Here is a 115,343-nt window from a genome sequence, read left to right as displayed (position 1 = left end):
ACGCTGCTCCCGCGCCGACAATTGTATGAAGTTCATCTATAAAGATTATCATGTCACTATTCTTCTCAAGTTCAGTCATAATAGCCTTCATACGTTCCTCGAATTGACCGCGGTATTTTGTGCCTGCTACCATTGATGATAAATCAAGGGTAATAATCTTTTTATCAAAAAGCACTCTCGGCACTTTGCGCTCGATAATCCGTAATGCCAGCCCCTCGGCTATTGCAGTCTTACCTACACCCGGTTCACCGATAAGTACCGGATTGTTTTTCTTTCTTCGTGAAAGAATTTGGGCGACTCTCTCTATCTCTTTCTCTCTGCCTATAACGGGATCAAGATCCCCTTCCACAGCAAGTTTTGTAAGGTCTCTGCCGAAATGATCAAGCGCAGGTGTTTTAGCGTCTTTTTTGGAGCGCAACAGAGATACATCCTCAGAACCTTCCTGAATCCGCTCCAGCTCGCTGTAAATCAGATCGTAATCTACTCCAAGCGTCCCCAGAACTTCGGCGGCAACGCTGTCAACTTCTTCCGCGATGGCAAGAAGAAGATGTTCAGAATCTATAACATCAGACTTAAAGTTTTTTGCCTCGTCATATGTTGATTTGAGTATTTTTTCAGCACGTTTTGTCAACGGCAGATTTCCAAGAGTCATTGTTCCCCCGGAAGTCCTGACGGCATCTTCCAAAGACTGTTTCAGCTCATCAAGCTCAACCCCTAAATTTGAGAGTATTTCAACAGCTAAACCGTCACCCTGCCTAATGATACCAAGAAGAAGATGTTCAGCGCCAATATAATTATGTCCAAGCCTAAGCGCCTCTTCACGGGAAAATTGTATCACCATCTGCACGCGTTTGGAAAAATTATTCTTCAAATTTGAGTCCTCTCATTATCACTCTCAAGCTATCATCTACTTAAATACTGGCTGTTTATACTCATTAAACTAAGCAAAGTTAACAATATTAACAAGGATAATCAAGCGATTAGCTCTGTAGTTTAAGTAAATTTTCATCATTTATATCTATTAATCTCCATTTCAGTGTCCCCCTTATATATATAACGGTATGTTCATAGATTAGTTCAGTCAATAAATTAAAAAAGTGAGTTAGATTACTTAAAGCGGATAAAATTTTAATTTTTAACTATTCCGTCTTCCAAACGAATTATCCTATCTGCTTTTTCCGCCAGTTCTTCATTATGGGTTACAATGATGAATGTCTGTTTTTTCTCATCCCGCATCTTCCATATCAATTCATATAGAGCTTCCGCATTATCCCTGTCGAGGTTACCCGACGGCTCATCTGCGAGAACCAATTCCGGGTCGTTCATAAGCGCACGGGCAACGGCTACTCTTTGCCTCTCACCCCCTGATAACTCCGAAGGTTTATGGGTTTCTCTATTGGAGAGTCCCACATCCGCCAGAAGTAAAGAGGCTTTATCCATTACCGCTTCTTTTGAATTACCTGATAGGAGAGCGGGCAGCATCACGTTTTCTAATGCTGTAAACTCCGGAAGAAGGTGATGGAATTGAAATATAAATCCGATGCTGACGTTTCGAAATCTCGATAATTCAGAATCCGACATACTAAATACATCTTTCTCATTTATAATCAGTTCCCCCGATGTCGGCCTGTCAAGAGTTCCTATAATATTCAAAAGAGTGCTTTTGCCCACTCCTGAAGCTCCGATTATGCTGACAATCTCACCGGAACGAACTTCCAGGGACACTCCCTTTAATACTTCCACCTTACCGCCCGATGAATCGTAAACTTTTCGAATCTCATGGGCTGATAACAGATTATCTGTCTTGGTGTCATTCATACCTGATAGCCTCTATAGGGTCAAGGTTTGATGCTTTTCGAGATGGGTAGATAGTCGCAATGATGCCCATAAGTACGGAAACGAATATCACAGCGCCGATTTCCACTACCGATATATCTACAGGAAGCACAGAAATAAAATACACCTCGGAAGGTAATTTTATAAACCCGAATTCGTTTTGTAAAAATACCATTATTAGGCCTATTAAAGAGCCTCCTATTACTCCTATGCCACCGGAAAACATTCCCGTAAAAACAAATATCTTTCTGATACTTTTATCGTTAGCCCCCATCGCTTTTAATATTCCTATCTCTCTTCGTTTTGTCATTACCATCATAACAAGCGAACTGACAACATTGAATCCCGCCACCAGGATGATGAGGCTTAATACTACAAATGCGCCGAGCTTTTCGAGTTTCATTGCTCCAAGTAAATCTCTGTGCAGATCAAACCAGGTCAATATTTTCATTCCCTCTAAATTACTCTCGATCAGCTTTTCTGAAGCGGGAAATGAATCGCTAAAATCGCTGAAGCTCATTTCTATTCCCGTTACTTTTTTCCCGAATCGCATGAATTTTTGCGCTTCCTCATAATGGACGTAAGAGTAAACGTCATCATAATCAAAGATATTCGCGGAAAAAATACCTGTTACTTCAAATCTTGCCGTCTGAGGTATGCTAAACGGTGAATTCATAGTAAGTGGATTTATCACTGTGACCGTGTCGCCAATTCCAGCAAGCAGTCTTTCCGCAATGTTCCGACCGATTATGATACCTGCCATATTATCGCCTCTTAATGATGCGCTCCCTTCAACAATACTTGAAGCGATATCGGTTACCTCTCTCAGACCTGTATCATTCGTTCCTTTAAGCAGTATCACTCCCTGCTTGAGCTTATTTTTTATCACTGCTTTCCCCATCAGATAAGGGGAGACCGCCTTAGGGGTTACAATTTTTTCGATGTCGTTTATCAATGATTCCCAATCTTCTATACCTTCCCCAATTTCTTTTTCGATTTTAATATGGGAATCTATGGTCAATATTTTTTCTCTGACTTCACGCTCGAATCCGCCAAGCACCGAGAGTGCCGTTATCAACGCCCAAACCCCTACTGCAAATCCCAAAATTGAGATCGCTGCTGTGGCTGAGATCATACCGACGCGTTTTTTTGAGAAAAAATACTTTTTTGCGATAAAAAATTCTCCCGCCATTTTATTCATCCCTCAATGCAACAGCGGGCATCAGTTTAGACGCTTTGAACGCAGGATACAGCGTGGCTGTCATACAGAGGAACAAAGCCGCGGCGCCGGTGATAATGAAATATTTTGGAAGCATTAAGACCGGCAAAGCATCCATAAAATATACATCGGTCGGAAGAGATATTAATTTTTCGGTCTGCTGTAATACCCCTAATCCATAAGCAATAATCATCCCTATCAACGTTCCCGATACACCGATTATTCCCCCTTCAATTAAAAATATTTTCAGTACTATCACGGTCCGAAATCCCATCGCACGCAACACTCCTATCTCATGCGATTTATCAATAACAATCATTACAAGCGTGCTGGTGATATTGAATATTGCTACAATCGCAATAAGTCCGAACACTAAAAGCATCGGCAATCTCTGAGTATCAAGCCACTTGAAAAGATTGCTATGTCTTTGTTTCCACGTCAATGGGAAAAACGGATATCCGCCGAGTTTTTCTTCAATTACCGTTGAAATCAATGCGGCATCTTCAAAGTTATCCACAAAGACTTTTATTCCTGTAACAGAATGACCCATTTTAAACAGCGACTGAGCTGCCGCCAATGGCATATACGCAAATACACCGTCAAATTCCGCCATCCCGGTTTGAAATAATCCCGCAATTTCGAAACGCCTCACAAACGGTATGTTAAATGGACCTGTCAGACCTTCATAGACCATCAACGTTACACTGTCGCCTTTCTCTACTTCCAATTTTGACGCCAATTTCGAGCCCAATATCAAAGGCGAAAGACCGTTTTCCACTATTGAAAACGACTCTAATTGACCTGACGAAAAATGTTCCAATTGGTTTAGAAATGTCCTGTCGTTTTCCTCCACACCTTCAATAATAATCCCATCCAGGTTCGCTTTCGAACGTATGAGCGCTTCACGAAATATGTACGGATAACTTTCTTCTACTCCATCAACACTCTCTATCAAATCTGACACAGCATGATAATTTTCCATCGGACGAAAATGATATTGCCTGATACGAATATGAGAATCGAAACCTATGATCTTTTCCTTTATCTCAGTTTCAAATCCTTCCATTATCGAAAGTGTTAAAATAAGCGACGCAACACCGATAGCAATACCGGCGATACTTAAAACCGAAATAAAAGAAATGAACCCGATTTTTTTGTGCGAAAACAGGTGGCGGCGAGCGATGAAAAATTCAATCGCCAAAGTTATCCTTCCGGTTTTAATAAAGGAAACAGAATAACATCTCTGATAGAGGGAGAATCGGTCATCAGCATCACAAGGCGTTCGATACCGATACCCAATCCCGCATTGGGAGGCATTCCGTATTCCATCGCGCGGATATAGTCTTCGTCCAACTGCTGAGCTTCGGTGTCTCCCTCGGAACGCGCAACTGCCTGCATCTCAAATCGTTCTCGTTGGTCAATAGGGTCGTTAAGCTCTGTGAAGGCGTTTCCGATTTCCATTCCGAAAAGGAATGGTTCAAAACGCTCAACAAGTGTCGGGTCGTCCCTATGCCTTTTTGCAAGAGGAGAAAGCATAAGCGGATAGTCCATTACAAATATGGGACCGTCCAGATTAGGCTCAACTACAGCGCCGAAATATTTATCTAACATTTTGCCTTCAGGGAGAGTCAGATCCACATCTACCCCGGAATTTTTTATGGCTTTAACAACATCCTTCTTCGATGCTCCGTGGAGGTCAACACCGCCATACTCTTTTAATGCGTCGTAGTATGTTATTTCCTTCCAGGGCGGTTTTAAATCTATTGTTACCCCCTGATACGTAATCTCGGTAGTCCCGTTTACCGTTCGGGCTATTTCCGAAACCATCTCCTCAACCAAAGATTTCATATCGCGGTAATCCCAATACGCGATATATAATTCTAACATTGTAAACTCAGGGTTATGCGACCTGTCCATTCCCTCGTTCCTGAAATCGCGGGAAAACTCATAGACCCTTTCAAATCCGCCCACGAGAAGCCTTTTCAGATACAATTCATCTGCAATCCGCAAATACAGTTTGGTATCCAATGCGTTATGATGAGTCACAAACGGCTCAGCCATTGCCCCACCGTAAATGGGCTGCAATACCGGCGTGTCAACTTCCATACATTTTTTTGAATCAAGATAATTCCGCATAGTGCTTACAATCTTTGTCCGTTGCACAAAAGTGTTTCTGACATCTTCATGCACGGCAAGGTCAACATACCGCTGTCTATACCTCTGTTCCTTGTCGGAGAATTCTTGAAATACTTTGGTTTCGCCGTCTTCATCTTTTGATTTAATGACAGGCAATGGTCTTATTGACTTTGACAGAATCTCAAACTTTTTCACCCAAACAGTTTTTTCCTCGGTTTTGGTGATGAATAGATGTCCCTTAATACCGACAAAATCACCTAAGTCCAGGAGTTTATAAATATCAAACAGTTCTTCCCCTACTTCATCCTTTCTGATGTGGAGCTGTATTTTTCCGGTCTGATCCTGCAGATGAGCAAATGATACTTTTCCCATACCGCGTATGGAGGTTATCCGTCCGGCGATGGTGACATCTTCCTGACTCTCTTTTAGTTTATCAAAATCGGTAAACAAACTTTCAATGGAATTGCTTACATCATAACTATACGGATAAGGATTCACACCTTTTTCACGCAAGGCATTAACCTTCTCTATGCGCGTTTCTCGTAATTGTTCAAGTGTTTTATGTTTACTCTTTTCGGCCAATTTATTTTTTCTCTGATTTGCTTAATAAATAAGATTTAATGAATTCGTCCAACTTGCCGTTCATAACAGCTTGCACATTACCAGTTTCAGTCCCCGTTCGATGGTCTTTCACCATATTATAAGGATGAAATACATATGACCTGATCTGGCTGCCGAATCCTATTTCCTGCTTGGTGGACTCCATTTCCTTTTTCTTATTTTCCTGTTCTTCCAGCTGAAGAGTATATAATTTTGCCTTCAGCATTTTCATCGCGGTAGCTTTGTTTTTATGCTGCGAACGCTCGTTCTGACACTGAACCACTAAGCCGGTTGCAAGATGAGTGATTCTGATAGCGGAATCGGTTTTATTTACATGCTGTCCACCCGCGCCGCTGGCTCGATATGTATCTATCCTTAGATCAGCCGCTTCGATCTCTATCTCGATTTCATCATCTACTTCAGGATAGACGAACACCGATGCAAACGATGTGTGTCTTCTGTTTGCGGAATCGAAAGGTGAAAGTCTTACCAGCCGATGAACACCCGCTTCCGCTTTTAGATAACCATACGCATAATCCCCAATAACCTCAAAGGTCACGGTTTTTATACCCGCTTCATCGCCGGGCTGAAAATCCAGAATCGCAGAATCGAATCCCTTGTCTGTTGCCCATCTTTCGTACATCCTCAAAAGCATTGAAGCCCAATCCTGAGATTCAGTTCCTCCCGCGCCGGGATTGATAGAAACGATGGCATTATTCATATCTTCTTTTCCGCCAAGCATCCTGTTAAATTCCAAATTTTCGATGCTCTTGTCAAATTCTTCAAGAGTTTGAGTGATTTCATCACCCAATTCCTCTCCTTCATCTTCTTCCGCTAAATCTAAAAGGGTCTTTGCATCATCGCTTAAACGCGCAGCTTTTTCAAATGATTTAACTGACTTTTCGAGAGTGGTAATTTTTCTCAACACACTCTGCGCTGCTTCGCCATTATTCCAAAAATCTGTTTGCACCGTTTTCTCCCTTAATTCATCAAGCTTTTTACTCTTGGAAGATATTTCAAAGATACACCCTGAGCTCTTCAAGCCTCGTGGTCAGCTCTTTGGATCTTTCTTTTTCAGTATCAAACATATTTATCCCAATTAAAAATAAAGATTTAATTTAAATACTACTTGACTGCTTGTCAACATATGCGTTCCGTATTAATCGATTATTATTAAATTAACTTGGCATTACGCCTGAGAATCTTTACAGCTATAATGGTTGAATTACGCTCATTGGCATTCTTATTTTTAACTAATGAAGATTACTCAAATCAGCCATTATAAACTTCCCGTAAAAAATTATGGCGGCATACAACGTATCATCGAGTGGTTATCCAAAGCCCTTGTACAGTTAGGGCATACGGTTTATCTCGTCTCGCAAAAGGGAACTGATATTCCGGGAACAATATTAATACCTACTCCAAAGAATGTAACTGACTATACTCCATACATTCCCCATGATACGGATGTTGTTCATTACCACAGCACTCCGCTCGTATTCCCCGATAAACCGTTTTTAGTTACCATCCACGGAAATGGCAAACCAGACGAAAAATTTCTTCCAAACACTGTTTTTCTCAGCCGAAATCATGCCGCAAGGCATGATTCGAACCGCTATGTCTATAACGGTATTGACCCCGACGAGTTTATTTATAAAGATAATAAAGATGACTATATTCTGTTTCTATCTAAAGTTTCCCGCAGTATTAAAGGGGTTGATACGGCTGTTGAACTCGCCAAAAAACTCAATTTTAAGCTCATCATAGCCGGGGGTCGACGTTTAAATTTCCGCAAAAATATAAAGTATGTAGGGGAAGTGGACGGCAGGGATAAAGCAATCTTGTTAGCGGGAGCAAAAGCCCTTTTATTTCCAATTCGTTGGAAGGAGCCATTTGGGTTAGTGGTGACAGAGGCTCACATCAGCGGAACACCCGTTATAACCACTAATTGGGGCGCGATGCCTGAACTCGTGCCTGAGGATGTTGGATATCGCTGCGATTCAATTGATGAACTGGCTCACGCTATTGAATCAATTGAGCGAATTTCACCCTCTAATTGCAGGAAATGGGCGCTGCAAAATTTCACCTCGGAAGTCATGGCTCGCTCATATCTGCGAGAGTACGAAAACCTTATCCGCTGAAAACTTTCTTAGTTAACAAATATCACTACACATCATAATATAGAGCGAATTCGTACGGATGCGGCCTTAGCCTCATCTCGTTGACCTCATTTTCCATTTTATACTCAACCCATTTGTTCAGGACATCTTCGGTCATAACGTCACCTTTCAGAAGAAACTCATGATCATCTTTTAAAGCATTCAACGCTTCTTCAAGAGTGCCGGGAGTGCCCGGTACATTTTTCAGCTCTTCCGGCTTCAGGTCATAGATATTCCGGTCAAGCGGCTCGCCCGGGTCTATTTTGTTCTGTATCCCGTCAAGACCGGCCATCAAGATAGCCGAAAATGCCAGATACGGATTGCACGACGGATCAGGCACTCTAAACTCAATCCGCTTTGAGTTAGGGCTTGCAGAATACATAGGAATCCGTATCACAGCGCTTCGATTACTCTGTGAATACGCCAGGTTCACGGGCGCTTCATAGCCCGGCACTAAACGTTTGTAGGAATTTGTAGTGGGATTTGTAAACGCAACTACAGCCGGCCCATGTTTCAACAGACCTCCTATAAAATGCATTCCCATTTCGCTTAATCCGGCATATTCCGTCCCTGCGAACAGATTTTCTTTTCCTTTCCACAGGCTGATATGAGTATGCATTCCCGTACCGTTATCAGCAAATAGCGGCTTAGGCATGAACGTTGCCGTTTTATTGTGCTTCCGAGCCGTGTTCTTGATGATATACTTAAATAACACCATTCCATCTGCCATTTTTAGAAGTGTATTATATTTTAAATCAATTTCGGACTGACCTCCCGTAGCTACCTCATGATGTTGCGCCTCAACTTCGAGACCACTCGCTTCCATAATCAACATCATTTCACTACGCAAATTCGATAAGGAATCAGTAGGCGGAACAGGAAAATAACCCCCTTTATATCTCGGTTTGTGCGCGAGATTGGGTCCTTCGTCCGTACCCGAGTTCCATCTGCCCTCGGTAGAATCAACCATATAAAAACTTGAATTTTCGGTTTGATCAAACCTGACATCGTCAAAAATAAAGAATTCAGCTTCAGGTCCAATATTCACTTTGTCACCAATCGATGTAGATTTAAAATAATTTTCTGCTTTCTGCGCGATAAACCTCGGACAGCGACTGTATCTTTCTTTCGTTATAGGATTGTGAACATCGCATACCAGACTGAGAGTTACCGGTTCTAAGAACGGATCAATTATCGCCGTAGTAGGATCTGGTATGACCAGCATGTCTGATTCGTTAATCTCCTTCCAGCCTCTGATACTCGAACCGTCAAATCCGAGTCCCTCATCAAACATATCGTCGTTTAGATGTCTTATGGGCACCGTGAAGTGCTGCCACGAGCCCGGAAAATCCATGAATTTCAAATCTACCGCCTGCGCTCCGGACTTCTTTGCTAATTTGTAAACTTCTTCGCGATCAGCTGCCATTAATAAAACCTCCTTTTTAGTTTAGGGCATCATCGCCGGATTCTTCTGTTCGAATCCTTATGGCGTCTTCGATATTGCTTATAAATAACTTTCCATCTCCCATCTGTCCTGTCTTGGCTATTTTCAATATCTTCCGAACTGCTTCATCTACCTTATCATCAGTTACAACAACTTCAATTTTTACTTTGGGTAAAAAATCTATATGATATTCCCGTCCTCTATAAAGCTCGGATTGTCCCTTTTGCCTTCCATAGCCCTTTACTTCCGAAACCGTCATACCTTTCACGCCCATCTCAATCAACGCTTCTTTTACTTCATCGAGTTTAAACGGTTTTATTATCGCTTCGAGTTTTTTCAATTAATTTAATATTATGCTGAAGGTATCAATAATTTATTTAACAATCCTCTAAGTGTGCTTTCGTCCAAGCCTCTCTGAAAAACTCCCTTATGCGCGAGCGCAATTTTTCCGGTTTCTTCCGAGATAACAACAACCACCGCATCCGATTCTTCCGACAATCCCAATGCGGCAAGATGCCTCGTCCCCATTCTCTTGTCTATAGTAGGATTATCCGAAAGAGGAAGAATACATTTAGCGGCTTCTATCGTTTCACCCATAATGACGACAGCTCCATCATGTAGAGGAGATTGCGGATTAAATATTGATACAAGCAATTCCGCTGTTGCCCGGGCATTTAATTTAACGCCTTTTTCAACGATAGATTTCAGTCCTCCGTCTCTTTGAATGACTATTAATCCACCATACCGTTTTTTCGACAATTCAAAAGATGTTTCTACAACTGTGTCAATCGCCCTCAGCTCTTCTACCTGGAACAGTTTCCTGGCGAGTCTGCTTTGTCCGAGTGTGAGGAGGATGCGCCTCAATTCAGGTTGGAATAGGATAACAAAGGCAATTACCCAAACTGTGCGAATATTTTCTATCAACCAGGCCATTCCGCTCATATTAAGAAACTGCACAACAACCGAGACCATTAGTATTCCGGCTAATCCAATCATCATTTGCGCTGCGCGAGTTCCACTCAATGCCTGATATAATTTATAAAAAACAAAGGCTACTGCTAAGACGTCCAAAACGTCCACAAGAGTGACAGAAAGAAAACCTAATTTAAACAGCACCATATCAGTTTAATCCCGGCGCCGAAACGATTAAATCCGCGATTTTTACGGCATTCATAACTTCTTTTACGTCGTGGATTCGGACAATATCCGCACCTGCCATAATGCAAGCCGTTACAGCCGCTGCTGTTGCTTCGATTGTCTCATCCGGGGAAACATCAAGAGTTTTCCACAAGAATGATTTCCTTGAAGGTCCGATAAGAATGAGATGACCTAAAGATTTGAAATAATCCAGATTTTTTATTAAAGAGAAATTATCCATCAGATCTTTGCCAAAACCTATACCGGGATCCACAATAATTTTATTTTTATCAACCCCTGCATTAAGAGCTATATCAATAGAATCTGCAAGGGAATTCCTTACTTCAGACATCATATTTTCGTAATGAGGATTAATTTGCATATCCCTCGGAGTCCCTTTGATGTGCATCAGTACTACAGGGACATCATATTCGGCAACTAATCCCGCCATTTTATCATCTGAGTTTAATCCGCTAATATCATTTATCATTGATGCACCGGCATCTAATGCTTCCCGGGCGACCTCAGATTTATATGTGTCAATTGATATTGGAACCCGTATTTCTTTGGCAAGTTCCCTGATTACAGGTATGACTCTCTCCAATTCGTCTTCCAATGAAAGAGGCGCTGCTCCCGGTCTTGTGGATTCGCCCCCAATATCAATAATATCAGATCCTTCTGCCGCTAATTTTATCCCATGACTGACAGCATTGTCTTTATTGATGTATTTTCCGCCGTCGGAGAATGAATCGGGAGTCACATTTAATATTCCCATTACAAGTGTACGTCTATTGAATTGGAGAAGGTAATCACCCGCTTGAAGAGAAAGTGATTCTACCTTCGATGCGGGCACTTTCTTAGCCCCTACCCGGTAAAGGAACCGTCATACTTATTACTTATGCTCCCCCTTTTTAGCATTACTTTTCTTCCTGTTGGTTTTATTGCCAATTTTAGATTTTGATTTTTTTGTTCCATTTCTTCTGTTATTCGGAAATATTTCTTTTCCCGCTATCAGGTCATCCAATTCGACGCTGTCAATTACCTCATATTCCAACAATGCTTTTGCAATTCTTTTTAGAGCAGGTAGGTCTTTCTTAACTAAAATAGTAGCTCTTTTTTCAGCCTGAAGAACGATTTTCTTAACTTCTTCATCGATTATTTGAGCTGTCTTTTCGCTATAATCCCGACGCTGGGAGATTTCCCTTCCGATAAAGATTTCCTCTCCCGTTTTCTTGCCGAACGTCAGAGGACCCATTTTATCACTCATACCCCATTCGCATACCATTTTACGAGAAAGCTCGGTTGCTCTTTCGAGGTCGTTTCCGGCACCGGTGGTAAGCTCATTGAAAATCACTTTTTCGGCGGATCTGCCTCCAAGCAATATTGTCAATTGTGCGTTAACTAATGTACGCGAATAGTTATATTTCTCGTCCATCGGCAACTGGTGTGTAGTACCAAGCGCATTACCTCTCGGAACGATAGTGACTTTGTGAATTGGATCTGCTTCAGGTATTGCTCTTGCCACCAACGCGTGTCCGGCTTCATGATAAGCAGTTATTTCTTTTTCTTCATCACTAATGATTAAACTCTTGCGAGCCACACCCATCATCACCTTGTCTTTAGCCTCTTCGAAATCTTCAATTTCTACCGATTTTTTATTCTTTAATGCCGCTAAAAGAGCCGCTTCGTTCACAAGATTGGCAAGATGAGCCCCTGAAAGTCCGGGAGTGCCCTTCGCAAGAACAGATAAATCTACCTTCTTTGACATTTTAATATCCCTTACATGAACCTTTAGGATTGCTTCTCTACCCCGCACATCGGGATTTCCAACTATCACCAGCCTGTCAAACCTTCCCGGCCGTAAAAGCGCTCTATCCAATACATCGGCTCTATTTGTCGCTGAAAGCAATATTACACCCTCGTTGGATTCAAATCCGTCCATTTCAACAAGAAGTTGATTCAACGTCTGCTCCCGTTCGTCATGACCGCCGCCCAATCCGGCGCCTCTCGTTCTCCCAACGGCATCCAATTCGTCTATAAAGATTATGCAAGGAGCATTCTTTTTCCCCTGCGCGAATAAATCTCTGACCCTTGAAGCGCCCACTCCCACAAACATCTCAACAAAATCGGCGCCGCTGATGCTGAAAAACGGAACTCCTGCTTCTCCTGCGACAGCTTTTGCCAATAAAGTCTTTCCGGTCCCCGGAGGACCTGTCAATAATACGCCTTTTGGAATTTTGCCACCCAGACGGCTGAACTTCTCCGGTTCCTTCAAGAATCCGATTATCTCCTCGAGTTCCTGTTTTGCCTCAACTACTCCCGCTACGTCATCAAAAGTAACGACAGGATCTTTATCCGTCCTCACTTTCGCCTTACTCTTACCAAATGAGAAAATACCCTTTTGTCCTCCACCCTGCATTCGGCGCATAAGAAAAAACCAAAACACAAATATCAAAATCCACGGACTCATCTGAATTAAATATCCGACCCAATCCATTGTTTTTTCTTGGAAATTATATTTAAGACCGACGCCATCCCATTGAGTCAGGACTTCCTGATCCACGTAACCTGCCGGTAGTATCACCTTAAATTTGCTTTCTACTATAACAGCTGTAGAATCGCTCTGTGTCGTTTTGCGTGAGGGTCTGAAAAAAGTTATCGGCGAGTATAATTCACCGTGAAAATCGTTTTCAATTATGGTAGCTCTTTCTATAGCCCCATTATTGAGCAAAGATTTAAATTCGGTAAAAGTAATTTCGACTTCCGCTTTCTGATCAAATGCTAAAATTTGGGCTAAGATAATAAATCCTACCGCAATCATTAACCAAAGCATAAGATTACGAACTGCTTTTTTGCCCGGCTGGTTATCGTCGCCGGATTTCTTGTTACTATTTGACGAGTTCTTTGGACGTAATCTTATTTTTCGAACGGGACCCTTGCCCTTACCTTTTTTTCGATTAAGGCTATTTTCGTTATCGTATTCTTTTTCTCTATCCATATCTAATCTATATTCACGTATTATGCCGGCGGAAGTTCCCGCATGGCATATATAGAATTCAGTCTCCTTAATTTTTGCGCATAGTCCAAACCGTAACCTACAACAAATTTATCTGGTATATTGAATAAAACATACTTTATGTCAACTCCTACATTTGCTTTTGTATCTTTGAATAGAAGAGTTACGAATTCAACTGATTTTGTACCGCTCTCTTCCATTCTCCTTTTCAAAAACCTCACCGTCAATCCTGTGTCAACTATATCCTCGACTATTAGAACATGCCTGCCGGTAATATCTGCTGAGATGTCTTTGATCAACCTCACCGTTCCGCTCGTCCTGGTCGCGTCGGCATAGCTTGATATCTTTATGAAATCAACTTCGCATTCCAAATCCAGCTTTCGAATCAAATCAGCCATAAACATAAAAGAACCGTTCAAGACTCCAATCAGTATGGGCTCTTTATCTTTATAATCTTTTTTTAATGTCAATGCCATTTCGCTAATTTTATTCTCTATCTCTTCCTTAGAAATTACCATTTCCAAGTTTTCCTCACGGGAATAATGTCTTATAGTTTCTTTGCTAAGCAATTATCAATTAAAATTTAGATTTCTGATTTTAAGATGAACAACATCAGTTGTATTTTCTGTCACTTTAAATTGATCGCTGAGACGAATCCCGCAAACCCAAACAACATCTCCATCATATTCCACAATAGGAAATGCTCTTTTCCTGTTTAGAGGCATTTTTGCCTCAGTGAGAATATCGCTTACTTTCTTTGTTCCTTTCAGACCGAGAGGATGAATCCGGTCTCCCTCTTTCCATCTTCTTAACTTAAGAACTCCCCCGTCAATCAGCCGGTTATCCACTACCTCGTGTTGAACATCTTGCGGAAACTGTGAATCGGAGTCCCATTGAACGCGGTTTGTTTCGAGAACCATATCCCTGTAATGAGTCGGGATGCCAATTTTGATCTGAACATCATTTATATCTTCTGTGTTATTATAAATGATTAATCGATCTCTATCTTTAAGAACTCTATATCCATCTGAAAGAATTATCTCCGATCCGGTCGAGCCTGTTTCAACGAGTTTTGCAAGGTCGTTGAATTGACGATTTAAAACTGTAGGAGACTCCCTATCAATACGTTTCAGAGCTCTATTTATCATAAAATACCCTATCATATTAAAGTAATTAGAGAGTTCAGGAATTGCAAGAATAATTTCGGATTTGCCCTCCGATAATATAGATTTTTCTAAAATTTTGTCGGATAAATCCTCTAAATCGGAAGTCAGCCGCCCGAATGTGATAGCTGTTCTTGATGCGACTTCCGCGGCAGATGGATTTATCTCTTTCAGAGTAGGAATAACTTCTAATCTTATTTTATTTCTGATGTATTTATTATTCCGGTTTGAACTATCTTCCACCCATTCAATTTTCTTCCTTTCGGCGTATTGTGTAATCTGCTGTTTGTCGGCAAAAAGAAGAGGACGAATATAGCTCTCTTCTTTAATGCTTATTCCGGACATACCCTGAGGACCCGCTCCGGAAATCAATCGCATTAAAAGTGTCTCAAGCTGATCGTCTTTGTGATGAGCCGTAGCAACGCTGTCGAAACCATATTCCTCCACTAAATCAAGCTGCGCTTTCCGGCGTAATCTGTGCCCCGCGTCCTGCACGGATATTCCTTCCTTTTCAGAAAGTGATTTGACATCAATAAGTTTAACAGTGCAAGATATATTCAATTTTTCAGAAAGATTTTTCACAAATTCGGCATCCCGCTTTGATTCCTCATCACGAAGTTGATGATTGAAATGAACTACAGTTAACGATATACCTGTTTCTTCACTGATTTCGTGAAGAAGGTGCAGCATAACTATTGAGTCTACTCCACCCGATACAGCCGCAAGTATAGAATCGCCCTTTTTAAGAAGATCGTTCTCTCTTGCAAACTGAACGAATTGTTTTTTAAATTTCGTTATGTTTTTATCGTTCTTCATAGCAAACCTTAAACTGATTCCGTGATGCCGTTATTATACTATAGCTTAAAGATAATCTATTTTCCTTGCGAGAGCAAGAAAATGAAGCAATTTACAGTTTAAAGTCTCTAATATTAGAAACTTGGAGAGGTCAATGATGTTCTTCTGAAAAATCTCCCTCATAACCTATCCATTCTTCGCCGTCAGCCCAAACTTCCTTTTTCCAGATAGGAACAACCGATTTTAATCGTTTAACGGCATAGCGGCTCGCTTCAAATGCCTCCTTGCTGTGAGGCGCGCTGACTGCGATAATAACTATTGTCTCTCCCAACTCAACTTTACCAATCCGATGGATAAAAGCAGCATCGTTAACTTGATATTTATCAATGAGTTCAGTGATGATTTCTTTCATCTTATTTTCTGCCATTTCAGGATAAGCATCGTACTCAAGGTGAATCACTTCCCGACCTCTCGAACTCCGCCGTGCCGTTCCTAAAAAGGTGATAACTGCTCCTGATTCGTTATTCTTCACTGAAGCGGTTGTCTCTTCCTCATTTATTTTTCCATCGGTTATTCTAACAAGCATTTAACCGCCGCTAACAGGAGGAAGAAACGCTAATTCATCACCATTATTTATAACGGATTCTGCTTCGGCGAATTCCTGATTTATCGCGATTCTGACAAAATTGAGCAGTGGCTCCAATTTCGGATAGATAGAAGTAATTTTTATTTTAACAGATTCCACCGTAGCATTTTCCTCCAATTCCAAATCAACAGCGTTTTCTCCGGTTATATCCTTGAGCGAGGCGAAAAAGAGTATTTTAACTTTCAAAGACTTGCTCCCGGCTGAAGATACGGGTTGCTGTCTAACTCTTTCCCAATAGTAGTTTCCGGACCATGACCTGAAAAGACAACGGTGTCTCTATCAAGAACGCATATCTTCTCCTGAAGCGAAGATTTCAAAATCTCCCAAGAACCGCCGGGTAGATCAATTCTACCCACGCTACCCGCAAATAACACATCTCCGGCAAACACTGCTTCATCTGTGACGAATGAGACACTTCCGGGCGAATGACCCGGAGTTTCTAAAACTTTCAGACTTATTGATCCAACTTTAAAAATATCACCTTCTGATATATTTCCTTCAACCTCGGGAACAGTGAAATTCCCGTTAACTCCCAACATTTCCGCCTGAGCCGGCAAAGCATCCAAAAGAAACAGGTCTTTTTCGCAAAGATAAAATGGAGCGCCCGTCTTCTTTTTAACTTCTTCAACACCAAGAACATGATCTATATGAGCGTGCGTATTCAGAATATATTTGACAGATAGATTTGAGGAAGAAATCGTTTCTAATAAAGCCGAAGGTCCTTCACCGGGATCAATGACAATCGCTTCATCGGTTTCATCATCAATAATCAGATATGAATTTTCTTCGTACACACCTAATACAAATTTCTTGACGCGCATACTTATACCTCTACAAAGAATAGGTCCTTGAGACATTGAAGACGATCATTATATGTTGAGTGGTCAATAAACCATAACGCTGCGGAAATACTGCTCAACAGGGAATTCCCATCCTGAGGCGTGAAACTATAGCCAATGACTTCGTGTTTGTTTTTCAAGTGAAGGGTCGGTTTTGCAATTACAGTTTCATTAAGAATTCTACCATAATGACCGTGATCTCTTCCGAAGGAAAATACTTTGCTCGTACTGAGCTTATGCGTCATTGCCACAAGAGGATTAGCTGCAAGCCTTTCGTATATACCTTCTAATGTGATCTCTTCCTTTAGCTTAATGTTGAAATGAAGAATGTGCATATACTGTGAATTTACTTTCATAGCCGAAGAAAATATGTTCGGCTTTACCCCAATTGTATTGAAAAGGTAAGCTGAATCTTTCGCATGATGAGTTCCGTACTTTTCATCTGAATGTATTCCTACAACCGGCGCAGGTATAAAATTGGATTCCTGGCTAATGTCGTTAGCGCGCCTGATGCAAACAAACTGACCTTCAACAAGATTATCATAGTCTTTATTATAATATGCTATCGTATTGATAAGTGACGATATGTTGTGGGTATTGCAGCTGACAATTTGTATGAATTGGTCTTCTTCACTGTTTAGCGCTTCGTCGTTAACTCCCCTCGCATAAGGTTTGCCGAAACCGAACTCGCTTCCCTGTGCAATAAAACCTTTCGTATTGTGTGTAAACTTGCTGTAATACTCGGTTTTATTTTTATGACCGATCCCCTTTGGCGTACAATCAATTACCACTGTGGCATTATCTATAGCTTCTACCGATTCATATGTTGGGGTGATACCCAACTCAAGAAATCCGTTTTTTGTATCCTTGCCAACAGCCAGTCTTGCTCCCCTCCGAAGAAGATCAACAACTTTTGACCGGTCACCTCTCAGAGGAGTATTCTTATGAAAGGTAATTTCATCCACTCCGAGCGGCTCTTTAAAATCCAACAACATTCCTATAAGCGGTTCGCCGATAGTCCCGGTTCCGATAATATGAATGACGGTTTTACTCATCAATTCCCTTCTCTCTATTCTCAATGCTCAGGTCTCTCTTGGAGTCGCCCTGCGAAGCGATTCCTTCAAGATGATCAATTTCTTTCTGAACTTTTCCTGTTCGCCAGAGGAGAGAACCAAAATAAGTTGTTAACACTACGGCAATGACTACATAGGCTGCGATGGCATATGGTAAACTCTTGAATAGGTCCATTGAAAAATCCCCTTACCTAAGATAATTAGCTTTTTTGGCTTCCAATTTATTCCTTAATCGTTCAAGATCTATTCTTTTAAGAATAAGGAATAATAATAATATCGAAAATGTTACGAACGAAAACGTCAGCGCAAATTTCATACTCGCTTCCAATTCAAGGCTTTGCGGGTGCGCAGTTGCCTCCGGCGACCACCAGTTGATGGATGTATATACTATCGGCACGTCAAGAAATCCGACAATGCCCACCACGGCAGAATATTTCTTCATCTGCTCGCCGATTGCTCCGTAATTCCTCAGCATTAGATATCCGATAAATATCAGGAATAAAATCAAGGTAGTAGTCAGTCGCGGTTCCCATGTCCACCACACGCCCCATGCTGAACGTGCCCAAATAGGACCTGTAAGCAAAACTATAAGAGCAAAAAGAGTTCCGACTTCAGCAGCAGAGGATGCTACTCTGTCATACTTATCGTTTTTACTTTTCAGATATAGAATGCTGGCAACAAATACTACTGCGAATGAAGCGAATGCCATAAATGCCGAAGGCACATGAAAGTAAAATATTTTTTGTGCCATACCCATCGTTTTTTCCATAGGCGCATATCCAAATACCAATACCAGCGCTATGAAAATCATCATAAGGGCAACTAACCCTATGAAATCTACAAAACCATATGAATTATTTTTCATTTAGACTCATCCTATTCTTCAACAACAAATTCAAATATAAGAAATGAAGTTACAAAAAACACCACGTCAAAAAGAATTAAAATCCCCAGCCAGTTTGAATATGTTTCAAGCGGTCTGTCCCTTAGTATTGCCGACGTACATTTGGCTGAGGCTATAAATGCGGGTGTACTTATCGGAAATAACAGCAATGGGAGCATAACTTCTCTCATCTTAGTGTTTACAGAAATTGCGCCGAACAACGTTCCTACTGAAATAAACCCTATAGTTCCCAAAAGCAATATGGGCCAGAGATTATTGAAGTGCGCAAATAAGTTCACATTGAGAAAAATGGCAAACAGCGGCAGGGAAACGAGTTCCACGATAAGTACAAAAATTAAGTTGCTGATGAATTTGCTCAGGTATATAACGCTCCTGTCCACAGGAGCCAAAAGAGTTCCCTGTAAACTGTTATTCTCTTTTTCTAAAGTGAATGATCGATTCAATCCCAAGACGCCAAAAAACAGAAATGTGGTCCACATGAGTCCGGGACTTAGTTTAGTTATAGTTTTTGTATCGCCCTCAAACGCAAAATTGAATATTAAAATCACGATAACCGAGAAAAGGAACATCGAAATTATAGTCTCGCGTGATTTCAATTCTATCAATAAATCTTTCCACAGTAATGTAGCGAGATGCGAGATATGTTTCAACCAATTACCTCCACCGCTTTTTCAGTGTATGTTTGTTTAAAATCGTCTAAAGAGATATTTCCTGATTCGGATTCCCAAACAAACCGTCCATTGGACATAATCGCTAATTTATCTGCCGCATTATATCCTCTTTCAAGATTATGCGTCACAAGCAATATTGATCTGCCGCTATTCCGATGCGATTCCATATGCCGCAAAAGAGTTTCTGCCGCAGACCTGTCGAGACCTGTAAAAGGCTCATCCAACAGCAATAATTTCGGATTATGTATCAGGGCGCGGGCTATTGAAAGCCTTTGCAACATACCTCGGGAGTAAGTTCTCACCGAATCATACATCCTCGGGAGGAGTCCGAATTCCGTGAGCAATTCATTTATGCGTTCATCGAGATTGTTTACTCTGTATAATTTTCCGAAGTAACGTAGATTTTCTATCGCATTAAGCTCTGAGTAAAGAAAAAGGGAATGTGAAATAAGTCCTAAATTAGTTCTCATCTCTTCCGAATTATGCTTTATTTCAACATCATTCAGGAAAATACTGCCTGATGTCGGAGATAATAGCGTGGCGATTATTTTGATGAGAGTGGTCTTACCTGCGCCATTTCCGCCGAATATGGCTATTGTCTCGCTATTATTTATTTCAAAACTGACGTTGTTTACAGCTTTCAAATATCCGAAATCTTTACACAGCTCCCGGACTTGAAAGTAGCTCATCGAATCAGTTTTAACATCGATAGGTTTTAGATTACGAATCTATCAGGATGCTTCGCTTGGAGTAGCTTCCTCAGTTTGATATTCGGAAGATTCATATTTTGACGGACATTTCGCCATCAGCACATCAGCGACAAATAAGCCATCCTCGGTAAAGTTGCCTTCAAGAATAACATCAGAACCGTCACGAAACATATCGGGCGTTATCCCGCTATAAAATACATCTATCACGTGCTCATCCTGGTGGATTTTGAAATTAACATCAAGTTTTCTCACGTCAGTAACGATAGAACCTTCTAAGACCACACCGCCCATTCGGAGACGGTCTCCTATAAGCTTATCTCCACTCTCGGATAATTCTTGAACTGTTACGTAGTATGAAGAGCCTTTACTTACTCCCGATACCATAAAATAACCTATGCCTAATACGATAATTGATATTCCTATTACAAATTTTTTAGGCACTTTCCCCTCCTTTCATTCTTCTTAAATTCCTGTTTTTCATTACTTCAAATATATACGTGCAATCGGCTTCTTGTCAATCGAAATCGAATCCCACAAGCTATTATTTACTCTTCCGCAACCAGAGATTTTTCTTCAACTTCGTATTCCACCGAATCAATTAGACGTTTTTGCATTTCAACCAAATCCTCTCCGACTTCGCTCCATAACTTAAGCATATCTTCGGCTCCGCTTCCCTCTTCGATTATTATATTTATCTCTTCAAGCCAGTGAGACGTACCAAGTTTTTTCGCATAGGGCATTGCGGTATCTATCATTTTCCTTACTTCGTCCCTCATTGATCTGATAGCGCCGTCATACGGGCAAATGATGTCGCAGTCAAGCCCGAACCTTCGAGCCTTCCAATATCCGTCTAACAGGTAGAGATCATTTACAGGTCTTTCGAGTTTGCCTTTTTCGAATTCTTCGACTAACTGACACACAAGAGCCTGGGATAATGCGATAAAAGCTCCCGTTCGTTTTAAGGAAGCATGAACATCAAACATCCTGAGTTCTACCGTTCCGAAAGTAAGATGAGGACGAACTTTCCACCAGATCTGACGCGCCTTGGTTATACTTCCTGCTTCTATCAGCTTATTCACCAGCGTTTCGTATTCTTCGAAACCTTCAAGATGCGGCGGCAAACCCGTCCGAGGAAACGTACCGAACTGTACGGTGCGGGATGACATCATTCCCGTTCGAACGCCGTCAAAAAATGGAGAATTTGCGGAAATCGCCATTAAAGGCGCTATCCATCTACGCAAACCGTTGCTTACGCGGACGGCTTTGTTCGGGTCGTCAAGCCCAATATGGATATGAAGACCAAAAGTAATATTCCTTTTCGCCAGGTACTGAAGTTGATTCATTACCCATTGGTAATCCTCCGTTGCCACAAACTTTTGTTCCTGCCATTTCGCATAGGGATGAGCTCCGCTCAAGCCGAGAACTATTCCGAACCGTGATGCAAGTTCAGCAGTTTTTCTCCTCATCTCTGCTATAGCTTCCACTGTCTCATCTACTGTGCGGTTTATACCTGTTCTCAGTTCCAAAACGGAAAGCAGTAACTCATATGAAAATTGCCCCCTTAATTTAGAGTCCGCAGCTTCCATTAGATCATCTACTCTTGAGACAAGATCGCCGCTGTCGGGATCGCATAACTGATATTCTTCTTCTACACCGATAGTAAGCGGTTCATTTTTTCCATAAATTTCGAGAATTTCTTTTTTTATGTATTTTCCCATTGAATTTTCTTTCAGATTGATAGTTCAGACAGCATATATCGATTAAAAAATCGCAGGTTCTCTATAGACACCCAGTGATTCTTTCATTGATTCTATTATTTCCCCCAAGGTAGCGTAAGATCGTGTGGCTTCAAGGACAAATGGCATTATGTTATCATCTTCGCTATCCGATGCGGCTCGTAAATTATTCAGCGCCTCGGTAACTTTGCCATTATCTCTTTTATTCCTAAGTTCATTTACGGATGTATTCTGATCATCTTCCGTGTTGCGCATTATTTCTAATAACGGGATATTCACTTCATCGTCTTCATTTACGAAATCGTTTACTCCAACCATAATCCTGTCTTTTGTTTCCAGTTTTTTCTGGAACTCGTAAGCTGAACGGGCTATCTCCTTTTGAAAAAAGCCCTCTTCGATGGCGGGTATAACGCCACCCAACTGATCTATACGTTCAAAATATCCTTCTGCTTCTTTCTCTAATCTGTCCGTGAGAGCTTCCACGAAATACGAACCCGCAAGAGGATCAATTGTATTAGCCACTCCTGATTCATATGCGATTACTTGTTGAGTCCGCAGAGCGATTGCGGCGGCTTTTGCTGATGGAAGCGCAAGAGTTTCGTCCATCGAATTCGTGTGCAGGCTCTGTGTGCCGCCAAGCACACCTGCAAGCGCTTGCAATGCTACTCGAGCTATATTCAGTTCCGGCTGCTGTGCGGTCAGGCTGACACCCGCTGTCTGCGTATGAAATCTCATAAGCAATGATCGCTCCTTTTTAGCGCCATACCGTTCTTTCATATGCCTCGCCCATATTCTGCGGGCTGCTCTGTACTTGGCTATTTCCTCAAAAAAATCGCTGTGAGAATTGAAAAAGAAGCTCAATCGCGGCGCAAAATCATCTATATCCATACCGTTCTCTATAGCGGCGTCAGCATAAGCGAATCCGTTGGCGATCGTAAACGCCAATTCCTGAGCCGCCGTCGAACCGGCTTCGCGAATATGGTAGCCGCTGATACTTATCGTATTATATTTCGGCATTTTCTCAGTACAATACTTCATCATATCTGTAATTATCCGTACCGATGGACGGGGCGGAAAGATATATTCTTTTTGCGCTATATATTCTTTTAGAATATCATTCTGAAGAGTACCCTGGAGCTTTTCAAAAGGAACTCCCTGTTTTTCCGCTACTATCATATAATAAGCCAATAGTACAATAGCAGGGCCGTTAATGGTCATTGAAACGCTTACTTCGTCAAGTGGAATCCCGTCAAATAACACTTCCATATCTGCAAGTGAAGCGATGGATACGCCGCAACGACCCACTTCACCTTTAGATATTCCAGCATCGGGATCGTATCCCATCAAAGTAGGCATATCGAAAGCTATGGAGAGACCGGTTATACCTTTTTCAAGTAAAAATTTAAAACGTTCGTTAGTGTCTTTTGCCGAACCAAAGCCTGCAAACATCCGCATTGTCCAAATCCGACTCCGATACATAGACGGGTGAACTCCCCGCGTGTACGGATATTCACCGGGGAATCCGATTTTTTCCATATAATCATCGGGAATATTTCCGTCCGGAATATAAAGAGGATCAAGTGGAATTCCCGACATCGTCTCAAAATCAGCATCGCGTAGATTGGCATTTGAATAGGCTTCTTCCCACCGTTTCTTCGCCTCTTCGAAAAGTTTCTTTTTATCTTCGCTCATCATTTTGCCTTTCAGATTTATAAAACCGTAATATCAATTCCGGGTGTTCATGATTCAAAAGTAGCATAAGATTCTCTCACAGGAATAGATGTGAAGTTTATTACAATAAATTGAAATCTTAATCTTCTTCTGACTCAACAGAAGTCATAGCAACATTATTTTCTTTAGGTGCCTCGCTGACGTTTTCTGAACCTGAGTTGCTCGCTATCAGCAGACGGGTCGCATATACCAGAGCTGCTGAGGCTTCATCCTCACCATCTTCCATCATAAGCGTCGTTTGATTTGCCAGCGACTCCCTTACCTTGTTGCTGAACGGGACTGAGCCGACATATTCAGCGTCAATGGACAGATATTTTTTAGTTAAATCCACCATTTTTTTGCCTATCAAGGATTCATGTTTGTTTTGAACAAAGTTAATTATTATTCTCAAGTCAATAGATTTTAGCGCTGATTTAATTTCTCTCTCAAACTCAGGATCTGTTTCTTTTGCTACCCTAATCAGGTCGTGAACCGTTCGGATTCCCGCTTCGTTTCTGGGATTCCGCGCTTGGTCGATAAGATCGTGCAATTTAACCCGCTTCTGAAATGTGGTTAACAGCTTTCTGTAAATTGACGCCTTAATAAATCCATAAGCAGATTCGATTGCCGGTTTTTCCGGAATAGTGACAATTATGCCCATATTCGCCATTCCGAAAAGGTCAAGTGTGTTATATGCGGTTCCTGCTCCCACATCTAAGAGGATGTAATCCGCATCAAGCTGCTGAATATGTCGCATGAATTTAAGTTTTGTGAAATACCTCGGGTTGGCCATTCCGACAATTTCATTACTTCCCGGCAGAATTTTTAATCCTTTAACAGCGGTATCTATCAAAAGTTCGTCAAGCGTTGATACCCTCCTTAAAAAGAAATCGTAGATTGTCATTTCAGGAGCTCCAATGCCGAGATAGGAATGTAGATTCGCTCCCCCGAGATCAGTATCAACTACTATGACGCTTTTGCCGAATTTAGCCAATCCGACAGCAATATTTGCCGCAAGCATTGTTTTGCCGACTCCACCTTTTCCGCCGCCAATTGCCCATATTTCAGATCGAGCCACTATTCCACATCCTCTAAGTTAGCCCTGAGAATCAACTCTACCAGGCGAGTCAATACATCAACTTTCTTATTTAAGAGTCCAAGACGATCATTTTGGAGTGAAACGACCTTCAATAAATCAGCTGTAGTAACTTCAGTCTCTTTTTCGAAATCATCAACATTATCTTCGTTCTTATCCGTTTCGACAACATTGGAAGATGTGCTCCCGTTGGACCCGTCTATCGGCATAATTGTTGCCTGCTCTTCTTCAACGTTGACAGGCTTGAGACTACTTACGAGTTCATCAATATCTTTTCTTTCTTCGTCTGATAGATTTTGCATCATTCTTTATTGTTTATATTCTTCATCACATTAGAGATTTTACTATCCAGCTTTTTTTCTCCTTCTTCCAACTCTCCAAACTTGTCCATAAGACGATCTACTTCAGCTATAGTGTCTTTATCCGTTTTAAGCCAGCGATCACCGCCGCTTTCAACTTCTTTGTCCACAGGTAAATCAATATCTTTGGTTTTTATCGCCGGGCTTGGTTCCGATTTTTTATTTTCAATTGAATAGGAAGCTTCAGAATCAGAACGATTTTTAAACACATACCAGGAAAGAGCAGAAATGATAACTACAAGAACCCCGATAATATAGTAAACCAATTTCCCTTCCGCCGGAATTTCTTCATCATCAATATTAGTTGTAGTCGGTAGTTCAACGGGCGATTCAATACTTGGTAAGCCTGTTAAAGTTGTTAACAGCTTTTCGGCTTGAATAACTTTCTGCTCCACTCTGCCGACTGCTATATAACGAGCAAGCTCATCAATTGCAGCGGTCGTATCCGCTTCCAACAGCAATATTTCTGAAAGATGAAGATGAGATTCCCCCCATTTCCCTTCTTCCGCAAGCGCTCTGCTAAAATTAAACTTCGCCATATCGTATTGTTTTCTTTCCTTCCGAATTATACCCGCATAATAATATGCGTCCGTGTATCCGGGGCGAAGTCTGAGAGATTGTCTGATTTTAGCAACAGCCTCATCATATTCTTTCCTGTCAAAATATTCTTTAGCTTCGTTAAGAAGCTTTTCCGCGCCACTCAACTGACGTTCATCCGATTTATATATATCAATAACAACCCTATCGGGTTCATCATAATAGCTTTTGCGAAGAATCGAACTTGCGATGGCAATTTCTATAATAAACTTTACGCCTTCCTCTTTTGGATCTGCTATTACCCGACCGACTATTCCGTCATTTATGCTGATATTTTTCACTGAAGCCGACATTTTGATTGCGCTGAATATCAGTTCCACCGTCTTTTTATCGGAAGAAAAGTCGTTGATAAGAGGCTGAACCTCTCCGGAAAATTCAAAAACTATACGCGTATATTCTTCATAGCTGCTATACCGAATATCACGCAATTCCGGTTGCTGAGCGAACAATGAGGTTGCCGATAACAACACTCCGAAAATAATATATCTTCTTATTTTCATACTTATATTCTCAGCGCCTCAAGTTATTTAGCCAATGCTTTCGTTTTCGATTTCTCTAAAGGATTATTTAATTTATTTGATACAAATTCGGCAATCTTTTCCGGCGAAAGATTAACATCATCGAGAAGCTGCTTTCTCGAACCGTGTGTTATAAAATTATCAGGTATTCCCAAAGTAAACAGATTTTCGGTATTGATATTGTTAGCCGAACACCAATTCCGTAAATTTGCTCCAAACCCGCCCATGATTGTGTTTTCTTCAATAGTTATCAGCGTTGAATATTTTCTCGACAGCCGTTTCATCATCTTTACGTCGAACGGCTTTACAAATCGACAATTCACTACACCACTGAATATCCCATTTTGTATGAGCAATTCCCTTGCCTTCATAGCATTATCCACCATTGCGCCCACAGCGAGAAAAGCCACGTCCTCTCCTTCTTCAAGAATTTCCCATGAGCCGATTTCCAATATTTTCGGGGGAAGTTTCGGCTCGTATGATAAAGAGCAATCTTTTGGATAACGCACCGCGAATGGACCCTTGGATTTTTTCATGGCAGTGTAGAGAAGATTTCTGAGTTCTGTTCCGTCTTTCGGCGCGGAAACAATCATATTCGGAATTGAAGAGAGATACGTTAGATCAAATGTTCCATGGTGAGTGGGACCATCAGTTCCCACCAATCCTGCTCTGTCTAAAGCAAAAATTACAGGAAGATTTTGAATTGAGGTATCGTGAATTATATGGTCGAAAGCCCTCTGTAAAAATGTCGAGTAGATAGCGGCAATCGGTTTTAACCCTTCCGCGGCAAGCCCGGAGCTGAATGTAACAGCGTGTCCCTCGGCAATTCCAACGTCAAAAAACCTGTCAGGGAATTTCTCTGCGAATTCAACTAATCCTGTTCCTTCTTTCATAGCTGCCGTAATCAAACAAACTTTATCATCTTTTTCAGCAAGCTCAATTGCAACATCGCCCAGGACTTTCAGATAATCCGGAGCCGGAGGTTTCACACTTTTTCCGCTCCCTTTGATTCCATGCCATTGAACCGGATCCGCTTCCGCAGGCAAATAACCTTTACCTTTACGGGTATTAATATGAAGAAGAACCGGGCCTTTAATATTTCTCAGTTTCTTAAAAGTATCAACCAGTTCGGAAATATCATGACCGCTAATCGGACCAAAATACCTTATTCCCAATTCTTCAAAGAAAATGCCCGGTACTAAAAGAACCTTGACTGCTTCGTCAAGTCTTCTGGCTAAGAATCGTATCTGTTTTTTCCCCATAGGAAGCTTTCCGGTCAATTTCCATATCTCATCTCGAACGCGATTGTACAATGGATTTGTAAGCATTCGAGTAAACAGCTGAGAGACAGCGCCGATATTTTTTGAAATCGACATTTCATTGTCGTTCAACACAATCAGCAAATCGGTCTTCAGTTGACCCGCATTGTTCAGGGCTTCGAACGCCAAACCGCCGGTCATCCCGCCATCCCCGATTATTGCGATAACCTTATTGTCTTTACCGGATAGCTCCCGACCCTTTGCAAATCCTAATGCAGCGGAAATTGAGGTGGAGGCATGACCTGCTCCGAACGCATCATGTTCACTCTCAGATCTTTTCAGAAAGCCCGACAGACCGTTATATTGCCTGATGGTTCCAAATTTTTCATTTCTGCCGGTTAGTATCTTATGGGCATAAGCCTGGTGCCCCACATCCCAGATCATCTTGTCAGAGGGACTGTCATAAACGTGGTGAAGAGCCACCGTGAGTTCTACCGCTCCCAACGGGCCTCCAAAATGCCCGCCGCTCTTCGTCACTACCTTGATTATCCTGTCTCTGATCTCATCACATAATCTTTTGAGCTCGTCAATTGATAATTTCTTTATGCCTTTCGGCAGTTTAATTGTTGAAAGTAATTTATCAGTCATTTAAGCGGCGACCTCTTCCCTTTGGACAAATTGTTTTACAAAATAATTATGAATGTTTCGGTTTTCCGAGAGCTCGGGATGGAATGATGTAACTAACACGTTCGAATTCCGTGCCATTACGACTTCACCGTTCAGTTCAGCCAGCGCCGTTACGCTTGATCCAATATTCATTATTTTTGGCGCCCGAATGAATACTGCATGAAACGGATTTTCATCATCAAAATTCAGAGATATGTCCGCGCTAAACGAATCCCGCTGACTGCCGTAACCGTTCCTGTCAATATCAACGTCAATTACGCCAAGTCCTATAACATTCGCATATTCGCTCTGGTTTGATAGAAGTATCAGACCCGCGCAGGTTCCCATTACCGGATTTTTCATAACAAAATCCCGTAATGATTTCTCTAATTTACTTCTCCTTAATAAATTTGTCATCGTTGTGGATTCTCCACCGGGAATAATCAAGCCATCCACATCAGAAAAGTCTGATGATGTTCTAATTAGCTTCGTTGCAACCCCAAGAGATTTGAGAGCAGCTAAATGTTTCTCAAAATCTCCCTGAAGCGCAAGCACTCCTACCGACTTCAAATCTACCATCCACGCTCCTGAAGTAATTGTCCTTCGGGAATTTCCGAAATATCCAATCCTTTCATTGCGTCGAGAAGACCTTCCGAAACTTTAGCAAGAACTTCAGGGTCATCCCAATGCGTAGTTGCTTCAACAATAGCCTTTGCTCTTGCCGGTGGATCTTCCGATTTGAATATTCCGGATCCCACAAACACTGCCTCGGCGCCTAATTGTATCATCAGCGAAGAATCTGCCGGAGTTGCTATTCCACCTGCAGCAAAATTCGGTACTGGCAATTTACCCAATTTGGCGGTTTGTTTTACCAGTTCGTAAGGAGCGCCAAGTCTTTTCGATTCGGCCATTAACTCTTCTTCGGACATAACAGTCAACACCCTTATTTCACCCATCACCGAACGCATATGCCTTACCGCTTCAACGATATTTCCGGAGCCGGCTTCGCCTTTGGTGCGGATCATAGCAGCGCCTTCGCCGATTCGCCTTAGAGCTTCACCCAAATTCCTGCAACCGCAAACAAACGGTATTTTGAATTTTACTTTATCAATATGATTATTCTCGTCAGCCGGTGTCAACACTTCCGACTCATCAATGAAATCCACATTCAATGCTTCAAGAATTTGCGCTTCCGCAAAATGACCAATTCTGCACTTCGCCATTACCGGAATACTAACCATTTCCTGTATCTCTTTAATCATTTTCGGGTTTGACATTCTTGCGATTCCGCCGTCCTCTCGAATATCGGCGGGAATACGTTCGAGAGCCATCACCGCAGTCGCTCCCGCATCTTCTGCTATTTTCGCCTGTTCGGCGTTGGTGACGTCCATAATGACGCCGCCCTTTAGCATCTCTGCGAGTCCTACCTTTACTTCATATGTACCTTTTTCCATTTGCTTAAATCCTTAAGATTTCAAACCGGTTCCGGTTCTGTTTTCATATTCACGGAAATTTCGTTCAGTTTTGATATTACTTTCTGAATGAGCTGATCGGGTGTGGAAGCTCCGGCAGAAACACCTACCGTATCTTTTCCCTCAAACCATTCTGAAAGCATTTCATCCGCAGTCTGAACCTGATAAGTATCACTGTTTATTTTTTTTGATATAGACGTAAGTCGTTTTGTGTTAGCGCTTGTGTAAGATCCGATAATTATCATAATATCGTTTTGGGCTGCCAGCTCTTTAATTGCTTCCTGATTCCGCGTTGTCGGGAAACAGATAGTATTTATGAATCTAAAATCAGTCGCTTTCGTTATAAGTATATTAATTATTTCCTGCACATTTTCAATAGTTTGAGTTGATTGGGAAACTACACCTATCTTTTTCATTTTCCTCAGAGACTCTGCCTCTTCAGGTTTGCTTAATATGGTGGCGTTTTCAACCTGTGATGAAATTCCTATGACTTCATCATGTCCGTGATCGCCTATTATAAATATCTGTCTGCCCTCTTTCTCGAGCTCCTTTACCTCTTCATGAATTTGTGTCACAAGAGGACAAGTGGCATCAATGATATTTAAATCCATCTTTTTGGCTTTATCCCATACTTCTGTGGAAGTTCCATGCGCCCGAAAGAGTACAGGAGCATTTTTGACATCGGTCAGTTTATCAACAACCACAACTCCCGATTCGTCTAAATGATTTACGACATGCTCGTTATGAACAATATCGCCAAGCATATATACTTTGCCAAAATCTGCGGCGCTTTCATGCGCCATTTGAACGGCATCTCTCACTCCGAAGCAAAAACCGGAACCTCTTGCAAGCGTAACTTTCAATCTACCCCTTGTCCTTTCTGAATAAATTCAGTCTAATACACTGATTTTTATTATTTTATCACTGAACAATATAATCCATTATGAATATAAACAGAAATAGAGGAATTCTCAACTATTTTTGACCGAATACGCCGAGATTGGAAAACTATTAAAAATCTGCTGTTTCTTCTATTAACCGCCTATTTGGGACATAGCGGTGTAAGATTCGAATCCCGCTTTTCCGACTTCAAGATTGTGCTCTAATGGTTTGATAGTCATCGCGTTTCGAATCATTCCCCTTATATCAGCATCAGTTGCGCCGCCGCGGAGAGCATCTTTGAAATTTAATTCAGGTTCATTGAACAGGCATAATTTCAATCCACCTGTGGCTGTAAGCCTAATTCTGTTGCAATCGCCGCAAAAAGTATGACTAAGTGGGGAGATAAATCCGATTTTGCCTTTTGAACCCTTAAATCTAAAATATCTGGCAGGCCCACCCGTCAGATCACGCGAGAGAGGATAAAGTTTTCCGATTTTAGAAATATTTTTTTTAATCTCTTCCGTCGAGTAAAACGAAATTTTCTGTCGGTTGAGATTCTCTTTTAACGGCATCATCTCGATAAACCTAACTTCATAATCCTTTTCAAGCGTCAGCGCGGCAAAATCTTGTAACTCGTCGTCATTTACTCCTCGCATGACCACCATATTTATTTTAATGGGTTTAAAACCCACTCTTTCAGCCGCATCAAACCCGTTAAGCACATCTTTTAGAGAATGTCGAAGCGATATATCTTTGAATCTATTTTCCTTTAATGTGTCAAGACTGATGTTAACGCGATTTATACCTGCTTTCTTCAGCGAATCAGCATACTTGTCGAGCAATACCCCGTTTGTCGAAAGTGATATATCTTTTAATTCTTTAATTAAGGACAGTTCGGTGATCAGATCCGGGAGGTCGCTACGAACTAAAGGCTCACCACCTGTTATCCGTACTTTTTTGAGACCCATTCCCGCCATTATCCGAACAATTCGGATAATTTCTTCATATGACATAAGCTCGGATCGCTTTAGCCATGCTATACCTTCATCAGGCATGCAGTACACGCACCTTAGGTTACATCTGTCTGTAACCGAAATGCGCAGGTAATTTACTTCTCTACCGAAATTGTCTATCATTATGAGGCTTTCTATAGTTTAGCGGGAGTAATACCCTTTTGACCCTGATATTTGCCTTTTTTATCGGCATAAGAAATCGTAGGGGCATCGTCAGATTGAAAAAACAATACCTGAGCAATTCCCTCATTGGCATATATTTTAGCCGGTAATGGAGTTGTATTAGAAATCTCCAAAGTTACGTATCCTTCCCATTCAGGCTCGAAAGGGGTGACATTCGTTATAATGCCGCACCTGGCATAAGTAGATTTTCCAAGACATACGGTAATGACATCCCGGGGAATTCTGAAGTACTCCACCGAGCGACCGAGAGCGAAGCTATTCGGCGGGATGATGCAAACGTCACCTTTAAAATCCACAAATGAATTTTCATCAAAATTTTTCGGATCTACCATTGCGTTATTAACGTTTGTGAAAATTTTAAATTCGTCTGATACTCTCAAATCGTATCCGTATGACGAAATTCCATATGATATCACACCGTCGCTAACTTGTGAATTCTCAATCGGTTCTATCATACCATGTTCCTTTGCCATCATTTCAATCCAATGATCAGGTCTTACTGACATCGATCTCCCCTTAATTTAAGAGTTATTATTAGTTGAAGACATTATATCCTCGGCTTCTTTCAGCATCTCGGGTATTATTTCTTTATAACCCTTTTCCACTCGGGCTCCCGACGCGTATTTGTGCCCGCCGCCTCCCATTCTGCGAGCAAACTCATTAGAATCAAAATCACCCTTAGAACGAAAACTCAGTTTAGTAATATCATCCGATATTTCTATTAATACAACGCTTGCTTTTACCCCTTTGATATTTCTAAGGTAATCCGTGAATCCTTCCATTTCCTTAGGTTTAGCTTTTGCCCTTCCAAGCATCTGCCTGTTGACCACGCACCATGCAAATTTTCCGTCCAAATCGTATCGAATTTTATTCATCGCTTCAGCTTGTATGCTTACACGCTCAGGAGGGATTTCGCCGTAAACAGACGCCCAGATAGTTTCAGGATCTACGCCGATTCCAATCATTTCAGCAGCAATTTTGTGTGACTTCTCATTCGTATTATTAAAACGAAACGAACCGGTATCAGACATAATAGCGCTGTATATCGCCTTTGCTATCGGCAGAGTAATTTCAGCGCCTAATCCTTCCAATAATTCGAAAATCAGTTCGCCGGTAGCAGAGGCTGATGTATCGATAAAGTAATGGTCGAATTTGTCATCTTCCTTTGGATGATGATCTATGCAAACTGTAGGAATGTTATTATAGGTGATGAGTTGACCAACCTCTTTCAAACGAGCATAATTACCTATATCCAGTACGAACGCTACATCAAATTCCTTGAATATTTCGGTAGATTTATCCTCGTCAAAACGTTCTATTTCATTATCGGAGACAAGGTAATGAAAATTATTCGGGAGCGGTGAGCAATTAATGATATGCGGCTCTTTGCCCAATGATTTGAGGTAATGGTATAATGCGATTTCCGAGCCTATGCCATCACCGTCAGGATTAACATGAGTCGTAAGAAGAAAACGATTGCCTTTCTCTATTACCGCTTTAACGGCTTCAAGATCCCTAAATGGGTTATCTGTCAATCCTGAGTACCCCTTCCGGATTGACCGTCATCACTGTCGAAATTATTAAATAACTCCGGCAAGTTCCTGCAGTAATCTCCAATTTTGTAACCTGTCTTCATTAGCTGCCATGACCGCATCGGAGGGTTTCCCGTCCTTATCAAATTGTTTCGCGAATCTTCCTTCAGTACGGGCAAAGTGAACAAAGTCTATCACCTCGCCTGTTTTGGGATTCTTATACCAATCATCCTTAATAGCGGGATTACTTGCAAGACTCAATCTGTCGCTTAACTTGCCTTCCTTGCGCGGATCGTGCACGAACAGAGGAAATGCGCGGCTGTTAACTGCCAGCTTCGCCTGATGACTAGCCATATCGTCCGCCACTCCATGTTCAGGTTGGCAGGTCGTAAATGTATTAACTATAGCCGGTCCCGGATACTCGTTAGCAGCCATTATCGCTTTATAAAAATGATTAGTGTGCGCAGCTGTGGTTTGGGCTACGTAAACATTCGGATGCATCATCGCAATATTTCCTATCTCTTTTCGTCTTTCCGTCTTGCCGGGAATAGCTTTTCCGTGAGCAGACATTTTCGCTTCCTGACTGAGATAGGTACCGGTAGAAGCCTGTCCTCCCGTATTCGAATAAACCTGTGTATCAAGTATAAGCACGTTGATATCCATACCGGAAGCCATCATTCTGCTTAATGCCTGAAATCCTATATCAAGCATGGCGCCGTCGCCACCGATCACCCACAATTTCTTGTCTGTCCAGCCTCTTTGGTCCCACATAGCGCGAACGCCCATAGCGTCTGCGGCTCCATTTTCAAACAGGGAATTTGTCCAGGGTACTAAAAACGGATTGTATGGATATGTGGAACCATAAACCGTGTTACATCCTGTCGATGCCACTAAGCCGACAGATTCCTTGCCATACACAAATCCGGTGGCAGCCAGCATCATCCGGAGAACAGTTGCTTCTCCGCAACCCATACATGATCCCGCTCCACCAACAAACAGCAGACTTTCGTCGGCAAGCATCATATCCGGGAGGATTTTTTCATTAATAAATTCAGGTTTGGTAGCAGGCAAATCCTGATAGACCTTAAAACCTTCTGAATATTCAACCATATTCTCATCGTTCTTGAAAATCATTTTCAGCGCGCCGTGGTCACCGCAAACTTCAACACATTCCGCACACCCTTTGCATTTCGTAGGATCGATAAAAATTCCGAAGACACCGGGATCTTGCCCTTTTTTCTCATATACATTGTAATATTTATTTGTCTCGGTAAATTGATCTCGTACCCATTTCTTAATATTGTTATTTTCCACGCCTTCGGTTGCCGCTTCCAGCTCTTTCGGTCTGATTACCTTACCGAGAATTGCCGTATCAGGACATTCCGTCACACAATCCATACATCCTACGCACGCATCAGGAAGCAGTATAGGAATCTCAGGTGCGATATAACTGAAATCTCTCAAGCTGCCCGTCCCTGCCGGAATCAGGCTTCTGGCTACTCCTTCGTCCGCCTCAAGTCCGTCTTCAGCAGTTCCGTCATTGTATGCTCCAACGATAATATCGTTGAATGTTGCTATATCAAGAACCGATTTATCTATTTTCTTTTCTATTACATCACTATCAAATGACATTATATGTCCTTTCTCAAGCTTCAGCTAGAGATTTATCTGTCTCTTTTGCATCTTTCTTCTGAATGAATTCTTGGGGAACTTCAAAAACTTCTTTATAACCCCGCTCCACAGCCTTTAAGTTATCATTCACAACCTGCTCACCTTTACTTCCGAAATATTTCGTGAGTGAACGCTTTACACCTTCCATAAGTTTCTCATCCGTAAGATTATTCCGCTCGACGAATGGAGTGACTTTCAGGAAAATGCCGAGTAACACGATACCCTGCATTCTTTGCTGTAATTCGGGCTTGGATGCTACGTCTCGCGCTATACTAACAGTATCAAGCCCAAGTACTCTGATATTTCTCTTTCTGATAGTATCCTTTGCCCAATCCGGAATCGTATCCCAGAGAGCTTCAGGCGAGTTCTTATTGGTCTGAACAAAAATCATCCCATTTTCTTGAATCCCCATTAACGGATTAGCAAGATTAAATGAATTCGTGTCGTTCATCGGCACAAATTCAACATAGTTAAGCTCGGAATGAGTCAATATCGGTTCATCCGATATTGTGAGGTAATATGTAGTTGGAAGTCCTTTTTTCTCCGAACCGTATTTCGGATAAGCCTGAACTTTCATATCAAAAAGGTCCGCCACAATAGTCGCAATTATTTTGTTGGTGGTCACCGATCCGTATCCGCCTACCGAATGTCCTCTCATAGAAAATGACCCGGGGGCTCTTACATCAGGGTCTTCCCCTCTGTCAATATTTAGCGGATGCTTGATTCCTAAGGTAAAATAATCTTTGGCGGTTCCATTTTTCAGTGCGTTAAAAACGGCAATTATATCGCCGGGACGGGTATCTCTGCTTCCAAGTCCGTAGCTTCCTGAGACGATTCGCGGCATTGTAGTTATCTTCGGATAACCTTCAGCCCCTTGTATGGCATCCGCGAACGCTGCTTTTACTTCTGCTGTAAGCGGGTTTGATTGACCCAACGGAATATCAAGCCGCTCAAGCACTGCTATTGATTTTACATGTTTAAGCGCTTCAACTATCTCTGCTCCGGGAAAAGGTCTGAACGACGTAATGTTTAACACGCCAACCTTTTCATCGCGGTTTTTCTTCATCCACTCGATTGTGGTCTTTGCGGTTTCAGAAACCGAACCTAAGGAAATGATAACGTAATCAGCATCTTCAATTTCATATCCGTCAATCAAACCATATTTTCTGCCTGTCAGCCGATAAAATTCGTCCATAGCATTTTTAAGGGCTCCGGGGATTTTATCATAAAACAGCCTTTGCGCTATTTTCCCTTTCATATAGGCATCCTGATTCTGTACTACGCCGCTCATAATCGGTTCATAAGGATTCATAAGGTTCCGAAGTTTTTCTGACGGGTTACCGATATATTCTTTCATCATCTCGGGTTCAATGAGCAACGCATTTTCAATAGTATGTGTTGTAAGAAACCCATCCTGAACATTCATAAATGGAGTTTCAGTGTCTTCAGCCACACGACGCGATATAAGCGCTAAATCACCTGCCTCCTGAGCATTTCTGCCGAATAGAATTCCCCAGCCTGTGTCAGCAACCGCAAACACATCATCATGACCTGCATGAACATTAAGTGATTGCGAAGTAAGTGCGCGCGAACCAATATGAAATACAATTGGAAGCCTCTTCCCGGAAATCGTAAAAAGTACTTCTTTCATCAAAACCAGACCCTGTCCTGAGGTAAAATTCGTTACTCTTCCACCGCTGACAGCTACGCCCTCACATGCTGAAGCGGACGAATGCTCCGATTCAGATTCAATAAAAAATAATTTCTCACCCCATAGATTTGTTTTACCCGCAGCAATGGCTGCTTGATATCCCGAGCCCATTGTCGTGGAAGAAGTGATAGGATATGCACAGCCACCCTGTGTTATTTGTGAATCAACCCATACAACTGCTCCGGCTCCATCAGTGGTAGTGGGAATTCCCGGAAAGGGGAAACCGTTACTTTTCATTTACTATTCCTCATTTCTCGCTTGTTATAGCGAACTTTCAATATCTATTATCGCCAATTTTATTCTGATGTTTAGCGACTTTATTTCTTATTTATCTGTCTTTTGCAACTACCTTACTTCTGCTTTTCCGAACCTCAAATATATCAATATGCTAAAGTAATGTCAAGCAGAAAAGGGCGGAAAATAAGACCTATTAAGGATTGTAACGGGATGAATCGTGGGAATATTCGTTCCTTGAGTTATCTGAACCTGACAGGTTCCCGTGCCGGTAAGAACATAATCAGGAGACGATTCCCTGATTTGTTCGAACAGAGGTTCACCCATCAACATCGACAGATCAAAGTTTTCCTGTTTATATCCGAATGTTCCCGCCATCCCACAGCAGACTTTCTCTATAGGAGATAACTTGATTCCTGGGATTTTGCGAAGTAGCTCCGTAATATCATATTCTGTTTTCTGCGCTCGATGTTGACACGGCTGATGATACACAACCTTCATCTCTACGGGTTTCCACTCACCTTTAAAAGCGTTTTTATTGTCGAGCTCGCCTAAATAATCAAATAAATCAGTCACCGCAGCCGCGACCTCCGAAGCCTCATCAGTTCCAAGAAGCTCCGGGAGTTCATATTTCAGCGCATATCCGCAAGAGCCGGATGACGTCAGGATTTTCAATCCTTTACGGACATAAGGGAGGAGTAACTCTACATTTTGCTCCGCATCCGCTTTCGCTGCTTCTTTCTGTCCAAGCGATAAATTAGCCGCTCCACAGCAACGCCACTCGGGTAAGGTAGCCTTCACTCCGAGCTTTTCAAGGAGCCTCATGGTTGACTTCAGTTCACCTCTTGGGTCTGAATAGTGCGCATGGCACCCGCCAAAATACACTACTTCCTCACTGTATGCTTCCATCTGGTATGGGAACGTTTTGTTCTGAAGAGAACCTTTCACAAATTTTTGCATCTTTCTCTTCGGGTGAATGCCGATAACTTTTGATAGGAGTCTTCTAAATAATCCAATCCTTAAAAACAGATTGGAGAACGGACTGAGTAAAGAACCGATTTCAGATACTTGTTTCGTTGCGCCAAGAATTATTTCTCTTATTCCCTGCTTATTTTTGGAAACAAAATACGCCCGCGCTTCCTGGGCAAGACCCGGTATATTCACTTCTGTCGGACATTCTACCAGACACAGCTTACAATTAACGCATTCGTCAATTACCGATTTAAACTCTAAGTCCAAAAGCAATTCCGAATCTAATTTACCCGAAAGAACGCCTCTCAGTAAATTAGCCTTTGCCCGGGCAGTGGATGTCTCATCATTTGTTGTGAATGCCACAGGACAATATTGTGTACATGTGCCGCATCCATGGCAAAGCTCGGCGGTCGAACTCCATTTATCCTTATCAATAAACGTATCCGTCTTATTTACTGAATAATTTATTCCATAACGCAGGTTATCAGATACGTGTTGAGGAGATTCCGAAACTATCTTACCCGGATTCATCAGGTTATTCGGGTCGAACAATTTTTTTATCTTCTCGAATACAGGGTATAATTCCGGGTAAAAATCTTTCATATATGGCGTGCGGGCAAGTCCGTCTGCGTGCTCACCCGTCATTGTCCCGTTCATTTCTTTCACAACTTCGTGAACACGCTGGGCGATGGTGTTCATTTTCTTGAGGTCGTCCTCGTTTTTCAAATCAAGCATCGGACGAATGTGTAAATTCCCGTTGCCGGCATGACCATACGCTGTCCCATTCAATCCCATAGATTCAAAAATGCCGGTGACTTTCTTCAGATATTCTCCCACCAGCGAGTAGTGGACAGTGCCGTCTTCCGCAAAGGCGACAGGTTTTCGGCTTCCCTTGATTTTACTCAGTATCCCTACTGCCGCTTTTCGTACCGACCACAACCGTTCCATCTCTTCGGGATTAGTGGAACGCTTCACCGAAAATGCGGGTTTCGCGGTTCCGTGAATAGCATTATCCGCCTCGTCAAGCTGCTCTTTTACTTCTTCATCGGAATCTCCGAAAAATTCAGCGAATAATATATATTTAGCTTCAGCTGGTACGACTTCCCGTAGGTGCGGATCCGCCTCCAAAGACAGATCCACCAGCTTATTGTCGATCATATCAAGAGCGGTAGGCTCAAGTTCCATTAATTTATTTACGCACTCCCCCGCATCTTCAAGTCTTGAGCAAGAAACCAGTAAAAACCCTTTTGAATTTGTCATTCGGGTGAGTTTGAGTTTTGCTTCGGTTATCACGCCAAGCGTTCCCTCGGAACCGACTATCAGTTTGCTAAGATCGAATTTATCATTATTGATAACATCATAGACATTGTAACCGGAAGAATTTTTATTCACATTGGGAGCCGAAGCGCTGATCAATTCTCTATTTTCATTTATCAGATCAAAAACAGCTTTCGGAATTTTCGATGTTGACCGACCATTAATATCTTCAAAGTTCATAATAGATGACGTCATCGGTTCTCCGTTCGCGGTCACAAATGTGAGAGATTCGATCCAATCTTTCGTGGAGCCGTATTTCAGCGTATGCGGTCCCGCTGCATTGGTGCCGAGCATCCCGCCAATTGAGCAGAAATTTCCGCTGGACGGATCAGGCGCAAAATGCAGACCTTTTGAGCGAAGGGATTTGTTCAATTTGCCATATATCAATCCGGGTTGTACTGTAGCTATATCGCCATCTATGCTGATTATTTTGTTCATATATTTTGTGAAATCAAGAATAATTCCCGTTCCCAATGCGGCTCCCGCTAATCCGGATCCTGCTCCTCTTGCGGTAATTGGGACTCCGGTTTCCGACGAGTACTTCACCGTCTTTTGGACATCATCCGCGTGCCGAGGCACAACTATAACCAAAGGAGTAAGTTCGTAGATACAAGCGGCTGTGCTGTAAAGTTGGCGCGAAATATTGCTGGATAAAACGTCTCCATCAATAAAAGAGCGAAGATCGTTAGCGACTTTTATATTATCGCTAAACGCCGAACTCATAATAGCGTTACCCGCACCATCTCCCCTGCATTCAATTCAGAGACACCGTGCGGCAGTTCCACGTAACCGTCCGCATTGGACATACTGGTTATTACGGAAGAGCCTTTGAAGACCGGACGAGCTTTACCGTTTTCAATCTTCACCGTCACGATCTGATGCGATTCTGATTTCGCGGTTATTGTTTCGCCTAATTCCACTTCAATTTCGGAATTATAATCAGCAGAACTATTACGAGAAATTTTTCTGATCATTGGAGCGAGCAACACGTTCGCTATCGTGAGACATGAAGTCGGATAACCGGGCATTCCTACTACTAAACTGTCACCCACCTTGCCCAGGAGACCGGGCTTCCCGGGTTTTGCCGTTATTCCGTGATAGATAACTTCTCCGAGATTCTTAATAGCGTCCACTATCAAATCTCTTTCGCCGACGCTTGACCCGCCTGTAAACGTTATTATATCGGCATCAGAAGACTGTATGGCTTTTTCGATATTTTCCACGCTGTCACGGACGATAGGAAGTTTTACAGATATGCCTCCCGCTTTCGATATTACCGCTGCAAGCGTGTATGAATTCGTATCATAAACCTGACCGACCCCGAGTTCTCCTCCTACTTCAACAATCTCATCTCCGCTTACAGCAATCGCCACAACCGGTTTAACATAACATTTTAATTCCGGAATTCCGACGGAAGCGGCAGCTCCGATATGAGCGGAGTGCAGGAGAGTTCCACTTCTCAAAATGACATCCCCAACCTTGATATCCTCTCCTAAAAGTCCGAGACAGGAACCTTCCGGCACCGGAGTCTCAAGAACAATTGAATCCGGTCGCTCCACAATGTCCTCAAATGGAATAACGGCATCCGCTCTTTCCGGCAGCATTCCACCGGTAGCAATTTTAAAGCACTCGCCTCTGTTGAGAACATTCTTCCCGGAATCACCGGCAAATATTTCTCCGATCATCTTTAGCGAGACAGTTACATCCACGGAAGCTGAAGACGTATCATCAGACATCAACGCATAGCCGTCCATCGCTGCGCGTGTGTAATCCGGAACATTCAAAGCTGATATCAGTTCTTCTGCATGGACTCTTCCTAAGGCATCTTCGAGTTTTACTTTTTCCGTTCTTTCAATAGGAATTGAGACTTCTAATGACTTTTTGAGAGCTTCATCAAAGGGTGTTAATTTTCCAAATGCCCTCATCAGCGTGTCGCTTCCCAAACAAGATGTCCAAGGTCGGGCAATATCAATTTCTCCATACCGAGCTTTACGGCATTCAGCGATCCCGGCAAACAGAACAGCAGAGTGCTTCCTGCAACTCCCGCAGTAGCCCCGCTTAGCATTGCCCGTGCGCCTATCTCATCATAACTCAAACTTCTGAAAAGCTCGCCGAAGCCTTCCATTGTTTTCTCCAATAACGGCTTCAGGGTCTGAATGGTGTTATCCCGGGACGCTATTCCCGTACCGCCTGTGGTGATAATCAGATTGAACTCGCCTGAACCGATTAATTCTGCCAGCAGATTCTTAATTTCTTCGGATTCATCCTTCAGTATCAGTTTCTTTTTAATCTGATGACCCGCTGAAATTAACGATTCGACAATATAACTGCCCCCCTCGTCGTTATCTTCTGTTCGGGTATCAGAAATCGTAACTACAGCACAATTCAGCGATTTTGGACCACTTTGTTTCTGATGTTCATGATAAGTCATAATAATGCAATATAACCATAATCGGACTGTCGGAGCAAGCGTGACTTGGACAAGTTGATTTGTGAAAAAAGATTTTTCGCTTAGAAGTCGAAACCTTTCTGCGCTTTAATTCCCGATTGATAAGGATGCTTTATCTCTTTCATTTCGGTAACCAAATCGCACTCTTTTATAATTGATTCAGTGGCTCCGCGTCCCGTGATAATCAGGTGTAGCCATTTCGGTCGCTGTCTCAAAAGTTCCAGGGCATCATCCTCATTTATCAATTCAGTTTGCAGAGCAACATTGAATTCATCGAGTATAATCATATCGTAAACACCTGACGTTATCTTCTCGAGAGAGAAGCTGAGCGCTTCCGCCGCTGCTTTTTTATGGTCCTCTTCAGGAAGTTTATCGTCCATTATTTTATAGAATCCGAGACCTTTTCGGAAAAAATCCACTTCAGGTTCCAGCTGTTTAAATCCCTCCATTTCGCCGTATTTCCACGAACCCTTAATGAATTGAATGACACATACCTTCCAGTTATAACCAACAGCACGAAGTATCGTACCGAACGCCGCTGTGGATTTTCCTTTACCGTCGCCTGTATAACAGGCGAGAATTCCGGTACGTTTATCCCGCTTCGGAGCTTTCATAATTTACTTAAAAAGTGAGGAGACGGCATTTTCCGCCATTCTTATGAATGAGCTTGGAAAAATTCCGATATGGATTACAGCATAAACGCATATAACCAACCCCAACCCTGCTGAATAGCTTGTGGGTAATCGTTCCCCGTCGGTCTCACCCGGTTTCATATACATATTGACTATCACCCTCAGATAGTAATATACGGAGATTAGACTATTCAGAACAGCTATGACTATCAGCCAGATAAAACCTTCATTCACGGCGGTGCTGAAAATATAGAATTTCCCCGTGAATCCTGCGGTAAGTGGGAAACCAGCTAACGCAAACATAAAAACTGTCATCGCTATAGATAGTGCGGGACGTTTTTTTGCTAAACCCGCATAGCTTTCCAAATCCAATTGTGACTCGTCTTTTCCTTCTAACAGCTGCACAACCGTAAACGCTCCTATATTCATAAAGAGATAGCCCAAAAGATAAAATAACATCCCGGCAGCTCCCACGTTGGAACCGGTCGTAATCGCCACCATCAGATATCCGGCATGAGCGATAGATGAATACGCAAGCATCCGCTTCACACTCCTCTGCTGCATCGCCAGAACATTTCCTACTGTCATTGTCAGTGCCGATAAAAGCCAGAGTAACGGTATCAGGTCAATATGGATTTGCGGAAAACTATATAATAATATTCTAAGCATCGCTGCAAACGCCGCTGCTTTTGTTGTGGTAGCCATAAATCCTGTGACGGGCGTAGGCGCGCCTTCATAGACATCAGGTGACCACATATGAAACGGAACGAGCGCTACCTTAAACGCCAATCCGACAAACAGCAAACTTATACCGATATATAGGAAAGTCACCCCGGTTGGAACGCCTGCCGCTTTGATCTCCATTAGATTTGTAGTTCCGAAAGCGCCGTATATAAATGCAATCCCGTATAATAAAAATCCTGATGAGAATGCTCCAAGCAGGAGATATTTGAGTCCGGCCTCGTTGGAAATAAGTCTGTCCCGGAAATAGCCCACAAGCACATAAAGTGAGATTGAAAGCAGTTCCAAGCCGAGAAATATTATAATTAAGTCGGTTCCACGCGCCATAAATAACATTCCGGCTGAAGCAAAAAGCAGTAGCGAATAATACTCTCCACGATGCCAATCCCGCTCCATAAAATATTCCTTACCGGCTAAAACTGTCAACGTTCCACCGATTAGGACAATGAACGCGATAAATTGGCTAAATAAATCAGCTCGAACCATCCCACCGAATCCGCTGTTTCCATCACCGCCATATGTCAGAACCATCATAAATGCTAAAATAAAAACACTGAATGCCGTCCATTGGTGAAAAGATTTTCGTTCTTTCATAAATAACTCAAGAAACAGCATCAGCATTCCGCCGATAGACAACACTATTTCAGGCATTATAACGTTGAAATCAGATATGCTTAGCTGGAAGTCCAATCGGTTATTTCTCCAACTCCAATTCTATATTTTTTGTTTGTATGAGCGGCTTTTCTTCACATAGATCATAAAGTTTCATTATTTCGTTGAATTTTCCGCTGACACTGCCCTCGGCATGAATCGCATAGTTATGTTCAGGCGCATATCCTTCAGCGCCCTTTGCCTCGGGATGTATTGTCTCTTTCGGATCATATTCTGCCGACATCGAAATGGATTCGTGAAGATCTTCAAATATGCCCTTCAACATTTTACCATAATTTTCTGCGTATGCGCTGTACTCAAACTTAAACGATGCGGCAACCAATTTAAGTTTTGAGACTATCGATACTTCTAAATGTTTTCCATCTTTTTCAAAAACATCCTCGATTATATCTACCAGCGATTCGTCCATAACTACATGTGTGTGAGTCGAAGATGCGTCGAAAAACTCTTTTATTCTCTCTGCGATAGTCGTTCGGTTGATGTTATGTTCGTTATTGAACAAAACTCGTGACGAAGAATTAGCTCCAGCCGCAATTCCCCGCAAAAGCCCTTTAACGAATTCTTCATGACCTTCAATTACTAATTCATATTGATTATCACTCATTGTTTCCTCCTAAAAAAATATCAAATCCACTAAAATAAATATCGGCATAAGAATCACTATAGAATATTTAAACATATATCCGAAAAAACTCGGCATCGGAATCCCTGATTCTTCCGCTATCGATCTGACCATAAAATTCGGCGCGTTTCCTATATATGTGTTTGCTCCCATAAATACCGCTCCGGTGGATATTGCCTTCAGAAATATTTCCTTCTCGGCTATCAATTTAGCCACCGCGGCGCTCTCGGGAATGCCGGCGTAGAAATTGCCAAGCGCTGTATTGAAAAAGGTCAGATAAGTTGGGGCGTTATCAAGAAAGCTGGAAAGAATACCCGTAACCCAAAAGAAATCGGAGGGTGTTTTCACAGCTGCTATCAGCCATCCGAAGCTGCCTTTTTCACCGGCCTTCAATATCAACAGGGCGGGAATAATAGTCATAAATATCCCTGCGAAAAGATATGCTACTTCCTTTATCGGAAACCAGCTGAATTCATTATCTTTACGTATTTCAGCTGAAGTAAATTTCAGAGATAACAACCCCATAATTACAATAGCTACATCCCTAAGAATGTTTTGCACTTCTAAATGAACACCGCCCAATTCAAACGAAGCGCCATGCCAGAGACCGCTCTGAAGCACCGCAATTATAATACCTCCTAAGAAAATAAAGTTTGTTAATCCCTCCATTCTCAGTGGTTCAGGCGCGCTCTGAACCTCTTCAGGTTTTTCCTCTTTTTTATAGTAATACGAGTCGAACAAATAGAACAGAATTAATAACAGAACAGAAACGAACAACATATGAGGAAGTAAATTCATTGTCCAGAAAAAGGGAACAGAATGAAGAAATCCTAAAAAGAGAGGCGGGTCTCCCAACGGCGTAAGCGAGCCTCCAACATTGCTTACAAGGAAGATGAAGAAAATAACTATATGCACTCTATTTTTACGCCATTTGTTTGCTCTTAACAACGGTCTGATAAGTAACATTGATGCGCCCGTTGTTCCAATCATAGACGCTAATATCGTTCCTATAATCAATATCACCGTATTGACTTTGGGTGAACCCTGAAGAGTTCCCTTTACCAATATCCCGCCGGAAGCAACGAACAATCCCCAGAGCAGAATAATAAACGGTATATAGTCGATAAGATAAATATGCAAAATCTCTTCTACCGCATTACTCCCATATATATACAAAAACGGAATCGCAAATAACGCTGCCCACATAGCTGCTAACTTTGGAAAGTTTTGATGCCAAAAATGAGGCGCAAACAGCGGGAAAAGCGCTATTGAAAGAAGAATACCCACGAATGGAATCACACTCCATACCGGAAGTGAACTCCCTAAATCAGGATGTCCCTCTCCTCCGGACGCCATTGATATTCCGGGTAATATGAAAAGTAACAGAACGGTCAGAACGAGTTGACAGAGCTTATTTGTCGTAATCAAATTCATTTTCTTCCTTTTATTTTAATTTCTTTCGGGGCGCAGAGGAGAAACATCCGGAGATATTTCCTGATTATCGCCATTGGAGTTTAAATTTATCCGGTTCAGTAAATGTGTCACAGATGGTTCGACTCTTTCAAGGATCGGTTTTGGATATACGCCGATAAATATTATCAGTACTATCAATGGAACTATCACCCATTTTTCCCTCAGTGACAAATCGCTTAAAGCTGAATTCTTTTCATCGGTTATCTTTCCGAACATTACGCGCTGATACATCCATAATAGGTACACTGCGGCAAGAATTACGCCCAACGCGGCAAAAACCGTAAGGAAAATACTATGTTTAAAGGAGCCGACCAAAATTAAAAATTCACCTACGAATCCGTTTAATCCCGGCAGCGCAAGGCTGCTGAGAACAACTATCAAAAATGAAGCCGCGTAAAACGGCATTACTTTTGCCAATCCTCCGTAATCGGAGATCATACGGGTGTGCCGTCTTTCGTATATGAAGCCTACTAAGATAAACAGTGCTCCGGTGGAAATACCATGATTTAGCATCTGTATCAGCGCGCCCTGCACCCCTTGCTGATTTAAAACAAAAATACCGAGAACAACGAAACCCATATGCGAAACGCTGGAATACGCTACGAGTTTTTTCATATCAGGCTGAACCATCGCCACCAGCGCGCCGTAAATTATCCCTCCGAAGACTGCAACCGCCAATATATAAGGCGCCATATACAGTGTAGCTTCCGGGAAAAGCGGGAGCGAATACCGGAGAAGTCCATAACCGCCCATTTTCAGGAGAACGCCCGCAAGTATCACGCTCCCGGCTGTGGGCGCTTCCACATGAGCGTCAGGAAGCCATGTGTGAAACGGAAATAAGGGTATTTTGATGGCGAACGACAGAGTAAAAGCCAGGAACATCCAAAGCTGGAAATCAAAGGGAAGATCAAGTTTATACAACATCAGTAAATCAGTAGTGGGGCTTCCAAACTGTTTAACGCTTTCAAAATAAAGCAGAAAGATAGCCACAAGCATCAAAAGGCTTCCAAACATAGTGTATAACATGAATTTAACAGTAGCGTAAATCCTATTCTCCCCGCCCCAGATGCCGATCAAGAAATACATCGGAATAAGCATCACTTCCCAAAAAACATAGAATAGAAACAGGTCGAGAGAGAGAAACACGCCAATCATACCTACCTCAAGAGCAAGCATGGCGATTAAAAAACCTTTAATATTTTCTTTTATCGAGTTCCACGACGATAGCAACGCCAGCGGAGTCAGCAACGTTGTCAAAACTACAAGAAACAGGCTTATGCCGTCTATTCCAATATTATAAGAAATCCCCCATTCGGGAATCCAGCTCAGCTTTTCATGGAACTGCATACTTGAAGTACCTATTTCAAACCGCACAAGCATAACCGCAGACGCAATAAAAGTCGCAAGAGAAAACCCAATCGCAGCTACCTTCATAAGCGATTTTTCCTTCGCCGGAATCGCCGCAACAGCGAGAATTCCTAATAATGGAATCAATATCTGGAGTGAGAGAATACCTATCATATTCTTACCCGAAAATAAAATATCCGATTATCAGTAACCCACCGATAAAAATTGAAAACGCATAGCTCTGCACTAAACCCGATTGTGTCAATCTCAGATAACTCCCGAATACTATTATTACTTTACCCGTTCCGTTTACGATACCGTCAATGACGGCTACATCGAATTTCTGCCAGAGAGCGATCGCCAGCCTCTTTGTGGAGCGAACGAAGAGCAGGTCATAAATCTCATCTACATAATATTTGTTCATCAATAGCGAATAGATAGATTTTGCTTTAATCGCAAGGGTGTCAGGCAAATCCTTTCGCCTCAGATAAAATAGATACGCGATAAAGATTCCTGCCAATGCGATTGCCGTGGAAATCGCCATTATAGTATATTCTTCGTTATGAGTGTGCGTCATTGAGGCGACGGGAATTTGTGCCACGTTCTCCTGCAAGAAATGGTGAAACTTATTCCCTCCGCCGAGAATCGCAGGAATGCCTAAATATCCTCCTACAACTGAGAGTAGCGCAAGAATAATCAGAGGGAGTGTCATCACATTTGGAGATTCGTGGGCTTTGTTCCCCTCCTTCCAGCGCGGCTCTCCATGAAAGGTAAGGAACAGTAGTCTGAATATATAAAAAGCGGTAAGACCTGCCACGATTACTCCAACAATCCAAAACCAGATGTTTCCAGCAGATGAGCTGTACGCTTGCCATAATATTTCGTCTTTGCTGAAAAAACCTGAAAGTCCGGGGATTCCCGATATAGCTAATGCTCCAACGAGAAACACAACGTAAGTTTTCGGAGTATGCTTTTTCAGCCCACCCATATATCGCATATCCTGTTCGTTGGAGAGTGCGTGCATTACCGAGCCGGCGGCAAGAAACATCAGACTCTTGAAAAAGGCATGAGTAAGAAGATGAAACATTCCCGCTGTAAACGCTCCCACTCCAAGCGCAAGAAACATATAACCGAGTTGACTGATAGTGGAATACGCTAATACTTTCTTGATGTCATTCTGCGTCAGCGCTATAGTAGCTGCAAACAGCGCCGTCGCTGCTCCGATAACCGCTATAAGAGCCATAGAAGTCGGTGCCAACACGTATAAAAAACTGCTTCGGGTTATCATATAGACACCGGCAGTGACCATAGTGGCGGCATGAATGAGCGCACTCACCGGAGTAGGCCCCGCCATTGCGTCGGGCAACCAGACGTAAAGCGGAATTTGAGCGGACTTACCGATTGCGCCGACAAAAAGAAGCAAAGTTATGGCGGTTATAACGCCGTCTCCAACCGCAAAACCATCCAGCTGCGAGAAAATTTCGCTAAACGTCAGACTTCCGAATGTGGTGAATAAAAGCAGAGCTCCTAACAGGAATCCGAAATCTCCTATCCTGTTTACAATAAAAGCCTTTTTCCCGGCGCTTGCATTCGCTTCATCCTCATACCAGAATCCTATTAACAGGTATGAGCAAAGTCCCACACCTTCCCATCCGAGGAACATAAGTAGATAGTTATCTGCTAATACAAGATTCAGCATCATAAATGTGAACAGGTTCATATATGAAAAAAATCGAGCGTATCCTGCGTCCCCTTTCATATATCCGATGGAATAGACGTGAATTAAAAATGCTACGCCTGTGACCATTACGGCCATCAATAGTGACAGTGAATCTATCTGATAGCTAAAGTTTACCTGAAGGTCGGCTACCGTAATCCAGGTGAAAAGTGTGGAGTGAAATTCCGCTCCCGGCTGATTAAGCCCTATGTATTTTGAAAGGAGAAACAGAGAAGCAGCGAATGAGAGAAAAATCGCTCCGGAACTCAGTATTCCCACTAACTTGTCGCCGATGCGTTTTCCATATAATCCGCTTAGCAAAAACCCGATTAACGGAAATAGCGGAATCAGCCAGACTATATTTATAGTGGAATTCACCATCTTAACAGATTCATCTCGCTGATATTTATGGATTCTTTATTCCTGTACATAGCAACTATAATCGCTAATCCCACCGCCACTTCTGCGGCAGCCAAAGTCATTACGAAAAATACGAAGATCTGACCGTCCACATTGCTCATATACCGGGAAAAAGAGACAAGCGTCAGATTTACGGCGTTCAGCATTAATTCTATCGACATAAAAACTATAATAGCGTTTCTTCGTATGAGAACTCCCATAACGCCGATGGCAAAAAGTATCGCTCCCAATCCGAGGTAATATTCTAAAGGCGGTGTCATTTCAGACTCCTTTTTGATAAAAGCACAGCGCCCACCAATGCGACTAACAGGAGTAGCGACGTAATTTCAAAAGGCAACAAATAAGTAGTGAAGAGCGTCAAACCAATATTCTCAACCGAGCCGAGTTCGGTATAATTTTCTGCTCCACCGTTTAATAAATTAACCGAACCCGCAATTAGCGTGAAAATAAACCCTAAAAACACCACAGAGAAAAAAGAAACCAAAATGATACGCGGATTTGAAAACGAAAAGAATTTAGTCTCCTTCTCAAGATTCAATAACATAATTACAAACAAGAAGAGGACCATAATGGCGCCGGCGTACACAATCACCTGCACAGCCGCAAGAAAATATGCTCCCAATAATAGAAATATTCCTGCCACGGAGAAAAGAGTCATAACAAGAAAAAGTGCGCTGTAAATAGTGTTTCGGCTGAAAATTACCAATAATGCGCTGACAATAGCCGTCGTCGCAAATATGAAAAACAGTGCGGTAATCAAAACGCTGCTCCCGTAAAGTTACTCAACATAAGTAATCCATGCCGCTGTAAGAATCAGGTTAAGAAGAGCTAACGGCAAAAGAATCTTCCATCCCAAACGCATTAATTGATCGTAGCGAAAGCGTGGAAGAGTCCACCTCACCCACAAATATAAAAAGAGGAAAAACGCCGTTTTAACTGCGAATGAAATAACAGAAATCAGCGCGCCTAACAGCCCCATCTCACTTTCGTTTACGAATGGAACATCCCAACCTCCGAAGAACAGGGTGACTATCAATGCCGAAGCCGTAATCATATTGGAATATTCCCCTAACATAAACATAGAATATTTAAAGCCGCTGTATTCCGTGTGATAGCCCGCCACCAGTTCCTGTTCCGATTCAGCTAAATCAAATGGTAAACGATTCGTCTCAGCAAAAATAGATACGACAAATATCAGAAATGCTATCGGTTGACGAAAAATGTTCCACATCTCGAACTGCGATTCCACTATGTCATTAAGTCTGAGCGAGCCTGTCAAGAGTATAATGCCAATTATTGAAAGCCCTAAAGCTATCTCATAAGAGATCATTTGCGCGGAGGAACGCAATCCGCCCAACAGAGAAAATTTGTTGTTGGAGCTCCATCCGCCCAGCACAACGCCGTAAACACCGAGAGAGGTAATTGCAAAAACGAAGAGGATACCGATGTTAATATCAACGATCTGAAAACTTATATGCCTTCCGAAAGCTTCTATCCCTGAACCGAATGGAACTACTGAAAATGTCAGCAGAGCGGGGAATAGCACCATAGCAGGAGCCAAAGTATAGATTATTTTGTTTGCTCTTGTGGGAAGTATATCCTCTTTTAACATTGTTTTTACGCCATCCGCAATAGGCTGAAGCAATCCCCAAAATCCGACCCTATTGGGTCCGTGCCGTTCCTGAATGAAACCGGCGACCTTCCGTTCTGCAAGAATGAGATATGCCACGGTGAAAAATATTCCCCCGATTACAATCAGAATTTTAGTTACGATTATTGCCAGATCAATCAGCATCAGGCGGAGACCTCTTTCATTTCTTTAATTTTACTATCTATTGATATGCCGAGTGAGCCTAATGATTCGGAGCTGATATTCTCAAATCCTTTAACGCTACCTGCTATTTCATCTGTGATCTCGTCCACCGTCTTGTAATCCATACCGTCGCATCCAAGCGCTTTACCGAGCTGAGACAGGACTTTCCAGTCTTCCCTCACACCTATTGGAGGTTCGATAACATTCATCAGCCTTTGCACTCTTCCACTGTCATTCAACATCGTACCGTTCTTTTCATAGTGAATAGATGCCGGTAATATCAGATCAGCGAGTTTGGCTGCATCAGACATATATGCCGATTGAACCGCAAAATAATCCAATTTTTTTATTGCTTCAAGATTTGCTTCATTCATATAATCAGAAGTTGCCCCGTAATGCAAATAAACAGCTTTAATCTTTCCTTTAAACGGATCGTTCTCATCAGCTGAATCCTTCAAACCCATCATTGCAATTGCGCCGTTTCTGTTGGGTGTCTTATCGGGAGATATTCTAAATCCGCTCTTATATATTATCGGTTCGCCCTCTACTTTTCCGGGATTAATACATAAATTCTGTGCCGGAACGGACAAAGATTCTGCAATTTTCCGAATAAGATAATTCTCTTCGTTCGTACAATTTGCAGAACCCATAAACGATATATTATCAGGTGAAATATCACTGTCGCCGAGAAGACTTTTCTTCAGTGATTCAAACGCCTCAGTCCAGGATACCGGTTTAAAACTATCGCCTTCTTTAATCATCGGGGATTGAATCCGCTCAATTTTATCCGAGGAATGATATCCGAGTCTGCCATCATCACACATCCAAAAACTGTTCACTTCATCATTTCTGCGAGGCTTAATCCGCTGAATTTCGTTTTTAGTTGTCCCGACCTTTATGTTGCACCCGACCGAACAATCCTTGCAAATCGTTTCAGTTTCAGTAAGATTCCAAACCCTCGTTTTATGTAAGAAATCGTTGCTTACAAGACTTCCTACAGGGCATATATCAGCCGTATTTCCGGACAGCTTATTATCCAAAGGTTGACTATCTCTTACATCTATAATAGAGTTATAGCCTCTGTTTCGCACGATCAGCTGAGGGTCTCCCACTATTTCATCACAAAAACGAATGCATCTTGAGCAGAGCACACACCGGTTAGGATAAATCCAGATTTCATGCCCGAGTTGTTTCTTCGGATTTACCCGCTTTTCCTCTTCAAACCGACTATGCGCGTTTCCGTGAGCAAAAGAATAATCCTGAAGATAACACTCTCCCGCCTGGTCGCACACCGGACAGTCAATCGGATGATTCAGAAGCAAAAGCTCCAGGACTCTCGAACGAGAATCTTTGACCTCTTCAGATTCTGTCCGGACTACCATATCATATTTCCCGTCAACTTTTTTGTCTTGAGGAAGCTCGCCAATCGTAACATTGCAGGATATCTGAAGACCCGGCATCCCGTCAACCTCAACGCAGCACATCCTGCAATTACCGGCGATTGATAGTCCCTCGTGATAACAATAATGGGGTAGATCAACACCGTTATCTAACGCTACCTGAAGAAGGCGAGAGCCTTTTTCGACTTCTAATTCTTTATCGTTAATCTTAATAAACGGCATTAATTTCCATTGTTATTTTGTTCCGATTCTGTTGGGATCAACGATTTTTTATTCTCGATATAGTAATCAAATTCCTCTCTGAATTTATCTATATAGCTTTTTACCGGAGCAACAGCTGCGTCGCCAAACGGACAGATGGTTCTTTTTTCTATGCTCCTGCAAATATCAAGAAGAAGTTCTACATCGTTTCTTCTGCCGTTGCCATTCGTTATTCTGCCGAGAATCATTTTCATCCAGGGAACCCCTTCCCGGCACGGTGTGCATTGACCGCACGATTCATGCGCATAAAATTTGGAAAGATTATAACATGCATCCACCATATCGGTATATTCATCCATTACAATAATTCCAGCCGAACCTAACATACTGCCCGCCTCCGCTAAGGACTCATAGTCGAGATTTATATCTATCTCGCTTTCAGTCAGCACAGGGGTGGAAGAACCTCCCGGAATAACCGCCTTTAATTTTCTGTTGTGTAATATCCCGCCGGCATGCTCGTATATCAATTCTTTCAGCGATGTGCCCATCGGAAATTCGAATACTCCCGGATTCCTCACATGCCCCGAGACACAGAATAGTTTCGGACCCGCGCTCTTTTCCGTCCCGATAGACTTAAACCAATCAGCTCCACGCAATATTATGTGGGGAACACAGCTCAGGGTCTCCACATTATTGACTATTGTTGGAGAACCGAGATAACCTTCAACGGCAGGAAAAGGAGGCTTGATTTTCGGATAACCGCGTTTACCCTCTAAGGAGGTCAATAACGCCGTTTCCTCGCCACAGATATATGCGCCTGCCCCGCGTGTAATCAGAATTTCTAAATCGTAACCGCTATTCAGAATATTTTTTCCGAGAAAACCTTTTCCTTTCATTTCCTCAAGAGCTTCCAAAAGCAGTTTGGTCTGTTCGGCGAATTCGCCCCTGATATAAATAAAAGCCGTATTAGCGCCAATTGCGTATGATGCGATGACTATTCCTTCTAACATCATATGAGGGTCTTTCTCAAGCATGAGCCTGTCCTTGAACGTTCCCGGCTCCGACTCATCGGCATTACACACAAGGTATATCGGTTTTCCGGTGTTCTTCGGCACGAATCCCCATTTAACTCCTGCGGGAAATCCCGCTCCACCCCTACCTCTAAGACCGGAAGATTTTACAATATCGGTCACTTCTTCGGGAGAGAGCCCGCCTAAAATTTTCCTGAGCGCGTCATATCCGCCCGAATTTATATATGTCCCGATCTTATGGGAATTTTCTATGTTAATATTCCGGGTAAGAATTTTTTCCATCATTCAAACCTACCGAGAATTTTATCAATCATCTCATTATTCAAGTTTTCATAATACTCATCGTTTATCTGCATCATCGGCGCTGTATCGCACGAAGCAAGGCATTCGGCTTTCATCAGTGTAAATCGTTTGTCTTTTGTAGTTTCTCCTACTTCAATCTCGAGCTTGCTCTTAAGATAATCCAAAACAGTCGCAGAACCTCTCAGCGCGCAAGGTAGAGTATGGCAAATCCATATGACATTCTTCCCAATCGATTCTTTCTGAAACATCGTGTAAAAACTTGCCGTGTCTTCTATCTGCTGAACGGGAATATCCATCAGTTCCGAAAGGGCTTGAAGCGCATCAAATGAAAGGTAACTGAACTCTTGCTGCGTAATATGCAATGCGTTCATTAATGCAGACCGATTGTCAGGGTAAACCTCCATAAGATTTTTAATTTTACTTTTAGCGCTGTCTGAAAATTCGGATGGCATTATCTGTCCAGCTCTCCCGCTATGATATTCAACGAACCCAAATTAGAAACTATATCAGAAAACATCGCTCCCTTCATAAGTTTCTTAAAAATCGTGTAATTTATAAATGACGGTGGTCTTATCCTCACCCTATAAGGCTCTCTTCCTCCATTAGAAACTATGTAGAATCCCAATTCGCCGTTAGGCGTCTCTGTTCCCATGTAGATTTCGCCTACGGGAGGTAGTATCCCCCTGTTTTCCATCGTCACTTCAAAATGATGTATCAGGCCTTCAATAGTCGTGTAAACTTCGTCTTTTCCGGGTAACATAAATTTCGAATCAGGATCGATATTCACATGCCCGTCAGGAAGATTATCAAGTACCTGCTCAATTATCTTCATTGACTGTCTTAATTCTTCCATCCTGACCAGATAGCGGTCGTATGCATCTCCGTTTTCCCCAACGGGAACTTCAAAATCAAAATCTTCATAGGAGGAATAAGGCATATCCTTTCGGACATCATACTTAACGCCTGACGCCCTTGCAACAGGACCGGTGAGGCTGTATTTCAGCACATCCTCTTCGCTGATTATTCCTATATCATAAGTCCTGTCCTGAAATATTCTGTTATGACTTAGGAGCTTCTCAATTTCATCTATGGTTTTCGGAAACTGCGCTAACCACTTTCTCACCGCATCGGGAAATTCGTCCGGAAGGTCTCTCATTAGACCCCCAACGCGGGTATAGCTTGTCGTCAACCGCGCTCCTGTTGCCCATTCGAAGAGATCATATAATTTTTCCCGTTCTCTGAATCCATAAAGAAAGACGGTCATAGCCCCTAAATCCATTGCTGCTGTTCCGATAGCGACAAGATGATCAGCAATTCGAGAAAGTTCTCCCATCAATACTCTGATATATTGAGCTCGTTTCGGCACTTCAATTCCAAAAAGTTTCTCTGCGGCTACAGAAAACCCAATATTATTCGATAGCGGTGAGAGGTAGTTCATCCTGTCGGTAACCGTCACAAACTGGTTATACGACATATGTTCTGCAAGTTTTTCGAATCCGGTGTGTAGAAATCCGATATGGGGTTCTACATCAACCACGATCTCTCCGTCGAGCTCCATTACAATTTGGAGGGTTCCGTGAGTTGCGGGATGTTGAGGTCCGAAACTGAGCTTCAATGTCTCGGTGTGCAGATCTTCTGAAGTTTTACTCAATCAATACCGCCCGCTTTCCCGTTGTATGACCTTGAACGAATCTCTTTCTCCTCTTCCCTTCAGCGGATAATCCTTCAGCAGAGGATGTCCCTCATAATCATCAGGCAGCAAAATTCTTTTTAAATTGGGATTACCTTTGAATTTTATTCCGAATAGATCCCAAACTTCTCTCTCGAGCCATTCAGCGGAGCTCCACATCCCGACAGCAGAGTCAATCTCCGTCTCATCAGCGGGTAAAAACGCTTTGATCAACACCTGATTCATATTGTCCACATTTCTAAGGCAATAGACTACAGCCAACCTGCCGGGAGCTTCCATTTCAAGATAATCAACGGCTGTCAGGTCGGTTAAGAATGTAAGTTTTAAATCAACGTCAAATACGCAATATTCTAATATATCCAGAATTTTTTTACTCTTGACAGATACTGAAACAGTTCCATGAAATTCATTGCCGCTTATAAACTCATCACCGAATTTTTCGGAAAGTTTATTCTCAAGATCAGAGAAAAATTTCGATACGTCCGTCATTTCAGTCCCAATCGAGAGCGCCCATTTTCCAAACGTAAATGAATCCTACCAATAAGATTCCGAGAAATGTCAACATCTCTATGAAAATAAATGTTCCGATTCCAAGCAACTCTTTGAAAACCACTGCCCATGGATACATAAAGACAACTTCTATATCAAAAATTATGAATATTATGGCTACCATAAAAAACCGTATGGAGACTCTGATTCGAGCAAATGACGTGGGTGTTGTGCCTGATTCATAAGGCTCAAGATCCTGTTTAGAGCGTTGTTTCGGTTGAAGTAATCTCGGAAGAATCAACATTGATATTACTATTAATCCAACGATGGAGACTAATATTAATAACGGGAGGTATTCTTGCAGCATCAGCTGTTTTTTTCCGGTTTTCCTTTGGAAATATTATCGAGCCTGTAAGCTCTACGCTGTTCCGCTGCTTCGTATCTTTTTATTTCTATCTCCGATTCCGGTTCAACAGTCGGAACTTTAGCAGGTCTTCCATTTTCATCAAGCGCTACGAAAGTAAGATATGCCGAGCTTGTATGAAATCTTTTGCCCGTCAGCGGATCTTCCGATTCTACACGAACTCCAATCTCCATTGAAGTATCATGAGTATAATTCACCGACGCTCTCAATAATATCATATGACCGATTTTGATTGGATAACGAAAATCGAGTGAATCTACTGAAGCGGTTACTACGGGTTTTCTACAGTGGCGAACAGCGCTCATTGATGCTGCAATATCTATCAGATGCATGACTCTGCCACCGAGCATATTGCCATGAGTATTAGCATCGTTCGGCAGGACTATTTCCGCCATTTGAATTTGTGAATTAGATACTTTTTTTCCGCTCACTTTATACTTCCGACCTTAATATTCAATTGTGGTCACCTCCCAAAACTTCCCCCGATGACCGTTAAAATTATTTATCCGGACGGAAAAATATAGGGAATAGGCTGACTAATTTCAAAGGGTATTTTGGTCGAATTGGCTTTACCGATTCCCCTTGAAACCACTTTTAAAATATAAGTTTAGTGTCCTGTGAGAATCTTTAAAGAAGCTTGAGCAAAGCCTGCAAGAGGAGCCCAATACAATCCTAAAAAGAGCGCCGGAAAAGCTAATACGCCTATTATGATAATAGGAGTTTTGGAGATAGGAGGCGATGCTTCGGCAGCTTCACCACGCACGAACATCGCTCGCAAGACCCGCGCATAATAATAAAGAGAAACTACGCTGTTCAGCGCTCCTATGATTGCCAGCGAGTAATATCCGGGTCCGCTTTGAATGAGCGCCGCAAAGAGATAAAACTTTCCGATAAAACCTACAGTGGGTGGAATGCCGGCAAGCGAAAAGAGAAAAATACCCATACAAATAGCTATGAACGGAGCCTTAAAAACAAGTCCGTTATAACTGTCTATCTCTTCTGAGCCAAACCTATCCGATATATTGAGAACTACAAAAAAAGCTCCGAGGTTCATCAAATAATATGCCGAAAGGTAGAACATCATTGCGAATAGCCCGTCTTGCGTTAGTACAACAATTCCCATAAGTACATATCCGGCATGGGCGATGCTCGAGTAGGCAAGCATCCTCTTAACGTTATCTTGTTTTAACGCTATAAGATTGCCAAAAGTCATTGTTATCGCGGAAATCCACATCATTATATTAGGCCAATCCAGCTGTTCTATGGGTAACCACTCTGAAAGGGCAACAGAACCCTGGGATACAAACGCAGTATTGAAGAATCGAATTAGCAGCGCAAATCCCGCCGCTTTCGGACCTACAGAAAGAAAAGCGGTAAATGCTGTCGGCGCGCCCTCGTAAACATCAGGCGACCAGAAATGAAAAGGAACAGAAGCTATTTTATAACCGAATCCTGCAAGAACCATAAGAAACGCTACCAAAACGGTAAGACCGCCTGCGTTTCCCTCTGAAAGCAGCCGCCCGATTTCTGATATATCCAGTGTTCCCGTCAGGCCGTATAGAAGCGAAAATCCATAAAGCATTATCCCGGAAGAAACACCTCCATAAATTACGTATTTCAATGCCGCTTCGCTGGAACGTCGCGATTCTTTTAGAAAACCGGCCACGACATATGAAGCGATGCTGACGAGTTCAAACCCAATATAAGCCATCAGCAAGTTTTTGGCTGATGCCATAAAAAACATACCAAGCGTAATAGCTAAAATCAGGGTATTGAATTCGCCGTGTAATCTATTTTTCATTTCAGATGAAGTGGAAGAGATCACTACAGTGAAAAATGCCGCAAGAACAAATAAGAATTTAAAGAAAAAGGAAAATGGATCCTGCGCGACCATACCGGAAAACAGACTCATTTGAACGTCCGAATATGAGGAAAAGAGAGTGAGCAAGGTCAATACCAACCCGGCGGCTGTAACGTACACTGTATATACCGATTCCCCTTTCTTCAAAAATAGGTCATATACGATGACCACCAATATGGTCACCACCAACGTTATTTCAGGAAGAAAGTAGCTTAAGCTGCTGATGTTATCCATTTATCTCTGTTTCCGTTATTGAATAGCCGTTGCCGCGCCGTTCTGCACCATCTCAATAATTCCATTCATTGTCTCCGACATCATACCAAGAATCGGCATGGGGTAAAATCCGAGAATTATCACAATCACTGCCAACGGTACAACTGTGAATAGTTCCCGTCCGGTGATTTCAGGAAGCGACGCCCATTTTTCATTCAATTTGCCAAGGAATATCCTCTGATACGCCCACAAGAAATATGCAGCGTTCAGCACTATTCCGATTACCGCAATACCTGTGAGCCAACGGAACGTGGTTGAACTGTGCGCCGAGCCGAATCCTCCGATTAATGAGAGCGTCTCACTTATGAATCCGGAAAATCCCGGTAGCCCTAAACCGGCAAAGAATGCTATTGCCACCATTCCGCCATAGAGCGGCATTCTGACCGCTAATCCTCCGAATCCGTTAACATCCCTGATATGTGCTCTATCATAAAGGACACCTACCAAAAGGAATAACATAGCGGTGATAGTCCCATGATTGAACATCTGGAAAACCGCCCCATTCATTCCGGCAGATGTTAAGGCAGCCATTCCGAGAAGACTGAAGCCCATATGACTTATACTTGAATAGGCAATCAACCTCTTTAAGTCAGTCTGAGCAAGCGCGCACAAAGCCCCGTATATAATATTTATGACCCCCAAAACCGCTAACGGAACGACAAACCAGAGCGTTGCGTCGGGTAATATTGAAAAATTGAGCCGAAGAATTCCGTAAACTCCCATTTTCAAAAGCACTCCGGCTAAAATCACGCTAACTGCCGTCGGCGCTTCCACATGAGCATCGGGTAACCATGTGTGGAATGGAAATATGGGCACTTTAATCGCAAATCCTATAAACAGCGCAAGGAATACCCATTTCTGGAACTCAAAGTCATAGGTCGTCTGCATTAATTCAAGCATATTAAAAGTGTGCGGATCGTTGTAAAAATATAAAGCAAGCATGGCAAGCAGTATTAGTACGCTGCCAAACAGCGTGTAAAGAAAAAATTTAATGGAAGCATACTCTCTTCTCGGGCCTCCCCAAATTCCGATAAGGAAATACATCGGCAGAAGCATAACTTCCCAAAATATATAAAACAGGAAAAAGTCAATGGAGACGAAGACACCCATCATACCTGCGTCAAGCAACAGGAATAGCGCAAAATACGCCTTTACAGATTTATTAATGTTCCATGATGCAAAGATACAAATAAATGACAGCAATGCGGTGAGAAGCACCATTGGAGCGCTCAAACCGTCCACTCCCATAAAATATTCGATGTTGAACGCAGGAATCCACGAGTAATGCTCGGTAAATTGCATTGCGGTAGTAGTCCTATCGAAAACAAGGAATAGTTGTATTGCGAGCCATAACTGAAGCCCGGTGGTCACAGCGGCTATCACTTTTACCACATGACTCTTATCTCGTGGAATTAGTAATATAACCAGCATTCCGAAAACAGGTATAAAGGTTAACGCCGAAAGTAAATAATTTTGCATATTATATAAAAACCTCCATTAACTAAGATAGCGCCTGAAAGACGAAGAATATCAATATACCGACCAGGAGAAATGCTACGTAATTCTCAATTTTTCCTGTTTGGATTCTTCTAAGTCTGGAACCTAAAAACATAGAAATTAAAGCTGTACCGTTGACTGCGCCGTCAACAATATGATCGTCGAACCATCTGCTGACTCTCGAAATGTACAAGCCTACTTTCGCTGTACCATTAACCGCTCCATCAACGATTTTAATATCAAATTTCGCGCTGACCCGCGATAAACCTAAAACGCCCCTAACGACAGAAGCACCGTAAAATTCATCAAAATAATATTTATTTCTAAGCAGAGTATAAATCGAAGATAGTGATTTTGAAACCTTCTTTGCCGACAGGCTTTTCTTGTAATAAAACAGATAGGCCAATAATATACCGGTACCCGCAACGAATATTGAGAGCCACGTAGCTATAGTATGAGCTGTTTCATGAGATACTGCATGCTCGACTGTCTCTCCTGCTGTCGCCACTGCTGTCGCTATGCTTGCAGGTTTTTGAATAAGATGTTGAAACCATCCCGCAAATTCGCCGACACCGGGTAGATTTTGAAATCCCGGCCAATTGTCTAATGTGATTAATATGGTCAGCGCAGCTAAAATCATCATTGGGATAGTCATCGAACTTGGAGATTCATGAATATGAGAATAAATTTCTTCGTCCTTTGGCTTTCCGTAGAATGTCAAAAACAATGCCCTAAACATATAAAACGACGTTAGACCTGCTGATACGAGCGCGAGTATGAATAAAATAATATGTGCCGGATTTGCAAGTCCGAAGACAAGCGCGGCAGTTAGAATGGCATCTTTGCTGAAAAACCCCGAGAAAAGAGGTACTCCTGAAATCGCCAGCGTTGCAATCAAGAATGTCCAGAAGGTAATAGGCATCTTTTTCCTGAACCCACCCATCTTAAACATATCATTAGTATGAGCGGCATGGATGACGCTTCCCGCTCCTAAAAAGAGAAGCGACTTGAAAAAAGCATGGGTTGTCAAATGCCAGATTCCTGACACATAACCGCCCACTCCTAACGCCATTATCATATAGCCAAGTTGAGAGACTGTGGAATATGCCAATACCTTTTTTATATCCTTTCGGACTATGGCGATAGTTGCAGTGATGAAAGCGGTTATCGCTCCTACATAAGCGATGAACAATAACGCTCCCGGTGAGAAGAACGGGTAAATTCTCCCAACCATATATACACCTGCCGCGACCATTGTAGCAGCATGAATCAGTGCGCTTACCGGCGTTGGACCTTCCATAGCGTCGGGAAGCCAAATATGGAGAGGCACCTGTGCCGACTTTCCGATAGCCCCCGTGAACAGCAGTATGCCTGCTGCCGTGAGCATCCCATCTTTTATTTGCCCTGCTTGAATACCCGCAATAATGTCACCGTAATTAAATGAACCAACACTTGAGAAGAACAGCAGTATTCCGATGAAAAAACCGAAATCGCCAATACGATTAACGAGGAAAGCTTTCTTGCCAGCATCGGATGCCGAATCTTTTTCGAACCAAAATCCAATGAGCAGATATGAACTGATTCCAACGAGTTCCCATCCTATGTACAACCCGAATAGATTATTGGACAATACAATTATCAACATGGAGAATGAAAAGAGCGAAAGAAACGCGAAATATCTATTATATCTTGGATCATCCTTCATATATGAAATCGAATAAATATGAACAAGACTGCTGACCAATGTTACGATAAATGCCATCATAATCGTCAGGTTATCTACCAATATCCCTAACTCTATTTCAAATCCAATAAGGGTTATCCACGTCCATTTCCATTCGGCGCTGAAAGTCGGATCATATCGAACGAACAGCATATAGGCGAATATTGCCAATGCCAACGAAAATGACGAGAGAATTGCGGCAATAGATACCCAATCACCTTTTCGCGGAAGTCGCTTCCCGACTAAGATGTTCACGCCGAAAGCAAGCAACGGCAGGAACAGCATAATAATTGCATATAATATTATTGTATTCATCTAAAATCTCATTGAATCCGCTTCGTCCACATTAATAGATTGGAAATTGTTGTATATGTTCAAAACGATAGCAAGCGCTACGGCAGCTTCCGCCGCTGCAATAATTATTATAAAAATTGCGAACATTTGTCCATCCATCGAAAAAATACCATAACGTGAAAAGGCAACAAAGTTCAGGTTGGCGGCATTAAGGATGAGTTCAATGCCTAATAATATACCAATTGCATTTCTGCGCGACATAACCGCAAATAATCCGAATGAGAAAAGTAATGCGGACAACACTAAAAAATGATATAGGCTTAAGGAAGTCATGATTCATCTTTCCTTGCGATATATACGGCGCCAATCAACGCAGCGAGCAGAAGAATTGATGTGACCTCAAAAGGAAGAAGATAATCTGTCATCAATAGCCGGCCAATTACAGACGCTGTCTCACGGACACCCTGATTCGAAGCGGCATTCCAGCTTTTTTCACTAAATATGATAAATAAGAGCAATAGGAACATCAATCCGCTAATTATCGCACCCGGTAATCGCGGCAGGTTTGATTGTGTAACCTCTATAACTGATTTTCGCGCTGTTAACATCACTCCGAAGAGCAGGAGCATCAACACTCCTCCAACATATATCAGTACCTGAGTGGCTGCTAAAAAATCAGCCATTAAAAGTCCATACAAACCGGCTATTCCGAAAAATGCGAACAATAATGCAAACGCTGAATATATTAAATTCTTGGAATAGATAACCACCCAGCTGGCGGAAATGGTCAATATTCCAAAGAGATAAAATACAAAAGTTTCCATCTGACTCAATTACTCCGTGAAATCATTTTTTTCTTCGTCCGGTTCGGAAGGTTGGGGTACCGCCTTTTTTGCCGCAATCTGTTTCTCTTTTTCTATCTTCAGTTTCTCCGCTTCCTCATATCTCACTCGCGCTTCATCAGGCGTAATGTTACCAAAATTATAATTCAGATTACTCCTGTCATACTCTGCAAATTCATAATCCGAAATCCAGTAAATACATTCTGTCGGACATGGGAACACGCACAACCCGCAATAGCAGCATTCCGCCATATCGATGTCGAATTTAGGAAACACAAATGTTTTCTTTTTTTCAAATTTTTCGGTTAGTCCGAGATCTTCACCCGGTCTGGCTTTTATAGTATCAATGTGAATACAGTCCACAGGACAAGCTTTATCACACTGATAACACCCTATACAATCTTCGATATCCACATGGAGCCTGTTCCGTGAACGATCGAACATAGGGGCTTTTTCACGCGGATACTGTAAAGTTATGGAACGCGTAAATAAGTGACCGAAAGTTATCTTCATACCTATCAGCACTGAAGTTATAGCAAGATATATATCGTAAAAATATTGTTTCATTATCGAATACTCTCAATCATGATGATAAACCTATCCATATTCCCGCACCTATTACATTCATAAAAGCAATCGGTACAAGTACCTTCCAACAAACATACATCAGTTGATCTACCCGTAGTCTCGGAAGTGTCCATCTGAACCATATCATTATAAGTACAAATGAAAACCCTTTTAGCGTCATCCAAAGGAGACCAACACCCGGCGAACTTGACGCACCGTAAATACCCTGCCATCCCCCAAGGAAAAGTGTAGAGACAATTATTCCGATTGCGAACATACTGGCATATTCCGCTAAGAAGAAAAATGAGAATCTCATTCCCGAATACTCAACATGAAAACCGGCAACAAGTTCTGACTCAGCTTCAGGAATATCAAAAGGGACTCTATTCGTTTCGGCAGTTCCTGCAATGAATAAAATAATGAACGCGATAAAATTAAATGGAGGGTTTTGCCATATCAACCAGTTAAAAATTCCTCCGTCCTGTGCCATTACAATATCTCTCATACTAAGGGAGCCGACCGACATTACTATTACGAGAATGGATAATCCAATGGGAATTTCATAACTAATCATCTGCGCTACCGACCTCATAGCTCCGAATAACGCCCATTTATTATTCGAGCTCCATCCTGCCATAAGAATTCCGATAACTCCCACCGATGAGACGGCTAAAATGTAAAAAATACCGATGTTGAGATCGCTACCGACTATCTTATCAGAAAATGGGAGAGCAGCGAACACCGCGAATGCCGCTAAAAATACTATATAAGGAGCGAGTTTAAATAGCTTCCTGTCAGCCAATGCGGGAATGAGATCTTCTTTGAGCAAGAGTTTGACAGAATCGGCAACTGTCTGAAGCCAGCCGTGCCATCCTCCCACTTCCATCGGACCGAGCCTATCCTGCATATGAGCGGCAACCTTACGTTCAAACCAGATGACGACCATTACGTAAACTGCGATTCCGGTGAAAACAAATCCGCCGTAGGTAAACATCAAAATGGGAGTCAGGAACCATGCAGGAACTATTTCAATTCCCACAACGTTTTCAGTTACTAAATTTATGAAATATTCCATCTTACCGGTCAATTTCTCCCAGCACGATGTCGATACTTCCGAGCAATGCGACAAGATCAGATATTAATAACCCTTCTCCTACATCTGCGATGGAACTAAGTGATGAAAACGCAGGCGAACGCATCTTAAGTCTGTGCGGCGTATCGCCTCCTTTACTAACGATATAAAAGCCCAACTCACCTCTCGGATTTTCAGAACGAAAATAAACCGATCCTTCTTTGGCTTTCACCTTTCTCGGTACGGCGGATTTTACATTTTCATCAGCCGGCAATCCTTCCAAAGCCTGCCTGACAATCTTGGCTGATTCGTGCATTTCCAACACACGCACATAATAGCGGGACCAGCAGTCTCCGATAACTCCTTCTCGCCCGTCTCCTACTATTACATCCCAATCGAACTTATCGTAAATCGAATACGGTACATCACGGCGCAAATCCCAGTCAACGCCGGAAGCTCTAAGGTTAGGACCGGTAAGTCCCCATTCTATGGCGACATCGGGAGGAATAATCGCAACATTTGCCGTTCTACTGATAAATATTTTATTGAAAGAGAGCAGATCATCATATTCTTTAAGTTTCGGCCCGAAGTAATCCAGAAATTCAAAACATTTTTCAACAAATCCGTCCGGTAGATCGTGAGCTACTCCTCCGATCCAAATATAGTTATATAGAAGACGTGCCCCACTGGTCATTTCAAACAGATCAAGAATCTTTTCTCTATCGCGGAAAGTGAACAAAAATGGAGTAAAGGCTCCGACATCCATTCCAAATGTACCGAGGGCAACCATATGACTTGCTATCCGATTGAGCTCGGACATAATAACTCTTATATACTCCACCCTCGGAGGTAACTCAATATCGAGAAGTTTCTCCACAGCCATCGCATAACCATGCTCGTTATTCATAGCGGCGAGGTAATCGCATCTGTCTACGAATGGAATTATTTGATGATAATTCAGTTTTTCACAATGCTTCTCAAAACAACGATGGAGATACCCGATATGAGGCACAATTTTCTTTACAATCTCTCCGTCGGTGGTAATCTCAAGTCTCAGCACTCCGTGAGTCGCAGGATGCTGCGGCCCCATATTGATAACCATTTCTTCTGTTTTCAGATCGGACATTAATTAAACATTTCCTTCTTTAATTTTTCGAATTGTCCATCCTCGATATTCTTCGGCATCTACATGATCTTTTCTTAAAGGGTATCCTTCCCAATCATCAGGCAATAAAAGTCTCTTGAGATTGGGATGATCCTCAAAATTGATTCCGAACAAATCGAATGTTTCCCTCTCGTACCAATCCGCTGCTTTCCATATCGCAGTAACTGAAGGTATGCTCGGTTTATCTCTCGGAAGCTCTACCTTGATAGTAATGGAGTGATTGTGTCTTAAAGAGTGCAGATGATAGACGACTTCCATATTTTCATCAAAATCCACTCCGGAAATACAGACGAGTGATGTGAAATCAAGGTTCTTTTCTAATTTCAGATAACTACAAACTTGTATGATTAAATCAGAATTTACCGTGATAAACGGTTCCAACCCTTCCTGCTCGGTGGTCTTTACCTTATCAGGAAATTTCAGTTCTACTTCTTTTATTACATCGCTTGATGTCATTTCAAGCGGCTTGAGTGGTAGCGATAGACTCGCGCCTTATTTTATCCTGCAATTTTATAAAACCTTCAAGCAGTGATTCAGGCCGCGGGGGGCAACCGGGAACATATACATCAACGGGAATTGCCTGATCAACACCTTTCATAACGTGATAACCGTGATTCCAGTAAGGGCCGCCCGATGTGGCACAACATCCCATTGCTATAACATATTTTGGGTCGGGCATTTGCTCATAGAGCTTTTGAATCCGTGTCGCCATTTTAAATGTCACAGTACCCGCAACTATCATTAGGTCAGATTGTCGGGGAGAAGGCCTTGGAAGCACTCCAAGTCTGTCCTGATCATAACGGGATGCAGCAGTAGCCATCATTTCGATAGCGCAGCAGGCGATTCCAAAAGTAATCGGCCAAAGGGAAGATAACCGCGCCCAGTTCATAAATTTGTCCGCACTTGTAATTATAATATTATCACGGAATTTATTTTCAATTATACCCAAAGTTTTCCTCTTTTCTTATTCTACCGCTTCTAATTTGCGGCTTTCTTTTTTCTTGGGCGCTTTAAATCTCGGAATGTTTGAATAATCAAAATCAGCGCTGTATTTCTGCTTTGGCAGGACCCAACTAAGATCACCTTTCACCCAAACATATGCGAGTCCTATAAGGAGGACACCCACAAAAATCATCATTTCAATAAAAGTGATAAATCCCATTTCTTTGAACACTATAGCCCAGGGATAAAGGAAGACTATTTCGACTTCAAAAATAAGGAAAATTAAGGCTACTACATAAAATCTGATGTTAAACTGAACCCAACTACTGCCTATAGAATCTTCTCCGCATTCATATCCGGTAAGTTTTTCCGGAGTGGGATTATCCGCACGAAGCGCCTTGGCTAACAAGAGTGTAAATCCCACGATTACCATCGCGGTAACCATGAACATCAAAACACTACCTAAATCAAAAAGCATTAATATCCTCTATTAAGGCGCTTAATTTATTACCGACTCCAAACAGTGTCAAGGTATTTCGAGTTGCGTGTTCAACATAAAAGTGCCCTGTCGTTCCCAAAGGTCAATATATCTTGTGATTACTATAGCAGCATGATAATTTAGGAACAGTTATGAAATCGAATTATCTGTTAAGAATACACCTATGGGAATAATAAACACCGCCATTGCAAACCTAATTCCCATTATACCAAAATCGATGGTAGGTCATTTCGCTAAAAAATATATCGCAGGCGAAAGCCTTCAAGAAGCCACAGATGCCATTGAAAGACTTAACGATGAGGGTTATCTCTGCACAGTTAATATATTGGGCGAACACCTTATTGATATTGAAGATTCCGCAAAATATGTTACAGGTTACAAAGATGCCCTTTCAACGATTATTGAGAGAAATCAAAATGCTAACATATCTATAAAATTGAGTCAGTTGGGAATGGGTATCGACGACAAAATCTGTTTGAGGAATATCAAAGAGCTTCTAACATTGGCAACCGAAGCAGATAGTTTCGTTCGTATTGATATGGAAGAATCCACCTATACGACTAAGACATTAGATATTCATTCCGAATTACTTTCCTTGAAACAGAACGTAGGAACGGTGATTCAGGCATACCTCCGACGGAGTGAGGCGGATGTTACGGAGCTGTCAAAGATTAAAGCGAATATCAGGATTTGTAAAGGTATTTACGTTGAATCAGAGAAAATCGCATTCAAAGATAAAGATATGATAAGAAAAAACTTTGTCCGCCTATTGGAAATATTGTTTAAAGGCGGAAGCTATGTGGGAATCGCCACTCATGACGAGCATATTGTATATGAAGCTTACCGCGTAATTGATGAGCTTGGATTAGGCAAAGAACAGTATGAATTTCAAATGATTTACGGCGTTCGCGAACAGCTTAGAAAGAAAATATTAGATGATGGTCATCAGGTTAGGGTGTATGTACCTTACGGTAAGGCATGGTATGCTTACTCGACCCGCAGATTAAAAGAAAATCCGGAGATCGCCGGCTATATAATCAAAAATATCTTTTCGTTCAACAGCGGCAAATAAATATTTCATTGCAGAGACTCAATATCCTATGGGAATGATAAGATTATTTTTTAGATAGCCGATCCAGCCGTTCATCCCTCTTGTTCCCACAAACTGTTTCACCCTTCTGTACCCGTCTCCGTAAACCGGGTCCCTGTCGTTTTCAAGATTCTCTATCAGAAACCTCGCCCTATCCACTTTTCTATTTCTCAATACAAGATATGAAGCGAAATTTGCGCTCCCTTCACTTAAAGATTTATCCATATCATACGATGCATTAAGATATAGCCAAACGTGCATCAATTCATGTGCGGCAGTCGATATAAAATTTATCTCGGGCATTCCGCTTAGAATGTAAACATCAAATTTTCTGCTGCGAATTTGTCCGTTAAGCGTCTCAAACCGATGATAAGTAAACCCTGTTTGCTGCTCTATTACCCGATTTTCATTTGAAAGCTGAGAAATGTAATTTCTGTCAACAAGATAGAACCCTATATCATCCCAATTAATATCAATACCATATCCTCTCAGTTCCTTTTTTACATCACGAAAAAGGTGCTGCGCTAAGGCGTAATCATTTACCACTGTCGCTAAACATATTCCGCAAATATTTCTGCCGTCATTATACCTTACTCCTCCGCCTGTACCCGAATCCGAAATATAGCGCGAACAGTAATCACATTTATCAACGTTTCCGTCATGATACTTGTGGTAGGACTCTCCCCAGAAAGTTTTCGTATAATCTCCGTTTATTGTTAAGCCGCAAAAATCGCACTTTAAAGCAATATGCTGGTCATAATGATCCTTATGATATGTTTTCCCTTCTGATTTTATGTATTCGCCGATAATCGGTTGTCCGCAAAAAGCGCATTTCGGAGCAATGTGCTGAGCATAATGGTCAGGATGATAATAATTCCCGCCATCTTTATAAAACTGCGTATCCAAAATCGGGTTGCCGCAAAAAGCGCAAAGAAAGTGCTCCGGATGATAGGCTTTCCCGTCCACCATCGTATAATTTCCTGGCCGAATGGGATTTCCACATTGCTCGCAAGTCAGCGTCTGCGCATTCAAATCAATTGTTGTGAGAGACACTGCTGTCATAATTAACAGCGCTGTCAGCATTCTTTTCATTATTCTTATTTTTTGAGAGTGATTCATCCCACACAAATATATATAATTTTCCGATAAATAAAAGGTATCCTGTATTACACATTATTGAGTGACGACATTTTCTTTAGCCATAATTGATTTTTTACTGTTGAAATTCTATCAATTTCTGCTTAACATCATTTCCGTAAAATGTGAAAGGATCAGACTTTGTCAGTTAACGCTCTCGAGATACATAATCTCAAAAAAAACTATGGCTCAAAAGTCGCATTAGCGGGTATTGACCTCACCATAAAAGAAGGTGAATTTTACGGTTTTCTCGGACCGAACGGCGCTGGTAAAACTACTACAATAAATATAATAACAGGACTAACGAATATTACATCCGGCAGCGTGAGTGTATTCGGCAATGATGTAGTAAAAGATTATCGGTCTGCACGAAGATTGGTGGGTCTTTCGCCACAGGAACCGAACCTCGATTTTTTCTTTCCAGCTGAAACTGTTCTGAATCTTCAGGGCGGATATTTTGGAATGAGGTCAAAAGAACGAAAAGCCCGTGCTGAAGAACTTCTCGAATATTTTGATTTGGTGGAGCATCGGAAGTTACCGTTCAGGCGCCTGAGCGGAGGCCTCAAACGAAGACTACTTATCGCAAGGGCAATGATGCACAAACCGAAGCTCCTGATTCTCGACGAACCTACCGCCGGTGTAGATGTTGAGCTCCGTAGAAAAATCTGGAAATCTATGGATGAATTGAGAAATAACGGCACCACGATTCTCCTCACGACACATTATATAGAAGAAGCCGAAGCGCTGTGCGATAAAATCGCAATTATTCATAAAGGAAAAATAATCCGGGATATTGACAAAAACGAACTGATGAAGGAAATTGATTATCAATTGATAGAAATTACACCCTCATCACCTGTTGATGTTATACCGGAAGAGTTAAAGGAGTATGAATGCAAGAAATCGAAAGAGGGAAAGTTGACGCTTTGTCTCGACAAGAAAAATCAAACGATGTCGGGGCTGTTGAAGGCTCTGGTGAACTCGAGCATAGAAGTGGAAGACCTGAAGACAGTGTCAGGAAAATTGGAGGACATTTTTCTCAGGCTCACGGGGAGTACAACGAAAGTAAACTAATCGGCTTTTGGACTCTTCTGAAAAGAGAGATCATCCGATTTTTAAGCCTCCCAAATCAGACTTTAGTTCCTCCATTTATGTCCGCACTTCTGTATATCACAATTTTCGGATATTCCATCGGCTCAAGGATAAGCGATATCGAAGGGGTGACATATATGCAATATATCTTTCCCGGATTGATGATGATGGGAGTTATAAATTCCTCTTATATGAATACTTCCTCATCGCTTTTTATGTCCAAGTTTCAAGGTAACATAGCTGATATACTGACTTCTCCGCTTTCATATTTCGAGATGGTAACGGCTATAGTGCTGGGTGGAATGGTGCGCGGATTGATAGTCGGAGTAGTGACTTTAGCGGCCGGTTTACTGCTTATGGATATTCAAATTAACAACTATTATATTGTTACTTTTTTCATAGTCTTCGTAAGCATAGTTTTCGCTCAGCTCGGCTTATTAACGGGGTTATGGGCGGAAAAATTCGAGCATCTCGGAATTTTTCAGACTTATCTGATAACACCGCTTGTATATCTGGGAGGAGTTTTTTACTCAACAAGTATGTTACCGCCGTTTTGGGCTAAAGTTTCATTGTTCAATCCCATAGTTTATATGGTAAACGGCTTAAGATTCGGGATGATAGGAGTTGGCGACATCAATCTTGGAACTGCTATTATCACGACGCTGTTTTCCAGTTTATTACTCGGCTCAATTAGTTTGTATCTGTTTAAAATCGGTTATAAACTGAGAACTTAATTTTTGGCGAATAGCATTGGATATTAAAGGAAAAACTGTCCTTATCACCGGCACGAAAAGAGTCGGACAGACGGTTGCAAAAAAACTTTCTCTTAGCGGAGCAAATATCGCCGCTCATTATAACAGCTCCGCTTCAGAGGCTGAATCCCTCGTGAACGAACTCACAGCTAATGGAGCAAAAGCGATTTCTGTGAAAGCCGATATTACTAAATCTGACGAAGTAAATAGTATGATTGAGACGGTTACAAACGAGTTCGGTTCGTTAGATGTGCTGGTTACAATGGCATCTTATTTCAAACCTACAGCATATAGCGAAATCACAGAAGAAAATTGGGACTTTCAGATGTCAGTTGACTTAAAAGGGACATGGCTGTGCGCCAAAGCAGCATCAGAGATAATGCTTAAACAAGGCGGCGGAAAAATTATCACGTTCGGTGATTGGGCCGCAAACCGCCCTTATAAAAATTATCTCCCTTATTTCGTCGCTAAAGGCGGCGTTATGACAATGACGAAAGTTCTGGCTGTTGAATTAGCGCCGACCATACAGGTAAACTGCATATTGCCCGGTCCGATTTTACTTCCTGAAGGTTATTCAGAAGAGCAAACGAAGAAAATCGCTGACTCCACACTCGTCAAACGAATCGGCTCTCCCGACGACATAGCCGCCACTGTTCAGTTTCTCATTGAAGGTTCCGATTTCATCACAGGCGCGCTAATTCCTGTTGAAGGCGGACGCCTTCTTGCATGAAAATATTATATAAAGACTTCTTCGCAGGCGAAACTCTTGAAGTCGCAAAAAACCTTCTTGGTGTAGAAATCGCTTTTGGAGAATGTCGGGGGATGATTGTGGAGACTGAGGCTTACAAAACCGATGACGCTTCTCATTTCAAGACTCGCAAAATTAAGGGCAGGGCGCTTGCGAACAGCTACGGACAAGTTTACATCTATCTGAACTACGGGATGTATCATCTCCTGAATTTTACGACAGAAAAAAATGGTATCGGGGCAGTGCTGATAAGAGCATTGGAACCGATAGAAGGTATAGAAGTCATGCAAAAACGTCGAAAGACCGAGAAAATGAAAAACCTCACTAATGGTCCGGGTAAGCTTTGTCAGGCTTTTGGAATTGGTCCTGATCAGAACAATAAAATGATTGGTGAGGCTATATCTCTTTATGAAAGAAATTTTAGACCTGAAATCGTCAGTAGCACACGAATAGGCATCAGCAAAGCCACTGACCTTGAGTGGCGGTTTTATATTAAGGACAATAAATTTATAAGTAATTGAAGAAGAGGATAATATTTTTATGAGAGCTAAACTAAGTATTGAACTTGAAAAAGAGGAATTGGAAGAACTCGAAATGATTATGAAAAAATGTTCGAGTTTGGATGAAGAAGTGACCATCCGACTATCATCCGATAAACGGAAAATCGCGCGACTGATTTCTCGTATGATAGATGAACAAAAAAGCTATTGGGAAGATGAGCGTTACTAAAATAGTATTTCCTTAAGCATCTTTTAATTTTTATCATTTATTTCCGTTCACCTATTGATTAAAATATAAGACTTGCTTAACTTAGCCTCACGAGAGGGCTACCTCATGTCGGGGGTGTGAAATAATGTCCTTACTTGAGATGAAAATCAGAGTAAGGAAAATTGTAATTATCGGCTTGGATTCGAAACTAAATCAGGGTTTTGAAGTATAATCAGTAAAGAATTCAATGTCGTTGTTTTGGAGGAATTGATGTCCACGTTAAAAGAAAAACTTTTCTCAAAGATTGAGCCTAAACGAAAAGAGGTAAAAGAGCTCATCAAAGAGTTTGGAAACATAAAAATTGGCGATGTGACCGTATCGCAGGCTTACGGAGGGATGAGAGGTATAAAATGTATGGTCTGGGAACCATCTGCTCTCGATCCGGAAGAAGGGATTAGATTTCGGGGTTGTACGATTCCTAATTTACAAAAACTTCTGCCGAAGGCAGCCGGAGGAGAAGAACCTCTGCCGGAAGGGTTGTTCTATTTATTGCTGACAGGCGATATGCCGACCGAAGAAGATGCTAAAGATGTTGGCAGTGAGTGGATGGATAGGCGAGAAGTTCCTCAATATCTGTTTGACGTAATTGACGGTCTTCCGAAAGATACTCATCCTATGACACAATTATCCATTGGAATTTTAGCGCTTCAGCCTGAATCGGTTTTCTCAAAACGGTATCATGAAGGAATGCAAAAAGAAGATTATTGGGATGCTCAATATGAGGATACAATGAATCTGCTTGGCAAACTTCCTACAATCGCCGCATATATTTATCGTCGTTCATTCAAGGACGGTGTTAGAATTCATTCTGACGAAAATCTTGATTGGGCGGCAAATTACGCACATATGATGGGAATTGAAGATCCCGAATATAAAGAACTGATGAGGTTATATCTTACAATCCATGCCGACCATGAAGGTGGCAACGCTTCGGCTCATTCCGCTCATTTAGTCGGTTCAACACTCTCTGACGCATATTACAGTCTCTCAGGCGCTATGGACGCTCTCGCAGGTCCACTGCACGGATTAGCAAATCAGGAGGTGCTGATCTGGATTCAGCAGTTACAGAAAACACTTGGAGGAGGAGTCCCCTCGAAAGAACAATTGACGAAACATGTTTGGGAAACCCTAAATAATGGTCAGGTTATCCCCGGTTACGGTCATGCTGTATTAAGAAAAACGGATCCTCGTTATACTGCGCAGCGTGAATTCGCTCTGCGGCATCTGCCTGATGACGAATTATTCCAGATAGTCAGCTTGGTCTATGAGGTAGTCCCGGATGCGCTCAGGGAACATGGCAAGGCAAAGAACCCATGGCCTAATGTTGATGCCCATTCCGGATGTTTACAATGGCATTACGGAGTAAAGGAATACGATTATTATACAGTTATGTTCGGAGTGTCAAGAGCTATGGGAGTGCTCGCCTCTTCAATTTGGTCGAGAGCGCTTGGACTTCCGCTCGAAAGACCTAAGAGCGTAACTACGGAATGGATTAAGAATAACGTCCATACCAACGGAGAGGAAACTAAAACCGAGACAGTCTGAGCGTAGTAATTATATTGTCTCCTGAATCTTTTTCCCGGAATATCATTCCACGTCCGTGATTCTCATAGAGAAACAAGAACCGGGCATTCCTAAACTCTTTTCCTTGCATCTCTGTACGAATAACTTAATTTTAGGTAGTTATTTTTCCATTATTATTATTCGTAAATATGAGAACTTAATTTGAAACGACTGTTTTTACTTTTGTATGCAGCCATATCGTCAGCATGCTGATCCGACAGCGCAACCGTAGAGATTGATGATGATAAGTCCGGCTGATGTTAAAAAGTTGCTCAATCCTATTCAGAAACAATTCAAAGCTCTGGCAAATCCGTCATACATTGAGGGAGTACATAAAGCGACAGGTAGCGAAGATAGGATTTTAGGAGTTCCGGTGCCGGAAATTAAAGCCATCGCAAGAGATTATTTCAAAGAAAACGGTAAAAAACTATCTATAAGCGATCTACTCTCCATAGCTGACGAATGTTTCAAAACCGAGGGTCGTGAGGAACAACTCTTCGCTGTATTCATTATTGCGAAGCGGGTAAATAAAATGGACAGACAGACCTGGAGATTGGTAGATAACTGGGTTGATTATATCTCCAATTGGGAAACGTGCGATCATCTCGCAACACAGTTTGCCGGGAAATTACTCCTCAGTAATATTGACCTCATAACAGATTTGAAAAAATGGGCGAAACAGACCAACATATGGAGACGAAGATTTGCTGCTTCGGCAACCATTCCTCTGAACCACGGCAGCCATTCAAATCCCACCGCTACTTTTGAGGTTCTACGTCCCCTCGTTGCGGACAATGACGATATGGTCCGAAAAGCTGTTGCATGGGCAATTCGTGAAGCTTACAAGGCAGATAACGAGTCGGCAGTTAAATTTTTATTAGACGTAAAAGATTTAGCAGTTCCTTATGTACTTAAGCATGGAAGCGAAATATTCAATCAGGCTCATAAAAAAGAATTGGGTATTTAATGCGGAAATATCGCATTTACGACTTTGATACTATCTCAGAAATCGGAGACGTTCTTTCGGCGGTGTTCGACAGCAGTAAAACTCTCGGATTGCAACCGGCAATATCAAGTACCCTGAAATATCCCATCGGAGGTCTTATCTGGCTTTTGCGCAAAAATACACAGAAAGGGCATCTGGAAATCATATACGATCCGGGCGTCAAAGAACTTACGATAGTTCCTGTGTCAGATAACGATACCGAATGGGCTGGCTCACATGCGAAGCTCGTAGCCGAATATCTTTCGGACCGGCTGGGAGGAACATTATCAGGATGAAACAATAATTCCGTTTTCTAACCGAATTGACCATTAGAGGAGATTCACGATTATGATCTATTTTTGGGTATCACTCATCTACCTATTGATTCTCATTGTAGTAGGCGCTATCCGCAGCGGAAAGGTTAATGACCAAACAGATTTTATGGTGGCCGGGAGAAAATTGGGACCGCTCGTTCTTGTTGGAACCCTTCTGGCAACGTGGGTCGGAACAGGAAGTATATTCGGCAACGCGGAACGGACTTACGAAATTGGTATTATAGGGTTGATACTTCCTCTTGGAGGGATAGCAGGGATTATAGTTCTCTATTTTGTTGCCGGAAGAGTCAGAAAATTTAAACAGTTCACTGTTCAGGATATCCTTGAAACCCGATATAATAAGTGGGCTCGAATTTTCGGTACAATAACGGTCGTCACCGCTTACACTACGATCGTATCTTATCAGTATAGAGCAGGTGGAGCAGTGATAAATATAATAAATCCGAATATAGACACATCTACGGGAGTAATTATCTCCGCTGTCTTCGTGATAATTTATACGGCTCTTGCCGGAATGTATTCGGTCGCATACACCGATCTCGTCAACGGGATTCTTATTGTTGTGGGTATAATCCTCGCAGTTCCTTTTTTGGCGTCGGAAGTTGGCGGTATCGAAGGTATGAGGCAAATTCTTCCGGCAGATCATTTTCAATTTTTTGGTGTGCTCAGCGGATGGGAAGTTATGGGTATTTTACTTCCGCCCTTTCTTCTAATGCTCGGCGATGCAAATATGTATCAGCGGTTTTTCTCGGCAAAGGATGAAAAAACCGCCAAACAAGCTGTAATTTTTATGCTTGTGGGAGTTGCTGTAGTGGAAACTATGATAATTCTCGCAGCGTGGTATGCCAGCGGATTGAACTGGGGAATTGAAAATCATGGAAGAATAATTGTATTAGCCGCATTTAATAATCTCCCTGTTATTCTCGGCAGCTTAATAATCGCCGCTGTTATCGCTATAATTGTCTCAACCGCTGACTCATTCCTTCTCGTTCCTGCTACAAGTATTGTTAGGGACATTTATCAAAGATTCATTGAACCCGATGCTTCTCCAAAGAAAATTGTCCTTCTCTCGAGAGTGGTTATTGTAGTTCTGGGGATTGTCGCCTATCTGCTCTCAACATTGGATGATAAATTTCTTGCCGTAGCCTTCTATGCTTATACTATTTATGGAGCGGGAATTACACCGGCGCTGCTTGCGGCATTTTTCTGGAAAAGGGCAACCACAGCCGGTGGCATCTCTTCTATCTTAGTAGGAACATTTGTTACAATAGTTTGGAAAAATATGGATTTGAACACGTTAGTTCCATCGGCAATGGGATTAGACGGGGTGGAGATAGATGCTGTGATACCCGCTATTACCCTATCGGTATTAACTTTGGTCGGTGTGAGTTTATTCACAGATCCGCCGAGAGAGGAACAGTGGAAACCGTTCGCTGCCGAATAGATTCAGCCTGACAATTTGTAGTATTCGTGCAATGTGAGTGAAACACCGTCGGAAAGTACCTTTCCTCCAATCGGATTGCCTACCACAAGCAGACTGCTTTCTAATTCGAATATATCCGTCACTTCACATTTCAGATACGCAAGTGAATTCTGTAGAAATGGAAGATTGTCTTCAGTCGTTTCGAATTGCAGAGTTTTAAGAGCTTTTTCACGTTTTTCTGACGATTTTGCGCAAACGGTCGCTTCTTCAACATTTTCTACAGCGAGAATTGATAATGAGAATAGACGGCTTTCCCGGATTAAAGAAGAGATCGGACGCTCTTTTCCTATATTTACAATCAGTTCTTCATTTTCATAGGATCCTTGCATTGCCCACGTGCAGGTTATCAGATCGTACGAACCGTTGTGTGCGCTTCCTAAAAGATAAACGCCGTAATTGAATTTTTTAAAAATATTTTTAAACGATTGATCTTTGTTTTCAGCTGTCAATTTATATCCGTACGAGGTTTATAAAAATATTGGTTGTCAGGATTATTAAGAATAAAATCTAATTAGAAAAATTTATGCTTTCTCGAGAGTATGCTCTGCTAAATATTTTAGCATTCCCCTCACTGATATAATGCCTACAGGTTTATTTTTACGCATAATCGGAATATGCCGGATACTGTGTATTGACATCCTATTCAATGCAAATGCGATTGAATCTGTTTCCTTCAGAGTTTGAACCTTCTTTGTCATTACCTTTGAAATAATCACAGAATCGGCTTCCAATCCCTTCGACACGACTCTTTTAAGCAAATCCCTTTCGGTGAATATTCCGTTGAATTTCCCTTCATCAACAATAATTACGCTTCCGTGCCCTCTTGTTTTCATCAGTTCAACAGCATCCTTAACAGTGGCATCCGAATTGACAACCAGCGGTTCAGGCGGATCGAGATTTGTAATCGTATCGCTCAAAACTTTTGCGCCCAATCCTTCAGGAGTGAATAAATCTGATTCTCTGAGATCGGTTCCGCAATTCTCGCAGTAATCTTCTCCCGGGAAATTATCCGAATCACACTGTGGACATCTCATCTTTTCTCACCCTCCCTCAGGAGTTAACATTTGCTGGTTTGGAGTTGGAGGAAGATTATAAACTTGATCCGGTAAAAAATCGGCTACGAATTTTACGATATTTTTTGCCGCTACCATACCCACGCATTTTTCGCCGTTTTTATCCAATACAGGTAGATGGCGATACCCGTGAGCGCTCATTTCGTAAACTGCTTTAGCGATTGTGCTGTCGATTCTCAAAGTTACAGGATCACGAGTCATAAATTCATCAATGGATTTACCGTCAGTGTCACTTATTGACGCCATCTTCATCAGTATGTCTCTTTCTGTGAAAATTCCGATTAGAATACCATTTTCCATAACAAGCACATAGCCATAGTCAGTCTGATTCATTTTTTCTATTGCGACTGCTACTTCAGTTCCTGCATCAACCATTACGGGCGATTTAAGCTTCAATCTGGCAAGAGTTGATTCTTTTAATGCGCTGGTAATTTTATCGTCAATCGTCATCCGCATTGCTTTTTCCTCGGAGGAGTCCTTCAGTTTCCAAATTGCACGGTGCGAGAGATAAACTTAACAATTTTATCCTTAATTTCAAGAGTAAATTTTAATTCTTATTGCGCGGAAATTAATTTTAAATTTAAAACGACTTTAGCTGTTGGATTCCATGAACTGCAAAGTCTTATTGAAAAGAGCGTCTCGATTGGAGTTTTCCGATAAAGTAAGTCGGTGTCCCCCGCTATTCATCTTATAAATTTCTTTTACGGCTGATCCGGCTTTTTCATATATCAAATCTACGCTTTTTACATCAACTGTCTCATCATCCTCAGCATGTGCCAAGAAAATTGGCGACTTCAAATTTGGTAGAGCCGGTAATATTTCTTTACTGACCTTATACATTTCAGCCAAAGTGATTGTGGGTCGTTTGCTGTAGATGAATTCTTCAGTCTCCGACTCGGAATTCGTATATGTATAAGGGAAAAATAATCTGAAAATCTTGAATGTTGTCAAGAACAGACGCTTATCCTTTATGAGCAACGGGGCAACGAACGAAACAACACCAGCCGGTTTTAATTCAGGCTCTATAATTAGAGCCAATCCTGCTCCAAGCGATTGACCAATAATAAAAGTATTTTCGCAGACTTCACTGATAATCTCATATCCCTCTCTGACCGATGCCAACCATGAATCCTTTCCTGAATTTGAGAAATTTTCAACTGTTGTTGCGTGCCCGTCTAACCGGATAGATAGCACATTTATTCCTTTGTTGAACAAAAATTCTTTCAGGTCGTTCATCTCAGTAGGAGAAGAGCCGAACCCGTGAATGAGTAATGCTCCAATACGAGTGCATTCCCCACTCTGAGAAAACTCGGAACCATAATTCTCCCTTACTCCAAGAGATTTTTCTTTTTCTCGGAGAACTTTGAATAATTTTGATGCGGAGTTAATGTTACTCATGAGATTTCAGACTTAAGAGTTACCGGATTCGATTCGGACTCTTCAACGACAGTTTATCAGTCGCCCGAAGAATATTTATTCATTATATTTGCAGCACGGACTGCCATAACATCCGGCCGTTCCAACGGATAAGGAAGAACCGGGTGACTGAATAATGCTCTTTGAATTTCCCACCAGTCTGATTTCAAAGCTGTCACATTAAAAAACGCCATTCCTCTTAAATTTTGCTTTCTGGCGTCAATTATCTGATGGGCTATTTCGCTCCATCCCCAGCCGTCTATACCCTCGGCTCGATATACCGCAATACCCGCAAGAACCGAATTCGATTTCCCCGTTAACTCATTCCATTCTTGTATTAAACTTGTGAAAGACGCCGATTTATTATCGCGTGTTGTATATGCCATAGGTACTATAAAATCGAGCCACCCATTCTTAATCCATGGCACGGCATCTTGGTACACAGCATCGTATCCGCTCCAGCCGGGTTTGCGATATTTTCCGAGTACAGCTGCCGAAAGCGCTATATTTGGCTTCAATTTCGAGACACTGTCTTTGACAGCTTTTACAAAAAGGTTTATATTATTTCTTTGCCAATCTTCCCAGTCAAGCGAATCAGGATTACCATTTTTTTCGTTAAAAATATTCACACTTACTGTGTCGTGAGAGTAACCGGCCCGACTTGCTCTTTCAGGGTATCGGATATAATCAAAATGAATCCCATCCACATCGTAATTCGTTACAATGTCCTTAACAACATTTATGACGTGTTTCCTCACTTCGGGATTTCCGGGATTAACGTATACATAGTGACTGTTCAGCTGCATGGATGTTCCGTTGCTGTCCGCCACAATCCATTCGGGATGTGCGTAGAAGGCGTGGAGAACTTCACTTCGCTCCGGAGGTTCCTCCCCTTTCCATAATGTGAATGTGTTAACCCAGGCATGTAATTTTAATCCGTTTTCATCTGCCTCTTTGATTGCGAATTTTAAAGGGTCCCAACCAGGGTCGACTCCCAAACTACCTGAAAGCGCTTTTGCCCACGGTTCGTAATTGGAATTGTAATAAGCATCGAAGCTTCCTCTAACCTGAAAAAAAACAGTGTTCAAATTTGATTCTTTAGCTATCTTGAAATAATTAGATATTGCGGCTTTCTGACTGTCAGAATCAGTCGAATCAATATTTATTGTATAATCAAATCGTGTGACCCAGACGCTGCGAGTTTCATATTTAGTTTGTGTTCCGGTTTCTTTATTGCAGACAAAGGCGCTGAACATCAGCGAAGAAATCAATATCAGAAACGCAGCCGTTCGTTTGCTCTTATGTTTCTTTAATATCATTTATCTTTATTATCTGATTTAATTTGTTTTAACTCGGGACTTAGGAATAGCGATCTTATTTTAAGGGTTTCTCCAAACCCCATTTTTTTCCAAAATTCATTGGATTCCTCGTTTTCAGCGCCTGTTATCAAATCAATATATTCCACATCAAGCGAGCTTAAAAATTTTATTCCCGCTTCCACCAGCTTTTTTCCTACGCCGGTTCTTCTGAATGATTTCGTTACCGAAACGTCTCTAAAATAACCGGTCTTTTCAGTCCGCGTGTATGGAAGTCCCACCCGGAATTGGGCAATCAACATTCCGATTATTTTGTTGTCCTCTTCTGCCACAAATATTTCGGATGTGGTATCGTCAAAAATGTTTGTAAAATTTGAAGCCATTGCCATATCCGCGTTTTTTGATATTCTAAAATCGGGATGCATACCTATATGCGAGTCCATCATCTCATTCCAGAGAAATAAAAGATCATTCATATCATCAGGTCTTGCTTTTCGAATCATTCTGATCTCAATACGGCTGTTATTTAACTGGCGATATCTTCTCCACCATCAACTCGGATTATATTTCCCGTTAACCATGGAATACTCGAATTAACCAACATTGAGATAATTGTTGCAACTTCTTGGGGCTTTGTCAGTCTTCCGGCAGGATTTAATTTTTCTGCTTTTTCAATCATTTTAAGATTTCCTGGAATTTTCCGTAACGCAGCCGTATCAGTTACTCCAGCTTGAATGCAATTTACGGAAATTTTCTTATTTGATAATTCTACGGCTAGTTGACGAGTGTGGGATTCCAATGCCGCTTTTGCCGCAGAGACTGCTCCATAATTCGGCCACACTTGATGACTACCGGCACTTGTCATGGAAAGAATCTGACCACCTGCGCCTATAAGATTTTTACTGATCAAATCCTGGGTCCAGTAAACCAGGTTATTCGCCATAACATCAAGAGTTAAATCCATCTGCTTTGCATTAATTTCATTCTCACCTTTATCGGCAACAAATGGCAATAAACTTCCAAATGCCAGAGAATGCATAAGAAGTTTTACAGGATGCCGTAAGCCCTTTGTTTCCTTTTTTAATTTTTTCAACGCATCTTCGCGATTTCCGGGATCCGCGGCATTCATATTGAAAAACAATGCTTTTGAACCGGCTGCCCGGATTTTGCTTTGAACTTTTTTTACAGCAGGCATTGTAGAACGCCGGTCGAAATGGATACCACATATATTTAAACCGGATTTTGCTAATTCTATCGCTGTGGCGGCTCCGAACCCACTTGAGGCTCCGAGAATAACCGCCCATTTTTTATCTTTTTTTGCTTTTGAAGGCATTATTACTCCTTAACTATTACAAAGGTTCTGAATCAAAGAGTGAAGATAATCTTTACCTAAAGAATTATGCAAGATAAAAGAATATAATAACCCCAGAATGTGGGTTATAACGTGAAAAAGAAGCTCAAATCCACAAATGAACGATAATCAAGAGCCTGCTGCGTTCCCGATACAGAATAAAATGTCGGAATGTCCACGCCTGCTTCTATGGAAATCAGACGCCGTGGATTATAAACAAAACTCGGAGCGGCAAAAATAATCGTTCCTCCGGTGTTAGGATTTTCGAATCCGTCAATCGCTACTTGTGATGAGGTTCGACCTTTTAATCTAACAGATAATTGAGTAACATTGTTCAATCTCTTGCTTAGAACGAGAGAATACAAAATCTCATTACCATATCGTAAGCCGTCAGAATTCGTTCCCGGAACCCGAACTAAACCTGAAAGCGAACCGCTCCATCCCGTAGGCAGGGAAGTCTTATAATAATAACCCCAGAAAAGAAGATCCCACGCCCCGGTGCCGGGCTGAAGATTAAAATTCAGGTCAGTACCGTCATTGACACTATTTGACGAACCGCTTGGCAGTTTAAATCCTGCTCCAACGGCTATCTCGGTGCTGGACGCGATGTTTATCGGTTTTACGCTATATTTTGCGATAAGGCTCAAATCACCCATTCCATCGGCTCCGAATGTGGTAGGACCACCAAATGATCGACTCGTTTTCACGTAAGGAGCAACTATAGTGATTCCCCATCTCCTGTTAATTCCATAATGTGCCTGCACTGTATATGACTGTACCGAACCGGTTCCGAGAAGATCGTCATCTGATCTATCGCTCCCCACAAACGTCCCATTGAGACTATTGTATTCATGACCGAAACTTAATCGAAGCGTTTTTGCCGGTGTAACTCCAATCTCGAATGAGCTGGCAGATGCAGAACCTGAAGTGCAGCAGAGCTGCGCATCTGCTTCGGAACTTATAAAGACAATAAATAACATAAGCGCAATATTTATAACTGATTTCATATTTATCTCAACCTTCCCATAATTCTGTTGTCCTGTTAAATGCGCTCCATGCAAACCAGTAAGCGACGTAAGATTTCGGCTGCGATAATTTTTCACCCGTTAAACTTCCCGCTATTGCCTCCCCGTCAAGATTCCATTTGCTGCCTGTTTCGTTATCAATAAACCGTACGTTGGAAAGCGAGCCCGTTTCAGTTCCCGATAATAATTTTAACGTTAAATTTTGGCCATTTACTTCAGTGTAAAATCCTCTCATCATTCTTGAGCCGGGATCACCGAAAACTGCGATTGAACTACCGCCTACTTGATCATTTATTATTGCTCTGCCATTGTCAAAACTGAACATCGGATACGCTTTTGTGGTATTTCCTGTAATTATGCCTAAAACTCTAATTTTAGGAAGCAATCTTGCATCATTATAACTCATTCTGAATAATGGCGGTACGTCCGACAGACTATAATTACCATAAACTGTTCCGAAATAAACATCGGGATTTCTTCCCCCCGAATTTCTGTTCATTATAAGCGTCCCGGGATGAAGCTCTTTCCAACCTCCCCATTCAATTTCCGTGTGCTCTATTAAATCCAACTTTGTATTAATAAGACTTCCTCTGTCCGCTTGAAGCCTGAGCTGCGGCCAGTTGCTGTCGGTTTGTCGGTCGAACATAATTAAATTATTCTGCATCAATAATCCCGATACGCCGAAAGTATGCACGGAGCCATTGATTGTCGATTTGAATACTATGCTTGAACCTGTGAGAGGACAAAATGATACAGTATAGGGTGTGGAGCTCGTCGGTTCGTTGGCTATTTCATGCTGGTCCATCATTTTATGAGGATAAGCGTATGCCTGTCCGTCAATCACCACACCTACTACCAAGTAACTGTCATCCAGCCAATCACCTTCGGCAGCGCCATCCCATATCGGATTATTAATAGCGGGAATACCGTCTTTCGGTACGCCGCCTGAAATGATTTCAGCCGGTAACTCATTCCAACCGGCTAAGTCCGGTTCAACACTATTCGAGCAAGTTAGAAAGAGCAAAGTAAACAGAACTAAAGATGCAATTTTTATCACACAATCCCTCTCGTATTCAACATAACATTTTTATCGGCTCTAAGTTGAGACAAATTCACATTTTATTATGTAACTTGCATTACAAGATAGTGATATTATTGCCTAAGAGAAGGCAATACTTATTCCGAGATTTGCGTAGAATCTCCTGTTTGGACTCCGGCTCCGTGTTTATATACAAGAGTACCGCCCAACTGCCCCACCCGTAATATCAATATAACGCCCGCTCCCGCGAGAATGACATATCCCCACTGTTTCCACGAATTGAATATCCCTTTTAATTGGAGCCAACCCCGAAGAACGGCGATAATCAGAAAAAAGAAGAAAACTCGCGTAGCCATCCCTTCATGTTCTTCCACTGCCTCGTGCAGTATATCCGACATCGGTTTAAGGCTCTGCTCGGATGACTGCCCTGTTAGCAGTGCGATTAAGGACGAAAAAACAGCAAGAGAAAGCAGAATTCCTCCGAACTGTGTCCATTTTTTAGAGCCGGTTATAACGCCCACGAGGTCAATGAGAAAGCTCACTGTAATCAGCGCAATGGGGAAATGTACTATCTGAGGATGTAGCGGTATTCCTGACAAATCAACCGTTCTGAGATTCCAACCACCGCTCCGCATCTATCGCCGCCATACAACCTGTTCCCGCGGCAGTTATCGCTTGTCTGTACACATGGTCAGCCACATCTCCCGCAGCAAAAACACCCTCCACATTTGTTGCTGTGGATCCGTTTTGCACTTTGAGATAGCCCACATCATTCATATCCAGAATATCTTTGAATATCTCGGTGTTAGGTTTGTGACCGATAGCCATAAATACGCCCTGAATCGGCATATCTTTTTCATCTCCGGTTTTTACGTTGCGTATATTCACCGAAGTGACGTTGTTATCGTCTCCGAGAATTTCTTTTAATTCCGAGTCCCAGATAAATTCTATTTTTTCATTCTTATTTGCTTTATCCTGCATAGTTTTGGAAGCACGAAGCTCATCCCGCCTATGCACAACATAAACTTTACTGGCAAATTTCGTCAGGAATGTTGCCTCTTCCATCGCAGTGTCGCCGCCACCTACTACTATTATCTCCTGGTCGGAAAAGAAAAAGCCGTCACAGGTTGCACAGGCAGATACACCGTGACCCATATATCGCATCTCACCCGGAATGTCCAAAAACATCGCCGTCGCGCCGGTAGTTATGATTACGGTTTCACTCAAGTACGTTCCGTTCTCTGTAGTTATTTCATACGGTTTATCAGAAAATTTTACTCCCGATACTGTTTCATATTTGCATTCTGCGCCGAATCGGGTCGCCTGTTGTCTCATCTTGTCCATCAATTCAGGCCCGAGAATACCGTCGGGAAATCCGGGATAGTTTTCCACATCAGTCGTAATCGTAAGTTGTCCGCCCGGCTGTGTTCCTTCAAGCACTAACGGTTTCAGATTTGCTCTTGCTGCGTATAAAGCCGCTGTTAATCCGGCAGGTCCCGACCCTATTATAATTACATTTCTTTTATCATCACTCAATTTTGCTATTCCTTTTATCTATAATTCCATAATCTTTAAATCGTTCATTAAATCGCTCACATTATTTAACGATTCTAAGTTCCATATGGTATCTTTTATTTTTCTCCGGCTCTCATCATCTAAAATCAAACTCGTTAATCCCTTAAATTTATCATCAAGATCATCCTGACTCATCGGCTCGCGAGGATCACCTTTGGGATAATCCACTTTCTCTGTATAAGCAGTGCCGTCATTGAGAGTTATCACAACCTTTGACGGCTGTTTAGCGGGAAACATCTTCTCAAACTCCTCGCTTGCTTCTCCGACAATTTTCGGCAGTACCGACCGAATTTTCGGGTCGGCTATCCGCTCGTCACTGAACTGGTCAGTGGTTATCTTCCTGTCCACCACAGCCGCCGCAATAACATACGGTAAACTATGGTCTGCGGTTTCACGGCTTTTTGGATTATATTTTTCCGGGTCAAAAAGTATATCTACCGCTCTGGCGATGGTTGTTACCTTTATCTCCTTAATGTCATCCGGCAAAACATCATGATCCCGCACAATTTTTAATGCGCATGTAATATGAGAATGAGTCAGCGCTTCGGTAGGAAACGCTTTCATCGAGCATTCAAGTATCTTGAAACTTTCGCCCAGTCCGCCGAGAAGCGCTTCTTCGTCCCAATCATCTCCGAGAATATCCATCAGCCCTTCCTTCCCCTCAAAAATCGCCCGCGTTCCTGTGAAGCCCTTCTCCGCCATAAGCGCAGCTATTACTCCGCTTTGAACTGCCATTGGGTCAACGGTGTTTTTCATCATTGAGAGTTGTCCGGCAGCAGCCGCACCCGGAGTAAAATTATGTCCTCCGGAAATTCCAATAGCGTTTTCCATCTGCTCGGCGTCCAATCCGAGAAGTCTGCCCGCCACTATCGGCGACACGAATTGAGTCAGCGTAGCGTGATGCCACTTCCTCTCACGCACTCCCGGCTTGGCGAAAAGACATAATCGTTGCTCGAATTCATACGCAAGAACGATTGCCACTATAAGCTCTTTAGCGGAAGAGTTTTGCCGTTCAGCCATTGCCAATGCGGCAGGAATCAGGTCCGAGGGATGAGACGGATCTTCTTTCCAGTAGATGTCGTTGAAGTCCAGCGCTCGAATCATAAGACTGTTCAATAAAGTAGCGTTAGCTGCAGGCAGTTTCTCTCCGCTGCCAAAAAGAGTAGCTTCGGGTTTGCCGCCCATATCACTATAAATCTCCAACATCGCCTTCACATCATGGGTATTAAACCCGCCTAATGCGCAACCGACTGAATCATATAAAAACCGCTTAACCTCTTCAATTACCTCAGACGGCAGATCATCGTATTGCAATTCAAGCGCAAATTCAGCCATCCGGCGCGCTATAGTTTTATCGGACATACTTATTGTGATTTCCTAAAATAAATTATTATTAGAGTTTATCCGCCACCGCTTCCGCCATTTCCAAAGTTGAAGATTCACCGCCCATATCATAAGTGCGCACGGTTCCCTCTTCTATAACGGCAGCGATGGCATTCTCAAGGGCGTCTGCCTTGTCAGATTCTCCGAGATAGTTCAGCATCATCTTCGTCGTCAGGAGCATTGCCATTGGATTTACTTTAAATTGTCCGGCGTATTTGGGAGCGGAGCCATGTGTTGGTTCAAAAACAGCGTAATCGTCTCCGATGTTTCCGCTTGCCGCGAAACCGAGTCCTCCCACTAATTGAGCACAAAGGTCGGAAATTATATCACCGAACATATTGGTGGCTACAAGTACGCCGTAATCCAACGGGTTCTTTATGAGCCACATCATCATAGCGTCAATGTTCGTCTCCCAGAGTTCAATACCAGGATATTCCTTCGCGATTTTCCTACCCTCCCGAATCACCAGACCGCTGGTTTCCCTCAGGACATTGGGTTTTTCCACCAACGTAACAGTTTTATAACCGAATTCCTTCGCATACTCGAAACCCTCCCTAATAATATTTCGAGCGCCTTCTCTCGTGATTATACGTGCGGAAAAAGCAATATCTTCTAACGGAATATCACCGAATCTTTTTGCCTTTGGATGGTTTGCCACAAGAGCGTTCATCACTTCCTCGTTCATCGGATTGAACTCAATTCCAACATACAGACCTTCAGTATTTTCACGAAAAACAATAAGGTCAATTTCGTCTTTAAAATTCAGCGGGTTGCCTTTATATGCCTTGCAGGGACGCAGGTTAGTCCTGAGATTAAACTCCTGCCTCAATCGGACGATTGGGCTAAAATATTCCAATCCTTTTCCCTGCAGTTCGGGAATAAGATCATCCTGCGCTTCGTCTCTCGGTTTGGATGTAATCGCTCCGAAAAGGCAGGCATCTGTGCTTTTTAACAAGTCTATCGTCCTGTCGGGAAGTGGTTCTCCCTCTGTCCGCCAAAATTCCCAGCCGATATCACCGTGCAGATATTCAGCATCCAATTGAATTTTATCTAACACTATCCGTGCCGCTTCCATTACATCCTTTCCAACGCCGTCACCCGGCAGCCATGCTATCTTATATTTTGCCATTTATATTCCTTACTTTTTAACAGTGTAGAATGAATTTAATTTTGAAGCTATTCCTCTTCTCTCTGTTAATTGAATTTTCCATTTTCATAATATTGTAATATTCTTGACCATTTACAATTATGCCTGATTTCATAGCCCAGCCATTTATGGCTGGGTAACACGAATAAACATAAAAAATCAACGCCGTTCACGCGTTCCCCTTTTATTTTGATAAATATGATACGCCTTTAGAAAATTATCCACTTCTTCTAAATAAGATACTTTTCTGTGATGTTTTATTTGGTTATTTATATATTTCCTAATACTTGCAACACTGGAAAATGACACTGAAAATACACCGTAACCCTCCTGCCAACTGAACTTTCCTTTACTAAGATTATTACTATTAATCCAATTTGAGGATTCCCCCTTAAGTAAGTTTACGACCTTAGACGGCGACTGAACCGGTGTTAATGTCGTTAGCAGATGGACATGATCTGAAACAACATTAATTGTATCAATTTCGATTTCGTTTTCTTTCGCATATTCCTTGATATGTTCTATTAACTTTGTCCTCAGATTTTTATTAATCAATGGAAGACGATTTTTGGTTGACCATACGTAATGAAGCAGAATCTTATGAAATGTATGGGGTATTTTTTGTTTCTCCTTAATTATACTTTTTAAAGGGCGTAAACGCCCTATAATATTATAATCAGCTTCTTTACCCAGCCGTGAACGGCTGGGCTAATCCCATTATGATTATTGCGAGTATTAAAATTTCTTTCAAGCCGGGCCGAATACCTCCTTGATTGACATTTGAGCAATCTGTTTAACCTCAGATAGCATCCCTAACTAACATAATACATTATTAAACAGTCTAATTAAAACCTCTGATCTATAGCCCAGCCATTTATGGCTGGGTAACAAGAATAAACATAAAAAATCAACGCCGTTCACGGCGTTACGGACATGACAGTGTTTAGACTAATCGCCACACTATTTATCCGTTCCCAATATCTTTTTTGTATGCGGGATAAGTCCGCCGTCATCGAAGATGCCCTTAACTTCCGGAGGGAGCGGCGGGAATTTAAAAACGCCCGCCTTACAGGTTATTTCGCCGCTATCCATATCCACGGTTATTTCCTCACCGTTCTCAATGGCATCCACAGCTTCGGCGCTCACTATCATCGGCAACCCCGTATTAATACAATTGCGAAAATAAAGTCTGCTGAACGACTTTGCGATGACGGCTCCGATTCCCGACATTTTAATGCAAACCGCAGCTTGTTCCCGGGAGGAACCACATCCGAAATTTTTGCCTCCCACAATTATGTCGTTTTCCTTTACATTTTTCGCGAATTCAGGATCCAGATCCTCCATCGCGTGCTGCGCCATCTCATTCGGGTCCGACACCGTATATGTATATTTCCCGGGGAATATCACATCCGTGTTTACGTCATCCCCGTATTTCCAAACTTTGCCTGTAACAGCCATCATATCTCCTTAATGAGTTCTCGGATCGGTTATTGTACCCGTAATGGCGCTGTGCGCTGCCACCAGCGGGCTTGACAGATATACTTCCGAATCCCTGTTGCCAAGTCTGCCACGATAATTCCTGTTGTTCGTAGCTAAAACCACTTCCCCTTCCGCAGGCACTCCTTCATGGTTACCCATACATGGGCCGCATCCGGTGTTCATAATTACCGCACCCGATTCCGCAAGAGTTTGCACGTATCCGAGACGCATAGCCTCTAAAAACACGTCCTTCGAAGCGGGGAATACAAGCATCCGAACGTCTCTATGCACTTTGTTTCCTTTCATAACTCCGGCTACAATTTCAAAATCTTCGAGCCGTGCATTCGTACATGAACCGAAGAATATTTCGTCAATTTTGGTTCCCGTAACCTCCGTTATCGGATGAACATTATCAACCGTATGCGGACAAGCGATTTGCGGCTCCAGTTCGCTTATATCAAATTCGATGACCTTTTCAAAATTGGCATCATCATCGGATACCACTACCTCAAATTCCTTCTTTGCCCGCCCTTCAAGATATTCCAATGTTGCCTCGTTAGGCTCCATGTAGCCTATCTTGGCACCAAGCTCAACAGCCATGTTCGGCAGCACGATGCGGGAAGAAACCGACATATTTTCTATGGTCGAGCCGGCAAATTCTATCGCCTTATATAATGCGCCGTCCGCTCTTATCTCACCGGCTATTTTCAATATCAGGTCTTTCGAACCCGTTCCCTCAGGGAATTCGCCGTTGATGATTATTTTTATGGTCTCGGGAACTCTAAACCAAATTTTACCTGTTGCCATTATAACCGCCGTCTCTGAACGTCCAATTCCTGTACCGAACGCTCCGAAAGCCCCGTAAGTCGTGGAATGTGAATCCGCGCCCACCATAATCGTTCCCGGAAGGCAAAGCCCGTTTTCTATTATGACCTGATGACAGATACCCGCCTCCAAGTCAAAAAAGTTTTTTATTCCATGTTTCTTTACGAAGTTACGCGTGATCTTATGATTGAGAGCGAACTTCTCATTCGCAGGCGGAGAGCAATGATCAAGGACAATAACATGCCTGTCGGGGTCGTCCAACTTATCCACGCCCAGCTGCTCGAATGTTCCGCTTATCGCCGCCGTATTATCATGCGACATCGCTATATCAGGTTTGACTTCTACTATCTCTCCCGGCACAACATTCCTGCCGGAGTATTTTGAGAGCATCTTTTCTGCAAATGTTTGCCCCATTATATTCTCGCTTTCTATTTGGGTAAAGTTTCATTCTTGATATTACAATTTCTTCTGATGTCTTCAACAACTTCAATTAAATTTTGTTGAACTTCAACATTTGTATATCTCAAAACTTTATATCCCCATGTTCTAATGTTTTTTTCTCTAACTTTGTCTGCTTCTCTGTTTTCAGTTTTATAATGTCCACCGCCATCAATTTCTATTATCAATTTTAATTTAGGGCAATAAAAATCTACTATATAGTTTTCAATTCCTTGTTGCCGCCGAAATTTGAGTCCATCTAATTGAGAATTCTTTAGATGATTCCATAATTTGTGTTCCCATAGTGTAGAGCTATTTCTTAATTCTCGTCTTCTACTTTTTTGATCTTTTTTATTTAATTTAATTATTTTCACTTTGAGAGCCCTTTAACCACCCCCTACCCCCTCCTTAAAAAGGAGGGGAATTCAACATCAAATTATTCAGTCAATTTCTTTTCTCTTTGATTCCTTTTCTTTCCGATTTTTCTACTTCCTAAATTATCTGCACAGTGTCCCATCCTTAGAAAGGAGAGGGAATCAAGAACCAATATTTTCTGCATATTGTCCCCTACTTTTCAAGGAGGGGATTAAGGGGTGGTTCATCAAATTTCATAATATTCACTATCCGCCTATAATCTCGAAATCAGTAAAATCGGCATGGTGAAAGATAATCGCCTCCGCCGTTCGCTTGAATCCCTCGCCCTCCTTAGAATGCACTGCGATTATATGCATCACCTCATCAGGCAGGTCATGCCTGAAAGAAAGCCCCACACCCGTGAATGGGTGACGAAGATATTTTCCCTGTTCGCTTTTAACAAATTTATCGCCTTCTTCATCATACTCGAATATCTTTCCAACATCCGCAAGCAGCGCTCCGGCAACGAGGTAATCATGATTAATACTCACTCTGTCAGAATACATCTCAACCAGCTGCGCTTCCATAACGACGCACATTTTGCAGACCGTCCGAACGTGTTCCACAAAACTTATTTTAACATCATCCACAAGCAATGTAAACGGCATTCGTTTCAGTGTGCTGATGTCCCAGTTTTTTTTCGTTAACGCCTCTTCCCAGACTCCAACAACTTTATCTCGTAATTCCACAGATGAAATTTCGCCTAATTCCGGTAAAATGGCAATGATAGCGTCTTTCATATTATTATTTGCTCCTCTTAATCATCAAGGTGTCGTTCCGAAGGACCGTCGTATTCATGGTTCGCCGGGTCTATTTTTCGCATGGGACGCTGACGTTCCTGTTCTTCCGCGGCGTGAGCTACCAAGCCGGGCACACGAGCCATTATGAAAAAGGCATTGGCAAGATTCGTCCAGAAATCCAATTCACATAACACCGCCGCAATTGCTCCGTCCACATTGATAGGTAGTTTTTTGCCTGCTGAAATCTCAAGTTCGGATTGGATAGATCGTATCAATTCAATGAAAGTCCCGGACTGTCCCGCCTCTTCCGCTAATTCAAATAGTCGTTTGGTGCGGGGATCATCGGTATGAATACGATGTCCGAATCCCGACATTCGTTTCTTCGCATTCCGATATTCCTCCACAAGATTTTTCGCCGCTTCCTGAGCAGAGTTTCCGCTGTCCACTTGCGATTTCCCCGCCTGAAGCATCTCCATACAAGCCTCTATCGCTCCGCCGTGGTATTTGTTGATTGCCAGAATACCCGACGCCACAGCGGCGTTCAAGGGAGCGCCTGTGGATGCCGAATTGATCGCTGCTAATGCCGAAGGCGGTGTTACACCGTGGTCTATAGACGATACTAAGATGGCGTCTATCAGCTTACCGACTTCAGGCGTGGGAAGTTCGCCTCTCAAGGCGAGGTACACAGCCTCGGCAAAAGAGATGTTTCCCATGAGCTCGTCCAGCGGATAACCCCGAAGTTTAATTTTATTCGGTTCAATTTCGGTTATCGCTGTTTTCCATTTTTCTTCTGTCATATCAAATTCTCTAAATTATGCTAATGATTTTAGCAATTTATTTGTCGCTTCCGGCAGGTCGCCGAACTCATCAACCACAGTGACACCTACCTCTCTCAGACGTTTTACCTTCCCTGCGTGGGTGCCGCTGTTTCCCTCTACTATGGCTCCCGCATGGCTGAATCGAGTTCCCGATGTGGCGGCTTTTCCGCCTATATACGCAATGAGCGGTTTCGTAAAGTTCCCGCTTTCAATCAAATCGGCAACCTGTTCTTCCTGTGAAGTTCCGATTTCCCCGAACATCACCACCGCTTCGGTCTCACTGTCTGTTTCAAACAGCTCCATCACACTCGGATGTGGCAGTCCCACAATTGGGTCTCCCCCCACATGTACCAGTGTGGATAGTCCGATACCCGACTGACAGAGATAATAGCCGATGGAGGAAGTAATTCCTCCGCTCCGGGAAGCAACGCCCACATTTCCCTTTTTGAACCATTCCCTTGCTGATTTCGCGTTACCGCCTATCATTCCCAAAACCGCTTTATCCACGCTCAATACGCCTAACGTGTTGGGGCCGACGAATTGCGCGCCGTTCGCTTCCGCTGCTCGGGCGATCTCCATCACATCCCACACAGGAACCCTGTCAGGGACAAGAACGATAAGTTTAATTCCCGCATCAATTGCCTCAAGCGCTGCGTTTTTAACTAACGGAGCGGGAACATAAACCACGCTGACATCAAATACGCCGTGCTTTTCCGTTGCTTCTAAAAGAGTATCATAAACCGGAAGCCCTAAAACCTCCTGACCCCCTTTGCCCGGCGTGCAACCAGCCAGAACATTCGTGCCGTATTCCATCATCAGCTTAGTCCGAGCCATTCCCTCACGTCCGGTGATTCCCTGCACTATCACGCTCATCTTTTCGTCAATCAAAATCGCCAATTAATTTACCTCTTCTAATGCTTCAGTCTCTTCTAATTCAGGAAACGGATTCTTCCACTGCCATCCTGTCTTGCCGTTGCTCCGGTAATTTTCCAGTCGTCTGATGGTCAGTTCGGCGAAAATCGGGTCTAATTCAAGAGTATAAACTTTTCGGTTCAATAGTTCTCCCGCTATCAGAGTCGTCCCGGAATGAGCGAAGAAATCAATGACAAGATCGCCTTCGTTCGTTCCTGATTCAATTATACGCTCTATCGCTTTCAGCGGTTTTTGCGCGTAGCAGCCGGGAACATTTTCCTCCATACGATAGAATACCTGCTGAATATCTACCCACACATTTCCCGCTCGAATGTTGTTCGACTTGCTCCGTTGGAGATTTTCTGTCATCTCGCCCTTAACGTTCTTATAATAACCTCGCAATATTTTGGGTATATCCGTGTAAACCGCATCAACATTAAATTACGGCTCACCTTTAATATAATACAGAAGTTCCTGACGAACCCACATCCAGTTCTTCTGAGTGCCGTATCCTCTCTGATTTCGCATTGTGATCAGATTCCGCGACTTAAGTTCCTCAAATTTTCGAAGCAGAATCATAATATCAGGAAGAGGTTGGAAATCGTCCCTCTGATCTGCTCCTGACCATAAGTAAAAATGAGAGTTTTCTCTCATAACCGAGACGACATTTTTTATCCACTTTTCAGAAAACGATAGATATTTGCTCATATCAATTTTTGATAAATTTGCCGTGTTGGCATTACCCACAGCGACATTATATGGCGGGTCATTCACGGCTAAGGTAGCTTTATCACCATTCATAATGCTGTTAACATCATCTATACTCGTCGCATCAAGAACTCCAACTTTGTGTCCCGAAATGCCATCCTCCCAAATTTCACCCATTTTCAATCTACAGAGCGGTAGAATTTTCTCTCGTAAGTCATTCCTGAGATCCAAACGTCCAAGTTTTTCAGAGGTAAATTTCTTCAATTTACTAATCCCTCTATCGGAAGGCTGATATAAGCGCCTTTGTTCCCGTGAAAGTAACATTCCTGTTCGCAGGCTAAGCACTCGGTGCATTTTCCTTTTGCGGCATCTTCATCGCTGATGGCTAATACGGGCAGATTATCTTCAAGTTTTAGTATTTCCGGACCGCACGATTCAATGCAAGGTTTATCTTTGCAATCAAGACAAAGGGCATGGTCGTAAGTTATCTCTCCCGTGAGAGTTTTAAATGAATACGGTTTTTCCGCTTTTGGAGGAACAAACGACGCTCCATTTGCCGATGAATAATCGAAGGAATCCACCAATGCTTTCATCCTGTCGGCACAGAAATCGGCGCTGTCATTTTTCTTGTAGCCCTCGACGGGTGCGGGCAGGTCTGCCGTATAATTTGTAAGTATTTCAATTGCCTTATCTTCCTGATTTCCGCCAAGCCGAATGACAACAGGGATCGAAATATTTTCTTCCCTGAACGCCTTAACTAATCCTCTCGCAGAGTGAAATTGCTCCTGCGATGCAACCCCGGAACCCGATCCGAAATAGCCGACAATATTTTTTTGAGAGAGAATGATTTTCGCTGCTCTGTACACTTTAGACGCGGGAGGATTTCCGCTTGTGTCAACAAAATTAGCGAGTTTGAAACCCTTATTCATAAGAGCGTCCATTGACATCATCGAACCGCCGCCGCCCGCTCCGTGAAATCCCACGTAACGCTCCTCCATTGAAAAACCCTGAGCCATTTGTATAAAATAGAAAGTTCCGCGGTAATCGTCCTTCTCGACATTCCATGCAATCTTATCCAATTCAGAAGGCGGATGATCTAACTCTCTCGCAATTTCAATTCCGAGTTCCGGGTGTTTAAAAACTGCCGAATCGTCTATGGTTATACGGCTATCGGCGGCAATTAATTTATCTTCATCAGTAAGAACAAGCGGGTTTATTTCAGCAGACCGCATTTCATATTTCCGCGCTAAGTTAAATAATTTTACGAGTATTCCCGCTATACGTAATTGCAGTTTTCCGGTTAGTCCTGTCCGTTTCACCAGTTCCCGCGCCTGATAATCCTTTAATCCTTCAATAACGTCAATAGACATTCGTGAGATTTTATCGGGAAATTTTTGCGCTATCTCCTCTATCCCTGTTCCGCCTACGGAAGAAAATATCATGGCGGGTTTTCTTGATTTGTCATCAATCACGATTCCCGCATAAAATTCCTTCTCAATATTCAGCTTCTTTTCTACCAGCACATTTTCAACAACAAAATTTTCTACTTCTTTCCCAAGAATATCAGCTGCTCCGTCCCGAGCCTGTTTCGGAGAATCCGCAAATATTATCCCTCCAAGCCCCGCTCTTCCCGTAGTCCATGCCTGCATCTTGATTACAACGGGAGATTTGAGTTTACTCGCAATCTCCGCTGCTTCGTCGGGACTGCTTGCCAGGGAACCTTCCGGAACTGGAATTCCCGCTTCTTTGAAGAGAACTTTCCCCTGATGTTCATGCAGCTTAGCCACTTCTGTGTCCCCTCTTTGAACCTGTTATAATCAATATTCCGAAAGTGACTTTAAAGCATCGTAAATATCGTCAATATCAGGCAATATCCGCTTTTCAAGGATTGGAGCATAAGGAATCGGAGTGTGCAATGCCGCCACGCGCCCGATAGGCGCATCTAAAAAACTGAATCCTTTATTTGAAACCTGTGCCGCTATTTCGGCGCCGAATCCTTGAAAGATGCTGTCTTCGTGTACTATAAGCAGTCGAGATGTTTTTTCCACCGAAGTTAAGATGGTATCCAGGTCCAGCGGTACGATCGATCGGATATCAATGATCTCTATAGAAGCTCCTGACTCCTGATTAAATTTATCAGCCGCATCAAGAGAACGTTTGACCATCGCGCCGTATGTAACGATGGTTAGATCATTTCCTTCCCTGACAATTTTTGCTTTACCGAATGGAACCAAATAATCTTCATCCGGTTCAGGTGATTTAGCGAACGGCTGACGATAAATCCCCTTATGCTCTAAATATATGACCGGATCTTTACCCCTGATTGCCGTTTTCAGCAGTCCCTTGGCATCCGCCGCATTGGAAGGCATACAAATCTTTATGCCGGGCAGATGCGCGAATATCGCTTCAATGTTCTGACTGTGATAAAGCCCACCGTGAATATATCCACCACATGGAATCCGTATGACAACGGGACATTCCCAGTTGTTATTGGAACGGTACCGCATTGTGGATAGTTCATTCCTTATCTGCATCATTGCAGTCCACACATAATCGGCAAATTGTATCTCCACTACCGGTTTAAAGCCGTTCAAAGCTAAACCGATTGCCACCCCCACAATACTCGCTTCCGCAAGCGGACTGTTGAATACCCTGTCCGACCCGAATTTAGTGGAAAGTCCTTTAGTTACGGTAAATACTCCACCTTTGCCATCCGCTATGTCCTGTCCGAACACTATTATTTTATGGTCGCGGTCCATCTCTTCATGCAAGGCATGGTTGATCGCATCCACTATTACTACAGGCTCGCCTGACGGTTCTGATTTTTCGTATTCAAGTGAATCCGCCTTTCCGCTCTCATCAAAAACGTACTTTACGGCTGTTTCAGCTCCGGCTTCTTCCTTTGTGAACGCAAGTTCTGTGACTCTGGTCGCATCGGCTACGGCAGCGCTGCTTATTGAATCGTCTTGAGATTCTGTCAGCGCTTTTTCCCGTAAAAGGAAATCTTTTAATATGATTATCGGATCTCGCTTACTATCTGAAGAGAGCTCTTCTTCATCGCGATATTTCTTCTGGTCATCCGATGACGAATGAGGCATAAGCCTGACACAATCTGCTTCCACTAACGCAGGTCCATTTCCCCGCCTGACGTTAGCTACTACTTCCTTCATTAGATTATCAGATGATTCGAAATCCGTTCCATCCATTTCATATCTCGTCAGTCCTTCATAACCCTTTGTCATTTCATAGACAGAGCTTCCGGATGTCTGTTCCGATATATGTACTGAAATAGCGTATTTGTTGTTTTCTATAAAGAAAATGACCGGAAGTTTCTCTCGCGATGCCCAATTCAGCGCTTCATGAAAATCACCCTGACTTGTGGTTCCTTCTCCCGAAGAAACATATACGACATTCTCGCTGCCCTGTTTTTTAAGCGACAATGCGACACCCACAGCCTGAAGATATTGTGTTCCCGTCGGACTTGATTGTGAAACTATCTTCAGCTCTTTATGCCCATAATGAGCAGGCATCTGTCTGCCGCCGGAATTCGGATCTTCCGCCCGGCTCGTGAAACACATCATTATCTCTTCCGGTGTCATCCCCAGCCCAAGCACATACGCAATATCCCTGTAATACGGGAATGACCAATCCTCGCCGCCCTTCAAATTCAGCGCTGCCGCAAGCTGCGCCGCTTCATGACCTGCCGCGCCTATATGGAAAAAACCTTTTCCCTGCTTGATCAGATTAAGCATCTTATGGTCGAGCTGCCGTGAAGTGTGCATAAGGGTGTAAGCTTTGATCAGTCTTTCAAAATTATGCTGATTGTCTTGATTAGTTGCCGTATCTGCTTTTGGTTCAAACGCCATCGGTTATCTTTTCTTCGGTATTATAATTTGTGTTGGAAACTGTTTCAGAAATAATCCAATAAGAAGAGTCTTTATTTTCGTTCAGAGTCACTCCGAAAACTTCCGAAAACGCCGACAAATACTCGGGAATCACATTTTCAATTTGCACCGGTTTATCAAGAATTTCAGATATAGAGGATACTGATTTATCTTTAATCCCGCACGGAATGATATTGTCAAAAAGAGTTAGATCGGGAGAAACGTTCAATGCACTGCCGTGCATTGTAATCCATTTGGACATCCTGATACCGATTGAAGCGAGCTTTCTTTCGCCCACCCAAACTCCGGTTAAACCTTTAATTCTCCCGGCATCAATATCAAATCTTCTCAGAGTAAGGACTATCACTTCCTCCAAATCTCTAAGATACCGATGCAGGTCTTTATAATAATGATTCAGATCCAATATCGGATAAATCACCAATTGACCCGGTCCGTGATAGGTAATATCCCCTCCTCTCCCCGAAAAATGCAGGTCGATTCCTTTCGCTTTCAGGTAGTCATCATTCACCAGCAAATTCTCTTTTGAGCCTGCGGAGCCTATTGTATAAGTGTGAGGATGCTCCACAGTTAGCAGAAAATCATCATCAAAGCCATCCTTTTTCAAATCCATAAGACGAGATTGCAAATTCAGGGCTTTCAGATACGATTGGTATCCCAGCCTGATGTGTTCAATTGACCTGTCCGAATTAGATATTAAGCGCTTCACCGTAGGCCTCTCCGGCTGCCTCAGGAATCGACTCGCCAAGTGTGGGATGAGCGTGAATCGTTTCCAATATAGATTCGTAGGTGGCGCCGTGCGTTCTTGCCATTACCAATTCCCCGATCATCTCAGTCGCGTCCTCTCCCACAATATGAGCGCCGAGAAGCTCTCCGTCTTCTTTGTTAAATACCAGCTTGACCATACCTTCGCTATTTCCAAGAGCGAGCGCCTTACCGTTCGCTCTGAAAGGGAAACGGCCCACATTGACCGCCAATCCTTTTTCAAGCGCTGCTTTTTCCGTCAATCCAAAACTCGCAACTTGCGGTTGGCAATAAGTGCATCCGGGTATCGCATTGTAATCTATGCCGCTTTCCCGATTGCCCGCAATTAATTCCGCCACTGCAACCCCTTCCGCCGATGCTACATGAGCCAATAACGGAGGCCCGATAACATCTCCGATTGCCCATACTCCTTTGCGTGAAGTTTGGCACTGACTGTCAGCTTCAATGAACTGACCGTTATTTTCCACACCTGCTTCTTCCAATCCTATATCCTCAATATTTCCCCTCACGCCTACGGCGTTCAGGACAATCGCTGCCGAAATTGATTCCTCTTGCCCCTCTTTTTCGATAATGATATTCAATCCGCCGTCAGTTTTTTCTACTTTTTTTACCGCTGTGGAAGTTCTAACTTTCATCCCCATTTTCATAAAACTCTTTTCAACTGTTTGAGCTATTTCTTCATCTTCAACCGGCAGAAGTTGCGGCATCATTTCAATTATGGTGACATCCGCTCCAAAAGTGGAGAAAAAGTAGGCAAACTCAACACCTATGGCGCCACCGCCGATTATCGCAATGCTTTCAGGAATGGACTCAAGAGTCATTGCCGTCCTGCTTGTGATAATCTGCTTTTCGTCCACATCAATACCCGGTATGGTTATCGGTCGTGCGCCCGTAGCTAAAATAATATTCTTACTTTTAAGCAGGTCTCCATTGGATAAAACCAGATCAGCATCGGCATTCAGCGAACCACGCGCTTCAAAAACAGTCACATCGTTCTTTTTCATAAGAAATCCTACACCTTTGCTTAGACGTTGCGCGGTTTGCCGGCTGCGTTTGACGATACTCTGCATATCAAAAGCCGGTGCGTCCGTTATTATGCCGAATTTGGAAGCGTGACTTATTTCGTTATATAATTCCGCGCTTTTCAGCAGCGCTTTCGTGGGAATGCAACCCCAATTCAGACATATTCCGCCGAGATGTTTATCCTCCACCAATGCTGTATTCATCCCTAATTGTCTTGCTCTGATAGCGGCGATATATCCTCCCGGTCCACCTCCTAAAACCACCAAATCAAAATTATGCTCCGCCATCTGTTATCTCTTCCTACGGATTAAGTACTATTTTTCCAAATTGTTTGCGCAGTTCCATACGCTTATGCGCCTCTGCCGTGTCTTTAAGATCGAACACTTTGTCGATTATCGGCTTCAGGGCGCCCGAGCTTATATATCTGATTATGTCGTGAAGTTCCGACAGGTACCCCATATAGGAGCCGAGTATTGAAATCTGATTGCTGAAAATTCTACGAAGCTCCAATTCGGCAACGGGACCTGTAGTAGCTCCGCAAGTCACCAGCCGACCACCTTTTTTGAGTGACCTGACGCTGTTTTTCCACGTTGCCGGACCTATATGCTCAATCACAATATCAACTCCTTCGCCGTCCGTATCATCTCTTACGGATTTAAGAAAATCTTCCGAGTCGTAATTAATTGTAACGTCAGCTCCAATTTCCTTAGCTTTTTCCAATTTTTCATCTGAGGAGGAGGTAGTATATACACGGGCACAGAATAATCTGGCAATTTGTATCGCTGCCATTCCAACTCCGCTTCCCGCTGCATGCACCAAAACCTTATCCCCTTCTTTAACCTTGCCTAAGCTAACTAACATATGCCACGCAGTGAGAAAAACTAATGGGAAAGCAGCCGATTCATTGAAATCCAAGTTTTCGGGTTTTGGTATTACGTTTCTCTCCGGGACTGAGATATACTCCGCATTGCCACCGTCGAGCATTGTACCAAAAGCAGAATATGAATCGCAGAGCGTTTGCCTTCCCGATAAGCACATCTCGCAGGTTCCGCAAAAATATGCCGGATAAAGTATAACCTCATCCCCACTCTGAACCGCCGTAACTCCTTCTCCCACTTCAGCAACAATTCCTGAAATATCGGAGCCGGGAATCCGCGGCAGATGAAAATCCGCATTAGGGAGTCCCTGTCGAACCCAAATGTCAAGATGGTTTAGTGCGCAGGCTTTTACCTTCACAATCACATTTCCCGGGGAGATAAGCGGCTCCGGGGCGTCCTCGTAAACCAGCTTCTCGATACCGCCATGCTCATGGATTCGAATAGATTTCATTGTGTGTTAATTTATGCGGAAAACCTGATAAAATTCAATCTTATTCAGATTAAAATAAAAAACGGTTCCTGAATTCAAGAACCGTTTTAAAATTTCATTTTGATTTGCTCAGGCCGCGAATGAAGAACCACACCCACATGTTTTTGAGGCATTGGGATTCATAAATACGAATCCTTTTCCATTTAATCCGCCGGAGTAATCAAGTGTTAGTCCCCTCAGATAAAAATAGCTTTTCAGGTCAACAAATATCCTAAGACCGCTGCTTTTATAGATTTTGGAACCCTCATCAGGATTGTTTTCAAATGTGAGCTCATATTGAAGACCCGAGCAGCCTCCGCCTTTTACTCCAACTTTCAGACCAAATCCGGCCTTACCATCCTTAGTCATCAGGTCATTCAAGTATATTGCGGCATCTTCCGTCACGCTTACCCCGGTAGCAATTGTGCTTTCCGCATCTATAAGACTTGTATCCAATTCGCCTTGCATAACATTACCTTTCTACTTTTTCCCTACGTTGAATAATATCATAAATTAAGGGGAAACGCAAGAGATATTTAGCTTTTATCGCTCTATTCCTAGCTTGTAAAGATAGTGATATAAGTTGCTTGTGGACACACCAAGATGCTTTGCAACAGCTGCCTTATCCCATTCATACAGTCTTAATATCTGCAAAATGTATTCTTTCTGGAAATCATTTGTGGCTTCTTTAAGGTTTTTTCCTGAATACTTCAGCGCGTATGCCGAAGGTTCATCTATCCCTAAGTCTAACAGCTCAATCAATTTACTCATACTCTGTTTCACCTGCTCATTGAGATCATAAACCGGATGTGGTTTGATACCCAATTTATCCGTGTATTTCGCTTCTTGAAATTCCACCATCTTATTCACGTTTTCAAGAATTTGGCAAAATTCCCAACTGCCCGGAAATTCCGCTCCTGATTCCTCCTGATATTTAAGCCGCAAATTATAGGACTGACGCAAAATACTTTTCGCCTCGGCGTACTTCTCCACATTATTATAATGCCGGCCTAACAGATCGAGAGAGTTAATCATCTCCTCCTTCTCTCCGGTGATTTCAGCAAGCTTGCACAGCTCTTCAAATGCGACTTCCGCTTTTTCGTCGGAGCCTACAAGGGTATAAGAGTGTGCCAACAATCTCATTCTGTCTAAAGTATCAAATGGACTTGTTCTGTCCTGTAGAGAGAATTCCAGTGCTTCGGAAGCTGACCGATATTTCCCGATGGCGATAAAACTCTCCCCTTTTGATGCCGAAATTCTGGCTATATAATTCTCCAGCATTATTTCTTTTGAATAATCGTATGCCTTTTCAAGAATTTTCAGCGCTTTTTCATGCTCATTCTGTTCCTGATATACACGGGCGACATCTTCAATGGGCGGAATAGCCGCTTCGATATTCTTATCAGATTCATATAATTTCGCTGCCGCTTCCAATTTCTTAATAGCCTCTGCATATGTTCCCGCATCGAAATATGATAAACCGAGATAGTGAAGTGTGGAGCTTTTCAGAGTATTATCCATTTTACTTTTAAGAAGTTTTGAAAATATTTCGATGGCCTCTTTTAACTTGCCGTTCATATAATATGCAAGACCGAGAGAATTTTGTAATGGCAATTCATGCTCGGCGCCTGCCGCTCCACCCACAGAAGATGTTAAAATAATAAGCGAAAGTTCAATATCATTGTTATCAATTAATTTATCTCCGAGCCTGAACAGCATTTCAGATTGAATCTTCCCTTTTGCCTTATCTATGGCATCTGCAAGCTCTTCCTGTGAACATTTCTTGCCCACCAGCTTCAGTTCAGCAGCCCGTTCAATCAGAGCGGACAATTGATCGGGCCTTAATCCGGCTAAACTTTCGTTTATATTTAAAGCTTTTTTATCTGTCATAGAGTTAAAACCGCACTGTTTTTGCAATATTTTAGTATAATATTGCAAATAATTTAACTTAAAGGGATAATAAATTCAATATTATTAAATTCTTCTATACGCTTGATTTAATCGCCGGCATAAAGTTATCTTCCCTGAATATGTGTTCATCAATAATCAATACTCATTCCCAAATTAGTTGACTGAAGCGAAGTATACTTCATTTAATCCCTCAACGGGAACTCCCGTTGGCGACGTGCCTCTCTCCAATGAAGCAGAAATAAATGCCGCAATAGAACGGGCGAACGAAGCATTTCTTTTATGGAAATCTGTTTCTATCCGAGATCGTTTAAAATACTTGCAAAAAGCGCAAGATTGGCTGTTGGAAAATTTTGAGGAGGTCGCGAAAACTATAGCGACTGAACAGGGAAAACCATTTACCGAAGCATTAGGCATGGAACTGATTCCCGCTCTCGATTATATGAAATTTTTAAGAAAAAACGCTAAGAAAATTCTCAGCGAAATCAAACCTGAATATCATCAACCTCTATTTGCCCATAAAAAAGGTAGGATAATTTTTGAGCCGATAGGTACTATCTTAAGTATTTCGCCCTGGAATTACCCTTTTGTAATACCTCTTATTGATATTGCAAGCACTGTCATATGCGGCAATACAATTGTCCTGAAACCCGCACTGCAAACTATTTTCACGGCGTTTAAACTAAAAGAGATGTTTGAATACGCGGACTTTCCAGAAGGAGTTATAAATATATTAGCCGTTTCAGATTCAAATGCTCCGCTTATGACACAGCACAAGGGAATAGGCAAAATAATTTTTACGGGAAGTGTGGAAACCGGCAAGAAAATTATGGCTTCGGCGGCGCAAAACCTCACTCCTGTTATACTCGAACTTAGCGGTAAAGACGCTGCGATAGTCTGCAATGATGCGAATTTAGATCGAACCGTGAAAGGCATAGTTTGGGGAGCATTTTGTAATGCAGGGCAAACTTGCGTCGGAATTGAGAGAGTATATGTCCAAAAAGAAATTTCCGAAAAATTCATTCTATCTTTGATAAGGGAAGTTGATACGCTTAAAATGGGCGACCCGCTTGATAGCGATACAGATATTGGTCCAATGACGCAGAAAGAACAAATTCAGATCGTATCCGGGCATTTGGAAGACGCTGTCGCGAAAGGAGCAAAGGTTGTTTGCGGAGGCGGAAACTCTGTCAGCGATGGTTCCGACCTTTATTTCCCGCCCACGGTTCTCATAAACGTTGATCATTCGATGTTAGTGATGAATGAAGAGACGTTTGGGCCGTTATTACCGGTTATGGTAGTTGAAACTGTTGAGGAAGCGATAAAGCTTGCCAATGATTCAATTTACGGTCTTGCCGCCAGCGGCTGGACACAGAGTCGCAAAACCGCTAAAAAAATACAGGATGGAATAACCGCCGGACAGGTAACTATAAACGATTCAGTTTACGGGTTTGGCGAACCCGGCGCTCCCTGGGGAGGGGTCAAGCAAAGCGGATTCGGTAAAATTCATTCGAGATTCGGATTAACCGAGCTGGTCAATATGAAATTCGCGGACTTTGATCCTCTTAAAAATCCAGCGCAGCTTTGGTGGTATCCGTATAACAAGGAATTGAAGGATTTTTATAGGAAAGTTACCCTTGCTCTTTATTCTTATAACCTTGGAACAAAATTGCGCAGCATCCTGTCACTGATGATGTTCAGAAGATTCTGGGAGCGAATATCGCTTGCTTCATTGCTCTTGAGAATAAAAAAACTTTTTTAGCTTATGCGCTCTTCCAGTTCTCTTTTTTTCCTCCTACCGGATAATCGCCGTAATGCGTCGTCAGGAGCAATGGCGATCACGGTTCCAAAAACGATGATCAATCCACCGATCCATATCCAGCGAACAAGAGGATTAATGTAAGCCTTAATAGTAGCGCCATCCTCATCCCAACCTGCAAGAATCAGATAAAGATCTTCCGCAAAAGTGGAATAGATTACAACTTCTGTACTAGGTTGATCCTGGCGAGGATAAAATCGTTTTTCAGGTCTCATAGTTGTAATAAATTTGCCATCTCGTCTAATTTCAAGATTAGCTATCGCTACATCATAACTGGGTGTTTTATCAAAGAAAAATGTATCAAATTTAATATCATAATGTTTTAATTTGACTGATTCCCCTTCCTGAAGGTAGAATTGTTTTTCAAATTGGAACGAACCTGAACCTACAAATCCGAAAAAGATTGATACCATCCCAAAATGGACTATATATCCGCCATAGCGTCTTTTGTTCTTGCCCACAAGCTCATTAAACGCTTGTAAGGTTTTTTCTCCTGTCATCCGCATTCTCGCAGCTGTACCGTTCCAAAACTCAAGGACAAGGGTATAAAAAGTGAAGAACAGAAAGGTGAATCCCATAATAGTATAAAAACCCCTTAATCCGACTGCTATCTGGACAATTACGAGGACTCCTGAAAATATGGATGGATACAAAAATGCCTTCCTGAATTTTGATAACGTCATTTTTCTCCAGGATATCATTGTGCACAATCCCGTGAGAAGAATTAACCCTAAACCGATCGGCACAGTGATCTGATTGAAAAATGGCGCGCTGACCGTAACCTGCACTCCTTTCACTAATTCAGAGACTAACGGAAAGATAGTACCCCAGAAAACCGCGAATGCTGCTCCTACCAAAAGGAGATTATTGAATAGGAAAGTACTTTCTCTTGATACCAGAGACTCAAGCTGACTTTCGCTTTTAAGAGAATCTAACCTCATAAATAAGAGCCCGAAACTTGCCACGGTCATGAACGCTAAAAAGGAGAAGAACATCGGACCTATAGGAGATTCCGTAAAGGAATGAACAGATGATAAGATTCCGCTTCGGGTTAAAAATGTTCCGAAAATTGTTAACAGGAATGTCAGGATAATCAACACCATATTCCATATCTTTAACATCCCTTTCTTTTCCTGTATCATTACGGAATGAAGGAATGCCGTCCCGGTAAACCAGGGTAAAATGGCAGCGTTCTCTACCGGATCCCATGCCCAATAACCGCCCCAGCCGAGTTCAACATACGCCCACTTCATACCGAGTATATTACCTATAGTTAGAAACAACCAGGCTGTCATGGTTGACCTTCTAATCGCCCTGATCCAGTCGGTTCCCATATGTCTGGTGGCCATCGCTCCAATAGCGAATGCGAAAGGAATAACAAAGCCCACATACCCCAAATAGAGCATCACAGGGTGGATCGCCATATATGGATTCTGTAGCAACGGATTAAGTCCGTTTCCTTCAACAGGAGTAAAATCCAATCGTACAAATGGATCTGCCATTGTGACCAGCATTAGATGAAAAAATATCGAAACGACCATTGTCGTTCCCACAACCCAGGGCATCAATCGCCTCTGTTTATACCGATAAAGAACCACAACAACCGACGTGTAAATTCCCAGAAGGAAGAGCCAGAAGAGTAAAGACCCTGCTTGACCTCCCCATAGAGCCGCAATTTTGTAAATGACCGGAAGAGGCCGGCTTGTATATTTTGCTACGTATTCTACATTGAAATCACTTGTGAGCATCAGATATTCCAATGAAAAAACTGCAAGAGTTGTCAATCCTAAAACAGCCAGAACGGCGTTTTCTCCGCTCCTAACTAATTCAGGACGCTCTAATTTTACACCAAAATAAACTAATATTATCGCTCCCACTGATAACAGCAAACCAAGTTGTAATGCGAAGTGTCCTAGGTCTGTCATCAATTCATTCCTTTCTGGTAAATATTCATCAGCTTAAAAAATCTAATAGTAATCGGACTCCTACACCTGTAGGTCCTTTTGGAGAATAGGGTAGTGATTTGGAAATATACGCGGTTCCCGCTATATCGAGGTGCGCCCACGGGACATCTCCCACAAATTTTTCTAATAGTGCGGCTGCGGTTATTGCTCCACCACCTTTACTCCCTATATTTTTCATATCTGCAATATCACTTTTTATCTGATCTCGATATTCGTCCCACAATGGCAGCTCCCAAATTCTTTCACCCGTAGATTCACCCGAACTGACGAGCTTCTTTGTGAGTTCTGCATTATTGGCTATTATTGCGGATGCGTGAGAACTTAAAGCTACCACGACAGAACCGGTGAGTGTAGCCAAATCGATAATTGTAGAGGGATTAAAATTCTTTACAGCATAAGCAAGAGAATCGGCAAGCACCAATCGGCCTTCGGCGTCTGTATTAATAATCTCTATAGTTTTTCCTGAATACGTCTTTACGATGTCACCCGGTTTTAAAGCCGTGCCACTCGGTAAATTTTCCGTAGCAGGAATCACACCTATAACATTTTCTTTAATATCGAGGCTAATCAGGCCGTGAAACACTCCCAATACTGCCGCGGCGCCTGACATATCATATTTCATTTCTTCCATACTCGCGGAAGGTTTAATGCTTATTCCGCCACTGTCGAAAGTTATTCCCTTTCCGACAAGAACGATGGGCTTACGTTTGGGCGAAGCGCCTTTATATTCGAGAATAATAAACCTTGGCGGCTCCTGACTTCCCCGGGAAACTCCTACGATTGCTCCCATTTTCAGCTTTTTAATTTTTGCTCTGTCAAAAACCGTTACTTTTATCCGTGATGATTTCCGGGCAATATTACGTGCCTGTAACGCAAGAAATGTCGGTGTTGCGGTGCTTCCGGGTTCTATCTGAAGGTTACGGGCGAACATTGCGCTCTCGGCAAATATCTTTCCGGTTTTGACTGCACGTTTTAGAGAATTAGCTACAGAACCTTTGAGTTTTATTAGGTCCAACGAGCTGATTTGAACGCTGTTATTATCACTCTCTTTTGAGGTTTTATATTTATTAAACTCGTAGCCTGATAAGATAAATCCCTCTACTTGCGCTTTCGCAGTCTCTGATTCATTATCAGCCCCGAAAATCGTCATTGCGACTTTTTTCTGTTGAGAGCTGCCAAGCGAGCTTCTGGAAATTCCTGCCGCCTGTCTCGCTTTCTCTTCATTCCAATCTGAACTATCTCCAAGTCCCACAACAATAATTATTCGAAGTTTCGATTGTATGGGCCCTCTAAGAGTTACCGTCTTGGACCAATCACCCTTAAATTTTTCTTCATCAACAATGTTGGCAATTTGAGAGCCAATTTTATCGGGAAGGGATTTCGTCCATGCAGGGAGCTTTTCCCCTTTGAATAAACCTAATACCAGCGTGCCGTCAATTTGTTTTAAAAAACTTTCAGTCCTTACGCTAACTTTCATCCAATCCTCTAATCTAAAGCACTTCGCTTAACGGTCTTGCTCTTGTCTCCGATGTAATCTGCTCCTGTATTTTCATAACCGCGTGAATCAGTCCCTCAGGACGCGGTGGACAGCCCGGAACGTAAACGTCAACCGGAATAAACTGGTCAATTCCCTGAACTAAAGTATAGGTATCGAATACGCCTCCGCTTGAGGCACAGGCTCCCATTGATATAACCCATTTCGGTTCGGGCATTTGCTCATATATTTTTATTAATACCGGCATCATTTTGATTGACACCCTTCCGGCAACTATCATCAAATCGGATTGTCGGGGTGAAAATTTAATCGCTTCGGCTCCGAACCTTGCAAGATCATATCTTGCAGAAAGAGTTGCCATAAGCTCGATAGCGCAACATGCCGTTCCGAACGGCATCGGCCATAAAGAATTTTTTCTCGACCACGAGACAAAATCCTTAATCCGCGTAGTTATGATATTGTCTTTAATCTCCCCCTGCAAATTGTCTTCTATCATCAGCTCTCTGTCTTTCTTCTTATATTCAAGATATAGAATCTATCTGTCTTCTTCAAAAAACTCAACAAATTCTTCTTTCAAATGGGCAACTTTGTCCATTATAAGTTCAGGAGTTATCTTACCCATTGAAATAAGTTCATCCAATGCCACTTCCGCCATTCTTACTTTATTTCTGTTGGGGCTGGAAATTACTACAGCATCCGAAAATTGAGATATGACAAGCTTTGCGCCTGTTGTTGATTCAAATGTTCTAATATTTCTGCCACTTGAACCAATTACCCAACTTTTTATTTCCGCGCGCGGAAGCATAAATACCGAAAACGAAAGATCGGTTCCGGATTCCTCTGCGTGTTTCCTCAATGACTCTTCAATCAATTCTGACATTTCTTCGTTTATTGTTTTTCGGGATTCTTCTTCAATCTGCTCCTTTAACCGCGCCATTTCGGACTCAAGCTGTTTTTTGAGATTGTTCATTAAATTCTTTTTGGCTTTCTCTTTCGACAACCCGGATATCTTCGATAATATTTCTGTCTCTTCGGATATCAGTTTATCCAATTCAGCTTTCTTGTCGGAAATAATTTTTTCCTGTTGCTTTAGTACTCCCTTTCGCTGGCCAAGATTTCTTTCTCTCTTCTTCAGATCTCTTTCTTTTCGCTGTAAGCTGCTCTGCGACGGCCCGCTGTTGTATCCGGATTTTTGCGCATTATAGTTGTTTCCATTTTTTGCGTTCGCCGTAACACTTCTAATTTTTATCGCTGCCAAGATGATAGTAGCTACGACTATCGCCAATGACCCTAACATCACGTAAAGCGTTAATTGTTCCGTCATATCTTACTCTCCCATAAAGATCAGTGTAGGGTGTGAAATTATTCATAGATTTAATTTTCCCCATACGATCTTTTTTTATGGTAGCGAACGACAATACTGAAAAATATTCATATTGATTTTTAGGTTCAATTGTCATTGTCTTTTCGCTATCAGTTTTAAGTTATACATATATTTTAAGTCTGATTCCGTTAATTCATCCTACTTAATTGTTCTTAAATTCTTCCGGATATTCGATTACTTTCCGACCTGAGAATCCGGAATTAATATCGTGGTACCACGTTATTTCTTTCTCACCCTGTCTCCAGCAGAGAAAAACTTTTTTACCTTTATACACGGAAATAAAATCCACTAAACCGGCCTCAGGGTCCTTCAATTGACAACCCAGATCTCTAACTTGCATAATGAGATTTTCAAGTTCAGCGGCAGTAGCTTTAAGAATTCTTTCTTTTTTACTAAGTTCTTCCTTTCTGTATTCATCTACTTCTATAATTTTCCTTAATTCTATAACCTCGTTATTAAGCTTAAGAAAATTATTTTTTCTATCCCGAAACTCGTCTATCATTACAGACAGATCCGGTATTAACTCGCTGGCATCTTGCACACTGAACAATTTTTTTGTTCCGTACAAGCTCATATATTTACCTCCTCTCCAGCAATAAATCCTTTGTCACTATTAATTACTTCTGTTGCTACGATAAAAGGGTCGTGCCCATAAAACAATATCCAGTTCTCTTCAACTGCTTGAGAAAGCACCCTTTCTTTTTCCTCCATAGTTTTAAGAGGTTCCAGGTCATAACTCATTAAAAACGGAACGGGCAGATGTGATGATGTCGGGACCAGGTCTGCTATGTACAATAAAACTCGTTCTCCGCCGCTGATCTTGATCAACATCTGACCGGGAGTATGCCCATTCACAACTATCGTTTCTATTCCTGCAAATAGCTCTCCTTCATTTTGAACGAGCTCCAGCTGACCGTTAGTCTTTAGTAATTCGTAATTCTCATGAAAATAGCTCGCCTTGTCACGCGGCGTAGGGTTGAACGCCGTATCCCACTGTGTCTGGTGAATGAAGTAAGTCGCATTTGGAAACGTAGCCGATAATACTCCTTCGCCGTTCAGTCTTGTCGCTCCGCCAGTATGATCGAAATGCAGATGTGTAAGCACTATGTGAGTTATATCTTCTCTATTCAAACCTGCTTTAGAGAGAGAAGATTCTAATGAAGACTGAGAATAATCTATGGAATATATCCCCTTTAACTTATCGTTAAATTTATCTCCGGCGCCGCACTCAACAAGTAAATTCATTCCCTTGCCTTGAATTAACATCGCTCGCATTGCAAGTGTGATTCTGTTCCGGTCGTCCGCGGGATTGGTTTTTTCCCAGATAGTCTTAGGTATGACCCCGAACATTGCTCCGCCGTCAAGTCCTAAAGTTCCGCACTCTATTGGGTTTATTTTATAATCGCCTAATTGCATTAGCTTATACGCTCGTTCGCCGAAGAACAGATAATTGGATAGGAAGCTGATGATTTAAAGACGCACTTATCCGTATGGAAAGATTCTCTCGATTCACTATGAGAATTTTTCCCGCTTACCCGGAATGAAAATTCCGCTATGAATTTAAAACGTTTTTTACACAGCCCCATGAAGCGCTTTCATAGATGCTCCACGCTGCGCCGTTTTCATTGGTTGGTTATTTATTGTGAGATCAAACTGTCTAAGAAGCTTGTCTTTGTCCCAAATCATCTCAGAACGAGTATAAGAAACTAAATCGTCAATGTAGGTTAATTCTATTGCATCCTCCGGGCATGCTTCTTCGCACATCCCGCAGTAAATACACCTTAACATATTGATCTCAAACTTTTCGGGAACTCTTTCCCTGTCCATCCATTCAGACGGCGAAGGTGAAATTGTTATACAGTTAGCGGGGCAAGCTGTAGAGCACATTTCACATGCGACACACTTTATCCTCCCCTTACTGTCTTTATTTAACCTGTGCGCCCCTCTGTAGCCCGGATGATGTTTCACTGTTTCCTCAGGATATTGTATCGTGAAACGACTCCCCATCAGGTGCCTGAAAGTAAGCGCCAAACCTTGTAATATTGCCGGTATATAAAATTTATCCAAAACAGATTTTGGTCTGTGTACAATCATCTGTTGTAATTATTTCCTTTCATAAATTCTTCGGCATAAATATACCATACATCGTTCTCGTTGTCAACAAAAGTCGAATCCGGAGATAGGTTAAGATCAAATGGCTGTTGAAAGATGTTTTTTGGTTGTCAATCAGCGAGAAGTGGGCACAACAGGACTCGAACCTGTGACATCCGCCTTGTAAGGGCGGCGCTCTAAACCAACTGAGCTATGCGCCCGGTAAGATTAGTTTACTGAATTGCAAACTTAATTTCAATAGTCAGTTTAATTAGATGGCATATGAGATATAACACTGCTGTCTCAAATGCTAATTGTCAGAAGCTCCCGTTATTCTAAGATTTGGGACGTTGGTGGGCGTGTAAAAAATGGTCTTATTTCAATTTTTCAATTAGTGACTGAAATTTAGGATGGTCTCGAAGCGGATCCAAATCGGAATCGTTTTCTATCCATTCTACATGATCAAAACCGCCATCAACTGCTTTCTCTAACAATTCAATTGCTTCATCTATCTTACCAAGCAAGGAATAACTACATGCGACATTATATAGGACTCCAACATCTTCCGGTTCTAATTCAAGCGCTTTACTAGACCATTCCAGTCCCAATTTTTTATTTCCGATTTTAATGTGTACGGACGCACCCAAATAAAGAGCACGGACGTCATCAGGATTAAGCTCTAAGTGGTGCCCTACTCTCTTTAAGCTCTCTGATTCAGCCTCAATCGCTTTTTCAATATCACCAAGACCTCTGAGAACAGAACCAAGAAAATTTAATGCTTGATAATCTTCGGGCAATAGAACACTTGCTTTCTCAAATAATTGTGAAGCTTCTTCTAATTTGCCTTGAACCAAGCAAGTCCGGCCATAAAAATAGTATGCTTCATATAATTTAGGATTAATTCCAATTGCTGTTCTAAATTCACTTTCTGCTTCGATATACTTTTTATTGATAGATGCCGCATATCCCCTTGACACATGAGTTTCTGCCAAATCAGGTCCAAGCTCTATCGATCTTTGGCTCGCTTCCTCGGCTTTAATTAGATTTTCTTGCTTGCTCTCGTGATAAAGATAAAGCCAACAGTGGCATTCAGCTATGCTTGCATATGCAATCGCATAATTGGGATCGATTTCAATCGCACGAAAAAGCATTTTCAATGCATAATTAAAATTTTTCTTTGTTAAACTATGCATAAATTTTCGAGCACGAAGATAGAAATCATAAGCTTTAACGTCTACCGATGGCTTATTTTTGATTAAGTTCTTCTCATTATCACTGAGAATCACCTCCAACGCTTGTATGATGTTTTCGGTGATTTCATCTTGAATTTCAAAGACCTCTTCTAATTCTTTATCGTATCTCTCGGACCATAGATGATAGCCGTCTTCCACATTGATAAGCTGGGCCGTTACCCGAAGTTTTTTGCCTTGTCTTCGCACACTGCCCTCAAGAATCGTATCTACATTGAGCTTCTCACCTATCTCACGGATATCATCGTTCCTTTCTTTAAATGAGAATGAAGATGTCCTTGAAGCGACCCTTAAATCTTGAATCTTAGTTAAGGCATTTATGATCTCTTCAGCTAACCCGTCCCCAAAATATTCATTTTCCGGATCAGAACTCATATTTACGAAGGGCAATACAGCAATTGATCTACCACCAGAATCAATATTTTGACTCATCGTTGGTGACATTTTTTTATCTTGAAGAATTAATGAATAAATTTTAATTGGCCGTGCAACATTCTTCAGAACCCTTTCCCCTAATAAATGAGCTTCCAATTCAGATTGATTCCGAATGTCATCATAAACTCTTTCAGAAATACACACGCCGCCTGCTTCAGCAAGAGGCTCTATCCTTGATGCAACATTGACACCATCCCCATAAACTTCTTCTCCTTCAACCATTACGTCTCCGACATGAATACCGATACGTAGTGATATTTCGTCTTCTAACTTAAAGACATGCTGAATCTCAAGAGCAGCATTCACAGCTTCTATGGCGCTGTCGAAACGGCAGAACGTTCCGTCACCTACATACTGTATTATCTCACCGCCGTGCTTATCGACATGAGGCTTGACCAAATCACGGTGTCTTTTGATCAATCCTCTCGCTTTGCCTTCATCCTTCTGCATAAGAGCTGTATAGCCCACCATGTCCATGAACATTATTGCGGCGAGTTTGCGTTTGGGCTCAGAGTGCATAATTCTTATATCTTCCCATTATTGTATGGTGGAATTAAGTATGAAAGTTACTCGATCGGATGAAATCTCGCAAGATAAATGATTACCGATTTAATCGTTAATAGGAGTTTTGATATACCTTTTTGGGACACTAAAAATGTGTCTCATAAATGTTCGTTTTTAGCACTATCATTAGGTAATACCAAACCCGGTCAAGATTAATCCACTGCCGTTACCCAAACCGTCCCGAATTCTAATTTATTTTTTTATTTATTTGCTTCCTCAATGTTCTGAGCGTTTACGACTGCTATCGCAGTCATATTCACCACATCTTTAACTTCGGATGAACCGATTTGCAATACATGAACAGGTTTTTCCAACCCGACAAGTATCGGACCGACAGCTTCCGCTCCTC

At 42.2% G+C, this 115,343-nt stretch carries 114 protein-coding genes, 1 tRNA gene and 1 pseudogene (1 of these 116 running past the window's edge); 11 read left to right on the top strand and 105 right to left on the bottom strand.

The features are described from left to right. From IIB39_02190 to prfB, 6 genes are all read right to left on the bottom strand, one after another. Positions 1-871, bottom strand: the beginning of a protein-coding gene (locus IIB39_02190; GenBank protein MCH8927508.1) for an ATP-dependent Clp protease ATP-binding subunit. Its footprint begins 1,625 nt before the window's first position; the window shows 871 of its 2,496 coding nt (coding positions 1-871); its start codon is at positions 869-871; its stop codon lies off the left edge, out of view. 257 nt (positions 872-1,128) lie between these two features. Then, positions 1,129-1,818 (bottom strand): ABC transporter ATP-binding protein, encoded by a 690-nt coding sequence (locus tag IIB39_02185; protein MCH8927507.1) that lies wholly within the window; start codon positions 1,816-1,818, stop codon positions 1,129-1,131. Next, positions 1,811-3,028 carry an ABC transporter permease gene (locus IIB39_02180; GenBank protein MCH8927506.1) on the bottom strand — a complete coding sequence of 406 codons (1,218 nt, stop codon included), beginning with the start codon at positions 3,026-3,028 and terminating at the stop codon, positions 1,811-1,813. The genes IIB39_02185 and IIB39_02180 overlap by 8 nt, the downstream gene beginning before the upstream one ends. Position 3,029: 1 nt before the next feature. Continuing rightward, positions 3,030-4,256: an ABC transporter permease gene (locus IIB39_02175; protein MCH8927505.1), complete on the bottom strand. Its 1,227-nt coding sequence runs from the start codon at positions 4,254-4,256 to the stop codon at positions 3,030-3,032. A 2-nt stretch (positions 4,257-4,258) separates the two neighbouring features. Then, on the bottom strand, positions 4,259-5,773 hold the full coding sequence (gene lysS, locus IIB39_02170; protein ID MCH8927504.1) for a lysine--tRNA ligase: 1,515 nt from the start codon (positions 5,771-5,773) through the stop codon (positions 4,259-4,261). A gap of 1 nt (position 5,774) precedes the next feature. Continuing rightward, a protein-coding gene (gene prfB / locus IIB39_02165; protein ID MCH8927503.1) for a peptide chain release factor 2 occupies positions 5,775-6,879 on the bottom strand; the annotation gives its coding sequence in 2 pieces (ribosomal slippage) (positions 5,775-6,809 and positions 6,811-6,879; 1,104 coding nt in all). Positions 6,880-7,047: 168 nt separating this feature from the next. Between prfB and IIB39_02160 the strand changes: the two genes are divergently transcribed. After that, a complete protein-coding gene (locus IIB39_02160; GenBank protein ID MCH8927502.1) occupies positions 7,048-7,932 on the top strand; it encodes a glycosyltransferase in 885 nt (294 codons plus the stop codon). Positions 7,933-7,957: 25 nt separating this feature from the next. Here the strand turns inward: IIB39_02160 and glnA are convergent, their stop codons facing one another. From glnA to IIB39_01860, 60 genes are all read right to left on the bottom strand, one after another. Continuing rightward, positions 7,958-9,376 (bottom strand): type I glutamate--ammonia ligase, encoded by a 1,419-nt coding sequence (glnA, locus tag IIB39_02155; GenBank protein ID MCH8927501.1) that lies wholly within the window; start codon positions 9,374-9,376, stop codon positions 7,958-7,960. A gap of 16 nt (positions 9,377-9,392) precedes the next feature. Further along, on the bottom strand, positions 9,393-9,734 hold the full coding sequence (locus tag IIB39_02150) for a P-II family nitrogen regulator (GenBank protein MCH8927500.1): 342 nt from the start codon (positions 9,732-9,734) through the stop codon (positions 9,393-9,395). A gap of 11 nt (positions 9,735-9,745) precedes the next feature. After that, positions 9,746-10,513, bottom strand: a complete 768-nt coding sequence (locus IIB39_02145; protein MCH8927499.1) for a TIGR00159 family protein — start codon at positions 10,511-10,513, stop codon at positions 9,746-9,748. A 1-nt stretch (position 10,514) separates the two neighbouring features. Continuing rightward, positions 10,515-11,306 (bottom strand): dihydropteroate synthase, encoded by a 792-nt coding sequence (gene folP, locus IIB39_02140; GenBank protein MCH8927498.1) that lies wholly within the window; start codon positions 11,304-11,306, stop codon positions 10,515-10,517. Positions 11,307-11,423: 117 nt separating this feature from the next. Next, positions 11,424-13,529 (bottom strand): ATP-dependent zinc metalloprotease FtsH, encoded by a 2,106-nt coding sequence (ftsH, locus tag IIB39_02135; protein ID MCH8927497.1) that lies wholly within the window; start codon positions 13,527-13,529, stop codon positions 11,424-11,426. A gap of 20 nt (positions 13,530-13,549) precedes the next feature. Then, positions 13,550-14,065, bottom strand: a complete 516-nt coding sequence (hpt, locus tag IIB39_02130; protein MCH8927496.1) for a hypoxanthine phosphoribosyltransferase — start codon at positions 14,063-14,065, stop codon at positions 13,550-13,552. 54 nt (positions 14,066-14,119) lie between these two features. Then, on the bottom strand, positions 14,120-15,526 hold the full coding sequence (gene tilS, locus IIB39_02125) for a tRNA lysidine(34) synthetase TilS (GenBank protein MCH8927495.1): 1,407 nt from the start codon (positions 15,524-15,526) through the stop codon (positions 14,120-14,122). A gap of 130 nt (positions 15,527-15,656) precedes the next feature. Then, a complete protein-coding gene (locus IIB39_02120) occupies positions 15,657-16,091 on the bottom strand; it encodes a molybdenum cofactor biosynthesis protein MoaE (protein ID MCH8927494.1) in 435 nt (144 codons plus the stop codon). After that, positions 16,092-16,337 carry a molybdopterin converting factor subunit 1 gene (gene moaD, locus IIB39_02115; GenBank protein ID MCH8927493.1) on the bottom strand — a complete coding sequence of 82 codons (246 nt, stop codon included), beginning with the start codon at positions 16,335-16,337 and terminating at the stop codon, positions 16,092-16,094. Next, positions 16,334-16,972 (bottom strand): MBL fold metallo-hydrolase, encoded by a 639-nt coding sequence (locus IIB39_02110; protein MCH8927492.1) that lies wholly within the window; start codon positions 16,970-16,972, stop codon positions 16,334-16,336. Before IIB39_02110 ends, moaD begins: the two co-directional genes overlap by 4 nt. Positions 16,973-16,974: 2 nt before the next feature. Then, positions 16,975-18,045 carry a hypothetical protein gene (locus tag IIB39_02105; protein ID MCH8927491.1) on the bottom strand — a complete coding sequence of 357 codons (1,071 nt, stop codon included), beginning with the start codon at positions 18,043-18,045 and terminating at the stop codon, positions 16,975-16,977. Further along, complete coding sequence (locus IIB39_02100) at positions 18,038-18,238, bottom strand: hypothetical protein (protein MCH8927490.1); 201 nt, start codon at positions 18,236-18,238, stop codon at positions 18,038-18,040. Before IIB39_02100 ends, IIB39_02105 begins: the two co-directional genes overlap by 8 nt. Before the next feature lie 12 nt (positions 18,239-18,250). Further along, on the bottom strand, positions 18,251-18,928 hold the full coding sequence (gene ccsA, locus IIB39_02095) for a cytochrome c biogenesis protein CcsA (GenBank protein ID MCH8927489.1): 678 nt from the start codon (positions 18,926-18,928) through the stop codon (positions 18,251-18,253). A gap of 11 nt (positions 18,929-18,939) precedes the next feature. Further along, a complete protein-coding gene (locus IIB39_02090) occupies positions 18,940-19,617 on the bottom strand; it encodes a heme exporter protein CcmB (protein MCH8927488.1) in 678 nt (225 codons plus the stop codon). Then, the gene (locus IIB39_02085; protein ID MCH8927487.1) at positions 19,614-20,327 is read right to left on the bottom strand and encodes an ABC transporter ATP-binding protein; all 714 of its coding nucleotides are present in this window, start codon (positions 20,325-20,327) and stop codon (positions 19,614-19,616) included. Before IIB39_02085 ends, IIB39_02090 begins: the two co-directional genes overlap by 4 nt. A 42-nt stretch (positions 20,328-20,369) precedes the next feature. Continuing rightward, positions 20,370-20,789 carry a cytochrome c maturation protein CcmE gene (locus IIB39_02080; GenBank protein MCH8927486.1) on the bottom strand — a complete coding sequence of 140 codons (420 nt, stop codon included), beginning with the start codon at positions 20,787-20,789 and terminating at the stop codon, positions 20,370-20,372. A gap of 104 nt (positions 20,790-20,893) precedes the next feature. Continuing rightward, a complete protein-coding gene (locus tag IIB39_02075; GenBank protein MCH8927485.1) occupies positions 20,894-22,066 on the bottom strand; it encodes a YbdK family carboxylate-amine ligase in 1,173 nt (390 codons plus the stop codon). Between the two features lie 42 nt (positions 22,067-22,108). Beyond that, positions 22,109-23,776, bottom strand: coding sequence for a methylmalonyl-CoA mutase family protein (locus tag IIB39_02070; protein ID MCH8927484.1), 1,668 nt, complete (start codon positions 23,774-23,776; stop codon positions 22,109-22,111). Between the two features lie 118 nt (positions 23,777-23,894). After that, positions 23,895-24,872, bottom strand: coding sequence for a P-loop NTPase (locus IIB39_02065; protein ID MCH8927483.1), 978 nt, complete (start codon positions 24,870-24,872; stop codon positions 23,895-23,897). After that, complete coding sequence (locus IIB39_02060) at positions 24,872-25,195, bottom strand: hypothetical protein (GenBank protein ID MCH8927482.1); 324 nt, start codon at positions 25,193-25,195, stop codon at positions 24,872-24,874. Before IIB39_02060 ends, IIB39_02065 begins: the two co-directional genes overlap by 1 nt. Next, positions 25,192-26,346: a hypothetical protein gene (locus IIB39_02055; GenBank protein ID MCH8927481.1), complete on the bottom strand. Its 1,155-nt coding sequence runs from the start codon at positions 26,344-26,346 to the stop codon at positions 25,192-25,194. Before IIB39_02055 ends, IIB39_02060 begins: the two co-directional genes overlap by 4 nt. Before the next feature lie 23 nt (positions 26,347-26,369). Beyond that, entirely contained in the window at positions 26,370-28,271 is a 1,902-nt protein-coding gene (locus tag IIB39_02050; protein MCH8927480.1) for a 1-deoxy-D-xylulose-5-phosphate synthase, read from the bottom strand. Next, entirely contained in the window at positions 28,272-28,868 is a 597-nt protein-coding gene (gene pdxT, locus IIB39_02045) for a pyridoxal 5'-phosphate synthase glutaminase subunit PdxT (GenBank protein ID MCH8927479.1), read from the bottom strand. It lies immediately after the preceding gene. Then, entirely contained in the window at positions 28,862-29,743 is an 882-nt protein-coding gene (pdxS, locus tag IIB39_02040; GenBank protein MCH8927478.1) for a pyridoxal 5'-phosphate synthase lyase subunit PdxS, read from the bottom strand. The genes pdxT and pdxS overlap by 7 nt, the downstream gene beginning before the upstream one ends. A gap of 20 nt (positions 29,744-29,763) precedes the next feature. Continuing rightward, positions 29,764-30,624 carry a 4-hydroxy-3-methylbut-2-enyl diphosphate reductase gene (locus IIB39_02035; protein ID MCH8927477.1) on the bottom strand — a complete coding sequence of 287 codons (861 nt, stop codon included), beginning with the start codon at positions 30,622-30,624 and terminating at the stop codon, positions 29,764-29,766. Positions 30,625-30,795: 171 nt separating this feature from the next. Then, the gene (gene moaA / locus IIB39_02030) at positions 30,796-31,779 is read right to left on the bottom strand and encodes a GTP 3',8-cyclase MoaA (GenBank protein ID MCH8927476.1); all 984 of its coding nucleotides are present in this window, start codon (positions 31,777-31,779) and stop codon (positions 30,796-30,798) included. 11 nt (positions 31,780-31,790) lie between these two features. Further along, positions 31,791-32,345: a dCTP deaminase gene (locus IIB39_02025; GenBank protein ID MCH8927475.1), complete on the bottom strand. Its 555-nt coding sequence runs from the start codon at positions 32,343-32,345 to the stop codon at positions 31,791-31,793. 15 nt (positions 32,346-32,360) lie between these two features. Then, a complete protein-coding gene (locus tag IIB39_02020) occupies positions 32,361-33,374 on the bottom strand; it encodes a bifunctional oligoribonuclease/PAP phosphatase NrnA (GenBank protein ID MCH8927474.1) in 1,014 nt (337 codons plus the stop codon). A 45-nt stretch (positions 33,375-33,419) separates the two neighbouring features. After that, complete coding sequence (locus IIB39_02015) at positions 33,420-35,003, bottom strand: thiamine pyrophosphate-binding protein (GenBank protein ID MCH8927473.1); 1,584 nt, start codon at positions 35,001-35,003, stop codon at positions 33,420-33,422. A gap of 13 nt (positions 35,004-35,016) precedes the next feature. Next, positions 35,017-36,990, bottom strand: coding sequence for a 2-oxoacid:acceptor oxidoreductase family protein (locus tag IIB39_02010; protein MCH8927472.1), 1,974 nt, complete (start codon positions 36,988-36,990; stop codon positions 35,017-35,019). A gap of 162 nt (positions 36,991-37,152) precedes the next feature. Then, positions 37,153-39,999: an anaerobic glycerol-3-phosphate dehydrogenase subunit C gene (locus tag IIB39_02005; protein MCH8927471.1), complete on the bottom strand. Its 2,847-nt coding sequence runs from the start codon at positions 39,997-39,999 to the stop codon at positions 37,153-37,155. Next, positions 39,996-41,201, bottom strand: a complete 1,206-nt coding sequence (locus IIB39_02000) for a molybdopterin molybdotransferase MoeA (protein MCH8927470.1) — start codon at positions 41,199-41,201, stop codon at positions 39,996-39,998. The genes IIB39_02005 and IIB39_02000 overlap by 4 nt, the downstream gene beginning before the upstream one ends. Beyond that, entirely contained in the window at positions 41,201-41,707 is a 507-nt protein-coding gene (locus IIB39_01995; GenBank protein ID MCH8927469.1) for a molybdenum cofactor biosynthesis protein MoaB, read from the bottom strand. Before IIB39_01995 ends, IIB39_02000 begins: the two co-directional genes overlap by 1 nt. Before the next feature lie 80 nt (positions 41,708-41,787). Then, the gene (gene cobO / locus IIB39_01990) at positions 41,788-42,339 is read right to left on the bottom strand and encodes a cob(I)yrinic acid a,c-diamide adenosyltransferase (GenBank protein MCH8927468.1); all 552 of its coding nucleotides are present in this window, start codon (positions 42,337-42,339) and stop codon (positions 41,788-41,790) included. Positions 42,340-42,342: 3 nt separating this feature from the next. Then, positions 42,343-43,749 (bottom strand): NADH-quinone oxidoreductase subunit N, encoded by a 1,407-nt coding sequence (locus IIB39_01985; protein ID MCH8927467.1) that lies wholly within the window; start codon positions 43,747-43,749, stop codon positions 42,343-42,345. 43 nt (positions 43,750-43,792) lie between these two features. Next, positions 43,793-44,374 carry a hypothetical protein gene (locus tag IIB39_01980; GenBank protein MCH8927466.1) on the bottom strand — a complete coding sequence of 194 codons (582 nt, stop codon included), beginning with the start codon at positions 44,372-44,374 and terminating at the stop codon, positions 43,793-43,795. Between the two features lie 9 nt (positions 44,375-44,383). Further along, positions 44,384-45,826 (bottom strand): sodium:proton antiporter, encoded by a 1,443-nt coding sequence (locus IIB39_01975; protein MCH8927465.1) that lies wholly within the window; start codon positions 45,824-45,826, stop codon positions 44,384-44,386. A 15-nt stretch (positions 45,827-45,841) separates the two neighbouring features. Next, complete coding sequence (locus IIB39_01970; protein MCH8927464.1) at positions 45,842-47,386, bottom strand: NADH-quinone oxidoreductase subunit M; 1,545 nt, start codon at positions 47,384-47,386, stop codon at positions 45,842-45,844. A 4-nt stretch (positions 47,387-47,390) separates the two neighbouring features. Continuing rightward, complete coding sequence (gene nuoL, locus IIB39_01965) at positions 47,391-49,310, bottom strand: NADH-quinone oxidoreductase subunit L (protein MCH8927463.1); 1,920 nt, start codon at positions 49,308-49,310, stop codon at positions 47,391-47,393. After that, on the bottom strand, positions 49,304-49,609 hold the full coding sequence (gene nuoK, locus IIB39_01960) for an NADH-quinone oxidoreductase subunit NuoK (protein ID MCH8927462.1): 306 nt from the start codon (positions 49,607-49,609) through the stop codon (positions 49,304-49,306). Before nuoK (IIB39_01960) ends, nuoL (IIB39_01965) begins: the two co-directional genes overlap by 7 nt. Then, positions 49,606-50,109 (bottom strand): NADH-quinone oxidoreductase subunit J, encoded by a 504-nt coding sequence (locus IIB39_01955; GenBank protein MCH8927461.1) that lies wholly within the window; start codon positions 50,107-50,109, stop codon positions 49,606-49,608. The genes nuoK (IIB39_01960) and IIB39_01955 overlap by 4 nt, the downstream gene beginning before the upstream one ends. 18 nt (positions 50,110-50,127) lie before the next feature. Next, positions 50,128-51,144, bottom strand: a complete 1,017-nt coding sequence (nuoH, locus tag IIB39_01950) for an NADH-quinone oxidoreductase subunit NuoH (protein ID MCH8927460.1) — start codon at positions 51,142-51,144, stop codon at positions 50,128-50,130. Beyond that, on the bottom strand, positions 51,144-52,784 hold the full coding sequence (locus tag IIB39_01945; GenBank protein ID MCH8927459.1) for a molybdopterin-dependent oxidoreductase: 1,641 nt from the start codon (positions 52,782-52,784) through the stop codon (positions 51,144-51,146). The genes nuoH (IIB39_01950) and IIB39_01945 overlap by 1 nt, the downstream gene beginning before the upstream one ends. Then, positions 52,784-54,079, bottom strand: a complete 1,296-nt coding sequence (gene nuoF / locus IIB39_01940; protein MCH8927458.1) for an NADH-quinone oxidoreductase subunit NuoF — start codon at positions 54,077-54,079, stop codon at positions 52,784-52,786. Before nuoF ends, IIB39_01945 begins: the two co-directional genes overlap by 1 nt. Further along, a complete protein-coding gene (locus IIB39_01935; protein MCH8927457.1) occupies positions 54,076-54,549 on the bottom strand; it encodes an NAD(P)H-dependent oxidoreductase subunit E in 474 nt (157 codons plus the stop codon). Before IIB39_01935 ends, nuoF begins: the two co-directional genes overlap by 4 nt. Next, positions 54,549-55,727 (bottom strand): NADH-quinone oxidoreductase subunit D, encoded by a 1,179-nt coding sequence (locus IIB39_01930; protein ID MCH8927456.1) that lies wholly within the window; start codon positions 55,725-55,727, stop codon positions 54,549-54,551. The genes IIB39_01935 and IIB39_01930 overlap by 1 nt, the downstream gene beginning before the upstream one ends. A gap of 21 nt (positions 55,728-55,748) precedes the next feature. After that, entirely contained in the window at positions 55,749-56,276 is a 528-nt protein-coding gene (locus IIB39_01925; GenBank protein MCH8927455.1) for an NADH-quinone oxidoreductase subunit C, read from the bottom strand. A 1-nt stretch (position 56,277) separates the two neighbouring features. Continuing rightward, positions 56,278-56,643: an NADH-quinone oxidoreductase subunit A gene (gene ndhC, locus IIB39_01920; GenBank protein MCH8927454.1), complete on the bottom strand. Its 366-nt coding sequence runs from the start codon at positions 56,641-56,643 to the stop codon at positions 56,278-56,280. Further along, positions 56,643-57,095, bottom strand: coding sequence for an acyl-CoA thioesterase (locus tag IIB39_01915; GenBank protein MCH8927453.1), 453 nt, complete (start codon positions 57,093-57,095; stop codon positions 56,643-56,645). The genes ndhC and IIB39_01915 overlap by 1 nt, the downstream gene beginning before the upstream one ends. 212 nt (positions 57,096-57,307) lie before the next feature. Continuing rightward, positions 57,308-58,795 carry an NADH-quinone oxidoreductase subunit N gene (locus tag IIB39_01910; GenBank protein MCH8927452.1) on the bottom strand — a complete coding sequence of 496 codons (1,488 nt, stop codon included), beginning with the start codon at positions 58,793-58,795 and terminating at the stop codon, positions 57,308-57,310. A 15-nt stretch (positions 58,796-58,810) separates the two neighbouring features. Then, positions 58,811-60,313 carry an NADH-quinone oxidoreductase subunit M gene (locus IIB39_01905; GenBank protein ID MCH8927451.1) on the bottom strand — a complete coding sequence of 501 codons (1,503 nt, stop codon included), beginning with the start codon at positions 60,311-60,313 and terminating at the stop codon, positions 58,811-58,813. A gap of 22 nt (positions 60,314-60,335) precedes the next feature. Next, positions 60,336-62,369, bottom strand: a complete 2,034-nt coding sequence (gene nuoL / locus IIB39_01900; GenBank protein MCH8927450.1) for an NADH-quinone oxidoreductase subunit L — start codon at positions 62,367-62,369, stop codon at positions 60,336-60,338. Continuing rightward, positions 62,370-62,681 (bottom strand): NADH-quinone oxidoreductase subunit NuoK, encoded by a 312-nt coding sequence (gene nuoK / locus IIB39_01895; protein MCH8927449.1) that lies wholly within the window; start codon positions 62,679-62,681, stop codon positions 62,370-62,372. Beyond that, entirely contained in the window at positions 62,678-63,172 is a 495-nt protein-coding gene (locus IIB39_01890; protein ID MCH8927448.1) for an NADH-quinone oxidoreductase subunit J, read from the bottom strand. The genes nuoK (IIB39_01895) and IIB39_01890 overlap by 4 nt, the downstream gene beginning before the upstream one ends. Before the next feature lie 9 nt (positions 63,173-63,181). Continuing rightward, positions 63,182-63,757: a 4Fe-4S dicluster domain-containing protein gene (locus tag IIB39_01885; GenBank protein MCH8927447.1), complete on the bottom strand. Its 576-nt coding sequence runs from the start codon at positions 63,755-63,757 to the stop codon at positions 63,182-63,184. A 16-nt stretch (positions 63,758-63,773) separates the two neighbouring features. Continuing rightward, positions 63,774-64,832 (bottom strand): NADH-quinone oxidoreductase subunit NuoH, encoded by a 1,059-nt coding sequence (gene nuoH, locus IIB39_01880; protein ID MCH8927446.1) that lies wholly within the window; start codon positions 64,830-64,832, stop codon positions 63,774-63,776. 1 nt (position 64,833) lies between these two features. After that, on the bottom strand, positions 64,834-65,955 hold the full coding sequence (locus IIB39_01875; GenBank protein MCH8927445.1) for an NADH-quinone oxidoreductase subunit D: 1,122 nt from the start codon (positions 65,953-65,955) through the stop codon (positions 64,834-64,836). A 3-nt stretch (positions 65,956-65,958) separates the two neighbouring features. Beyond that, positions 65,959-66,450 (bottom strand): NADH-quinone oxidoreductase subunit C, encoded by a 492-nt coding sequence (locus tag IIB39_01870; GenBank protein MCH8927444.1) that lies wholly within the window; start codon positions 66,448-66,450, stop codon positions 65,959-65,961. Position 66,451: 1 nt separating this feature from the next. Beyond that, positions 66,452-66,943 (bottom strand): NADH-quinone oxidoreductase subunit B, encoded by a 492-nt coding sequence (locus IIB39_01865; protein ID MCH8927443.1) that lies wholly within the window; start codon positions 66,941-66,943, stop codon positions 66,452-66,454. A gap of 15 nt (positions 66,944-66,958) precedes the next feature. Then, the gene (locus IIB39_01860) at positions 66,959-67,414 is read right to left on the bottom strand and encodes an NADH-quinone oxidoreductase subunit A (GenBank protein MCH8927442.1); all 456 of its coding nucleotides are present in this window, start codon (positions 67,412-67,414) and stop codon (positions 66,959-66,961) included. Positions 67,415-67,598: 184 nt separating this feature from the next. Between IIB39_01860 and IIB39_01855 the strand changes: the two genes are divergently transcribed. Then, positions 67,599-68,507: a proline dehydrogenase family protein gene (locus tag IIB39_01855; GenBank protein ID MCH8927441.1), complete on the top strand. Its 909-nt coding sequence runs from the start codon at positions 67,599-67,601 to the stop codon at positions 68,505-68,507. Between the two features lie 18 nt (positions 68,508-68,525). On the opposite strand, the gene IIB39_01850 is transcribed toward IIB39_01855, so the two are convergent. Next, positions 68,526-69,617: a protein DA1 gene (locus IIB39_01850; GenBank protein MCH8927440.1), complete on the bottom strand. Its 1,092-nt coding sequence runs from the start codon at positions 69,615-69,617 to the stop codon at positions 68,526-68,528. A gap of 186 nt (positions 69,618-69,803) precedes the next feature. On the opposite strand from IIB39_01850, the gene IIB39_01845 reads away from it, so the two are divergent. The 8 genes from IIB39_01845 (at position 69,804) to IIB39_01810 (ending at position 77,349) form a co-directional block, all read left to right on the top strand. Beyond that, positions 69,804-70,736 (top strand): ABC transporter ATP-binding protein, encoded by a 933-nt coding sequence (locus IIB39_01845; protein ID MCH8927439.1) that lies wholly within the window; start codon positions 69,804-69,806, stop codon positions 70,734-70,736. Positions 70,737-71,504: 768 nt separating this feature from the next. Continuing rightward, positions 71,505-72,236, top strand: a complete 732-nt coding sequence (locus IIB39_01840; GenBank protein ID MCH8927438.1) for an SDR family oxidoreductase — start codon at positions 71,505-71,507, stop codon at positions 72,234-72,236. Beyond that, positions 72,233-72,775: a DNA-3-methyladenine glycosylase gene (locus tag IIB39_01835; GenBank protein ID MCH8927437.1), complete on the top strand. Its 543-nt coding sequence runs from the start codon at positions 72,233-72,235 to the stop codon at positions 72,773-72,775. Before IIB39_01840 ends, IIB39_01835 begins: the two co-directional genes overlap by 4 nt. A gap of 19 nt (positions 72,776-72,794) precedes the next feature. Continuing rightward, a complete protein-coding gene (locus IIB39_01830) occupies positions 72,795-72,983 on the top strand; it encodes a hypothetical protein (GenBank protein ID MCH8927436.1) in 189 nt (62 codons plus the stop codon). Between the two features lie 249 nt (positions 72,984-73,232). Then, positions 73,233-74,567 (top strand): citrate (Si)-synthase, eukaryotic, encoded by a 1,335-nt coding sequence (locus IIB39_01825; protein MCH8927435.1) that lies wholly within the window; start codon positions 73,233-73,235, stop codon positions 74,565-74,567. A 256-nt stretch (positions 74,568-74,823) separates the two neighbouring features. After that, positions 74,824-75,552, top strand: coding sequence for a DNA alkylation repair protein (locus IIB39_01820; GenBank protein ID MCH8927434.1), 729 nt, complete (start codon positions 74,824-74,826; stop codon positions 75,550-75,552). Continuing rightward, on the top strand, positions 75,552-75,866 hold the full coding sequence (locus IIB39_01815) for a hypothetical protein (protein MCH8927433.1): 315 nt from the start codon (positions 75,552-75,554) through the stop codon (positions 75,864-75,866). The genes IIB39_01820 and IIB39_01815 overlap by 1 nt, the downstream gene beginning before the upstream one ends. A 52-nt stretch (positions 75,867-75,918) precedes the next feature. Continuing rightward, a complete protein-coding gene (locus IIB39_01810) occupies positions 75,919-77,349 on the top strand; it encodes a sodium:solute symporter family protein (GenBank protein ID MCH8927432.1) in 1,431 nt (476 codons plus the stop codon). Between the two features lie 2 nt (positions 77,350-77,351). Here IIB39_01810 and IIB39_01805 read toward each other — a convergent pair whose 3' ends face one another. The 28 genes and pseudogenes from IIB39_01805 to IIB39_01670 all read right to left on the bottom strand — a co-directional run bounded on the left by IIB39_01805 (position 77,352) and on the right by IIB39_01670 (position 103,974). Further along, a complete protein-coding gene (locus tag IIB39_01805) occupies positions 77,352-77,837 on the bottom strand; it encodes a flavin reductase (protein ID MCH8927431.1) in 486 nt (161 codons plus the stop codon). A gap of 72 nt (positions 77,838-77,909) precedes the next feature. After that, positions 77,910-78,422 carry a CBS domain-containing protein gene (locus tag IIB39_01800; GenBank protein ID MCH8927430.1) on the bottom strand — a complete coding sequence of 171 codons (513 nt, stop codon included), beginning with the start codon at positions 78,420-78,422 and terminating at the stop codon, positions 77,910-77,912. A gap of 6 nt (positions 78,423-78,428) precedes the next feature. Continuing rightward, positions 78,429-78,917, bottom strand: a complete 489-nt coding sequence (locus tag IIB39_01795) for a CBS domain-containing protein (GenBank protein ID MCH8927429.1) — start codon at positions 78,915-78,917, stop codon at positions 78,429-78,431. Positions 78,918-79,052: 135 nt separating this feature from the next. Next, positions 79,053-79,859: an alpha/beta hydrolase gene (locus IIB39_01790; protein ID MCH8927428.1), complete on the bottom strand. Its 807-nt coding sequence runs from the start codon at positions 79,857-79,859 to the stop codon at positions 79,053-79,055. A 56-nt stretch (positions 79,860-79,915) separates the two neighbouring features. Beyond that, positions 79,916-81,196: a family 10 glycosylhydrolase gene (locus tag IIB39_01785; protein MCH8927427.1), complete on the bottom strand. Its 1,281-nt coding sequence runs from the start codon at positions 81,194-81,196 to the stop codon at positions 79,916-79,918. Beyond that, complete coding sequence (locus IIB39_01780; protein ID MCH8927426.1) at positions 81,193-81,696, bottom strand: GNAT family N-acetyltransferase; 504 nt, start codon at positions 81,694-81,696, stop codon at positions 81,193-81,195. The genes IIB39_01785 and IIB39_01780 overlap by 4 nt, the downstream gene beginning before the upstream one ends. Positions 81,697-81,719: 23 nt before the next feature. Next, positions 81,720-82,526, bottom strand: coding sequence for an SDR family oxidoreductase (locus tag IIB39_01775; GenBank protein ID MCH8927425.1), 807 nt, complete (start codon positions 82,524-82,526; stop codon positions 81,720-81,722). Between the two features lie 104 nt (positions 82,527-82,630). Further along, positions 82,631-83,551 carry a hypothetical protein gene (locus IIB39_01770; protein ID MCH8927424.1) on the bottom strand — a complete coding sequence of 307 codons (921 nt, stop codon included), beginning with the start codon at positions 83,549-83,551 and terminating at the stop codon, positions 82,631-82,633. Between the two features lie 7 nt (positions 83,552-83,558). Beyond that, a complete protein-coding gene (locus IIB39_01765) occupies positions 83,559-84,626 on the bottom strand; it encodes a DUF3179 domain-containing protein (protein ID MCH8927423.1) in 1,068 nt (355 codons plus the stop codon). A gap of 119 nt (positions 84,627-84,745) precedes the next feature. After that, positions 84,746-85,243 (bottom strand): hypothetical protein, encoded by a 498-nt coding sequence (locus IIB39_01760; GenBank protein ID MCH8927422.1) that lies wholly within the window; start codon positions 85,241-85,243, stop codon positions 84,746-84,748. Then, positions 85,209-86,144, bottom strand: coding sequence for a thioredoxin-disulfide reductase (gene trxB, locus IIB39_01755; protein ID MCH8927421.1), 936 nt, complete (start codon positions 86,142-86,144; stop codon positions 85,209-85,211). Before trxB ends, IIB39_01760 begins: the two co-directional genes overlap by 35 nt. 18 nt (positions 86,145-86,162) lie before the next feature. Beyond that, complete coding sequence (locus IIB39_01750) at positions 86,163-87,545, bottom strand: MmgE/PrpD family protein (GenBank protein MCH8927420.1); 1,383 nt, start codon at positions 87,543-87,545, stop codon at positions 86,163-86,165. Positions 87,546-87,576: 31 nt separating this feature from the next. Continuing rightward, on the bottom strand, positions 87,577-88,695 hold the full coding sequence (locus tag IIB39_01745; protein ID MCH8927419.1) for an isocitrate/isopropylmalate dehydrogenase family protein: 1,119 nt from the start codon (positions 88,693-88,695) through the stop codon (positions 87,577-87,579). 177 nt (positions 88,696-88,872) lie between these two features. After that, positions 88,873-89,331, bottom strand: coding sequence for an IS200/IS605 family transposase (gene tnpA / locus IIB39_01740; GenBank protein ID MCH8927418.1), 459 nt, complete (start codon positions 89,329-89,331; stop codon positions 88,873-88,875). A 342-nt stretch (positions 89,332-89,673) separates the two neighbouring features. Next, positions 89,674-90,171 carry a 3-isopropylmalate dehydratase small subunit gene (locus IIB39_01735; protein MCH8927417.1) on the bottom strand — a complete coding sequence of 166 codons (498 nt, stop codon included), beginning with the start codon at positions 90,169-90,171 and terminating at the stop codon, positions 89,674-89,676. A 9-nt stretch (positions 90,172-90,180) separates the two neighbouring features. Continuing rightward, the gene (locus IIB39_01730) at positions 90,181-91,431 is read right to left on the bottom strand and encodes a 3-isopropylmalate dehydratase large subunit (protein ID MCH8927416.1); all 1,251 of its coding nucleotides are present in this window, start codon (positions 91,429-91,431) and stop codon (positions 90,181-90,183) included. Positions 91,432-91,445: 14 nt separating this feature from the next. Further along, positions 91,446-91,823, bottom strand: coding sequence for an endonuclease domain-containing protein (locus IIB39_01725; GenBank protein MCH8927415.1), 378 nt, complete (start codon positions 91,821-91,823; stop codon positions 91,446-91,448). Positions 91,824-92,075: 252 nt separating this feature from the next. Next, positions 92,076-92,609: a hypothetical protein gene (locus tag IIB39_01720; GenBank protein ID MCH8927414.1), complete on the bottom strand. Its 534-nt coding sequence runs from the start codon at positions 92,607-92,609 to the stop codon at positions 92,076-92,078. A gap of 17 nt (positions 92,610-92,626) precedes the next feature. After that, positions 92,627-93,406, bottom strand: coding sequence for a citryl-CoA lyase (locus IIB39_01715; protein ID MCH8927413.1), 780 nt, complete (start codon positions 93,404-93,406; stop codon positions 92,627-92,629). Between the two features lie 15 nt (positions 93,407-93,421). After that, positions 93,422-94,324: a CoA-binding protein gene (locus IIB39_01710; GenBank protein MCH8927412.1), complete on the bottom strand. Its 903-nt coding sequence runs from the start codon at positions 94,322-94,324 to the stop codon at positions 93,422-93,424. Next, positions 94,325-95,371, bottom strand: a pseudogene (locus tag IIB39_01705) (site-specific DNA-methyltransferase). Next, positions 95,308-96,834, bottom strand: a complete 1,527-nt coding sequence (locus IIB39_01700) for an acetate--CoA ligase family protein (GenBank protein MCH8927411.1) — start codon at positions 96,832-96,834, stop codon at positions 95,308-95,310. The pseudogene IIB39_01705 and the gene IIB39_01700 overlap by 64 nt, the downstream one beginning before the upstream one ends. A 30-nt stretch (positions 96,835-96,864) precedes the next feature. Then, the gene (locus tag IIB39_01695; protein ID MCH8927410.1) at positions 96,865-98,913 is read right to left on the bottom strand and encodes a dehydrogenase E1 component subunit alpha/beta; all 2,049 of its coding nucleotides are present in this window, start codon (positions 98,911-98,913) and stop codon (positions 96,865-96,867) included. Beyond that, complete coding sequence (gene lipB, locus IIB39_01690) at positions 98,903-99,646, bottom strand: lipoyl(octanoyl) transferase LipB (protein ID MCH8927409.1); 744 nt, start codon at positions 99,644-99,646, stop codon at positions 98,903-98,905. The genes IIB39_01695 and lipB overlap by 11 nt, the downstream gene beginning before the upstream one ends. Beyond that, positions 99,639-101,024, bottom strand: a complete 1,386-nt coding sequence (gene lpdA, locus IIB39_01685) for a dihydrolipoyl dehydrogenase (GenBank protein ID MCH8927408.1) — start codon at positions 101,022-101,024, stop codon at positions 99,639-99,641. Before lpdA ends, lipB begins: the two co-directional genes overlap by 8 nt. A gap of 13 nt (positions 101,025-101,037) precedes the next feature. After that, complete coding sequence (locus tag IIB39_01680) at positions 101,038-102,066, bottom strand: zinc-binding dehydrogenase (protein MCH8927407.1); 1,029 nt, start codon at positions 102,064-102,066, stop codon at positions 101,038-101,040. A gap of 108 nt (positions 102,067-102,174) precedes the next feature. Further along, positions 102,175-102,552, bottom strand: coding sequence for an iron-sulfur cluster assembly accessory protein (locus tag IIB39_01675; protein ID MCH8927406.1), 378 nt, complete (start codon positions 102,550-102,552; stop codon positions 102,175-102,177). A gap of 75 nt (positions 102,553-102,627) precedes the next feature. Then, positions 102,628-103,974 (bottom strand): tetratricopeptide repeat protein, encoded by a 1,347-nt coding sequence (locus IIB39_01670; protein MCH8927405.1) that lies wholly within the window; start codon positions 103,972-103,974, stop codon positions 102,628-102,630. 178 nt (positions 103,975-104,152) lie between these two features. On the opposite strand from IIB39_01670, the gene IIB39_01665 reads away from it, so the two are divergent. Further along, positions 104,153-105,754 carry an aldehyde dehydrogenase family protein gene (locus tag IIB39_01665; GenBank protein ID MCH8927404.1) on the top strand — a complete coding sequence of 534 codons (1,602 nt, stop codon included), beginning with the start codon at positions 104,153-104,155 and terminating at the stop codon, positions 105,752-105,754. On the opposite strand, the gene IIB39_01660 is transcribed toward IIB39_01665, so the two are convergent. From IIB39_01660 to IIB39_01615, 10 genes are all read right to left on the bottom strand, one after another. Beyond that, positions 105,751-107,736 (bottom strand): heme lyase CcmF/NrfE family subunit, encoded by a 1,986-nt coding sequence (locus tag IIB39_01660; GenBank protein ID MCH8927403.1) that lies wholly within the window; start codon positions 107,734-107,736, stop codon positions 105,751-105,753. The genes IIB39_01665 and IIB39_01660 overlap by 4 nt on opposite strands. Positions 107,737-107,764: 28 nt before the next feature. Beyond that, positions 107,765-109,252, bottom strand: a complete 1,488-nt coding sequence (locus tag IIB39_01655; GenBank protein MCH8927402.1) for a leucyl aminopeptidase — start codon at positions 109,250-109,252, stop codon at positions 107,765-107,767. Positions 109,253-109,265: 13 nt separating this feature from the next. After that, positions 109,266-109,766, bottom strand: coding sequence for an NADH-quinone oxidoreductase subunit B (locus tag IIB39_01650; protein MCH8927401.1), 501 nt, complete (start codon positions 109,764-109,766; stop codon positions 109,266-109,268). Positions 109,767-109,805: 39 nt separating this feature from the next. After that, positions 109,806-110,594 (bottom strand): DUF3552 domain-containing protein, encoded by a 789-nt coding sequence (locus IIB39_01645; protein MCH8927400.1) that lies wholly within the window; start codon positions 110,592-110,594, stop codon positions 109,806-109,808. Positions 110,595-110,796: 202 nt separating this feature from the next. Beyond that, positions 110,797-111,228 carry a DUF2203 domain-containing protein gene (locus tag IIB39_01640; GenBank protein ID MCH8927399.1) on the bottom strand — a complete coding sequence of 144 codons (432 nt, stop codon included), beginning with the start codon at positions 111,226-111,228 and terminating at the stop codon, positions 110,797-110,799. Next, entirely contained in the window at positions 111,225-112,070 is an 846-nt protein-coding gene (locus tag IIB39_01635; GenBank protein MCH8927398.1) for an MBL fold metallo-hydrolase, read from the bottom strand. The genes IIB39_01640 and IIB39_01635 overlap by 4 nt, the downstream gene beginning before the upstream one ends. Positions 112,071-112,226: 156 nt before the next feature. After that, complete coding sequence (locus IIB39_01630; GenBank protein MCH8927397.1) at positions 112,227-112,748, bottom strand: NADH-quinone oxidoreductase subunit I; 522 nt, start codon at positions 112,746-112,748, stop codon at positions 112,227-112,229. Positions 112,749-112,891: 143 nt separating this feature from the next. Beyond that, positions 112,892-112,966 (bottom strand) — tRNA-Val (locus tag IIB39_01625). 153 nt (positions 112,967-113,119) lie between these two features. After that, the gene (locus tag IIB39_01620; protein MCH8927396.1) at positions 113,120-114,949 is read right to left on the bottom strand and encodes a tetratricopeptide repeat protein; all 1,830 of its coding nucleotides are present in this window, start codon (positions 114,947-114,949) and stop codon (positions 113,120-113,122) included. A 245-nt stretch (positions 114,950-115,194) separates the two neighbouring features. Beyond that, positions 115,195-115,343, bottom strand: a 149-nt coding sequence (locus tag IIB39_01615) for a hypothetical protein (protein MCH8927395.1), incomplete at its 5' end; no start/stop codon positions are given.

It is taken from the genome of Candidatus Neomarinimicrobiota bacterium (genome assembly GCA_022573815.1).
Lineage (GTDB): Bacteria > Fidelibacterota > SORT01 > SORT01 > SORT01 > JACZTG01.
Note: the sequence above shows the minus strand (reverse complement) of the source record. Positions and strands in the feature narration are given on the sequence as shown.

Coding starts and splice junctions, on each gene's coding strand:
- IIB39_01745 (MCH8927419.1), bottom strand. CDS start 88,695: ATGGCAAAATATAAGATAGCATGGCTGCCGGGTGACGGCGTTGGAAAG.
- IIB39_01730 (MCH8927416.1), bottom strand. CDS start 91,431: ATGGGGCAAACATTTGCAGAAAAGATGCTCTCAAAATACTCCGGCAGG.
- IIB39_01835 (MCH8927437.1), top strand. CDS start 72,233: ATGAAAATATTATATAAAGACTTCTTCGCAGGCGAAACTCTTGAAGTC.
- IIB39_01735 (MCH8927417.1), bottom strand. CDS start 90,171: ATGGCTGTTACAGGCAAAGTTTGGAAATACGGGGATGACGTAAACACG.
- IIB39_01785 (MCH8927427.1), bottom strand. CDS start 81,196: ATGATATTAAAGAAACATAAGAGCAAACGAACGGCTGCGTTTCTGATA.
- nuoK (MCH8927449.1), bottom strand. CDS start 62,681: ATGACTTCCTTAAGCCTATATCATTTTTTAGTGTTGTCCGCATTACTT.
- IIB39_01715 (MCH8927413.1), bottom strand. CDS start 93,406: ATGACAGAAGAAAAATGGAAAACAGCGATAACCGAAATTGAACCGAAT.
- IIB39_01995 (MCH8927469.1), bottom strand. CDS start 41,707: ATGACTTATCATGAACATCAGAAACAAAGTGGTCCAAAATCGCTGAAT.
- IIB39_01980 (MCH8927466.1), bottom strand. CDS start 44,374: ATGAGTGATAATCAATATGAATTAGTAATTGAAGGTCATGAAGAATTC.
- IIB39_02010 (MCH8927472.1), bottom strand. CDS start 36,990: ATGAAAAGTAACGGTTTCCCCTTTCCGGGAATTCCCACTACCACTGAT.
- IIB39_01925 (MCH8927455.1), bottom strand. CDS start 56,276: ATGACGGACGTATCGAAATTTTTCTCTGATCTTGAGAATAAACTTTCC.
- IIB39_02180 (MCH8927506.1), bottom strand. CDS start 3,028: ATGGCGGGAGAATTTTTTATCGCAAAAAAGTATTTTTTCTCAAAAAAA.
- IIB39_02055 (MCH8927481.1), bottom strand. CDS start 26,346: ATGAAAATAAGAAGATATATTATTTTCGGAGTGTTGTTATCGGCAACC.
- IIB39_02000 (MCH8927470.1), bottom strand. CDS start 41,201: ATGAGGGCATTTGGAAAATTAACACCCTTTGATGAAGCTCTCAAAAAG.
- IIB39_01970 (MCH8927464.1), bottom strand. CDS start 47,386: ATGATAGGTATTCTCTCACTCCAGATATTGATTCCATTATTAGGAATT.
- lpdA (MCH8927408.1), bottom strand. CDS start 101,024: ATGGCGGAGCATAATTTTGATTTGGTGGTTTTAGGAGGTGGACCGGGA.
- IIB39_01635 (MCH8927398.1), bottom strand. CDS start 112,070: ATGCAATTAGGCGATTATAAAATAAACCCAATAGAGTGCGGAACTTTA.
- IIB39_01660 (MCH8927403.1), bottom strand. CDS start 107,736: ATGACAGACCTAGGACACTTCGCATTACAACTTGGTTTGCTGTTATCA.
- IIB39_02160 (MCH8927502.1), top strand. CDS start 7,048: ATGAAGATTACTCAAATCAGCCATTATAAACTTCCCGTAAAAAATTAT.
- IIB39_01775 (MCH8927425.1), bottom strand. CDS start 82,526: ATGCCTTCAAAAGCAAAAAAAGATAAAAAATGGGCGGTTATTCTCGGA.
- IIB39_01975 (MCH8927465.1), bottom strand. CDS start 45,826: ATGAATTTGATTACGACAAATAAGCTCTGTCAACTCGTTCTGACCGTT.
- IIB39_01890 (MCH8927448.1), bottom strand. CDS start 63,172: ATGGAAACTTTTGTATTTTATCTCTTTGGAATATTGACCATTTCCGCC.
- IIB39_01645 (MCH8927400.1), bottom strand. CDS start 110,594: ATGACGGAACAATTAACGCTTTACGTGATGTTAGGGTCATTGGCGATA.
- IIB39_01795 (MCH8927429.1), bottom strand. CDS start 78,917: ATGCGGATGACGATTGACGATAAAATTACCAGCGCATTAAAAGAATCA.
- ndhC (MCH8927454.1), bottom strand. CDS start 56,643: ATGCTGCAAGAATACCTCCCGTTATTAATATTAGTCTCCATCGTTGGA.
- nuoF (MCH8927458.1), bottom strand. CDS start 54,079: ATGATGGAAAAAATTCTTACCCGGAATATTAACATAGAAAATTCCCAT.
- IIB39_01800 (MCH8927430.1), bottom strand. CDS start 78,422: ATGAGATGTCCACAGTGTGATTCGGATAATTTCCCGGGAGAAGATTAC.
- IIB39_01915 (MCH8927453.1), bottom strand. CDS start 57,095: ATGGCGGAAATAGTCCTGCCGAACGATGCTAATACTCATGGCAATATG.
- IIB39_01670 (MCH8927405.1), bottom strand. CDS start 103,974: ATGACAGATAAAAAAGCTTTAAATATAAACGAAAGTTTAGCCGGATTA.
- IIB39_01650 (MCH8927401.1), bottom strand. CDS start 109,766: ATGATAGAAGACAATTTGCAGGGGGAGATTAAAGACAATATCATAACT.
- IIB39_02085 (MCH8927487.1), bottom strand. CDS start 20,327: ATGAGCTACTTTCAAGTCCGGGAGCTGTGTAAAGATTTCGGATATTTG.
- glnA (MCH8927501.1), bottom strand. CDS start 9,376: ATGGCAGCTGATCGCGAAGAAGTTTACAAATTAGCAAAGAAGTCCGGA.
- nuoH (MCH8927446.1), bottom strand. CDS start 64,832: ATGGAATATTTCATAAATTTAGTAACTGAAAACGTTGTGGGAATTGAA.
- IIB39_01770 (MCH8927424.1), bottom strand. CDS start 83,551: ATGAAATCAGTTATAAATATTGCGCTTATGTTATTTATTGTCTTTATA.
- nuoL (MCH8927450.1), bottom strand. CDS start 62,369: ATGAATACAATAATATTATATGCAATTATTATGCTGTTCCTGCCGTTG.
- IIB39_01695 (MCH8927410.1), bottom strand. CDS start 98,913: ATGGCGTTTGAACCAAAAGCAGATACGGCAACTAATCAAGACAATCAG.
- folP (MCH8927498.1), bottom strand. CDS start 11,306: ATGGGAATATTAAATGTGACTCCCGATTCATTCTCCGACGGCGGAAAA.
- IIB39_01815 (MCH8927433.1), top strand. CDS start 75,552: ATGCGGAAATATCGCATTTACGACTTTGATACTATCTCAGAAATCGGA.
- IIB39_01760 (MCH8927422.1), bottom strand. CDS start 85,243: ATGCGGAGCGGTGGTTGGAATCTCAGAACGGTTGATTTGTCAGGAATA.
- nuoL (MCH8927463.1), bottom strand. CDS start 49,310: ATGGTGAATTCCACTATAAATATAGTCTGGCTGATTCCGCTATTTCCG.
- IIB39_01630 (MCH8927397.1), bottom strand. CDS start 112,748: ATGATTGTACACAGACCAAAATCTGTTTTGGATAAATTTTATATACCG.
- ccsA (MCH8927489.1), bottom strand. CDS start 18,928: ATGAAAAATAATTCATATGGTTTTGTAGATTTCATAGGGTTAGTTGCC.
- IIB39_02110 (MCH8927492.1), bottom strand. CDS start 16,972: ATGCGCGTCAAGAAATTTGTATTAGGTGTGTACGAAGAAAATTCATAT.
- IIB39_01680 (MCH8927407.1), bottom strand. CDS start 102,066: ATGAAATCTATTCGAATCCATGAGCATGGCGGTATCGAGAAGCTGGTT.
- ftsH (MCH8927497.1), bottom strand. CDS start 13,529: ATGGATAGAGAAAAAGAATACGATAACGAAAATAGCCTTAATCGAAAA.
- IIB39_01655 (MCH8927402.1), bottom strand. CDS start 109,252: ATGAAAGTTAGCGTAAGGACTGAAAGTTTTTTAAAACAAATTGACGGC.
- IIB39_02100 (MCH8927490.1), bottom strand. CDS start 18,238: ATGGACCTATTCAAGAGTTTACCATATGCCATCGCAGCCTATGTAGTC.
- hpt (MCH8927496.1), bottom strand. CDS start 14,065: ATGGTAATTTCTAAGGAAGAGATAGAGAATAAAATTAGCGAAATGGCA.
- IIB39_01790 (MCH8927428.1), bottom strand. CDS start 79,859: ATGAGTAACATTAACTCCGCATCAAAATTATTCAAAGTTCTCCGAGAA.
- IIB39_01910 (MCH8927452.1), bottom strand. CDS start 58,795: ATGGATAACATCAGCAGCTTAAGCTACTTTCTTCCTGAAATAACGTTG.
- IIB39_01720 (MCH8927414.1), bottom strand. CDS start 92,609: ATGAAAGACGCTATCATTGCCATTTTACCGGAATTAGGCGAAATTTCA.
- IIB39_02070 (MCH8927484.1), bottom strand. CDS start 23,776: ATGAGCGAAGATAAAAAGAAACTTTTCGAAGAGGCGAAGAAACGGTGG.
- IIB39_01780 (MCH8927426.1), bottom strand. CDS start 81,696: ATGATTCGAAAAGCAAGACCTGATGATATGAATGATCTTTTATTTCTC.
- IIB39_02025 (MCH8927475.1), bottom strand. CDS start 32,345: ATGTCAGTAAGACCTGATCATTGGATTGAAATGATGGCAAAGGAACAT.
- IIB39_01810 (MCH8927432.1), top strand. CDS start 75,919: ATGATCTATTTTTGGGTATCACTCATCTACCTATTGATTCTCATTGTA.
- IIB39_01885 (MCH8927447.1), bottom strand. CDS start 63,757: ATGAAACAATATTTTTACGATATATATCTTGCTATAACTTCAGTGCTG.
- IIB39_01750 (MCH8927420.1), bottom strand. CDS start 87,545: ATGTCCGATAAAACTATAGCGCGCCGGATGGCTGAATTTGCGCTTGAA.
- nuoH (MCH8927460.1), bottom strand. CDS start 51,144: ATGCTGATTGATCTGGCAATAATCGTAACTAAAATTCTGATTGTAATC.
- IIB39_01620 (MCH8927396.1), bottom strand. CDS start 114,949: ATGCACTCTGAGCCCAAACGCAAACTCGCCGCAATAATGTTCATGGAC.
- IIB39_01825 (MCH8927435.1), top strand. CDS start 73,233: ATGTCCACGTTAAAAGAAAAACTTTTCTCAAAGATTGAGCCTAAACGA.
- pdxT (MCH8927479.1), bottom strand. CDS start 28,868: ATGGTAGATTTGAAGTCGGTAGGAGTGCTTGCGCTTCAGGGAGATTTT.
- IIB39_01985 (MCH8927467.1), bottom strand. CDS start 43,749: ATGCCTGAAATAGTGTTGTCTATCGGCGGAATGCTGATGCTGTTTCTT.
- IIB39_02060 (MCH8927482.1), bottom strand. CDS start 25,195: ATGATGCAAAATCTATCAGACGAAGAAAGAAAAGATATTGATGAACTC.
- IIB39_01640 (MCH8927399.1), bottom strand. CDS start 111,228: ATGAGCTTGTACGGAACAAAAAAATTGTTCAGTGTGCAAGATGCCAGC.
- pdxS (MCH8927478.1), bottom strand. CDS start 29,743: ATGGAAAAAGGTACATATGAAGTAAAGGTAGGACTCGCAGAGATGCTA.
- IIB39_01945 (MCH8927459.1), bottom strand. CDS start 52,784: ATGCCGTTTATTAAGATTAACGATAAAGAATTAGAAGTCGAAAAAGGC.
- moaA (MCH8927476.1), bottom strand. CDS start 31,779: ATGATAGACAATTTCGGTAGAGAAGTAAATTACCTGCGCATTTCGGTT.
- IIB39_02015 (MCH8927473.1), bottom strand. CDS start 35,003: ATGTCATTTGATAGTGATGTAATAGAAAAGAAAATAGATAAATCGGTT.
- IIB39_02185 (MCH8927507.1), bottom strand. CDS start 1,818: ATGAATGACACCAAGACAGATAATCTGTTATCAGCCCATGAGATTCGA.
- IIB39_02075 (MCH8927485.1), bottom strand. CDS start 22,066: ATGGGAAAATACATAAAAAAAGAAATTCTCGAAATTTATGGAAAAAAT.
- IIB39_01820 (MCH8927434.1), top strand. CDS start 74,824: ATGATGATAAGTCCGGCTGATGTTAAAAAGTTGCTCAATCCTATTCAG.
- IIB39_01855 (MCH8927441.1), top strand. CDS start 67,599: ATGGGAATAATAAACACCGCCATTGCAAACCTAATTCCCATTATACCA.
- tilS (MCH8927495.1), bottom strand. CDS start 15,526: ATGAAGAACGATAAAAACATAACGAAATTTAAAAAACAATTCGTTCAG.
- IIB39_02050 (MCH8927480.1), bottom strand. CDS start 28,271: ATGACTGATAAATTACTTTCAACAATTAAACTGCCGAAAGGCATAAAG.
- cobO (MCH8927468.1), bottom strand. CDS start 42,339: ATGAAAGCTCCGAAGCGGGATAAACGTACCGGAATTCTCGCCTGTTAT.
- IIB39_01905 (MCH8927451.1), bottom strand. CDS start 60,313: ATGCAAAATTATTTACTTTCGGCGTTAACCTTTATACCTGTTTTCGGA.
- IIB39_01675 (MCH8927406.1), bottom strand. CDS start 102,552: ATGCAAGGCGAATTGGATACAAGTCTTATAGATGCGGAAAGCACAATT.
- IIB39_01935 (MCH8927457.1), bottom strand. CDS start 54,549: ATGCCATCCGAATTTTCAGACAGCGCTAAAAGTAAAATTAAAAATCTT.
- IIB39_02005 (MCH8927471.1), bottom strand. CDS start 39,999: ATGAGTTCGGCGTTTAGCGATAATATAAAAGTCGCTAACGATCTTCGC.
- IIB39_01870 (MCH8927444.1), bottom strand. CDS start 66,450: ATGACATCAAGCGATGTAATAAAAGAAGTAGAACTGAAATTTCCTGAT.
- IIB39_01875 (MCH8927445.1), bottom strand. CDS start 65,955: ATGTCCGATCTGAAAACAGAAGAAATGGTTATCAATATGGGGCCGCAG.
- IIB39_01860 (MCH8927442.1), bottom strand. CDS start 67,414: ATGCTTTTTGATTTAGGTAGTGTTTTGATGTTCATGGTTACCGCGATG.
- IIB39_02105 (MCH8927491.1), bottom strand. CDS start 18,045: ATGAGTAAAACCGTCATTCATATTATCGGAACCGGGACTATCGGCGAA.
- IIB39_02145 (MCH8927499.1), bottom strand. CDS start 10,513: ATGGTGCTGTTTAAATTAGGTTTTCTTTCTGTCACTCTTGTGGACGTT.
- IIB39_01830 (MCH8927436.1), top strand. CDS start 72,795: ATGAGAGCTAAACTAAGTATTGAACTTGAAAAAGAGGAATTGGAAGAA.
- nuoK (MCH8927462.1), bottom strand. CDS start 49,609: ATGACACCGCCTTTAGAATATTACCTCGGATTGGGAGCGATACTTTTT.
- IIB39_02120 (MCH8927494.1), bottom strand. CDS start 16,091: ATGCTTGTTAGAATAACCGATGGAAAAATAAATGAGGAAGAGACAACC.
- IIB39_01850 (MCH8927440.1), bottom strand. CDS start 69,617: ATGAAAAGAATGCTGACAGCGCTGTTAATTATGACAGCAGTGTCTCTC.